At 60.4% G+C, this 115343-nt stretch carries 110 protein-coding genes and 1 riboswitch (2 of these 111 running past the window's edge); of the genes, 36 read left to right on the forward strand and 74 right to left on the reverse strand.

The genetic code is table 11. The annotated features are described in order from the left end of the window. The 3 genes in view from ispG to dxr are tightly spaced (at most 54 nt apart) and all read right to left on the reverse strand, a layout consistent with a single transcriptional unit that may run on beyond the window. Window positions 1–169, reverse strand: the 5' portion of a protein-coding gene (ispG, locus tag I6J26_RS01590; RefSeq protein WP_115022667.1) for a flavodoxin-dependent (E)-4-hydroxy-3-methylbut-2-enyl-diphosphate synthase. The gene continues 995 nt to the left of window position 1, outside the view; only the first 169 of its 1164 coding nucleotides appear in the window; its start codon is at window positions 167–169; its stop codon lies off the left edge, out of view. 54 nt (window positions 170–223) lie between these two features. Beyond that, window positions 224–1432, reverse strand: a complete 1209-nt coding sequence (locus I6J26_RS01595; protein ID WP_115022669.1) for a M50 family metallopeptidase — start codon at window positions 1430–1432, stop codon at window positions 224–226. Between the two features lie 15 nt (window positions 1433–1447). After that, window positions 1448–2614 carry a 1-deoxy-D-xylulose-5-phosphate reductoisomerase gene (dxr, locus tag I6J26_RS01600; RefSeq protein ID WP_115022672.1) on the reverse strand — a complete coding sequence of 389 codons (1167 nt, stop codon included), beginning with the start codon at window positions 2612–2614 and terminating at the stop codon, window positions 1448–1450. 158 nt (window positions 2615–2772) lie between these two features. Between dxr and I6J26_RS01605 the strand changes: the two genes are divergently transcribed. Further along, entirely contained in the window at window positions 2773–3249 is a 477-nt protein-coding gene (locus tag I6J26_RS01605; RefSeq protein ID WP_115022674.1) for a DUF2631 domain-containing protein, read from the forward strand. A 121-nt stretch (window positions 3250–3370) separates the two neighbouring features. Here I6J26_RS01605 and I6J26_RS01610 read toward each other — a convergent pair whose 3' ends face one another. The 3 genes from I6J26_RS01610 to rlmN form a co-directional block, all read right to left on the reverse strand. After that, window positions 3371–4957 (reverse strand): ABC transporter permease, encoded by a 1587-nt coding sequence (locus tag I6J26_RS01610; protein ID WP_115022677.1) that lies wholly within the window; start codon window positions 4955–4957, stop codon window positions 3371–3373. Then, window positions 4957–5787, reverse strand: a complete 831-nt coding sequence (locus I6J26_RS01615) for an ABC transporter ATP-binding protein (RefSeq protein ID WP_115022680.1) — start codon at window positions 5785–5787, stop codon at window positions 4957–4959. The genes I6J26_RS01610 and I6J26_RS01615 overlap by 1 nt, the downstream gene beginning before the upstream one ends. An 87-nt stretch (window positions 5788–5874) precedes the next feature. Then, a complete protein-coding gene (gene rlmN / locus I6J26_RS01620; RefSeq protein ID WP_115024389.1) occupies window positions 5875–6981 on the reverse strand; it encodes a 23S rRNA (adenine(2503)-C(2))-methyltransferase RlmN in 1107 nt (368 codons plus the stop codon). A gap of 94 nt (window positions 6982–7075) precedes the next feature. Between rlmN and I6J26_RS01625 the strand changes: the two genes are divergently transcribed. After that, window positions 7076–7543, forward strand: coding sequence for a LapA family protein (locus tag I6J26_RS01625; RefSeq protein WP_115022683.1), 468 nt, complete (start codon window positions 7076–7078; stop codon window positions 7541–7543). A 15-nt stretch (window positions 7544–7558) separates the two neighbouring features. Here I6J26_RS01625 and I6J26_RS01630 read toward each other — a convergent pair whose 3' ends face one another. From I6J26_RS01630 to rpsB, 5 genes are all read right to left on the reverse strand, one after another. After that, complete coding sequence (locus tag I6J26_RS01630; RefSeq protein ID WP_181815459.1) at window positions 7559–8413, reverse strand: phosphatidate cytidylyltransferase; 855 nt, start codon at window positions 8411–8413, stop codon at window positions 7559–7561. Between the two features lie 144 nt (window positions 8414–8557). Continuing rightward, the gene (gene frr, locus I6J26_RS01635; RefSeq protein WP_039675919.1) at window positions 8558–9115 is read right to left on the reverse strand and encodes a ribosome recycling factor; all 558 of its coding nucleotides are present in this window, start codon (window positions 9113–9115) and stop codon (window positions 8558–8560) included. Window positions 9116–9186: 71 nt separating this feature from the next. Then, on the reverse strand, window positions 9187–9924 hold the full coding sequence (gene pyrH, locus I6J26_RS01640; protein ID WP_039675921.1) for a UMP kinase: 738 nt from the start codon (window positions 9922–9924) through the stop codon (window positions 9187–9189). A 228-nt stretch (window positions 9925–10152) separates the two neighbouring features. After that, entirely contained in the window at window positions 10153–10965 is an 813-nt protein-coding gene (gene tsf / locus I6J26_RS01645) for a translation elongation factor Ts (RefSeq protein WP_039675923.1), read from the reverse strand. A 245-nt stretch (window positions 10966–11210) separates the two neighbouring features. Continuing rightward, complete coding sequence (rpsB, locus tag I6J26_RS01650) at window positions 11211–12038, reverse strand: 30S ribosomal protein S2 (RefSeq protein ID WP_039675925.1); 828 nt, start codon at window positions 12036–12038, stop codon at window positions 11211–11213. 431 nt (window positions 12039–12469) lie between these two features. On the opposite strand from rpsB, the gene I6J26_RS01655 reads away from it, so the two are divergent. Next, on the forward strand, window positions 12470–12988 hold the full coding sequence (locus tag I6J26_RS01655; protein ID WP_115022686.1) for a M23 family metallopeptidase: 519 nt from the start codon (window positions 12470–12472) through the stop codon (window positions 12986–12988). On the opposite strand, the gene I6J26_RS01660 is transcribed toward I6J26_RS01655, so the two are convergent. The 9 genes from I6J26_RS01660 to rplS all read right to left on the reverse strand — a co-directional run bounded on the left by I6J26_RS01660 (window position 12951) and on the right by rplS (window position 20265). After that, a complete protein-coding gene (locus I6J26_RS01660) occupies window positions 12951–13862 on the reverse strand; it encodes a tyrosine recombinase XerC (protein WP_115022688.1) in 912 nt (303 codons plus the stop codon). The two genes, I6J26_RS01655 and I6J26_RS01660, sit on opposite strands and share 38 nt — an antisense overlap. A 15-nt stretch (window positions 13863–13877) precedes the next feature. After that, a complete protein-coding gene (dprA, locus tag I6J26_RS01665) occupies window positions 13878–15056 on the reverse strand; it encodes a DNA-processing protein DprA (RefSeq protein ID WP_115022691.1) in 1179 nt (392 codons plus the stop codon). Then, complete coding sequence (locus tag I6J26_RS01670; protein WP_115022694.1) at window positions 15053–16576, reverse strand: YifB family Mg chelatase-like AAA ATPase; 1524 nt, start codon at window positions 16574–16576, stop codon at window positions 15053–15055. Before I6J26_RS01670 ends, dprA begins: the two co-directional genes overlap by 4 nt. Further along, complete coding sequence (locus I6J26_RS01675) at window positions 16563–16988, reverse strand: YraN family protein (protein ID WP_115022696.1); 426 nt, start codon at window positions 16986–16988, stop codon at window positions 16563–16565. The genes I6J26_RS01670 and I6J26_RS01675 overlap by 14 nt, the downstream gene beginning before the upstream one ends. A gap of 202 nt (window positions 16989–17190) precedes the next feature. Then, the gene (locus tag I6J26_RS01680; RefSeq protein ID WP_039675937.1) at window positions 17191–17496 is read right to left on the reverse strand and encodes a DUF2469 domain-containing protein; all 306 of its coding nucleotides are present in this window, start codon (window positions 17494–17496) and stop codon (window positions 17191–17193) included. A 91-nt stretch (window positions 17497–17587) separates the two neighbouring features. Continuing rightward, on the reverse strand, window positions 17588–18229 hold the full coding sequence (locus I6J26_RS01685; RefSeq protein WP_115022699.1) for a ribonuclease HII: 642 nt from the start codon (window positions 18227–18229) through the stop codon (window positions 17588–17590). After that, window positions 18226–18954: a signal peptidase I gene (lepB, locus tag I6J26_RS01690; protein WP_115022702.1), complete on the reverse strand. Its 729-nt coding sequence runs from the start codon at window positions 18952–18954 to the stop codon at window positions 18226–18228. Before lepB (I6J26_RS01690) ends, I6J26_RS01685 begins: the two co-directional genes overlap by 4 nt. After that, window positions 18932–19627: a signal peptidase I gene (lepB, locus tag I6J26_RS01695; protein WP_115024393.1), complete on the reverse strand. Its 696-nt coding sequence runs from the start codon at window positions 19625–19627 to the stop codon at window positions 18932–18934. The genes lepB (I6J26_RS01690) and lepB (I6J26_RS01695) overlap by 23 nt, the downstream gene beginning before the upstream one ends. Window positions 19628–19920: 293 nt before the next feature. After that, complete coding sequence (gene rplS / locus I6J26_RS01700) at window positions 19921–20265, reverse strand: 50S ribosomal protein L19 (RefSeq protein ID WP_115022704.1); 345 nt, start codon at window positions 20263–20265, stop codon at window positions 19921–19923. 174 nt (window positions 20266–20439) lie between these two features. Beyond that, a riboswitch (TPP riboswitch) is annotated at window positions 20440–20554 on the forward strand. On the opposite strand from rplS, the gene thiC reads away from it, so the two are divergent. From thiC to I6J26_RS01730, 6 genes are all read left to right on the forward strand, one after another. Next, a complete protein-coding gene (gene thiC / locus I6J26_RS01705; RefSeq protein ID WP_115022707.1) occupies window positions 20550–22352 on the forward strand; it encodes a phosphomethylpyrimidine synthase ThiC in 1803 nt (600 codons plus the stop codon). Its footprint overlaps the riboswitch before it by 5 nt. After that, window positions 22345–22995 (forward strand): thiamine phosphate synthase, encoded by a 651-nt coding sequence (locus I6J26_RS01710; protein WP_115022710.1) that lies wholly within the window; start codon window positions 22345–22347, stop codon window positions 22993–22995. The genes thiC and I6J26_RS01710 overlap by 8 nt, the downstream gene beginning before the upstream one ends. Then, complete coding sequence (thiO, locus tag I6J26_RS01715; RefSeq protein ID WP_115022712.1) at window positions 22992–24137, forward strand: glycine oxidase ThiO; 1146 nt, start codon at window positions 22992–22994, stop codon at window positions 24135–24137. The genes I6J26_RS01710 and thiO overlap by 4 nt, the downstream gene beginning before the upstream one ends. Continuing rightward, window positions 24134–24331: a sulfur carrier protein ThiS gene (gene thiS / locus I6J26_RS01720; protein ID WP_039675948.1), complete on the forward strand. Its 198-nt coding sequence runs from the start codon at window positions 24134–24136 to the stop codon at window positions 24329–24331. Before thiO ends, thiS begins: the two co-directional genes overlap by 4 nt. A 7-nt stretch (window positions 24332–24338) precedes the next feature. Then, window positions 24339–25118, forward strand: a complete 780-nt coding sequence (locus I6J26_RS01725; RefSeq protein WP_115022715.1) for a thiazole synthase — start codon at window positions 24339–24341, stop codon at window positions 25116–25118. 33 nt (window positions 25119–25151) lie between these two features. Further along, window positions 25152–26210: a ThiF family adenylyltransferase gene (locus I6J26_RS01730; RefSeq protein WP_115022718.1), complete on the forward strand. Its 1059-nt coding sequence runs from the start codon at window positions 25152–25154 to the stop codon at window positions 26208–26210. On the opposite strand, the gene I6J26_RS01735 is transcribed toward I6J26_RS01730, so the two are convergent. Beyond that, window positions 26207–28372, reverse strand: a complete 2166-nt coding sequence (locus I6J26_RS01735) for a YhgE/Pip domain-containing protein (RefSeq protein WP_115022721.1) — start codon at window positions 28370–28372, stop codon at window positions 26207–26209. The two genes, I6J26_RS01730 and I6J26_RS01735, sit on opposite strands and share 4 nt — an antisense overlap. Before the next feature lie 219 nt (window positions 28373–28591). On the opposite strand from I6J26_RS01735, the gene I6J26_RS01740 reads away from it, so the two are divergent. After that, on the forward strand, window positions 28592–29662 hold the full coding sequence (locus I6J26_RS01740) for an HNH endonuclease signature motif containing protein (protein WP_115022723.1): 1071 nt from the start codon (window positions 28592–28594) through the stop codon (window positions 29660–29662). Window positions 29663–29804: 142 nt separating this feature from the next. On the opposite strand, the gene I6J26_RS01745 is transcribed toward I6J26_RS01740, so the two are convergent. Genes I6J26_RS01745 through rimM form a run of 4 tightly spaced genes read right to left on the reverse strand, consistent with a single transcriptional unit; the run spans window position 29805 to window position 33852 of the window. Then, window positions 29805–32099, reverse strand: a complete 2295-nt coding sequence (locus tag I6J26_RS01745) for a Tex family protein (protein WP_115022725.1) — start codon at window positions 32097–32099, stop codon at window positions 29805–29807. A 42-nt stretch (window positions 32100–32141) separates the two neighbouring features. Beyond that, window positions 32142–32504, reverse strand: a complete 363-nt coding sequence (locus tag I6J26_RS01750) for a hypothetical protein (RefSeq protein ID WP_239121806.1) — start codon at window positions 32502–32504, stop codon at window positions 32142–32144. After that, on the reverse strand, window positions 32501–33355 hold the full coding sequence (gene trmD / locus I6J26_RS01755; protein ID WP_115022729.1) for a tRNA (guanosine(37)-N1)-methyltransferase TrmD: 855 nt from the start codon (window positions 33353–33355) through the stop codon (window positions 32501–32503). The genes I6J26_RS01750 and trmD overlap by 4 nt, the downstream gene beginning before the upstream one ends. After that, window positions 33352–33852, reverse strand: a complete 501-nt coding sequence (rimM, locus tag I6J26_RS01760; protein WP_115022732.1) for a ribosome maturation factor RimM — start codon at window positions 33850–33852, stop codon at window positions 33352–33354. Before rimM ends, trmD begins: the two co-directional genes overlap by 4 nt. A gap of 33 nt (window positions 33853–33885) precedes the next feature. Here rimM and I6J26_RS01765 point away from each other — a divergent pair, with 33 nt between their 5' ends. Then, window positions 33886–34284 (forward strand): cupin domain-containing protein, encoded by a 399-nt coding sequence (locus I6J26_RS01765; RefSeq protein ID WP_115022734.1) that lies wholly within the window; start codon window positions 33886–33888, stop codon window positions 34282–34284. A 23-nt stretch (window positions 34285–34307) separates the two neighbouring features. Further along, on the forward strand, window positions 34308–34976 hold the full coding sequence (locus tag I6J26_RS01770) for a TetR/AcrR family transcriptional regulator (protein WP_115022737.1): 669 nt from the start codon (window positions 34308–34310) through the stop codon (window positions 34974–34976). Between the two features lie 52 nt (window positions 34977–35028). Here I6J26_RS01770 and rpsP read toward each other — a convergent pair whose 3' ends face one another. Beyond that, the gene (rpsP, locus tag I6J26_RS01775) at window positions 35029–35553 is read right to left on the reverse strand and encodes a 30S ribosomal protein S16 (RefSeq protein WP_115022740.1); all 525 of its coding nucleotides are present in this window, start codon (window positions 35551–35553) and stop codon (window positions 35029–35031) included. A 295-nt stretch (window positions 35554–35848) separates the two neighbouring features. On the opposite strand from rpsP, the gene I6J26_RS01780 reads away from it, so the two are divergent. Further along, entirely contained in the window at window positions 35849–38107 is a 2259-nt protein-coding gene (locus tag I6J26_RS01780; RefSeq protein WP_115022742.1) for an acyltransferase family protein, read from the forward strand. Between the two features lie 10 nt (window positions 38108–38117). On the opposite strand, the gene I6J26_RS01785 is transcribed toward I6J26_RS01780, so the two are convergent. From I6J26_RS01785 to I6J26_RS01865, 17 genes are all read right to left on the reverse strand, one after another. Next, window positions 38118–39224 carry a TIGR04053 family radical SAM/SPASM domain-containing protein gene (locus I6J26_RS01785; RefSeq protein ID WP_181815460.1) on the reverse strand — a complete coding sequence of 369 codons (1107 nt, stop codon included), beginning with the start codon at window positions 39222–39224 and terminating at the stop codon, window positions 38118–38120. A 98-nt stretch (window positions 39225–39322) separates the two neighbouring features. Beyond that, window positions 39323–40930, reverse strand: coding sequence for a signal recognition particle protein (gene ffh, locus I6J26_RS01790; protein ID WP_115022746.1), 1608 nt, complete (start codon window positions 40928–40930; stop codon window positions 39323–39325). A 48-nt stretch (window positions 40931–40978) separates the two neighbouring features. After that, window positions 40979–43078, reverse strand: a complete 2100-nt coding sequence (locus I6J26_RS01795) for a [protein-PII] uridylyltransferase (protein ID WP_115022748.1) — start codon at window positions 43076–43078, stop codon at window positions 40979–40981. A 3-nt stretch (window positions 43079–43081) separates the two neighbouring features. Further along, window positions 43082–43420 carry a P-II family nitrogen regulator gene (locus I6J26_RS01800; protein ID WP_115022750.1) on the reverse strand — a complete coding sequence of 113 codons (339 nt, stop codon included), beginning with the start codon at window positions 43418–43420 and terminating at the stop codon, window positions 43082–43084. Between the two features lie 19 nt (window positions 43421–43439). After that, window positions 43440–43808, reverse strand: a complete 369-nt coding sequence (locus I6J26_RS01805; RefSeq protein ID WP_039675976.1) for a Na+/H+ antiporter subunit G — start codon at window positions 43806–43808, stop codon at window positions 43440–43442. A gap of 3 nt (window positions 43809–43811) precedes the next feature. Further along, window positions 43812–44102: a cation:proton antiporter gene (locus I6J26_RS01810; protein ID WP_115022752.1), complete on the reverse strand. Its 291-nt coding sequence runs from the start codon at window positions 44100–44102 to the stop codon at window positions 43812–43814. Continuing rightward, entirely contained in the window at window positions 44099–44650 is a 552-nt protein-coding gene (locus tag I6J26_RS01815) for a monovalent cation/H+ antiporter subunit E (RefSeq protein WP_115022754.1), read from the reverse strand. Before I6J26_RS01815 ends, I6J26_RS01810 begins: the two co-directional genes overlap by 4 nt. Next, a complete protein-coding gene (locus I6J26_RS01820) occupies window positions 44651–46192 on the reverse strand; it encodes a monovalent cation/H+ antiporter subunit D family protein (protein ID WP_115022756.1) in 1542 nt (513 codons plus the stop codon). Further along, window positions 46193–46630 (reverse strand): cation:proton antiporter subunit C, encoded by a 438-nt coding sequence (locus I6J26_RS01825; RefSeq protein WP_039675981.1) that lies wholly within the window; start codon window positions 46628–46630, stop codon window positions 46193–46195. Then, entirely contained in the window at window positions 46627–49608 is a 2982-nt protein-coding gene (locus tag I6J26_RS01830; protein ID WP_115022758.1) for a DUF4040 family protein, read from the reverse strand. The genes I6J26_RS01825 and I6J26_RS01830 overlap by 4 nt, the downstream gene beginning before the upstream one ends. A 200-nt stretch (window positions 49609–49808) precedes the next feature. Continuing rightward, complete coding sequence (gene ftsY / locus I6J26_RS01835) at window positions 49809–51707, reverse strand: signal recognition particle-docking protein FtsY (protein ID WP_115022760.1); 1899 nt, start codon at window positions 51705–51707, stop codon at window positions 49809–49811. A 99-nt stretch (window positions 51708–51806) separates the two neighbouring features. Then, the gene (gene smc / locus I6J26_RS01840; protein ID WP_115022762.1) at window positions 51807–55337 is read right to left on the reverse strand and encodes a chromosome segregation protein SMC; all 3531 of its coding nucleotides are present in this window, start codon (window positions 55335–55337) and stop codon (window positions 51807–51809) included. Between the two features lie 10 nt (window positions 55338–55347). Further along, window positions 55348–55632 (reverse strand): acylphosphatase, encoded by a 285-nt coding sequence (locus I6J26_RS01845; protein ID WP_115022764.1) that lies wholly within the window; start codon window positions 55630–55632, stop codon window positions 55348–55350. Then, on the reverse strand, window positions 55633–57159 hold the full coding sequence (locus I6J26_RS01850) for an alanine/glycine:cation symporter family protein (protein ID WP_115022766.1): 1527 nt from the start codon (window positions 57157–57159) through the stop codon (window positions 55633–55635). A gap of 50 nt (window positions 57160–57209) precedes the next feature. Further along, window positions 57210–58040 carry a bifunctional DNA-formamidopyrimidine glycosylase/DNA-(apurinic or apyrimidinic site) lyase gene (gene mutM, locus I6J26_RS01855; protein WP_115022768.1) on the reverse strand — a complete coding sequence of 277 codons (831 nt, stop codon included), beginning with the start codon at window positions 58038–58040 and terminating at the stop codon, window positions 57210–57212. Next, window positions 58041–58811 carry a ribonuclease III gene (gene rnc / locus I6J26_RS01860; protein WP_115022770.1) on the reverse strand — a complete coding sequence of 257 codons (771 nt, stop codon included), beginning with the start codon at window positions 58809–58811 and terminating at the stop codon, window positions 58041–58043. It lies immediately after the preceding gene. Then, window positions 58808–59347 (reverse strand): YceD family protein, encoded by a 540-nt coding sequence (locus tag I6J26_RS01865; protein WP_115022772.1) that lies wholly within the window; start codon window positions 59345–59347, stop codon window positions 58808–58810. Before I6J26_RS01865 ends, rnc begins: the two co-directional genes overlap by 4 nt. 172 nt (window positions 59348–59519) lie before the next feature. Between I6J26_RS01865 and I6J26_RS01870 the strand changes: the two genes are divergently transcribed. After that, window positions 59520–60140: a hypothetical protein gene (locus I6J26_RS01870; protein WP_181815381.1), complete on the forward strand. Its 621-nt coding sequence runs from the start codon at window positions 59520–59522 to the stop codon at window positions 60138–60140. Between the two features lie 63 nt (window positions 60141–60203). Here the strand turns inward: I6J26_RS01870 and I6J26_RS01875 are convergent, their stop codons facing one another. Both I6J26_RS01875 and gdhA read right to left on the reverse strand, forming a co-directional pair. After that, complete coding sequence (locus I6J26_RS01875; RefSeq protein ID WP_115022775.1) at window positions 60204–60998, reverse strand: DivIVA domain-containing protein; 795 nt, start codon at window positions 60996–60998, stop codon at window positions 60204–60206. Window positions 60999–61135: 137 nt separating this feature from the next. Further along, window positions 61136–62482 carry an NADP-specific glutamate dehydrogenase gene (gene gdhA, locus I6J26_RS01880; protein ID WP_115022777.1) on the reverse strand — a complete coding sequence of 449 codons (1347 nt, stop codon included), beginning with the start codon at window positions 62480–62482 and terminating at the stop codon, window positions 61136–61138. 173 nt (window positions 62483–62655) lie between these two features. Between gdhA and I6J26_RS01885 the strand changes: the two genes are divergently transcribed. Continuing rightward, window positions 62656–63819 carry a glycerate kinase gene (locus tag I6J26_RS01885; protein WP_115024395.1) on the forward strand — a complete coding sequence of 388 codons (1164 nt, stop codon included), beginning with the start codon at window positions 62656–62658 and terminating at the stop codon, window positions 63817–63819. Here the strand turns inward: I6J26_RS01885 and I6J26_RS01890 are convergent. Further along, entirely contained in the window at window positions 63809–64207 is a 399-nt protein-coding gene (locus I6J26_RS01890; RefSeq protein ID WP_115022778.1) for a hypothetical protein, read from the reverse strand. The two genes, I6J26_RS01885 and I6J26_RS01890, sit on opposite strands and share 11 nt — an antisense overlap. A 36-nt stretch (window positions 64208–64243) precedes the next feature. Between I6J26_RS01890 and I6J26_RS01895 the strand changes: the two genes are divergently transcribed. Together I6J26_RS01895 and I6J26_RS01900 are read left to right on the forward strand one after the other, a co-directional pair. Further along, a complete protein-coding gene (locus tag I6J26_RS01895) occupies window positions 64244–65443 on the forward strand; it encodes an amidohydrolase (RefSeq protein WP_115022780.1) in 1200 nt (399 codons plus the stop codon). Window positions 65444–65535: 92 nt separating this feature from the next. Then, on the forward strand, window positions 65536–67926 hold the full coding sequence (locus I6J26_RS01900) for a glycogen/starch/alpha-glucan phosphorylase (protein WP_115022782.1): 2391 nt from the start codon (window positions 65536–65538) through the stop codon (window positions 67924–67926). 115 nt (window positions 67927–68041) lie between these two features. Here the strand turns inward: I6J26_RS01900 and pyk are convergent, their stop codons facing one another. From pyk to hisD, 14 genes are all read right to left on the reverse strand, one after another. Then, window positions 68042–69463, reverse strand: coding sequence for a pyruvate kinase (gene pyk / locus I6J26_RS01905; RefSeq protein ID WP_115024397.1), 1422 nt, complete (start codon window positions 69461–69463; stop codon window positions 68042–68044). A gap of 252 nt (window positions 69464–69715) precedes the next feature. Then, window positions 69716–70684 (reverse strand): prolipoprotein diacylglyceryl transferase, encoded by a 969-nt coding sequence (lgt, locus tag I6J26_RS01910; RefSeq protein WP_115022784.1) that lies wholly within the window; start codon window positions 70682–70684, stop codon window positions 69716–69718. A 52-nt stretch (window positions 70685–70736) separates the two neighbouring features. Continuing rightward, entirely contained in the window at window positions 70737–71564 is an 828-nt protein-coding gene (locus I6J26_RS01915; protein WP_115022786.1) for an indole-3-glycerol phosphate synthase TrpC, read from the reverse strand. Between the two features lie 106 nt (window positions 71565–71670). Continuing rightward, window positions 71671–72303, reverse strand: a complete 633-nt coding sequence (locus I6J26_RS01920; protein ID WP_115022788.1) for a TIGR02234 family membrane protein — start codon at window positions 72301–72303, stop codon at window positions 71671–71673. Further along, a complete protein-coding gene (gene hisI, locus I6J26_RS01925; protein ID WP_115022790.1) occupies window positions 72296–72748 on the reverse strand; it encodes a phosphoribosyl-AMP cyclohydrolase in 453 nt (150 codons plus the stop codon). The genes I6J26_RS01920 and hisI overlap by 8 nt, the downstream gene beginning before the upstream one ends. Next, a complete protein-coding gene (gene hisF / locus I6J26_RS01930; protein WP_115022792.1) occupies window positions 72745–73509 on the reverse strand; it encodes an imidazole glycerol phosphate synthase subunit HisF in 765 nt (254 codons plus the stop codon). The genes hisI and hisF overlap by 4 nt, the downstream gene beginning before the upstream one ends. Before the next feature lie 88 nt (window positions 73510–73597). Then, a complete protein-coding gene (locus tag I6J26_RS01935) occupies window positions 73598–74401 on the reverse strand; it encodes an inositol monophosphatase family protein (protein WP_115022794.1) in 804 nt (267 codons plus the stop codon). Window positions 74402–74406: 5 nt separating this feature from the next. Further along, complete coding sequence (gene priA / locus I6J26_RS01940; protein WP_115022796.1) at window positions 74407–75189, reverse strand: bifunctional 1-(5-phosphoribosyl)-5-((5-phosphoribosylamino)methylideneamino)imidazole-4-carboxamide isomerase/phosphoribosylanthranilate isomerase PriA; 783 nt, start codon at window positions 75187–75189, stop codon at window positions 74407–74409. Window positions 75190–75219: 30 nt separating this feature from the next. Beyond that, entirely contained in the window at window positions 75220–75855 is a 636-nt protein-coding gene (gene hisH / locus I6J26_RS01945; RefSeq protein ID WP_115022798.1) for an imidazole glycerol phosphate synthase subunit HisH, read from the reverse strand. After that, the gene (locus I6J26_RS01950; RefSeq protein ID WP_395858304.1) at window positions 75852–77126 is read right to left on the reverse strand and encodes an MFS transporter; all 1275 of its coding nucleotides are present in this window, start codon (window positions 77124–77126) and stop codon (window positions 75852–75854) included. Before I6J26_RS01950 ends, hisH begins: the two co-directional genes overlap by 4 nt. Beyond that, window positions 77123–77305, reverse strand: coding sequence for a hypothetical protein (locus tag I6J26_RS01955; RefSeq protein ID WP_115022800.1), 183 nt, complete (start codon window positions 77303–77305; stop codon window positions 77123–77125). Before I6J26_RS01955 ends, I6J26_RS01950 begins: the two co-directional genes overlap by 4 nt. A 6-nt stretch (window positions 77306–77311) precedes the next feature. Then, window positions 77312–77944, reverse strand: coding sequence for an imidazoleglycerol-phosphate dehydratase HisB (hisB, locus tag I6J26_RS01960; protein ID WP_115022802.1), 633 nt, complete (start codon window positions 77942–77944; stop codon window positions 77312–77314). Window positions 77945–77980: 36 nt separating this feature from the next. Beyond that, window positions 77981–79087, reverse strand: coding sequence for a histidinol-phosphate transaminase (locus I6J26_RS01965; RefSeq protein ID WP_115022803.1), 1107 nt, complete (start codon window positions 79085–79087; stop codon window positions 77981–77983). Between the two features lie 31 nt (window positions 79088–79118). Then, window positions 79119–80459 (reverse strand): histidinol dehydrogenase, encoded by a 1341-nt coding sequence (gene hisD, locus I6J26_RS01970; RefSeq protein WP_115022805.1) that lies wholly within the window; start codon window positions 80457–80459, stop codon window positions 79119–79121. A gap of 162 nt (window positions 80460–80621) precedes the next feature. On the opposite strand from hisD, the gene I6J26_RS01975 reads away from it, so the two are divergent. Beyond that, window positions 80622–81545, forward strand: coding sequence for a YbjN domain-containing protein (locus I6J26_RS01975; RefSeq protein ID WP_115022807.1), 924 nt, complete (start codon window positions 80622–80624; stop codon window positions 81543–81545). Here I6J26_RS01975 and I6J26_RS01980 read toward each other — a convergent pair. Both I6J26_RS01980 and I6J26_RS01985 read right to left on the reverse strand, forming a co-directional pair. Further along, window positions 81542–82063, reverse strand: coding sequence for a hypothetical protein (locus I6J26_RS01980; RefSeq protein ID WP_239121807.1), 522 nt, complete (start codon window positions 82061–82063; stop codon window positions 81542–81544). The two genes, I6J26_RS01975 and I6J26_RS01980, sit on opposite strands and share 4 nt — an antisense overlap. Before the next feature lie 8 nt (window positions 82064–82071). After that, window positions 82072–82842 carry a hypothetical protein gene (locus I6J26_RS01985; protein ID WP_115022809.1) on the reverse strand — a complete coding sequence of 257 codons (771 nt, stop codon included), beginning with the start codon at window positions 82840–82842 and terminating at the stop codon, window positions 82072–82074. Between the two features lie 186 nt (window positions 82843–83028). On the opposite strand from I6J26_RS01985, the gene I6J26_RS01990 reads away from it, so the two are divergent. The 8 genes from I6J26_RS01990 to I6J26_RS02025 all read left to right on the forward strand — a co-directional run bounded on the left by I6J26_RS01990 (window position 83029) and on the right by I6J26_RS02025 (window position 92004). Next, window positions 83029–83553 carry a TetR family transcriptional regulator gene (locus I6J26_RS01990; RefSeq protein WP_039676029.1) on the forward strand — a complete coding sequence of 175 codons (525 nt, stop codon included), beginning with the start codon at window positions 83029–83031 and terminating at the stop codon, window positions 83551–83553. Between the two features lie 62 nt (window positions 83554–83615). Then, window positions 83616–85844 (forward strand): glycogen debranching protein GlgX, encoded by a 2229-nt coding sequence (glgX, locus tag I6J26_RS01995; protein ID WP_115022812.1) that lies wholly within the window; start codon window positions 83616–83618, stop codon window positions 85842–85844. A gap of 46 nt (window positions 85845–85890) precedes the next feature. Then, window positions 85891–87264 (forward strand): exonuclease domain-containing protein, encoded by a 1374-nt coding sequence (locus I6J26_RS02000; protein ID WP_115022814.1) that lies wholly within the window; start codon window positions 85891–85893, stop codon window positions 87262–87264. A 130-nt stretch (window positions 87265–87394) separates the two neighbouring features. After that, window positions 87395–88003, forward strand: coding sequence for a hypothetical protein (locus I6J26_RS02005; RefSeq protein ID WP_115022816.1), 609 nt, complete (start codon window positions 87395–87397; stop codon window positions 88001–88003). Window positions 88004–88055: 52 nt separating this feature from the next. Further along, entirely contained in the window at window positions 88056–89060 is a 1005-nt protein-coding gene (locus I6J26_RS02010) for a GTP pyrophosphokinase (protein ID WP_115022819.1), read from the forward strand. Between the two features lie 462 nt (window positions 89061–89522). Then, window positions 89523–90227: an ATP-binding cassette domain-containing protein gene (locus I6J26_RS02015; protein WP_115022821.1), complete on the forward strand. Its 705-nt coding sequence runs from the start codon at window positions 89523–89525 to the stop codon at window positions 90225–90227. Window positions 90228–90246: 19 nt separating this feature from the next. Next, window positions 90247–90873 (forward strand): hypothetical protein, encoded by a 627-nt coding sequence (locus I6J26_RS02020; RefSeq protein ID WP_115022823.1) that lies wholly within the window; start codon window positions 90247–90249, stop codon window positions 90871–90873. A 66-nt stretch (window positions 90874–90939) separates the two neighbouring features. Continuing rightward, window positions 90940–92004, forward strand: a complete 1065-nt coding sequence (locus I6J26_RS02025) for a hypothetical protein (RefSeq protein ID WP_147279339.1) — start codon at window positions 90940–90942, stop codon at window positions 92002–92004. 42 nt (window positions 92005–92046) lie between these two features. Here I6J26_RS02025 and I6J26_RS02030 read toward each other — a convergent pair whose 3' ends face one another. The 4 genes from I6J26_RS02030 to ilvA form a co-directional block, all read right to left on the reverse strand. Further along, window positions 92047–92433: an RNA-binding S4 domain-containing protein gene (locus tag I6J26_RS02030; protein ID WP_115022827.1), complete on the reverse strand. Its 387-nt coding sequence runs from the start codon at window positions 92431–92433 to the stop codon at window positions 92047–92049. Between the two features lie 7 nt (window positions 92434–92440). Beyond that, window positions 92441–92677 carry a hypothetical protein gene (locus tag I6J26_RS02035; protein ID WP_039676041.1) on the reverse strand — a complete coding sequence of 79 codons (237 nt, stop codon included), beginning with the start codon at window positions 92675–92677 and terminating at the stop codon, window positions 92441–92443. Window positions 92678–92740: 63 nt separating this feature from the next. Further along, complete coding sequence (locus I6J26_RS02040) at window positions 92741–93385, reverse strand: YigZ family protein (protein WP_115024403.1); 645 nt, start codon at window positions 93383–93385, stop codon at window positions 92741–92743. Beyond that, window positions 93385–94668, reverse strand: coding sequence for a threonine ammonia-lyase IlvA (gene ilvA, locus I6J26_RS02045; RefSeq protein ID WP_115022829.1), 1284 nt, complete (start codon window positions 94666–94668; stop codon window positions 93385–93387). The genes I6J26_RS02040 and ilvA overlap by 1 nt, the downstream gene beginning before the upstream one ends. Before the next feature lie 175 nt (window positions 94669–94843). On the opposite strand from ilvA, the gene I6J26_RS02050 reads away from it, so the two are divergent. Then, entirely contained in the window at window positions 94844–96841 is a 1998-nt protein-coding gene (locus I6J26_RS02050; RefSeq protein WP_115022831.1) for a choice-of-anchor I family protein, read from the forward strand. 100 nt (window positions 96842–96941) lie between these two features. After that, window positions 96942–97676 carry a hypothetical protein gene (locus I6J26_RS02055; RefSeq protein WP_115022833.1) on the forward strand — a complete coding sequence of 245 codons (735 nt, stop codon included), beginning with the start codon at window positions 96942–96944 and terminating at the stop codon, window positions 97674–97676. Window positions 97677–97770: 94 nt separating this feature from the next. Here the strand turns inward: I6J26_RS02055 and I6J26_RS02060 are convergent, their stop codons facing one another. Together I6J26_RS02060 and dnaE are read right to left on the reverse strand one after the other, a co-directional pair. Further along, entirely contained in the window at window positions 97771–98967 is a 1197-nt protein-coding gene (locus I6J26_RS02060; RefSeq protein WP_115022835.1) for a cobalamin-independent methionine synthase II family protein, read from the reverse strand. Between the two features lie 87 nt (window positions 98968–99054). Continuing rightward, entirely contained in the window at window positions 99055–102630 is a 3576-nt protein-coding gene (dnaE, locus tag I6J26_RS02065; RefSeq protein WP_115022837.1) for a DNA polymerase III subunit alpha, read from the reverse strand. 64 nt (window positions 102631–102694) lie between these two features. On the opposite strand from dnaE, the gene rarD reads away from it, so the two are divergent. After that, window positions 102695–103600, forward strand: a complete 906-nt coding sequence (rarD, locus tag I6J26_RS02070; protein ID WP_115022839.1) for an EamA family transporter RarD — start codon at window positions 102695–102697, stop codon at window positions 103598–103600. 15 nt (window positions 103601–103615) lie between these two features. Here the strand turns inward: rarD and I6J26_RS02075 are convergent, their stop codons facing one another. From I6J26_RS02075 to lspA, 4 genes are read right to left on the reverse strand one after another with little or no spacing between them, the layout of a single operon-like run. Next, window positions 103616–103900 carry a permease gene (locus tag I6J26_RS02075; RefSeq protein WP_239107469.1) on the reverse strand — a complete coding sequence of 95 codons (285 nt, stop codon included), beginning with the start codon at window positions 103898–103900 and terminating at the stop codon, window positions 103616–103618. 21 nt (window positions 103901–103921) lie between these two features. After that, window positions 103922–104503: a hypothetical protein gene (locus tag I6J26_RS02080; RefSeq protein ID WP_115022849.1), complete on the reverse strand. Its 582-nt coding sequence runs from the start codon at window positions 104501–104503 to the stop codon at window positions 103922–103924. After that, window positions 104500–105423: an RluA family pseudouridine synthase gene (locus I6J26_RS02085; RefSeq protein ID WP_070669901.1), complete on the reverse strand. Its 924-nt coding sequence runs from the start codon at window positions 105421–105423 to the stop codon at window positions 104500–104502. Before I6J26_RS02085 ends, I6J26_RS02080 begins: the two co-directional genes overlap by 4 nt. After that, the gene (lspA, locus tag I6J26_RS02090; RefSeq protein ID WP_039676057.1) at window positions 105416–105919 is read right to left on the reverse strand and encodes a signal peptidase II; all 504 of its coding nucleotides are present in this window, start codon (window positions 105917–105919) and stop codon (window positions 105416–105418) included. The genes I6J26_RS02085 and lspA overlap by 8 nt, the downstream gene beginning before the upstream one ends. Before the next feature lie 32 nt (window positions 105920–105951). Between lspA and I6J26_RS02095 the strand changes: the two genes are divergently transcribed. Further along, window positions 105952–106899 carry a DUF6263 family protein gene (locus I6J26_RS02095; protein ID WP_115022851.1) on the forward strand — a complete coding sequence of 316 codons (948 nt, stop codon included), beginning with the start codon at window positions 105952–105954 and terminating at the stop codon, window positions 106897–106899. Window positions 106900–106995: 96 nt separating this feature from the next. On the opposite strand, the gene I6J26_RS02100 is transcribed toward I6J26_RS02095, so the two are convergent. After that, on the reverse strand, window positions 106996–107622 hold the full coding sequence (locus I6J26_RS02100) for a DUF4878 domain-containing protein (protein ID WP_115022853.1): 627 nt from the start codon (window positions 107620–107622) through the stop codon (window positions 106996–106998). A 106-nt stretch (window positions 107623–107728) separates the two neighbouring features. Here I6J26_RS02100 and I6J26_RS02105 point away from each other — a divergent pair, with 106 nt between their 5' ends. Further along, window positions 107729–108649 carry an asparaginase gene (locus I6J26_RS02105; RefSeq protein ID WP_115022856.1) on the forward strand — a complete coding sequence of 307 codons (921 nt, stop codon included), beginning with the start codon at window positions 107729–107731 and terminating at the stop codon, window positions 108647–108649. On the opposite strand, the gene I6J26_RS02110 is transcribed toward I6J26_RS02105, so the two are convergent. Further along, window positions 108646–110103: a DNA polymerase IV gene (locus I6J26_RS02110; protein WP_115022858.1), complete on the reverse strand. Its 1458-nt coding sequence runs from the start codon at window positions 110101–110103 to the stop codon at window positions 108646–108648. The two genes, I6J26_RS02105 and I6J26_RS02110, sit on opposite strands and share 4 nt — an antisense overlap. 111 nt (window positions 110104–110214) lie before the next feature. Between I6J26_RS02110 and I6J26_RS02115 the strand changes: the two genes are divergently transcribed. From I6J26_RS02115 to I6J26_RS02135, 5 genes are all read left to right on the forward strand, one after another. Further along, the gene (locus I6J26_RS02115) at window positions 110215–111207 is read left to right on the forward strand and encodes an ABC transporter ATP-binding protein (protein ID WP_115022860.1); all 993 of its coding nucleotides are present in this window, start codon (window positions 110215–110217) and stop codon (window positions 111205–111207) included. Between the two features lie 32 nt (window positions 111208–111239). Continuing rightward, window positions 111240–112316, forward strand: coding sequence for an ABC transporter substrate-binding protein (locus tag I6J26_RS02120; RefSeq protein WP_039676066.1), 1077 nt, complete (start codon window positions 111240–111242; stop codon window positions 112314–112316). A 34-nt stretch (window positions 112317–112350) separates the two neighbouring features. Then, entirely contained in the window at window positions 112351–114012 is a 1662-nt protein-coding gene (locus tag I6J26_RS02125) for an ABC transporter permease (RefSeq protein WP_115022862.1), read from the forward strand. Next, window positions 114005–114610, forward strand: coding sequence for a metallophosphoesterase family protein (locus tag I6J26_RS02130; protein ID WP_115022864.1), 606 nt, complete (start codon window positions 114005–114007; stop codon window positions 114608–114610). Before I6J26_RS02125 ends, I6J26_RS02130 begins: the two co-directional genes overlap by 8 nt. A gap of 127 nt (window positions 114611–114737) precedes the next feature. Then, window positions 114738–115343 carry the 5' portion of a GntR family transcriptional regulator gene (locus tag I6J26_RS02135; protein ID WP_115022866.1) on the forward strand. 36 nt of this gene lie beyond the right edge of the window, so the window shows 606 of its 642 coding nt (coding positions 1–606); its start codon is at window positions 114738–114740; the stop codon falls past the right edge of the window.

The raw sequence follows: 115343 nt of genomic DNA on the forward strand, positions 1-115343 counted from the left end.
GCAGGGTGGCGTTGACGTCGTGCGTCTTCGTCGTCGTCATCGACTGCACCGAGATGGGGTGCTCTGAGCCCACGCCTACCTGGCCGACCATCAGCTGGCGCGTCTTACGGCGCGGCGCCAAGGTGGGAGGTGGGCCGTCAGGGATTCCAAGACCGATGGGGGTCGACATGTGCGCTCCTTGGATAATCGAGGTTTAACGCCCCCACTCTAGCACCGTGTGTGCTTAGCCAAAGAGGCGTACCGGGTTCACCACATCCGCGACGATGATGAGCGCACCCACCGCCATCAGAAGGAACGCGAGCACGTAGGTAATCGGCATAAGTCTGGTGTAATCCGCCGGCCCCTTCGGTTCCTTTCCCATGAGGCGGCGAATCCCGTCACGCAGCTTTTCGTAGAGGATTACGGCGATGTGTCCCCCGTCGAAGGGCGGAAGCGGGATGAGGTTGAACAAGGCAAGGAAGAAGTTCAACGAGGCCAGCATCATGAAGAAGGAAGACCATAGGCTGCGCTCCACGAGCTCACCGCCTACTCGGGAGGCACCAACGACGGACATCGGACCATTAACATCGCGTTCGTGCCCGAAGATCGAGGCCACCACACCTGGGATTTTGGCCGGGAATTGTGCAATGCCTTGCACCGTCGCATCGAGCACGAAGCCGGTATAGCGGGCCGTTGCCGGGAAGGCCTCGACAAAGGAATAGGTCTCTACGATGTCAATGAGTTCATTGGTCATGCCAATCGCACCCACGCTAACAAGCTCGCCTTCAGCGTTGGGGCGAGTTACCGTGTCGAGGGGGATGTCAAAGGAACGCTGAGCTCCATCACGTTCCACCTCAAGCGTCACGGTCTCACCTGGAAGCTGCATAACGATATCGCGCAGCTGCGCAAAGGAGTCCACAGCCTCGCCATTGAGGGCCAGCACGATATCGCCTGGTTCCACGCCCGCCTCCCCTGCTGGGCCCAAGCCTTGGCAGGGCTCGAGTTCACCATCGGTCTTTTGATCAGACGTGCAGGATACTTCGCCCACGCGCGGGCGCACGTCCGCATCCGGATTGGGCAAACCCGTGGTCATTGCAATGATGAGCAGGATAATAAAACCCAAAAGCAAATTGACCGTGATGCCGCCAGCCAGCACGATGATGCGCTGCCACCACGGCTTCTTATACATGGCATGTGGTTCCTCTTCTTCAGTGAGGAACTCATCCTGGGCAGTCATACCGGCAATATCGCAGAAGCCGCCCACGGGGAAGGCTGCGAGACCGTATTCGGTATGGCCACGGCTTACTGAAGTCACTTTAGGGCCAAAGCCAATAAAGAAACGGCGCACACGCATGCCAAAGGCGCGGGCAGTGAACATGTGTCCGGCTTCGTGCAGGGCAACAGTAATGCCGATTCCTAGAGCGAAGAGAATAATGCCCAGGACATTTGCCATAGGTGAAGGGGCTTTCTATCGAGCGAGCGAATCCACCAGCGCGTTTGCGCGGCGGCGGGCCTCACCTTCCACGGCGAGGACGTCATCGACGGTAGAGGGTACACCAGCGAACTGCGTCGCCTCACCCAAGACGAGGCTAACAACGTCAACAATTTCCGGAAAATGGAGACGCCCTGCCAAAAAGGCAGCGGCTGCCTCCTCGTTGGCCGCGTTGTACACCGCCGCATGAGTACCGCCCGCGGCGGCCGCCTCGCGCGCTAGCCGCACCGCGGGAAACGCATCGTCATCTAGGGGCTCAAAGCGCCATTCGTGGGCAGTCGAAAAGTCCAAAGCTGGTTGAGCACCAGGCACGCGGTGCGGCCAGTCCAGTGCCAAGGAGATAGGCAGCTTCATCGACGGAGGAGAGCACTGCGCTATCGTGCAGCCATCCGTGAAGGTTGCCATGGAATGCACGATGGATTGGGGGTGAACGGTGACCTCAATGCTTTCCGGTGGGACGTCGAAAAGCAGGGTCGCTTCAATCAATTCAAGGCCCTTGTTGATCAACGTGGCCGAGTTGAGTGTGTTCATCTGCCCCATGGACCAGGTGGGGTGTTGGGCTGCTTGCTGCGGGGTAACCTCCCACATCTCTTCGCGCGTCCACCCTCGGAAAGGGCCACCCGAGGCGGTGAGTACGAGGTGATCGAGCTCCGCTTCGCTGCCACCGCGCAGACACTGCGCCATGGCAGAATGCTCAGAATCCACGGGCACAATCTGCCCCTCTGACGCCAACCGAGTAACGATTGACCCGCCAGCTACGAGGGATTCCTTGTTGGCCAGCGCTAGGACTTCACCCATCTCCAAGGTTGCGATGGTGGAGGCCAACCCCATTGACCCGACGAGGGCATTGAGCACCTTATCTGCTTCCACTGCGCGGACGAGCTGCTCGGCTGAATCCGGGCCGGAGAGAACAGTACCGCCGAGTGCTTCGGAAACCTCGCGTGCCGCCTCAGGCTTGGCGACGGCCACGTGGTCAAACGAAAGATTGAGAGCGCGGGCCTGTTCGATAACCAGCTGAGGATTCGACCCGCCGGCAGCAATGCCGACGACGGTGAATTTCTCCGGGTTATCTGCGATAACCTCCAGTGCCTGGGTGCCGATTGAGCCAGTAGATCCGAGGATAAGAATGCGTTGGGTACTCACTCTGTCAACCCTAGTCGGAGTCTCGCGCCCAGCGACGACAAGGTTGCGGGGGTGTTTAATCGCGGTTAACGTCGGCATGCTTTAAACTACTACACAGAATAACTGGCATTTTCGTGCGCTCACGCAGGTGAGCTGCGTGTACAGACAAAGGAGAGCAAGTGTCTTCCCACAAGCCGGCATCGCAGGTTTTCGACGGCGTATCCACCGATGACGTCCCGTCCGCAGGTTTCGGTTGGTCCCGCATCAGCCGTTCGGGCGTTCAGATCGCTGGCTGGATTTCCGTCCTGTTCCTGCTGGCCTACAACTTCGGTAACCACAAGGGCCACGTGGAGACCGTCTGGCTCATCGCCCTCGCTATCCTCATTGCCCTCGGTTTGGTGATTTACGCACTGCAGCCGAAGCTCTCCCAGGTGCGTACCCTGACCGCTCGCAACAAGCCGGTAGGCCACCAGGAGCCGGACTGGGCCTACGAGCAGAAGACCGTTCACAACGTCTACGCCGAACTCACCGATGACGAGCTGCGCGCCCTCAATATCGAGCCGTCCCGCATTGCTCACCTGCGTGGTGCCACCACCGCAGGCGCCAACGCTACCCCAGTAGCTGGCCGTCACGCTGCTAAGCCGGTGTCCAACTAAGAGTTTTAGGCCTCTTCACCAGCTTTAAAGCTCCCCGCTCCACATGCAGTGGACGCGGGGAGCTTTGTTATTTGTGTTTGCAGAGAGGGACACACAAGCCCGCACGCACGGTGTGTGCGGACTAGCTGACGTAACGATCAACCTTGGCGTAGATTTCGGGGGCGTGCGTATCAGCGTAGTTTCCGGCACTGCGCCAGACTACAACGTACACCGCCGCTGGTAGCAGTAGCGATATCAGAGGTCCGATAACCAGTGGCCAACCATGGTCATAGGCCATCCAGGAGACGATGATGCCCGGCACCACCGGCAACCATGAGAGGAGTAGACCGGCAAAGGCTGCAACAAAAGCAGCGCCCGAGTAACCAGATTTGTCGTTCCAGCGGCTGGCACCAGGCTCCGACAATGGATAAGGATTCAGCACGGTTAGTCCCATGCTGATGGCGCAGGTAGCAATAAACATGCCCACGCTTGCGCTGACGGCCAGGACTGCTACCTGAGTGTCCTCCGCAAAGATAATGACGATGAGCGCCAGCACAAGGTAGCCCACGAAAGGAACCACCAAGTGAGCTAGATGCCGGGCATGCAGAATCACACGCGGGGGAACAGGAGCAACCATGCTGACCCAGTTGGATGGGCCGTCAAAGCCGTAATCATTGGACAGAGCGGAGGACATCATGACCGCGCTGAAACACAACATGAAATAAGCCACGAAGTCATCGCCGCGCCACAGCTGATAGATAACGAGCACCGCGAACATGGGCATCGCCAACAGTAAGCCCATCAGGCGCTTATCGCGGCGAATATAGCGCAGAGCGCGAGTAAATTCCATGGCGGCCGGGCTCGAGTAGGACCAGGAACCGATCTCGAATGCGGTAACCCCCTCCCCTGTTACCTCCGCTGCGTGATTCTTCCCGGCATCAGGGTTGCGCATAGCCTGGGCCACCTGGCGCATCCACAGCCACATCACTGCCGCAGCGGTGAGAAGCGCGATGAGAAGTTGGGCTACGGCGGTGACAAAGTGGCCATCGGCAAGCGAAAGTGCCCATCCCACCGCAGCACCAAACGGCGACCACGCGGCGATCGAACCCATAGCCCCCACCGACGGTAGATTCTCCAGCACTGACTGCAACTGAAGGACGCCGAAAACAAGCAATCCCAGGACAATCATGACGGCAGCCTGCGCGCCCGACTTTTCGGAACTAGCAATGGCAGTGCCGAGGAACCCGACGCACTCCCCCAAGACGATGGTGGTCAGGCACGCCACAACCATCCCGAGTACGAAAGGCACCGCGTAGATGCCGGCGCCCTGAAGCGAAAGAATGATGGCTCCGGCAACCGCGTAGACGGTGGAGAAAAGTACCGACAAGATGGCGCGTGTGGTGAGCATACTGGACCACAACAGGCCGGGGTACACCTCTTGTGGCGTTAAGGGAAGTGCACCCAATGTCGAGGGTGAAAGCTGGTTCTCCCCCGCCGGCATGAAGATGGCGAGCATGACATAGATGAGCATGCCGCCGGCAACGCCCAGCGTGAGGGACTGAAAGCCGTGCCCAGGCTGTTCAATATCCGCCCATGCCATAAAAAGGAGGCTGACAAGGCCGCCGAAGCCGTACAAGGCCATGAGCAGTGCCGTCAAAATGGACGAGGCGTTGGAGCCCACGCTGCGCCACCACAAGGTGCGGTGAAGGCGGAACAGTGTTGAGGTCATTACTCAGCACCTTCCGTGCCCAGCGATCCCTCTGCCGAGGTTCGCAACCAGCCAAACTTCGACGCATCCAAGTCTCGCCCACCCACGGCTGCAATGAAAAGATCGGAGAGGCTTTGTCCCTGGCGCACATCATCGACGTGGCCAGAGGTGATCACCTGGCCGCCGTTAATGATGGCAACGTGATCGCAGAGGCCTTCGACAAGCTCCATGACGTGAGAAGACAAGATGACAGTGCCACCGCGCGAAGCATAAGCACGCAGTAGCTGTTGAATGAGGCGTCCAGAAACTGGATCCACAGCCTCCAGTGGCTCATCGAGAATGAGCACCTCCGGATTGTGGAGGACAGCACCGGCCAGCAAAATCTTCTTCGTCATGCCTGCGGAATAGTCCACGATGCGTTTGTTGGCGGCGTCGGTAAGCGAGAGGGCGTCGAGAAGCTCCTGCGCACGACGCAACGACTCCCCACGATCCAGCCGCCGCAGCGCACCCAGGTAGTGGAGGTACTCAGCGCCAGTCAGTCGGTCAAAGACGGGCGCCCCGTCCATGAGCAACCCCATGGATTGCTTGGCCGAAATGGGATCCGCCCACACATCGTGCCCAGCGATGAAGCTCTGCCCAGCATCGGGGCGCTGCAGACCACACGCCATGGTGAGCATCGTGGTCTTACCTGCGCCGTTGGGCCCCACGACACCATAAATGGTGCCTCGGGGGACATCCAGGTTGAGATGGTCAACAGCAGTCTGGTTACCAAAGGTCTTGTACAAGCCGCGCACGGCCAAGGCCTGGGTGCGCGGGTCCGGCGCAAGCGCCTCACGATAAGGATGAGTCATAACTGTTAACGGTATCAAGACCCGTTAACACTGGAAGACCACTCACGCCTGCCGGGAAATGATTGTTAGGAAACTGTAAGCGGAGTGCTAAGCAGTTTCGCGTTCATCAGCGGCGAGCTGGCCACAGGCCGCGGCAATCTCATCGCCCTTGGTGTCACGCACCGTGCACGGCACACCTTGAGCAATGACGCGGCGCACAAACTCGTCCTGGCGGGCCTTAGGCGCTGCGTCCCACTCGGAGCCAGGAGTGGGGTTAAGCGGAATAACATTGACGTGGACCTTGGAACCGAGCGCTGCGTGCAACTTCTGCCCCAGCATATCTGCACGGAAGTCCTGGTCATTCTTGTCCCGAATAAGCGCGTACTCGATAGACACGCGGCGGCCAGATTTATCAGCGTAGTAGCGGGCAGCGTCGAGCACGTCATCAACCGGCCAGCGGTTATTAACCGGCACGAGGGTATCGCGCAATTCATCATCCGGGGTATGCAGGGAAACTGCCAGAGTGCAGGAGAGATCCTCATCGGCCAGCTTGCGAATAGCAGGAGCCAAGCCCACGGTGGAGACGGTGACGTTGCGCTGAGACAGGCCGAATCCAGCTAGGTCCTGTCCGGTGATCTGGCGGACTGCCTGGACGACGCGCTTGTAGTTCGCCAGCGGCTCTCCCATGCCCATGAACACCACGTTGCTCAGGCGGCCACCTTCTGCCTCCATGAGGCGTGCGGCGTGGCGGAACTGCTCCACAATTTCAGCCGTGGACAGGTTACGGTCTAGGCCGCCCTGGCCGGTAGCACAGAACGGACACGCCATGCCGCAACCAGCCTGGGAAGAAATGCACAGCGTAGCGCGGCCTGGGTAGCGCATCAGGACCGACTCCAACAGTGTGCCATCGTGCAGGCGCCACAGGGACTTGGTGGTTTCGCCATCATCTGTGGAGGTTTGGCGGATGGGCGTCATGAGCTCAGGGAAGAGCTTTTCTTGGACAGCATCGCGGGAAGCAGCCGGGATATCGGTCATCTCGGAAACATCGGCGGTGTAGTGAACGTAGTAGTGCTTGGCCAGCTGCTTTGCTCGGAACTTGGGCAGGCCAAGTTCGGCGAGCGCTTCAATGCGCTCGTCCTCGGTCAAGTCCGCGAAGTGCTTCGGGGGCAGCCCGCGACGCGGAGCGGAGAAGTTCAATTTCAGTGGTTCAGCCATGGTGAGGCCCATTTTTCCACGTTTTTGGCCACATTATCCAATCGAAGCTCCGCTGGAGTGGCGAAAGTGACATGTTGACCTATTTAATAGGTGTATGACGAATCCAGAACATAGCTCTGACAATCTCCGCTCAACCTCCGGCCCTTTCGCTGACAACGAACCGAGCACAAATTTCGACGCGCAGCCTGACAACACTGCCTACGAGACCACCCCGGATACCGCGGGGGCTGTCGAACCCGCCGGCACGACGACTGATAGCACTACTACGGCGACTTCCCCGGCAACGACCACGGACAAGAACAACGGCAAGGTTAAGGGCTCTTTTGCCGCCAGCACCTGGATTGCCCTCATCGTGGGCTTCTTGCTGCTTATTGTGCTCATTATCTTCATTCTGCAGAACCAGCACGAAGTACCGCTCAACTTCCTCAACTGGTCTGTCGAATTCCCGGCCGGCGTTACCTACCTCATCTGCGCCATTGCCGGTGCACTCATCATGGCGCTCGTCGGCGGCTGGCGTATGTTTGAGCTGCGCCGCCAGGTGCGCAAGCAGGCTCGACGCTAGGCGTCCGAGCACTCCCTAGGGGGTAAGGGTGGCCAGGAAACTCATGGCCACCCAGGTCACCATTGCTGACGGCAGCATGCCGTCGAGTCGGTCCATAAGGCCGCCGTGGCCCGGCAACAGGTCCGACATATCCTTGATACCCAGCTCGCGTTTGAATTGTGATTCCACGAGGTCACCCAGCGTGGCACAGAATACGAGCCCAAGGCCCATCAGTGCGCCAACCCACGGGGTATGGTGAAGCAAGAAAGCAAAGCACAACGCGCCGGTGACGGTACCAAACAGGACCGAACCAGCGAAGCCTTCCCAGGACTTCTTCGGGCTCACGGCAGGGGCCATGGGGTGCGAACCAAACATGACGCCCGCGATGAAGCCACCGGTATCTGACGCCACGACGCACAGCATGAAGACAACAATGGACGCCGCTCCGGATGCAAAAGGCGTCTCGACGCGGGAGAGCATCGCCGCGAACGTACCGAAAAGCGGAATCCACGTCAGAACGAAGATGCCCACGGACATATCGCGCAGATAGTTAATCGGCGGGCGGTGTCGCCCATTATGGAAAAGGCGCCCAAACATGAGGGCTAGCACGGCCACGACATAGACCGCTACGAGTCCCGGAGCGTTCAGGAACCACGAGACCCACACCATCGCCTGCCCTAAGACGATAAGCAGCGTGCGAGGCACGTAATAGGAGTGCTCGCGCAGGCGTGTCAGTACCTCCCACATGGCCACGCCAAGCGCTGCAGCGACCACCAAGTACCACACGAAGGGGCCTGCCCACACGGCGAAGACAACCAGCGCACCAAGTCCGACACCCACACCAATGGCAGCGGGCAGATCGCGGCCCGCATTGTTCTTCGGCTTGGGCATCCGGCGAGTGTGCCGTGAGTGCTCAGTGGTCACGCTAGCTCCTTCACACGTAATGGAATGTCATCGTGGGGTCCTACACAGAAAAATGCCGCCGTGCTGGTCGGTGCCTTGGCGCGGCGGCGGTTCGGAGTTCACAGCAGGAGGTTAGACCTCCATGAGCTCCTCTTCCTTGTTGGCGACGAGCTTGTCCACCTGCTCGATGTAGCCGGAAGTAATCTTTTCCATTTCCTTCTCTGCGGCGATAACCTCGTCCTCGCCAGCGTCGCCATCCTTCTGCAGTTTCTTGAGCTGCTCCATCGCCTTGCGGCGAATGTTGCGGATAGCAATCTTGCCATCTTCGCCCTTGCTCTTAGCCATCTTGACCATGTCGCGACGGCGCTCCTCCGTGAGCTGCGGAACAGTAACGCGCAGCACCTGACCGTCATTGGTCGGGTTTACGCCGAGATCCGAGTTGCGGATAGCGTTCTCAATCTCACCAATCATGGACTGCTCGTAGGGCTTGATAAGCAGCATGCGCGGCTCCGGGACAGAGATAGTGGACATCTGCGTAATCGGAGTCGGCACGCCGTAGTAATCCGCGACCAAACCGTTGAACATGGACGGGTTCGCGCGGCCGGTACGGATGGTGAGGAGCTGCTCGCGGGCATGCTCCACTGAGGCGGTCATGTGCTCTTCTGCTTCGAGCTGGATCTCGTCGATCATGAGGGTTTACAACTCCCTTGCAATAGTTAAAAGTTCTGGGAAAGAATCTAGCAGGTCGCGGCCGGTTTGTACTAAGACTGGACCAGCGTGCCGATCTTCTCACCATTAACGGCACGCTTAATGTTGCCGTCGGTGAGGAGGTTAAACACCAAGATCGGCATGTTGTTGTCCATGCACAGGCTGAATGCGGTGGCATCTGCTACCTTCAGGCCCTTCTCAATGACCTCACGCGGGGTGATTTCGGAGTACAGCTCAGCATCCGGGTTGGTGCGCGGGTCAGCGGAATATACGCCGTCCACGGCCTTGGCCAAGAAGAGCACCTCCGCCCCAATTTCGAGCGCGCGTTGTGCGGCAGTGGTGTCGGTGGAAAAGTACGGCATACCCATACCTGCGCCGAAGATGACGACGCGACCCTTCTCCAAGTGGCGGTCTGCACGCAGCGGCAGGTACGGCTCTGCTATCTGGGCCATGTTGATGGAGGTCTGCACGCGGCAGTCAATGCCTTGCTGCTTGAGGAAGTCCTGCAGCGCCAAGGAGTTCATGACGGTGCCCAGCATGCCCATGTAGTCAGAGCGTGCGCGGTCCATGCCACGCTGGGAGAGCTCAGCGCCACGGAAGAAGTTGCCACCGCCGATGACCACGGCAATTTCAGTACCCTGGTTTGCCACTTCAGCGATCTGACGTGCGACGTTTTCCACTACATCGGGGTCGATGCCAACCTTGCCTCCGCCAAACATCTCACCGCCCAGCTTCAGCATGACTCGCTTGTATCCGGTTCGCTTCGGTCCAGGGGTCGTCACGGCCTTCATCGTCTCCTTCACGCATGGCGGTGCTCCACATTGAGCATCCGAGTTGAGCACTTCACTTTTTCTGTTCCATCTTAACCATAGCTGCGTCCGTCATAAATATTCACCCACGGCTGTGCGTGAGCAGTGCTTGACGACGCCCCAAAACGCAAACGTCCCCCTCTCCTACCCCAATACATCGTGGGGAGGGAGAGGGGGACGGTAAGTCAGCGCGTCGCGCCTGAATGGCGTTTAGGCGCCTACCTCGTAGCGAACGAAGTTGGTGATGGTGGTGCCAGCCTCGTCAGCAACCTGCTTGACGGTCTTCTTGGAGTCAGACAGGGAAGCCTGCTCAAGCAGGACGACGGACTTGTAGAAGCCATTGAGGCGGCCTTCCACAATCTTCGGCAGCGCAGCCTCCGGCTTGCCCTCCTCGCGGGTGGTAGCCTCAGCGATTTCGCGCTCCTTCTCGACGACCTCAGCCGGAACATCCTCGCGAGTGAGGTACTCGGCGTTCATGGCAGCAATCTGCAGGGCTACTGCGTGTGCGCCCTCAGCGTTGCCCTCGTAGGACACGAGAACGCCCACTGCCGGCGGCAGATCAGCGGAACGCTGGTGCAGGTAGACAGCAACGTTGTCGCCCTCGATGGTGACTGCGCGGCGTGCCTGCAGCTTCTCACCGGTCTTTGCGGACTCTTCGTCGACGACCTCAGAAACCTTCTTGCCATCGATCTCGAGGTTGTTGAGCTCCTCGCCGGAGTTAACCTTGGCCTCGCCAGCAGCCTCAGCAATCTTGGCAGCGAAGGACTTGAAGGCCTCGTTCTTAGCCACGAAGTCGGTCTCGCAGTTGATCTCGACCATGGTGTTGCCGGACACGGCAATCAGACCCTCGGTAGCCTCGCGCTCAGCACGCTTGGACACGTTCTTTGCACCCTTGATGCGCAGGTACTCGACAGCCTTGTCGTAGTCACCCTGGGACTCGTCGAGAGCCTTCTTGCAATCGAGCATGCCGGCGCCGGTGGCCTCACGCAGTGCCTTAACGTCTGCAGCAGTGTAGTTCGCCATAGTTGGAGCGTTCCTCCTTGGAATTAAACGGTATTCGATGAAACAGCGTAGCTGAATCGCTTCCACCACGTCGCGTTGAGGGGGTGTTAGTGATTCTCAACTCCCCCGCGAGGGTAACGCGCACGACACCGCAGTGCCTGTTGACGGCGTGGTGGCGTGTCACGCGCCATGATGAGGCGCGTGAGAAAAAGCCCCCATCGCCGCGGGTCTGTATGTACCGCGCGGTGCGGGGGCTTTTAGGCAGTTTACTCTGCGGACTTCTCGGCGTCCTCAGCCTTCTCGGCGGAGGCCGGGTCGGAAGCAGCGGCAGCCTCAGCGGCGTCGCGAGCGTCCTTCTCAGCGGAATCGCCGGCAGCTTCCTTAGCCTGAGCAAGCTGGCGCTCTTCGCGAGCCTTCTTGCCCTCTTCCACTGCGGTAGCGATGATGCCGGACAGCAGCTTGGTGGCGCGGATAGCATCGTCGTTGCCCGGGATCGGGAAGTTGACCTCATCCGGGTCGCAGTTGGTATCCAGGATGGCAACAACCGGGATGTTGAGCTTGTGGGCTTCCTTGACCGCGATGTGCTCCTTGTTGGTGTCAACGATCCACAGTGCGGACGGAGCCTTGGTCATGTCGGAGATGCCGCCCAGGACGCGCTCGAGCTTAACGCGCTCGCGGGTAAGCATGAGAACTTCCTTCTTGGTGCGGCCCTTGTAGCCGTCCTCTGCAGCGTCCATAGCCTGCAGTTCCTTCATGCGCTTCAGGCGCTTGGACACGGTCTGGAAGTTGGTGAGCATACCGCCCAGCCAGCGGTGGTTGACGTACGGCATGCCAACGCGGGTTGCCTCTTCGGCAACAGCTTCCTGAGCCTGCTTCTTGGTACCAACGAAGAGGATGGTGCCGCCGTGTGCGACGGTCTCCTTAACGAACTCGAAGGCCTCATCGATGTAGGTCAGCGTCTGCTGCAGGTCAATGATGTAGATGCCGTTACGGTCGGTGAAGATGTAGCGCTTCATCTTCGGGTTCCAGCGACGGGTCTGGTGACCGAAGTGGACACCAGCGTCGAGGAGCTCGCGCATGGTTACAACTGCCATGATTCGCTCGCTTTCTATACGTTGTTTCGGTTTTGCAAAAATTGTGCGGTATTTTATCCCGCACCCTAGCAACGAAGGCCCAAGTCAACACCCCGACTCAACGGGGACCACGTCAACCACAGACTGTCTCTTCCTTAACCCAGGAAGCGACGACTTCGCCGCGCGTAGTCAATCCAGAGTTTCTCTCTTCATGCGCCGCGAGCACTAGGCCCGAAAGACAGCACGAGAGCAGTAAACACAGACTGCTAAAGGCCAGCTTAGTACTGCACACACAAGGATTCCAAAACGACAGACCCTAAACTCACAAGGACTTTGTTGACAGCTTCAGCCAACTTTCCCACTACTGAAACACGCGTTTCTTCCTTAACAGGTTATCCACACCTCACTTTCTCCCCCTTCCCACGACAATCTCAAGCATCAATGCTGGAATCATGCAGCACCGCCCTCACATCACCACTGTTCTTGCGGCCGTGGCCGTCTTAGCTCATATTGCCTTAGCCGCTGTTCCGCAGGCTCTGCCTTACGTCGATCCGACGACCGGTTTCCCCGCGGCCACTCAGGTATTGCGAGGATTCGAGCCTCCCGAGCAGCGCTGGCTATCTGGTCATCGCGGTGTCGATTTGGCCCTCCCCGTAGGCGGCTCTGTGCGCGCGGCCGGGGATGGCGTGGTGCACTTCGCTGGTTCGGTCGCTGGTAAACCCGTGGTATCCATCAAGCATGACGACGGGATTCGCACGACCTATCAACCTGTCTTTGCGAGAGTCAAAAAAGGTGACCACGTCACAGAGGGAGACATCATTGGCACGCTGGCGCCGTCCGTCGACGGCTATCCGGGACTCCACTGGGGTGCCGTGGAAGGACGTGAGGACTACATCGACCCATTAGGGCTATTGGGCGAACCCGTCATCCGGCTCAAGCCCGTGGATGGGAACGCGCGTAGACGTCCTTAAGCCTCTGCGCTGAGACGTGGGTATAGACCTGCGTGGTCTGCAGCGAAGAGTGTCCTAATAGCTCTTGGACCATACGAAGGTCAGCGCCGCCTTCTAATAAATGCGTGGCGGCCGAGTGCCGAAGTCCGTGCGGGGTCAGACCCGACTCTCCTGTTACTTGTGCGGCGCGGTCCACAACTCGTCGCACTTGGCGGGCATCAATACGGCCGCCCCGAGTCCCCACAAACACCGCCTCCGTGTCACCCGCTAGCTGTCCGCGCCCAGAACTCAACCACGCTTCAAGCGCCTCTGCAGCTGCTGCCCCAAAGGGCACAACCCGTTGTTTATTTCCCTTACCGGTTACGCGCGCGGTTCGGCGCGCGAGGTCAACATCGCCAATATCGAGCCCGACAAGTTCCGCGACACGTACTCCCGTGGCGTAGAGGAATTCCAGCATGGCACTGTCACGCAGGAAGTGAACCTCATCGGTCGACACCACATTGCCCATGAGCTCACCGGCGGCAGTGGGTGACATGACGGTCGGCAGGTGCTTGCCTACCTTTGGCGTAACGAGGCGTTGAGCCACATCAGTGGCGAGATAACCTTCACGTGCCGCCCACGTCGAAAATGCGCGCAGTGACGCGGTGCGCCGAGCCAGCGTGGACCGAGACTTCCCTTCCTCGACTGCGCGTGCCAGCCACGCGCGCAGCGCAGTCAACGTGAAGGAGGCAAAGTCAGGCACGCTGTCACTCAGCAAGCGCAGGTCTGAGCAGTATCCGCGAACGGTGGCGGATGAGCGGCCACGGACAACACGCTGGTGTTCAGCGAAGTCCTCTATTGCTTCCTCCAGCTGCGCCCCGACGCGCCGCCCACCGTTTTCACTTGCGCCACTCATAACTCAAGAGTGTACTCACGTACGCTGCCATAGCGCTCCAGTACGGCTTATCACCCCCATCTTCTGCATCGCCACCAGCAGGTGCACTGTCAAGGCCACGCGCATTCCTGCCGCCGCGGCAATGTCTTCGGCGCTCGCTCCTTCATCCGCGGTTTCAGGAGGCGTGGAGTCATACACCTTGAGCTCGTTTCGAGAAAGCCGCTGGACCGCTGTGGGCTGGAATTCCAACTCGTATTGTCCCGCCGCGTCCACGGCACCGACTTGGCCAACCAAGCCTCGTACCTCATCAGCAGAAGCCACCAATTGCGCGCGACCTTCCTGGATACGCTGGTGACAGCCCAATGAACCCGACGTTGTTATCGGCCCCGGAACCGCCATAGCTACCCTGCCCAGAGCTTCCGCCCAGTTCAAGGTGTTGAGCGCGCCCGATCTGAAACCGGCCTCCACGACCACAGTGCCCGCCGTCATTGCTGCCACCAGCCGGTTACGAGAAAGAAATCGAAAGCGCTGCGGCCGGGTTCCCGGCGCGAACTCCGAAACAACGCAGCCTGACGCGGCAATCTTCTCAAAGAGCTGTGCGTTGCGCGCCGGATAGGAAATGTCGATGCCGCAGGCGGCCACCGCCACTGTCTGGCCGCCTGCGTCCAAGGCGCTTTCGTGAACAGCGGTGTCCACACCAACCGCGCCGCCAGAGACAACTGTCCACTGGTGTGTGGCTAAGCCACCTGCTAATAATCGGCTTGCTTCCCAGCCGTAGCGGCTAACTGCACGGGTGCCGACCAGAGCAACAGACTGCGCTACGGCCTCACGCAGATTACCGCCGCGTACCCACAAACTATGGGGAGGGACGGCTTGGTCATCGAAGGTGGCGGGTGCATCGACAAGCCCCTGTTGATAGAAACCGAAAGCACTGGAGAACTCCTCGCCCGGCCATTCATTGTCGTCTGGGGTAATCAACCTCGCCCCAACTGCTTCCGCGGCAGCTAGGTCTTCGTCTTGACGCAACCAGTCACGCCGCGAAGCCGTGGACTGGCGCAACGGACCAATCCAGTCCTCTCCCCTATAAATGCCGTGAGCAATCTCTTCTGCGGGGTAGTGAGTGAGCAATCCATGCAGCACAGGTGAGGGTCCCTCCACCACGCGGTTGAGATAGGCCCAAGTGTGCTGGAGTGTCGATAGATTGAGCTCACTCATGCCGCCAACCTTTCGATTGTCCCCGCGCCACGCAGGTCAAGGGCCCGGCTAACGTGGTCGAGGTCTGGGCGGCCGGTGCCGTCGAGATCCGCCAATGTCCAGGCCAATCGCAGTACTCGGTCCACGCCGCGTTGGCTCAGCTCTCCTTCAGCCAAGTAGGCTGCCAGCATGATCATGGCGGATTCAGCTGCGGGACGATGACGCCGCAGATACGAGGCCGGAACAGCGCCATTATTCACCACTCCCAGACCGTCGTTCTCCCATCGAGTGGTCATGCGTTCACGGGCTTCGGCTACGCGCTGTGCAATAACAGCAGAGGTTTCCTCGCCTTCGGCATTGAGCACTGCGGACTGGCCGGACAAGGAGACGATAATGTCGAGGCGATCACGCAAGGGACCTGACAGATTGGAGAGATAGTTCATCCGGTCCACGGACCTGCATTCACACCGTGCTGGATCTTCAGTACCGCAGCGGCAGGGGTTCGCCGCGAGCACCAGCTGAAAACGCGCAGGGAATGTGACCTCCCGGCGCGCCCGGGCCAAACGCACCTGCCCTTCTTCCAACGGTGCGCGAAGGCCGTCCAACACCTGGGCAGGTACCTCACTAACTTCATCCAGGAAGAGAACCCCGTGGTGAGCTAGGCTCACAGCGCCCGGCCGCGGGCGGCCCGAGCCGCCGCCAATAAGCGCGGCTCTGGTCACTGAGGCATGCGGGGCGATAAAGGGGGCCCGGGAAATGACTGTCCCCACTGAGCCTGCCACCGAATGAATAGCGGTAGCTTCAACTGACTGGTCGGTAGTCAACCGCGGCAGAATGCTGGGCAAGCGGGAGGCAATCATGGACTTTCCAGACCCAGGTGGTCCGACCATCATGACGTGATGTCCGCCGGCTGCCGCGACCTCTGCTGCCCACTTAGCTTCCTTCTGGCCGGCCACTTCGCTGAAGTCGGCTGGCTCTTCGCGCAGCGCTACGACGTCGCGTGCAACAAGCTCCGCTGCGGCAAGACAATCGCTGCCACAAGCCCAGGCAAAAGCATCCCACAGTGTCTCCGCGACAAGGACCCGCATACCCGGCACAAGTGCTGCTTCAGCCGCATTGCCGGGAGGGATGATGAGCGTGTCATAGCCTTGTGAACGCGCTGCCAGAAGCGCGGGGATGATGCCAGATACTGGACGCACGCGGCCATCAAGTCCCAGCTCCCCCAGCACGATAGTCCCGGTGAGCCGGTTATTGTCCGGCTGTCCCGCTGCCAGAATGGCAAGTGCCATGGGCAAGTCGAAATGGGCTCCAGCCTTGGGCAGCGACGCCGGGGACATCGACACCACGACTTTGGTCTTGGGCCAGGGCAAGTGAGAGTTGCTCACCGCTGTGCGGATGCGGTCGCGCGACTCAGAAATCGCGGCATCGCCCAAGCCCACCACGTGTACTCCCGGGAGTCCTGGCCCGACATTGGCCTCCACCTCAACGACTTTGGCAAGTACGCCATCAAGTGCAATCGTGTCGCACCTACCGAGAGCCATGCTCCACCCCCTGAAAGTACTCCACATCGAAGTCAGCGCCGGATTGCACAAGGCCGAGGACGTCAAAGCGGACGTCGGAAAGCGGCTTGCCATCCAACCAGTAGGCGGCAGCCTTGCGCAGGCGCTGCAGTTTGCGCTTCGTCACTGCCTCTGCAACTCCGTAATTGCGGGTAGCACGGGTCTTAACCTCGACGAAGACAATTGTTCCATCCCGCTCGCGCACAACGAGATCTATCTCCCCTACGGAGTACTGCACGTTCGCAGCTATTACTTGGCTGCCGCGTGCCCGGTAGAAGTCGGCGGCGAATTTTTCACCCGCACGCCCTAAGGCGTCTTGGGGGCGGATGGTCTGGCCCGCAGCGGGCGTAGTCAGTGTCCCTGTGCGAGTAGATGATGCTGAAGGTCTGGTCATGGAGGTGCTCCTTGGAATGGTCGTGCTTTCTACACGCCGCAAGCACGACACAAGCCCAGTCCTCGTGCCGTGGACCTCACGGCACTATCCAGAACACCTCAGGTACCTAGCTCCTGACGAGGGGTCTGCAGCCCCACACGGCATATTTGTGGATAACGAGTCCGGGGTCACCCCACCCCCTCAGGGTTATCCACAGCCTGGGCTAGTCCGGAAGCACAAAGTCCGGCTTGTCCAGCTCCTCGATGTTGACGTCCTTGTAGGTGATAACGCGGACGTAGCGCACGAAACGTGCGGAGCGATACATATCCCAGACCCACGCATCCGACATGCGCACCTCGTAATAGACATCAGGTCCAGACGTGTGTGGGATAAGTTCGACGGCGTTGGCCAGGTAAAACCTGCGTTCGGTCTCCACCACATAGGAGAATTGGCTGACCACATCGCGGTACTCGCGGTACAGCGACAGCTCGACTTCAGCCTCGTAGTTATCGAGTTCCTCAGCGCTCACGGTGTGCTTCTCCTTCGCTCACGTCTCCGGTGGTTGTCACGTGTTGTGACAGAACGTGCCTCAGCTTACTTCCCACACAGCGCTGACGTGCTCAGGCGCGCGCAAGGAAGTCCGCATGAGCGCCAGCAACATTGCGATAACTCATCCGGTGTTCCGGTGTTGCCCCCAAAAGAGCAATAGCCTCCTGGTGCGCGACGGTGCCATATCCCTTGTGACTGCCCAGCCCGTAGCCCGGGTAGCGCTGCTCAAGTTCCGCCATGAGACGGTCCCGGGAAACCTTGGCCAAGATACTCGCTGCTGCTATACATCGCGCTGCGGTATCACCACCGACGATCGGCAACTGCGGGGAAGGGATGCCGGGGACTCGGAGGGCGTCGGTAAGCACATAGCCCGGACGGACCTCCAACTGCGCCACCGCGCGGCGCATCCCGGACACATTGGCGTGTTGGATCCCAAACGTGTCGATGTCACGAGCCTCAATGTGCACCACGGACCAAGCTAGAGACCGTCGTTTAATGATCGGTTCCAACTGGGCACGTGCAACAGGGCTCAGTTTCTTGGAATCATCAAGACGCTCGAGCCCCGGAAGGATACGTTCCGGAAGGATGCAGGCAGCAATGGTCACCGGCCCACAGCAGGCCCCTCGCCCAGCTTCATCCACGCCCGCTACCGGACCTAGGCCCGCTTTTGTTAACGCCACCTCATACGTCCGCTTTTGCTTCAGCCGCCTCATAGCTCTGGATGGTCGATAGGATGCGCGCGGCTCACCGGCAGAACCACGGCTTCGACTTTGCCACGCACATTCTCGACGGGGATGGTGCCCTGCAGCTTATCGCCCAGATGCGCGCGGGAGTCGAGGGAATTGGTGCGGTTATCCCCCATAACCCACAGGTGCCCGTCCGGTACCGTAACCGGACCAAAGTAGGCACCGCCGCACGCTTGTGAGGCCCCGCTACTATCGATGGGAATCTCTGGAGGGTCAAGGACAAAATCCTGGCTCGTTGCATGCCCGTCGACCATGACGGCAGGATCGCCTTCCTCGCAGGACACGGTCTGCCCGCCGGTGGCAATGACACGTTTGACCAGGATGTTGTCACCGTTGGGCACCAGCCCCACCACAGCACCAAGGTTTTGCAGCCCACGCACGACAACGTTGCGGGAACGTGCGACGTCAAACGAGGTATTCCACGAATCTGGTCCGGAAAAGACCACGACGTCTCCCGGTTGCGGGTCAGAGAAATAGTAGCTGACCTTCTGCACGACGATGCGGTCGTTCGCGCACCCAGGGCAGCCATGCAGGGTCGGTTCCATAGATGACGACGGGATAAGGTACATCCGCCCCACAAAGGCTTGGATGAGAGCCAACACAGCAAAGGTCACCGCAAGCGCCCACAGCACATCACGTGTGCGCAGGCGCGTGGCTTCCGGGCTGGGGCTAGGACTGGATGTCCGGGTCATCGACCCCACCGATACGGTTGAAGGGGAAGAAGACGAACATGACCTTGCCGCGCACGTTCTCCAGGGGGATGGTGCCCTGGTACTCATCCTGCATGTGGTAGCGCGAGTCCGCCGATGCCGTGCGGTTATCACCCATCACCCAGATATTGCCTTCCGGTACGGTCACCGGACCAAAGTAAGCACCGCCGCAGGCATAGGAACCGGTAGTTTCGTCCACCTGGTAGGTGGGCGGGTCCTGAACATAGTCCTGCTCAATGGGCTTGCCATCTACCATGACGGCTGGGTCGCCCTCCTGGCAGGACACAGTCTGCCCACCGGTAGCGATGACGCGCTTGACCAAGGTGTTTTCATCCGGCGGGGTAAGCGAGACATAGCTCAAAGCATCCTGAATACGGTGAATCACCGGGTTATCCGAGCGCGGGGATTGCCAGTTGGTATCCCAATCCTCGGTGCCCTTGAAGACCACAACATCACCCGGCTCTGGGGTTTTGTCACCGTAATAGGAGACCTTCTCGGTGAAAATACGGTCATTGTTGCAGCCGGCACAGCCATGCAGGGTCGGCTCCATCGAACCCGAAGGGATGACGTACTGGCGGCCCACAAAGTTCTGGAACACACCGACCACCGCGAGTACGCAGACCACGACGATGACGGTCTCCAGGAACCACGGCATCTGCTTCTTTTCTTTCTCCTGCTCCTTCGCAGGCAGTGCAGTGCTTGGCGACGTCCCCCCTACCGCCGCATCCACGTTCTTCTCTGCGCCCTGCTCACCGCTGGTGACACCGTCAGTGAGATTCTCAGAGACACCTTCAGTCATGTCCTTGTCTTTATCCACGCGCTAAATCCTAGCAATGTGCAACGACATCCTCGGTATGTGGCTCGGCAGGAGCAGCGTTGTAAAGCACAAAGCCCTCCGCCTTACCCATGAGAAACGGTGGGAAGCGGAGGGCTACTGAGCAGCTAGAACTAGCGACGCTCCTTGATGCGGGCCTTCTTGCCGCGCAGGTCGCGCAGGTAGTACAGCTTGGCGCGGCGAACGCGGCCGCGGCGAACTACCTCGATGGAGGCGATGTTCGGGGAGTGAACCGGGAAGGTACGCTCCACACCGATGCCGAAGGAGACCTTGCGGACGGTGAAGGTCTCGCGGATGCCGTCGCCCTGGCGGCGGATGCAGACGCCCTTGAAGAGCTGGGTACGCTCGGTGCTGCCCTCGATAACCTTGACGTTGACGTCGAGAGTGTCGCCCGGGCGGAAGGACGGGATATCGTCACGCAGCTGTGCTGCGTCAACCTTGTCAATGAGGTTTGCCATTGAATGCTTTCCTTTTCAGTTTAAGACAGAGGACCCTAGCGCTACTTTTCGGTAGCTGACCGGTTCGTGCCTGTTACATAGAACAACGTCATCTTTCCATACCTCACCCCCACCGGCCAAATTGTTCCAAACGCCTGACACGGCTGGGATTTACCCTCTATGGTGGGAAACGCACTGATACCCCACGGGTGCCCACGGGAAGTGGGCTGAGAGTGGCGCTGACACCGCGCCTGCACCGTTCGAACCTGTCTGGTTAGCACCAGCGAAGGAAGAGAGGAGCAGCCATGACGGCTACCCATACCCCTATCCAGTCCTCCGACTCCGGGGAGATCCACCCCAAGCACTCCTACTCCCCCATCCGGGAGAAGGGCCTTGAGGTGCCTGAGACGGAAATCCAGCTGGATGATTCCCCCACCGGCCCCAACGAGCCTTTCCGCGTCTACCGCACCCGTGGCCCGGAGTGTGAACCTGAGGTAGGCCTTCCGGCACTGCGCGCAGAGTGGATTGCCGAGCGCGGCGATGTGGAGTCCTATGAGGGCCGCGCCCGCAACTTGGCCGATGACGGACGCTCCGCTGAGCGCCGCGGTGCTGCTTCCCAGGAGTGGAAGGGCGAGCGGCGCCAGCCTCTGCGCGCGAAGGAAGGCAAGCGCGTCACCCAGATGCACTACGCACGCCAGGGCATCATCACCAAGGAGATGGAGTTCGTGGCCCTGCGTGAGCACTGCGAGCCGGAGTTTGTTCGCTCCGAAATCGCGCGCGGGCGTGCCATCCTGCCTAACAACGTCAACCACCCGGAGTCTGAGCCGATGATTATCGGCCGCAAGTTCCTCACCAAGATCAACGCCAACATCGGCAACTCCGCGGTAACGTCCTCCATCGCTGAGGAAGTCTCCAAGCTGCGCTGGGCCACGCGCTGGGGCGCGGACACGGTCATGGACCTTTCCACCGGCGATGACATCCACACCACCCGCGAGTGGATTCTGCGCAACTCTCCCGTCCCGATCGGAACCGTGCCCATCTACCAGGCCCTGGAGAAGGTGAACGGCGTGGCGGAGGACCTCACCTGGGAAATTTTCCGTGATACCGTCATCGAGCAATGCGAGCAGGGCGTGGACTACATGACCATCCACGCCGGTGTGCTGCTGCCTTACGTGCCACTGACCACGGACCGCGTGACGGGCATTGTCTCCCGCGGTGGTTCCATCATGGCGGGCTGGTGCCTGGCACACCACAAGGAGTCCTTCCTCTATGAAAACTTCGACGAGCTCTGCGAGATTTTCGCGCGCTACGACGTCGCTTTCTCCCTTGGCGATGGTCTGCGCCCGGGTTCGCTGGCGGACGCCAACGACACTGCCCAGTTCGCTGAGCTCAAGACTATCGGCGAGCTCACCCGGCGCGCCTGGGAGTATGACGTCCAGGTCATGGTGGAAGGCCCGGGCCACGTGCCGCTCAACATGATTCAGGAAAACAACGAACTGGAGCAAGACTGGGCTTCTGATGCTCCCTTCTACACGCTGGGCCCACTAGTCACTGATATCGCGCCGGGCTATGACCACATCACCTCCGCCATCGGTGCGGCGAACATCGCCATGGGAGGTACGGCCATGCTGTGCTACGTCACCCCGAAGGAGCACCTGGGCCTGCCTAACCGTGACGACGTCAAGACCGGTGTCATTACATACAAGTTGGCTGCCCATGCTGCCGACGTGGCCAAGGGCCACCCGGGTGCACGCGCTTGGGATGATGCGATGAGTAAGGCCCGCTTCGAGTTCCGCTGGCACGATCAGTTCGCGCTCTCGCTGGACCCGGACACCGCGCAGGCCTACCACGATGAGACCTTGCCCGCGGAGCCGGCGAAGACCGCGCATTTCTGCTCGATGTGCGGCCCGAAGTTCTGCTCGATGCGTATCAGTCAGGATATTCGCGATACCTTCTCCGATTCCCTCGGCATGCCCAGCTTCCCGGGCCAAGGCTCCGTCGATCCTGACGTTATCGCTGCTGCCCGCGCAGGTGAGGAGCGCAAGTCGAAGGAGTTTAAGGCGCAGGGTTCGCAGCTGTACCACGAGGAAGACGGCGTCAATGCCTGATCTTCGCTGTTACTTCGTCACGGGCGCAGGCTCGCATGCGGACGTCGTTCGCATCGCGACTGCCGCAGCGCGCGGCGGGGCGGGGGTCGTGCAGGTACGTTCTAAGCCGATTTCTGCCCGCGACCTCTACCTGTTGGGCCGCGACGTGGCGCGTGCGGTGGCACAGGCCAATCCAGAAACGCGTGTGCTTATCGACGACCGCGTGGACGTCGCCCTCGCCCTACGCCACGACGGCGAAGCAATCCACGGCGTGCACCTTGGTCAAGACGATCTGCCCGTGGCAGCCGCCCGCGCACTGTTAGGGCCAGAGGCGATCATCGGGCTAACCACGGGCACCCGCGAGCTTGTCGCGGCCGCCAACGAGGTGGCTGAGTATATTGACTACATCGGTTGCGGCCCCTTCCGTGCCACCCCAACGAAGAACTCCGGCCGCCCGCCGCTGGGTCTGGGCGCCTACCCGGAACTGGTGAAGCTCTCCCGCGTTCCCCTCGTGGCCATCGGGGATGTCACCGCTAACGATGCTGCGGACTTGGCTGCGACCGGCGTGGCCGGCCTAGCTGTCGTGCGCGGCATCATGCATGCCGATGACCCAGAAGCCTACTGCCGCGAGCTGTTGTCCGGCTTCGATGAAGGTACGCGATGAGTACCGCCACTGATTCTTCCGTCATCATTGTCGGCGCAGGTGTAGTGGGCCTAGCCACCGCAGTGGAGCTGGCTTCCCGGGGTCACGAGGTCACCGTGCTGGATCCTGCGCCGGCTTCCGGAGCCACGCACTTCGCCGGAGGAATGCTCGCCCCCACTGCAGAGGTGGTGTACCAGCAGGATCCGCTCTTTCCCTTGATGCGCGCCTCCGGCGAGTGGTACCCGGAACTTATCGATCTGGTGGCATCCCACACGGAGGTTCCCACCGGCTACCGTGATGAAGGCACCTTCGTCGTCGCCGCTGACCGGGCGGATGCCCAGCACCTTGTTGAGCTGGCTGACTATCAATCTCTCCACGACATGGAGGTCGAGCGCATCACCGTACGCGAGGCGCGCCGCGCCGAACCGCTTCTTTCCCCGCGTCTCGCCGCTGCCGTGAGCATCCCCGGTGATACCCAGGTTTTTCCCCGCCAGTGGGCCGCTTCGCTGCTGAGCGCAGCCCAAGAACTCGGCGTGCGTTTCTTTCGTACGGCAGCGCAGTCGGTTGATGCCGCTAGAGGCGTGGTCAGCACTCCCGCTGGTAACTTCCACGCCGATGACGTCGTTCTGGCTGCTGGCCTGGGCACCCGCGACGTCGACTGGGCACGCTCGGCGGGATTAGAACGCTCTCCCCTCCAACTACGCCCAGTGTACGGCGACATCGTGCGCCTGCGCGTGCCAGAGCACCTGCAGCCGCTGCTTAACCGGGTCGTCCGCGGCTTCGTGGAGGACCGCCCCATCTACCTCATCCCTCGAGCCGATGGCACCTTGGCCGTTGGCGCTACCACCCGCGAGGATACTCTCACCACGGCCCAGGCCGGCGGGGTCTACGCACTGCTTCGCGACGCCATCCGCATCCTCCCCGCCGTCGAGGAGTGCGAGTTCCTCGAGGCCAGCGCAGGTGCTCGTCCCGGCACGCCGGATGACTTGCCTTATCTTGGCCGCGTCAGCGACCGGCTCGTCATCTCTACCGGCTATTTCCGCCACGGCATCCTGCTCACGGCCCTGGCCGCGCGCTGTACCCGCGAGCTCATCGACGGCAGCGATCCTAGTATCGATCTCACTGCCTGCAATCCCCTTCGACACCGCAAGGAGCAACAATGATCCTCACTCTCAACGGCCAGCCCTATGACACGGCGGCCAGCACCGTTGCCCAACTGCTGGAGGAAAAAGGCATTGCTGCCGACGGCACCGCGGTAGCCGTCGCCGAACAGGTCGTGCCCCGCTCACAATGGCAAGACACCCCACTTACCGAAGGTGCTGACGTGGAAATCCTCACCGCAGTACAGGGAGGCTAGAAGCTACATGCTCACTATTGCCAATACCACCTTTTCCTCGCACCTCATCATGGGCACCGGTGGTGCCACCAGCCACGAGGCCCTCGAGCGCGCGCTGGTCGCCTCCGGAACCGAACTGACCACCGTGGCCATGCGCCGCCACGCCGGCACCAGTGACGGTGAAAGTATCTTTGAACTGCTGCGCCGTCTCAACATCGCGCCGTTGCCCAATACCGCCGGCTGCCGCACCGCGCGCGAGGCAGTCCTCACCGCCCGCATGGCCCGCGAGGCGCTGGGCACCTCGTGGGTGAAGGTAGAGGTCATCGCCGATGAACACACGCTACTGCCCGATGTCGTAGAGACCCTCGACGCCACCGAGCTGCTCAGCGCCGAAGGATTTACCGTGCTGGCCTATACCAGCGACGACCCCGTGGCAGCCCAGCGCCTCGAGGATGCAGGCGCCGCGGCAGTCATGCCGCTCGGCGCCCCCATCGGCACCGGCTTGGGCATCCTCAACCCGCACAACCTCGAGCTCATCTGTTCGCGCGCCTCGGTGCCCGTGCTTGTCGACGCCGGCATCGGCACCGCCTCCGATGCCACCCTCGCCATGGAGCTGGGCTGCTCCGGCGTGCTGCTGGCCAGCGCGGTCAACCGTTGCCAGAACCCGGAAGCCATGGCCACCGCCATGCGCCACGCCGTCGAAGCAGGTCGCCTTGCACGCAGCGCTGGGCGCATCCCGCAGCGCGAACACGCCCAGGCCTCCTCCACCTTCGAGGGTCTGGCCAACTGGGCTGATCAGGTCCTGTAGCCCACCACCGCCCCTTGTAGAAGGACTGCCATCATGCTCAGCGAGACCGAACTCGCCCGGACCGCGCGCCAACGCCTCTTGCCCGGCTTCGGCGACGTCGCCCAAGAACGACTCAATTCCGCGCACGTGCTCGTCGTGGGCGCCGGCGGGCTCGGTTGCCCCGCCCTTCAGCAGCTGGCTGCCGCAGGAATTGGCCGCATCACGCTCATTGATTCCGATACCGTCGACATCAGTAACCTGCACAGGCAGGTGTTGTTTGGTGCGGGGGACGTCGGCAAGCCCAAGGCGGAGGTCGCAGCCGCACGCGCCCGTGAACTCGCCCCCGAGCTCACCATCACCGCGCTTCAGGAGCGCCTCGATTCCTCTAACGTCCTCGAGTTGTGCGCTGCCGCTGACCTCGTCCTCGATGGCTCCGATACCTTCGACACGAAATACCTCGTCGCCGATGCCTGCGAGCTCACCTCCACCCCACTGGCCTGGGGGACCGTGCTGCGCTATGGCGGGCAGGCCGCCCTGTGGCACTCCGGCCCCAATTGCGCTGACGGGCGCGGGGTGGGCCTGCGCGATCTCTTCCCCTCCCCGCCCACAGGTGAGTCCCTCGAGTGCTCGACAGCTGGGGTTCTCGGGGCCACGACGTCGGTCATTGCCGGACTGATGGCCACCGCAGCCCTCGCCACGCTCGGCGCGCTCCCCGAACATCGAGACATGGTCGGGCGCGTGACCTCCTACGACGCTCTCCCCGGCAGCTTCCGCTCGCTGCGCGTGGGCGCCGACCCAGACCGTCCACTCGTAACTGAATTGTCCGGCCAGCACACCTTGCCGCCGGAGCTTCGCGAGGGCCACGCCGCCCTCCTCGACATTTCCGAACACCCCAGCCTCACTGCGGCCGCGGTGTCACTTCCTTGGCATACCGTCATAGATGAGGACTCTGTGCGCCGCGCACTCGCCTCCTGCAACTCAGACTTGGTGTACGTGGCCTGCCCCTCCGGCGGGCGCAGCACCGGATTTTCCTTGCGCTACGCCGACCTCGCCTCCGAAATGGGCATCGAGCTGCGCAACCTCCCCGGCGGGCTCGGCGCGTACAGCTTCTAGGCGCTCGCCGCGACCTTCGGGCGGAAGAGGTGCTCATCCAGGATGCGAGCCGTGCCGTGGTGGCGGGCTCGGAAGACCACGCAGGAGGCCACCAGCGCCAACGCGGTCACGATGAACAGAACGGCGATACCCGCCCAGAAGGTTCCATCGTGGATACCGTCGGTAGCTCGGGTAAAGGCATTCTTCGCATAGGACATCGGGTGGAAAGGATGCAGCAGACTCAGCGGGCGTGGAATGGCAGCTACCGGCCACACACCGCCAAAGACCATGATTCCGAGGGCAAAGGCGCCGACGGAAAAGATTGCTCCAATCTTGCGGCCGAAGGTGACGAGGAAGAATTGATACGTCGCCGCACCGACCGCAGCGATCGCAGCAATAACGAGAAGCATCATCGGCCAGCTGGCTGGGGACCACCCCACCGTGGCCGACATGAAAGCCATGAAGCCCAGAACCAGGAAGTTGAGACCTGCCACCACACCAAACGCTGCCAGGACGCCACGAACCGGACTGGACGCGGCCCCACTGCGCCGCCCCAGATAGTACGGCAGCGTCATCGCTAGGAGCAGCATAACGAGGAAGCCAAAGACCAGCACGAAGAGCATCGATGCTCCGCCCGTAATGTTCTTGTGCGTCGGGTCGATCGGGTTAACCACAGTCTGCACCGGATGAATATTGGACGAGGTGAAGTTAATGGGCACCGCCATGTTTTGTGCAGAGGTATCTGGTTGGCTGATGGAGGGAGCCTTCGCGGCGCCATCGGCCAGCTTGGTGGCTAGTTCGTTGGAGCCTTCCTTGAGCTGGTCCATACCTGCCTTCAACTCTGTGCCACCGGCCGCCAACTGGCTTGTGCCATCCTTGAGCGTGCCTGTGCCCCCATGAAGACGAGAAGCACCATCGTGGAGCTGCACGGCACCACTGCTGAGCTCACCCACACCGTTGCGCAGTTCGTGTGTTCCTCCGGCCAGACGGTGGGCACCGTCGTTCAGCGCCGTCATACCGCCCAAGTATTCCGAGTTCGGGTCGGACAAGTTGTAATAAAGCTGGCCAGTTCCGGCGGACAACTTCTCTAACTGGGCCACCATATTGCCGCTCGTTGCCGGGTCGAGCTTGGACACCAAAGAATACAACTGCTCGGCCTGCTCGGTCATGCCGAGGCTGCGGAGGACGTCGACAAGCTGCAGCAGTGCCGGTGCAACTGCCTGAGCCTGCTTGAGAAGCGGAATAAGCATGCCCGTGAGCTGATTAACACCACCATCAATCTGGCCTGCACCATCAGCAAGGCGCCCCGTGCCAGCGAGCAGTTTATCCGAGCCGTCGGCAAGCTGTGCTGCACCATCATCCAATTGCGCGGCGCCAGCACTCAAGCGCCCCACACCATCATTAAGCCGGGTCGTGCCATCCAGAAGCTGGCCCGTACCGTTATTGAGTTCCGTCGCACCGGAGTCGAGTTTGGCAATGCCCTCGACCGCGCGGCCGCCGCCTTCTTGTAACTTGCCCGCACCCTCGTCCAAGCGCCCTGCGCCTTCCGCCGCCGTTCCCAAGCCATCACTAAGCTTGTTGAGTCCCTCAATGACCTGGTCGGCATATTTCTTGGAAATCGCGTTCTCCACGCTGGTCTGCACCTGCGGGATGAGGCTCGACGAAATCACCGAGCCATTCGTGCCGTAATAGTCATTGGTGGCGAAGTGAATCTCCGGCTTGACCGGTTTCTCACTAATAATCGTCACGGCCTGCTCAGAGAAATTCTTCGGAATGGTCACGACCATGAGGTACTTACCTTTAAGCAGGCCCTCATCCCCATCGCCCTTGCTGACCTCGGCGAAATTGAGGTACTCCGTTTCCATGAGGCCTTCGACGACCTGATCACCGTAGTTGGTGTACTTGCCTTGCTTCTCGACGCCCACATCCTCATTGACCACCGCCAAGTCAATATTGCGCATGTACTTCGAGGGATCCCACATGGCCCACATCATGGTGCCGGCAACGACAATGGGTGCGACGAGCAGAAAAACAATCAGAACGCGCGACAGTGTGCTCCTCGGCCGCCAGTCCAGAACGCGGTGCCACCCCATCGCCTCGCTACTGTCAGCTCTCCCGTCCGACTTTGTCGGCGAAGCATCATTCGCTGCATACGCAGTACTCGTTTTAGTCGCTTGGCTCATTCCTGTCTCCTCATGGTGATAATTCAGGTCCGCTGTCAGCCGTCTTTCCAGGCATTTCCGCCGAAAGACCCGACGTGAGCGAGGCCACTATATCGTTTGTTTCAACAAACATACCACCGGTCGAGTTACTGGCGTGCACTTACGAGCATTCGTTGTATACATGTCGCGTGCTCCCCCTCCGGTTGCGGGGTTTCCTGGGGTGCTTTAGGGTTCTGGGGCATGGGGGATTTAGAAACCTATTTCTCCTACCGCAACTCGGGGATCACACTGGTGGAGCAAGCGGTAGGAGGCGAGAAACGTTTACGCGCACTCGGCGCTTCGCTAGCCGATGCCACCGAACTAGCACGCCTGAACCACATTTACTTCGGCGCCACGAAATTCACGGGTAAACAACGCGCCGCCCGCCACCGGGCCGCAGAGCAAGGCCACGACTTAGCCACGCTCAGCCTCATTGAGTCCTACACCAAGAAGCTAAAAAATCAGCTGCATGCCTGGAACCTACGCCTCAAGCTTGCCGGCACCCCAGCACCAAACATCCCCGCCGTAGCAGCCAAGCGCTTAAAAGAACTCAAGCCTAAACGTGTGCCGAAACCTGGGGTGCGCATGACCTACCGCTCGGAAGGCCCGCATTCACTCACGATTACCGATGACCCCATGACCGTCACCGAAATGCGCGGCGTTCTAGAATCTCTCAACCAGAACAATCTGTCGGAGGCAGCCAAGCACGTCTTCTTCAAGAAGTCCCACGGCGGAACCAAACCCGCCGTATTCACCAGCGTGGTTGTCACCTTGGATAAGCTCGACAAGATTATCTCCGGCGACGGTGACGACATCATCCTCGAGCTCACCAACGGTGGCCGGATGACCGGCACGCAGTTTTTGAACTACAAGTTTGCTGAGATCGGCTACGTCACCCTCATCCACCCCACCATCGGGCCGGTATGGCTGCACCGCATGAAACGCCTCGCCGGGTTTGAGCAGCGCATCATGGCCAGTGCTGAGCACCCGACCTGTGCCAGGAAAGGTTGTAATAAACCGGCTGATTATGCCCACGTGCATCACCTGGTGCCGTGGAAAGCAGGCGGGACTACCGACCCGCCGAATCTAACCATGTTGTGTGCCTACCACAACGGTATTAACGATGACGACCCGGAGAAACCCACCGGAGCCGGCTACGTCTTCCGATTACGCGGAGAGGTGGACTACATCCCGCCCTGGGGAGAACCAATCACCGCCCAAGCGGCGTATCAAGCAGCCCAACAAGCTAACACCGGACCACCTGACGGCTAAACCGCCAGACGCCACCAAGGACACGCACCACCACGCGGACGCCCCCACAGGGCCTCCGCGGCGTTGGCGATCCCGCAGAACACTCCAGCCCTGTCATACGTATAAACCCCCGACCGTTTGATCGATCGGGGGTTTAGCCCGGTTAGAAGCCGGCCTTCTTCAGGGCGTCAGCCATGGAGCCGCTGCCGCGGTCGGAGCGTCCACCGCGACGAGCCGAAGTGCGGCGAGGGTTCTTTCCACCCGAGCGGCCACCACCTTCGTTCCCGTTGCGGCGCTTGGGGGCTGGTTGGCCGGGTTCATCGTCAAGCCGCAGCGACAGGCCAATGCGCTGGCGCTCCACGTCGACTTCCATGACCTTGACCTTCACCACCTGGCCCGAACGGACCACGTCATGCGGATCGGAGACGAACGAGTGGCTCATGGCGGAAACGTGAACGAGGCCATCCTGGTGCACTCCCACATCGATAAACGCGCCGAAGGCCGCCACGTTCGTCACGGTGCCCTCCAGAATCATACCCGGTTTCAAGTCCGAGACCTTGTCCACGCCTTCCTTGAAGGTAGCGGTCTTAAACTCTGGGCGCGGGTCGCGGCCGGGCTTGTCCAGCTCCGCGATGATGTCCGTAACGGTTGGCACACCAAAGGTCTCGTCAGCGAAGTCAGATGGTGCAAGCTTGGCGAGCACCCGAGAATTACCGATGAGTTCCGACACTCCCAAGCCAGTCTTCTCTGCGATGCGCGCCACCACCGGGTAGGCCTCCGGGTGAACGGCCGAGGCGTCGAGCGGATCCTTGCCACCGTTGATACGCAGGAAGCCTGCCGCCTGCTCAAAGGCCTTCGGCCCCAAGCGCGGCACCTTCTTCAGCTCTTTGCGCGAAGCAAACATCCCGTTCTCGTCGCGGTAGGCCACGATGTTGGCGGCAATCGTGGAATTCACGCCGGCCACGCGCTCCAGCAACGGGGCTGATGCCGTATTAAGGTCCACGCCAACGCCATTGACGGCATCCTCCACCACGCCGTCGAGGGTGCGGGCAAGCGCCACCTGGTTGACGTCGTGCTGGTACTGCCCCACGCCAATCGCCTTCGGGTCAATCTTCACCAGCTCCGCCAGCGGGTCCTGCAGGCGGCGTGCGATCGACACTGCGCCGCGCAGGGAAACGTCCATCTCGGGGAATTCGTCAGCCGCCAGCTGCGAGGCCGAGTAGACGGACGCGCCTGCCTCGGACACCACCACCGGCGTGGGGCGCGCACCGCCGGCCCGCGCAATAAGGTCCGCGACTTCACCTGCGAGCTTCTCCGTCTCACGCGAAGCGGTGCCGTTGCCAATCGCCATGAGGTCCACCGAATGAGCAGCGCTTAGCGACGCCAACTCCCTCACCGCCTCCGCCCACTTCTGCTGTGGCTGGTGCGGGTACACGATGGTGGTGGCAAGGACCTTGCCCGTTGGGTCGACCACCGCGCACTTGACGCCATTGCGGTAGCCGGGGTCTAAGCCCAGGGTGGCGCGCTGGCCGGCTGGAGCGGCCAAGAGCACGTCGCGCAGGTTGGTGGCGAAGACCTTGAGAGCGCCTTCCTCGGCCTTTTCCTTGAGGCGCATGCGCACGTCGAGGCCCGAGGAGATAGAGAGTTTGGTGCGCCAGCCCCAGCGGACGGCGTCGGCAAGCCAGCGTGAGCTGGCAACGTCGAGGTCGAAGCGTTCTGCAATCATGCCCTCGTACATGGCGTCCTCGCCAGCATCGAGGTTGATCTGCAGCACGCCCTCATTCTCACCGCGCAACAGCGCCAGGATACGGTGCGAAGGCAATTTCTCAAAGGGTTCAGAAAATTCGAAGTAGTCTTTAAACTTCGCTCCCTCTGCCTCTTTACCTTCCACCACGCCGGCGTTCATGGAACCGCTAGAGTACATGCGCTCGCGCACCTCACCAACGAGGTCGGCATCCAGCGCGAAACGGTCGATGAGGATCGACCGTGCGCCGTCGAGAGCCTTCTTGGTGTCTTCAAACCCCTCGGTGAGGTACTCCCCCGCCAACTCGGCCGGATCCGCCGAGGGGTTCTCAATGAGCTTATCCGTAAGCGGCTCGAGGCCCGCCTCGCGCGCGATATCCGCCTTAGTCTTGCGGCGCTTCTTGTACGGCAGGTACAGGTCTTCCAGGCGGGCCTTGGTCTCACAGGCCACGATGAGCGCGCGCAGCTCCTCGGTCAGCTTGCCTTGCTCCTCAATCGCGGCGAGCACCACTTCCTTGCGCTCCTCCAGTTCCCGAAGGTAGGTCGAGCGTTCCTCGATAATGCGCAGCTGCGAGTCATCCAACCCGCCGGTGGCTTCTTTGCGGTAGCGGGCGATGAACGGAACGGTATTTCCCTCCGCCATGAGCTTGAGGGCGGCGTCAACGAACTGTTCTTTCACGCCCAGCTCGCCGGCGATGGTGGCTGCGATATTCACAAAACCTCTTTGTATGGGTCGGGGACTTAAGACCTTCCCACCCTATACCCCGCCCTGCCACGCGCAGGAAGTACCCAGCCCAAATTCGGTATGCCCAATTTCTGAGGTGCCGTACCACAAGGTATGCGGCGGCAGGCAGTCTGCGACGGCCGTGGTCACCTTAGTCAGCGGTAAATCTGAAGAGCCGTTGACGATGACGCGCCACACATGTTCGCTCACCGGCGCATGACCGTGTTTCGTCATGTACTCATTGACCAGGATATTGTCCGGCTCGCAGGTAAAGGACACGATCTCAGCGTTGATGTCACGCGGTTCGACGCCGCCCTCGCGTAGGCGCTGTGGCATGTCCGCCAGGGCCTTGTTCCATTCAGCTTCAGTCATCAAGATTGACAGGTCAGTGCTCACGTCCAAGACGTATCCTCCTTCAGAGCTTCAAGGTATGCGCGGTCAGCGGCATCCAGTTCAGCTGTCTCTAGCAGCTCGGGTCGGCGCTCCAGTGTTCGCTTCAGCGACTGTTCGCGGCGCCAGCGATCCACCTTGGCATGGTCGCCGGACGTCAGAACGTCTGGAACGGAAAGACCGCGCCACTCGCGAGGCTTGGTGTAGCTCGGGCCTTCCAAAAGACCGTCAGAGAAGGAATCCTCCTCGTGGGATCTCCGATTGCCCAGCACTCCCGGGATAAGGCGCACCACGGCCTCCGCGATGACAAGTGCAGCCACCTCACCGCCGATGAGCACGTAGTCTCCGATGGAAACTTCCCGCACGCGGTAGCGCTGCGCGGCATCCTCCACAACACGCTGGTCAATCCCCTCATAACGCCCACAGGCGAAAACGATGTGCTCCTCACCCGACCACGCCTGGGCGTCTTCCTGTGTAAAAGGCTTTCCGGCGGGAGTTGGCACGATGAGCAGGGGCTTCTCTTCGACACTAGGCTCGGCATAAGCATGGGATTCCACGCCGTGGATATCGTCGTGTCGCGGCTTTGACAGGTGCGGCAGGGCACTGTCGAGATCGGAGGTGGAGGCGGTGCCAGAGGAGACGTCGTCAAGCGCAGGGCCCCACACCTCAGGCTTCATGACCATCCCAGGCCCGCCCCCATACGGGGAATCATCGACGGACTTGTGCACGTCCGTAGCCCATTGACGCAGGTCATGCACCCCCACAGCAAGCTTTCCCTGCTCAATCGCCTTGCCTAGCAGCGCGTGCCGCAACGGGTCAAGGTATTCGGGAAAGATAGTGACAACGTCGATTCTCATAGTTCCAGCAGCCCCTCCGGCGGGGTAATGGTGCAGGTACCGGCATCAAGGTCAACGTCCGGGACAATCGCCTCGACGAAAGGAACCAGCACTTCTTTACCGCTCGCCAGCTCTACTTCAAGTAGTGACTGCGTAGGGCCGTGCGTCACGCCGGTTACTTCACCAATGTCCTGGCCATCGAGCCGTACTCGAAGCCCTTCTAGCTCGTGGTCATAGAAACCGTCATCGTCCGGATCCTCGATAGGCTCAGCAAAGAACTGGGTTCCTCGCAACGAGTCTGCCGCGGTACGGTCAGGGATTTCCTTAAAGCTAATGAGCAAACGCCCCTTATGCTCGCGGAGCGTGGCGATAGTGAGCTCGTGTTCCTTCTTTCCTTGTTTTCCATGAAGGACCTCGCCCACGACGTAGCGTTCCTCGGGGGAATCCGTGGTTACTTCGACGGCAACCTCGCCTTTGATGCCGTGGGATTTCACCACGCGGCCAATAAGTAGTTCCATGCCTTAAAGCTTAACGGGATAGCCTGGGAAAGTATGACTGACCTTCCCATCAATGATGCCACCACGTTCGGCGATGCGACCCACGGCGGTTCCGTGCTCACTACTCTGAACCTGCTCGACGAAGCCCCGACTCCTGACCCCACGCGCCCACGCCCAGCGGTCAAGCGCGTGCTCAGCGCCAACGGCGCGAACCTGATTCTCTTTTCCTTCACGCCTGGCCAGGACCTTCCCGATCACAAAGCAGCGCACCCTATCACGGTCCAGGTTCTGCATGGTTCGGTAACTTTTAGTTGCGGGGAACGGGACGAAACCCTCACCCCCGGACGTGTAGTGCACCTCCCAGCGTACGTACCGCATGCGGTGGCCTGTGGCACTGAGCCAGCATTAATGCTGCTCACAATGTTAACGCCGAACACTAGCGCGAATGTATAGACACGTAGTAGCATCGTTCTATCGTGAACACTTCTAAGCCTTACCACCACGGAAATTTGCATGAGGCGATCCTCCACGAGGCCATCACCCTTGGCCGCGAAGGAGGCCCCCAAGCCGTCACAATTCGCGCGGCCACCCGCGCCGTGGGAGTCTCCCCCACCGCCGCGTACCGCCACTTTAAAGACCAGGCCGAGCTTCTCGACGCCGTCGCAAACGCCTCCACCGCTGAGCTCATCGAACGTCTCAGCGCTGCCTTCCAGGACACCGAGGGCACCATCGTGGACAAGATGATGGCAGCCGGGTTTGCCTACTACCACTACGCCCTCGATGAGCCAGACTTCTTCGAATGCATGATGGCCTCACGTGGCTACGACATTCCTGGCGGCTTGGCAACCGCGACCGACGGCCCTAACGAGGACCCGCGCGTACAAGCTGCGCATAACTTTTATTGCTACATGGAGCAATACGCTCGTGAATGCGGCCAGGTCCCAGACCGGAAGCACATGATGCGCAATTGCTTGGCGGGGTGGTCTACGGTGCATGGCTTTACCGTCCTGTGCACGAGCGGCCACTTAGCGTCGCTATCAGATGAGCAAAGGGAGGAGATGGCGAAGGCTGTCTTTGCCTCTGCCATTCGCGGCTTGGACTTTGAGAATTCCTCGGATCCTCACCGCTATTGCAAAAAAGCATAAAATAATCCCCGCTGGCGCTCAGGCTAGCGGGGATTAGATTTTTCGAGTGCGATTACTCTGCAGACTCTTCGGCCTCCGCAGACTCGGACTCCTCGGCCTCAGCGGCCTCCTCCTCAGCCTTAGCGGCCTCAGCAGCAGCGGCCTCCTCGGCAGCCTTCTCAGCGGCAGCCTTAGCCTCGGCCTCTTCCTTGGCCTTACGCTTCTTCTCGGTGATGGCCTCGATGGTCGGGCCGTTGTTGGCCTCAGCCAGAGCAGCGTTGAAGAGATCCAGCTTGGATGGCTTCTCCTCAGCAACCTTCAGGGTGCCCTCTGCGCCCGGCAGACCCTTGAACTTCTGCCAGTCACCGGTCACCTTGAGCAGAGCGAGAACCGGCTCGGTCGGCTGAGCGCCGACGCCCAGCCAGTACTGTGCGCGCTCGGAATCGATCTGGATGAGGGACGGCTCCTGCTTCGGCTGGTAGATACCGATGTTCTCGATAGCCTTGCCGGAACGACGGGTGCGTGCGTCAGCAACAATGACGCGGTACTCAGCGTTGCGGATCTTACCGATACGCTGCAGCTTAATCTTTACAGCCATGATTGGCTCCTTTTCTAGTCACCGGGCAGTGCAGACACGCGCCTTGGAATGGCGCGCCGGTTCAACCCTTGGATTTATCCTGCGCGTGACGTGCCGGCCGTCCGTAGGCGGTTGCGGCGTTACGCAGAAATGAAGTTGTCAGTGTTATCCACGCACAGTACGCGGACAACCCCACTAACTTTAGCGATACAGGTGGAAAATAGGAAATCCACCCTTTCGCCGCACTATTATGCCCCTCCCCGTGAAAGGGGTAGTCTGTAATGCGGTCAATTCGCTGCCACACATAGATCTTTTTATGACTCAACAAGCCCCATCTAGATTCCGCTACCGCTACGACCTTGACGGTCTGCGTGGCATCGCGATCGCTTTGGTCGTGATCTACCACGTCTTCGTCGGCCGAGTGTCGGGTGGCGTGGACGTCTTCCTGTTGCTGTCCGGTTACTTCTTCCTGGGTTCCCAGCTTCGCTACGCCGCACGCCCGAATGCCTCCCTCAACCCGTGGTGGCCCATCTGGCGAACGATTCGCCGCCTCGTCCCTTCCTTAGTGCTCGTTATCGGCGCCAGCTATGTCCTCGTTCGACTGTGCGCCCCGGAGCTCATGAACACCGAGCTCACAAAGCAAATTACGGCGACGGTCTTTTACTACCAGAACTGGGAGTTGGCACGCCAGAATGCCGACTATGCTGCGGCATCAGCGACGACGTCTCCCCTACAGCACATGTGGTCCATGGCAGTACAGGGCCAGTTCTATCTCATCGGCATCCTGTTCGCCCTTGGTTTGGCGGCGTTCATGCGGCTTCGTCCGAAGAACACCGGACTTACTCCCCAGCGTTTCCCCACCGTTAATTCAATTGCTGGCCCCATTCTTATTGTGGTCACCATCGCGTCCTTCGCCTATGCCAGCCGTGACGGCCTTTTCGGCACCCCGGAGAACTACTACTCCACGTGGTCGCGCGCGTGGGAACTCACCTTAGGTGCTGTGCTCGTAATCTATGGCTCGCGCCTGCAGATGCCGCAGCGCCTGTCCAACATCGCCACTGCTGTGGGTTTGGTTGCCCTGGCCTGCACGGGCCTTGTCATCTCCGATACTTTGGCTTTCCCCGGCCCGCTGTCACTGCTGCCGATTGGCGGCGCTGTCCTCATCATCATCGGCTCCGGTGGTTCTCTCTCCCGAGTACTGACCGCCCGTATCTCCCGCTGGCTGGGTGACATTGCTTACCCACTCTATCTGTGGCACTGGCCCCTGCTCATTATCTTTACGGTAGCTCTGGGTCTGGAAACTCCTCCATGGTGGCTGGGCGTCATCATCATCGCGGTGTCGCTGGGGCTAGCGGATCTGACTCATCGATTCGTCGAGAAGCCCCTGCGTCAGCACCGCAAACGCCCGCTTGCCGACGACCTCCCGGTCCAGCGTGGCCTCGCTGACCTGCGGACCCGAAAAGGCGCTGCTCGCGGAGTTGGCGGTGTCGTGGTAGCCGCCTGCACCGTGGCGCTCGTGGCTATTCAGCCACTGTGGGCACGTACTTTGGACGAGGCCAATGCTGAGGTGCTGGATCCGGCGCTCTACCCAGGAGCAACCACCTTCCCCTATGGCATCACGCCTCCCGATAACGTCGAATTTAAGCCTGACCCCATCCTGGCGCGCGGTATTACCCCGCCGGTGGCGGATAACTGGTGCTTCATTCCGGAAGGCCAGCCCACGGACTTCTTCTTCGAAACCCGCAGAGACGGCGAAACTCCATGTGTCTTTGGCGATATGGATTCCGATGTCGAAGTGTTCCTGGTAGGCGGTTCACACGCCGAGCAGTACTCCTCTGCTTTGGATTACTTGGGCCGTGAGATGGGCTTTAAGCTTGTCCCGCTCACCCGCGTGGGCTGCCCGCTGGAGTTGGGCGATGAGCTCTCAGTGAAGCCCGAATGCGCGGAATGGAGCAAACATGCAGTGCAGCGCATCATCGATGCCGACCCAGCCTTGGTGGTGTCGAACTCTACCCGTCCGGGTCAGCCCTTCGGCCACGGCCCTGACGCGGTCCCGCCAGGCTACAAAGCTTTTTGGGACGAGCTGGCCAAGCACGAGATTCCTTTCGTAGGCTTCCGCGATAACCCGTGGGGTTTTGACGATGAAGGCAACGGCCTAGAGTTTGATGAATGCTACGTTGCTACCAAGGATGCCCTGGGCTGTGGCATGCGCTTCGAGGAGGTCTACGAGAGCTACGATCCTGGTGCCGCAGTGTTGTCCCAGTACCAGAACATGCTGGCTGTGGACACCTCCAAGTGGTTCTGCAACGATGCTGGTGACTGCCCCGTTGTCATCGGCAACGTGATGGTCTACCGCGATATGCACCACTTCACGAAGGCCTTCGCGGACTCCATGATTCCGCTCATCCGTGACATCATCACGCCGATTCTCAACGGTGAAACGGTACAGCAAGAAGCCCCGGAGATTCCGGCGCAAGCAGCAGCCGCCGATTCACAGCAGTCCACTCCTGCGCCCACCTCAACGCGCAATCAGCCTGTCCCCTACCCTGCCTTCCCTGCCGGCAAGGCCATCTAGTAGTCCCCCGCTAGCGCAGAGCTTCGGGCACGTAGGCGCAGGTAGGGTCCGACGCGAGCGGGTCGCCCGTCATGGCAAAAGCCGTGGACCGCGAGCCGCCGCATACCGAGGCAAACTCGCACACGGAGCACTTGCCGCTCCACGCGCTGGGGTCCCTGAGTTTCTTAAACACTGGCGAGTTGGCGTAGATGTCCGGCAGTCGGTGATTCTTGACATTGCCGCAGTGCAGCGGCAGGAAGCCGTTCGGGTAGACGTCCCCCACGTGGTCGATGAAGACGAAGCCGGAGCCCGCGTTGATGGCCATCGGCGGCCGCGGGCGGCGCGTGTGGGGATCGGGGCCCAAAATCCGCTCGGTCTCCGCTGTAAGGAAGCGGTATAGTTCGCCGCCCTCGTACTTCTCTCCCCGCTGGGCTTGTAGGACGATGCGCCGATATTGCGGCCCCTCCGTGGTCTTAATGGCAATCCGCGTGGACACGCTGTGCAGCCACTGCATCGCGTCCTCGCGCTCCTGCGGGGTCAGCGCCTCCAGGCCCGTACCGCGGCCGGTGGGCACGAGGAAGAACACGCTCCAGAGCTTGGCTCCCATCTCGATGACCCGCGCCAACAGCTGCGGGGCCTCGTGGACGTTGTTCTTCGTGATGGTGGAGTTGATTTGGAGGCGGAAGCCCACGTCGGTGACCACGCTGGCCATTTCAATCGTGCGGTCGAAGATGCCGGAGAAGCCGCGGAAGTAGTCGTGGGTTGCAGCGCTCGCGCCGTCGAGAGACAGCGATAACGCGGACCCTCCCGCCGCGCGCAGGCCCTCGAGGCGCTCGCGCGTCAAACGCGGCGTGACCGACGGCGAGAGCGACACGTTGAGCCCCAGGGACGTGCCGTACGCGGTGAGCTCTTCTAGGTCGCCGCGCTCAAACGGGTCCCCACCCGTAAGCACCACGAGCGGACGTGGCTTGTCGTAGCTGGCCAGGGAATCCAGCAGCGCCTTGCCTTCGGCGGTGGTGAGCTGGCCCGGTGCGGGGTCGTGCTGGGCGTCGGCCCGGCAGTGCTGGCACACCAGCTGGCAGGCGCGGGTGACCTCCCAGATGGCGATGAACGGTTTGGTAGTGATGTCGTGGCGCATCTGGCGCACCACAGGGCTGGCCTTCACAGTGAGGACCTTTCCACGCGAGAACAGTTTTATCCAACTTTAGTCGGATATATTGCTGCCTGGGAAATCGCCTACTTCTTCTTTCCCTGACCGAAGTCGAGGTTGTTGAGGTCGATATTCTCCATGCCCTTCGGCATCTTCATATCGCTGAGGTCCGGCATTCCGCCGCCCATCTGCTCTTGGAGCTTCTGCAGCTCCTGCATCGACGGCATTCCGCCGCCCATTCCCGGCATGCCGCCACCGCCGCCACGGCGCTTCGGCGGCTTGCGCTTGCCGTTCTTGCCCTTGCGGCCCTTCGGCTTCTTCTTCGTCGCCGAGCGCCCACCACCCATGCCTGGCATGCCGAAGCGGCCGGCCATCTGGTTCATCATCTTCTTCGCTTCGTTGAAGCGCTCGATGAGCTGGTTGACATCGGAGACAGCCACGCCAGAACCGTTAGCGATGCGCTTGCGACGCGAGGCGTTGAGGATCTTCGGATCTTCACGCTCCTGCGGGGTCATACCGCGAATGATGGCCTGAATTCGGTCGAGTTGCTTTTCATCGACCATGTCGGCGATCTGGTTCATCTTGTTGCCGCCCGGCATCATCTTGAGCAGGTTGCCCATCGGCCCCAGATTGCGCACCATCAGCATCATGTCCAAGAAGTCATTGAGCGTCATCTCGCCAGAGCTCATCTTCTTGGCGGCTTCTTCCGCCTTGGACTGATCCAGCTTGGATTCCGCCTGCTCAATAAGTGTGAGCAGGTCACCCATGCCCAGGATGCGGCTTGACATGCGCTCCGGGTGGAAGACGTCGAAATCATCGAGCTTCTCACCCGTCGACGCAAACATGATGGGCTTGCCCGTTACCTCACGAATGGAGAGTGCGGCACCACCGCGGGCGTCGCCATCCAGCTTGGTCAGGACGACGCCGGTGAAATCCACGCCATCGCGGAAAGCCTCGGCTGTCTGGACGGCGTCCTGACCGATCATCGAGTCGATGACGAACAGGACTTCGTGGGGGTTGACGGCGTCACGGATGTTGCGGGCCTGCGTCATCAAGGTTTCATCGATGCCGAGGCGGCCGGCAGTATCGATGATGACGATGTCGTGCTGCGTGCGCTTGGCTTCTTCAATACCGCGCTTGGCGACGTCCACCGGATCACCGTGCGACGTACCCATCTCATGCTCGTGGGAATCGAGGGAGGTACCCGGATCCGGGGCGTAGACATCGACGCCTGCGCGCTCACCGACGATCTGCAGCTGCTGAACCGCGCCCGGGCGCTGAAGGTCGCACGCCACCAGCATCGGAGTGTGGCCCTTGGACGCCAAGTGCTTGGAAAGCTTACCTGCCAGGGTGGTCTTACCTGCACCCTGGAGGCCGGCAAGCATGATGACCGTCGGAGGATTCTTTGCCAAGTTCAGGCGGCGGGTCTCGCCACCGAGAATCTCGATGAGCTCCTCGTTGACAATCTTGACCACCTGCTGCGCCGGGTTCAGTGCCTCAGAAACCTCAGCGCCGGCGGCGCGCTCCTTGATGCGCTTGATGAAGCCGCGAACGACGGTCAGCGAGACGTCGGCCTCCAGCAGCGCGAGGCGGATCTCGCGCGCGGTGGCATTAATGTCTGCCTCGGTCAGTTTGCCCTTGCCGCGCAGGCCTGACAGGGCTGATTGCAAGCGGTCAGACAAAGACTCAAACACGTCGGAGTGCTCCCTCAACTATCGTCGATAATTTTTAACTCCCCCAGCTTAGCCGTTGACCAGTGCTTGGGTCACATTCCGGACCAGCGCCGCGCGGGGAATGTCCTCACTCGGAAGCGCATGAAGCACCATCGTGGAGCCCGGCGTGGTTGTCGACAGCCACTCGCAATCAGGCAACAGCGACAGCACATGACCGAGGGTGCCGGTGTAATCGTCGATGCGGATCTCGAAGATTCCTCCAGTCCACATGGCGGTTGCGGGCCCTGGGACAAACGGCGGCAGCACGGAGTGGGTTCCTGATTTATAGGCCTGGATAAGGCGCTGCTCGTCCGAAACCAGGTCGATGCTGCCCTGCAGGGCACGCACATCGAATTCGCCGGCATAGCCTTCCGAGGTGCGCACGAGACGTGACGACACAATGAACCATCCGAAGGCCGCGATGAGCGCAAGCGCTCGCACGGCTTCGCGTTGATAGTTTCCGCGCCACACCACGGTAAAGATGTCGTCTTCTGGGTTGTACCGCAACCCCATGTCCCGGTCGGCGGCCACCCAGGGTTTCGTCGGGCGCAGAGATTCGAGCTGCTCAAAGGCGCGGCGACTGACCGTCTCAATGCCGCGAGCCAAGCGCGGATTCCACACCCCTGGCCCCGTTGATTCCGCATCCGCCTGCGCCAGCGCGACGAGGAGTGCAAGGGTCAGGTAGTCGTAGCGCACAGCTTCAAGGAGCTCGTCACGGGCAGTGTCCGATTCTGGGTCCGTGCGCGAAACGATACGTGCAAGCGTTGTGTGCTCCGCCACGACGGTTTGCACTCGCGACCGGTCCGCAAGGTCAAGACGTAGCTTCGCGGCCGCCCGGGCCACCATTTCCGCACCTACCACCGAGTGTGGGCGGCCGAAGCCTTTACCAATATCGTGATAGAGCCCTGCCAGCAACAACAAGTCGGGCCGTGCGACGGAGGTGCGTGCATCGGCACAACGGGCCACGGTAAGAATCGAGTGATAGTCCACGGTGTGCGCATGCGTGCGTTCCCGCGGTAGGAGCCCCCGAATATGCGCCCACTCGGGGACGATCCTCTCCCACAAACCGTGTGCCTCCATCTCTTGGATAAGACGAGGTGTGTGCACGGGTGAGGACAGCAGGGCGAAGAAGGAATCTGTCGCCGCGGCTGTCCACCGCTCGGGAAGCGCGGGGAGTTCGCGAAGCTGCTCCCAAACTTTGTCAGCCACTGGTCGGCCCGACCGCGCTGAGGCAGCCGCCACGCGCAGCAACAGCCATGGTTCGGTCAAGTCAGCGGTGCGGGCAAGGTGGATTTCACCGCCGGCATCAACGACGCCAATATCCAACGGTTTGCGGGAGCGGCTAGGGCTGCGCTTGGCGACGACCCCTCGTGCCGTCGCCAGCGCCCTCTCCATAGCCTTATCCACCGCTAAAGCGGCCGTCACCACAGCGGAGGACAACTCATAACGGTCGGCAAAGCCTAACTGCTGCGCAATTTCGGCGGCGAACTCGGGATCGAGTACGTCGCGGTGGCGGCGGGCGGTGACGTGGAGGAGCGTGCGGACGTCGAGAAGCAAGGCCCTTTCGGCCTCCAGAGGGGGAACGTCCGCAAGGTTGCCAAGGGCCAAAGCTCGAAGGAACTGGATATCACGCAATCCCCCACGGCCGTTCTTGATGTCCGGGTGGGTCATCGTGGCGAGAGTGCCGGAGCGGCGCCAGCGCGCGATGGCGATATCAACAAAAGCATCAAAATTGCGCTGCAGGAGGCGGCGCCACGTGGCATAAACCTGGGCCCGGGTGGAATCGACAAGCTGCTTATCCCCCGCAACGAATGCGAGGTCTAGCTGGGCAAAACCCGCCGCGGGGTCAGAGCCGGCGATAGCGGCGAATTCACTCGGGGTGCGCACCGCGTAATCGAGTCGGTACTTGGCATCCCAAATGGGATACCATACTACTGAAACGACGTCGTCGGACAGCGTCGTCCCCTCCGGGTGCAGGAGGATAAGGTCAAGGTCCGAAAACGGTGTCATAGCGCGGCGGGCAAAAGACCCGGTGGCCGCTAAGGCACAGCCTGGTGGTAGGACAAGGGACTGCGTGAGACGGTTGGCTGCCGCGAAGGCCTCCTCACGCAGTTCTGCGGCAGTAGGCAAGGTCTACAGGGCCGACTCGCCGCGCTCGCCGGTGCGCACGCGGATGATGTCCTCGACCGGGGTGATCCAAATCTTGCCGTCCCCAATCTTGCCGGTGTAGGCGGCATCAACGACAGCGGAGATAATCTCTTCTGTTTGGTCATCCGAGGTGACGATCTCCAGCTTGACCTTGGGCACGAAATCCGTGGCGTATTCGGCGCCGCGGTAGACCTCGCTGTGGCCGCGCTGCTGGCCGAAACCTTGGGTCTCAGTAACGGTGAGACCGTGGACGTTGTGCTGTTCGAGGGCCTCGCGGATATCTGGCAGCGTGAACGGCTTGACGATGGCAGTGATGAGCTTCATGTGTTTAATCCTATCCTGTCTATACGTCCTCGTCGCTGGCCTCAACTGTGCCAGCACGCTTATGCATACGCTTGGCGTACTTGACGTCCGTGACCGTCACGCCGTAGATGGAGCGGCCCATGTAGTACGAACCCACCGAACCGATGATCCACACGCCGAAGCAGGCGATGAGAACGCGAACCAGTGACCACAGGGAGAACCCGTTCTCGGAGAAATCCACGATGAGCTTCGCTAGGAGCAACAGCGGCACGGCCAACCCCACGGTGGGGCCCAGCAGGTTGACTCGAGTCAGGGCATCGGGGGCGCGCCACAGGGCGATAACCGTAGCAATCACCAGAATGGTGGCCAGTACCAACAACACGCTGGCAATGATTTCTGCAATGGTCATGGTCTACCTCCTGCCCTTCGAAATGATACGGGCCATGGACAACGTAGGCAGCACACCGGCGGCAATGCCCGCAAGCATGGCGATGTCATACACGATGGAGGCGTGGTTCGTCATGGCCCAGGCCAAGTACATGCACATCATGCCGTAAAAGACCATGTCACTCATCACGGTGCGGGTAAGCTCATCGCGCGAACGCAGCGCGAGGCCCAGTGCAGCACACACGCATGCGCACATGATGAAGACGCATACGAAGACCACCCATTGAAAGGCGCTGAAAGAGGAAAAATCGATCATTTCTTGTCTTCCTTTCGGGCTTTGCTCGGCACGCTGCGGCGCCGCGGCCGGACAGGGCGCTTGTCCACCTCGTGGGCGGCCAGCGGCGTGTCATCGGTCTGCGCGATATCCGGGGCACGCATATGCCGGCCCAGGGTATCGAGGGGGTACTCGTAGAAAGTTTCCGCCAGGTCCGTGGTCGGCCCCTGGCCGGGCACGCCATAATCGGTGCCCTTAACATGAGGGGCAAGGCGCTCCTCCATGTGCGCGAGATCTGCCATGACGCTGGCGGGATCATCGCCCATGACTGCCTGCACGAGCACAATGCGCGGCAAGCCCTCCCGCACTGGCTCGCGCAGGCCCAACGAGAGGGTGCCCGGCGTCGCTGTGATGGAAGAGGTAAACCAGAAGATTTCCCACGCGCCCGTTATCCGCAACGGATAGCGCACGACGACGGGATTGTAGTTGTTCTGCGGCTTGAAGGACTCGAGGGCGAGCGAAAAGCCAGCCACGAAAATCTCCTTGATGAGCCACACTGCGTAGACCACAGAGTTCATAGCGGTCTTCATTTAACGGCCCTCCTGGATGGAGTCGATATCGGGTAGGGCTACGGGGTCGTCGCCAAGCACGGCGTTGGTATAAGCCTCCGTGTCGAGCAGGTCCGCAGAAGCCGCCATGGTGACGTCGATGACGAGGCCAGACAGGATGAACATGGTCAACGAACCCAAGACAAGGGCGGCCGAGGGAGCCATGAGCTTTTTGCGGATGACCAATTCATTCGGCACCTTTTCCTTGGGCAGGTCCTTACCCCAGAACACGCGGCGCCAGACGCGCAGCATGGACAGGAAGGCGGCAAAGGACGCGATGATGATCACCGTGATAACGGTCCAGGCCCATCCCCCACCAGTGCGTGCCACTTCGGCCACGATGAGGACCTTGCCCCACATGCCGGAAAAGGGCGGGAAGCCCACGACAGAGAAGGCACCGGCAGCGAAGATCCACGCGATGATAGGGTCACGCCGCGCCAAGCCGGAGAGCTTGTTGAGGCGGCCAGTGCCGTAGGTTTCCTCAATGGCGCCTGCGGCTAGGATGAGCGAGCCGACCGTCAGCATGTGGTGAATCGTGTACAAGATACCAGCCGCCAATGCACGTTGGGCATCGTGCGTGGTGAAGGCCATCATGACGAGGATGAACGGCATGCCGTTGAGCATCTGATAGCCCAGCACACGGCGGATAGAGTTCTCCGCCAAGCCGCCGAAGGCGCCGACGATCATAGAAATGATCATCACGACGATGATGAGCACGCCCCAGCGCTCGTCCATATCGAAAAGCTGGACCCACAAGCGGTACAGCATGTAGACCGCGACCTTAGTGTGTAGGCCCGAGAACAAGCCCATCACCGCGGCGGAGGTTCCCGGGTAGGTTCGCGGCAACCAGTTCTGCACGGGGAAGACACCGGCCTTGGCTGCTACCGCAATAACGATGATGCCGGCAGCGACCGTCACCGGGCCATTGCCCGCCGCAGCGCCCTTTAGAGCGCCAAGGTTCACGACGCCGGTGACGGAGTAGATGTAGCCCACACCGACAACCAGCAACGTGGAGGCAAACAGGTTCACCAGCACGAAGGCACGGCCGGCGGCTAGACGTGACCACGTACCAGACATGGTGATGAGGCCATAGGACGGCAAGAGCATGACCTCGATGAACACGAAGAAGTTGAAGAGGTCTGCGGTGAGTAGGGCACCGCACACGCCGGTAATCAGAATGAGCGTGAGCGATGGGTAGTAGCGTGACTTGGTCTCACCCCCCACGATGGCGAACCAGTTGGCGCCGAAAGCAACGATCATTGTCGTCACAATCATCAACGCCGAGAACGTATCCGCGGCGAAGGCAATACCCGCGTTGCCGAGGTAATTACCCACGTTGTGGGCAACGACGCCATTGTTCATGGTGTAGAGCAGCAAAGCGAAGGCCGCGAAGATGCCAATGCCCGGCACAATCAACATGATCGCATCACGCACGCGTCGCCACGGCGCCAACAGCGCCAAGGCCGCTGACACGAGTGGTACCGCAGCAAAAAGCGGGAGGAGAGCACTTACGGTGTCAGACATTTACTTCTCTCCTTCCTGGTCGAGTTCCTTCAAACGGTCCATTTTGTTCGCCGAGCGCTCGAGGATCGCACGGTTTTGTGTGTCACGGCCCAGCGTGGAGAAGGCATGGTCGATGGTGTTGTCATCCACAGGCTCAGCAACATCCGTGTCATCGTTGGCACCCATGGCAGCCAACGTCAACAGGATCGTCGAGGTCGCCATGGAAATAACCACAGCAGTCAGGACGAACGCCTGCGGGAGCGGATCTCCCATCTGCTCCATCGGAACCTGCGATGGGAAGGACTCACCGCGGTAGGAGTACACACCAGTAGCCAACAGGGTCAGGTTCGCACCGTGGCCAAAGGCCATCATGCCCAGCACGATGTGCACGAGACTGCGCTGTTGGATGAGGTAGACGGCGCTGCCGATGAGCAGCGCGATAGTCAAGGCGAGAATCATGAGTTCTTCTCCTCTCCAGCCGGGGTGAAGTGAGGCGAGGACACGCGCTGGCGTGCCTGGGCGTCATTCAGCAGGGCCTCCGGATCGGAGGATGGGTTGATGGATTCGGGGTAAGGATCGTCGACGTCGTCAAGCACCACGCGTGGCGTGTTCGGCAACGCCGAATCGTCATCGTGAACCCACGGCAGGAAGTCGCGTTCCGTACCTGGGCGCAGGTAGCCACCCAAGGCGTTGATCGCCATGGTAAGCATGCCCAGAACGGCAAGATAAATACCAAGGTCGAAGATGAGGGACGTCGTCCAGTGCTGCCCCAGCGCGTGACCGTGGATAGCGGTGAGGAAGCCACCATCACTGTGGGAGGTTGGAATGTAACCGATGAAACCCGCGGTCAACGCGACGATGATGCCGATGCCGGTGAGGTGAATCGGCGTCATACGGCCAAAGACAATCTCATCCGTACCGCGCGAGAGGTACGTCAAACCGATGGCTGCGCCCATAATGAGGGCAGCCGGGAAGCCACCACCGGTGGCCTGGTGGCCACGGTAGAAGACGATGACGGACAGAACCACCAGAATCGGAATAGTGAGAGCAATGCCCTTGCGCAGTGGAACAGAGTTGAGCTGCGACTGACCAAACGGTGCCGGGCGCGTACCCGAGGTGAACGGGAAGCGCGGCAGCGTCGAGGTCACCGCGGCGATGACGACGGCCGCCATACCCAACACGGAGAGCTCGCCCAGGGTATCGAGCGCACGGAACTCCACGATGATGGTGGCCACAACGTTATCGCCACCGGTGATGTCCGGCGCGTTGTTGAGATACCACATAGCCAGGTCCGAACGCTCGTGGCGGCCCATGAGTGCCCACACACCGAGGAACGCTGCGGCACCCGCCAAGACCGCGATGATGATGGCGCCAGTCTGGCGGCCCTTGTGGGACACCGGGTGGAATTTCTCTGGCAGGTAGCGCAGCACCATCATCATGACGATGACGGACAGTGCCTCCACTGTGAACTGAGTCAGCGCCACGTCCGGGGCACCCAGCAGGAACATTTGCAGGGTCACACCAGTACCGGCCGTTCCGATCATGACCGCACCGGTAAGGCGGTTCTTCGTGCGAACCAGGCCAACCATAGACAGCGCAACGATACTCAGCGGCAAGAGATCCCACGGGTTATCCAGGCCTTCGACGCGCGGGTTAAGAGCGACGCCATCGACGCCGTCGGAAAGCAGCGCCGCACCAGCCAGAAGGATAATGAGGAAGATGATCGGCAGGATGAACAGCGACGGGTTGTGAGTATCCGACATACGGCCAACGAAGCGGCCGAACTTGGCACACACTCCCTGAATCCACTTCAGCACCTCGTTACCGGTACGCGGCAAGAGCTCTCGCTCCTCCATCGCCGACCACAGCGGCTTGCGGTACAGCACACCCACAATGCCGGCGATAAGCACGAGTGCCGAGATAGCGAACGGAACGTTGAAGCCGTGCCACAGCGCCAAGTGCGAGTGGCCCTCCATGCCGATAGCAGCGACGACCTTATCGAGCGGGCCATCAAGCACGCCCATGAAAAAGACGATCGGCACGGACATAACTCCCGGCAGTGCTGCCGGTAGCCACAGGCGCACCGGAGCCTCGTGGGTCTTCGACATATCGCGCGGGCCGTCGAAGAAGGCGCCGAAGACAATCTTGGCCGAGTAGGTGAAGGTAAAGAAGGCACCAATGCCCGCGACGATGAGCAGAACCATCTGGCCTGCCGAGCCAATCGGCGCCTCTTCGAATGCGGTGAGCATTCCTTCCTTCGATACGAAGCCAAAGAGCGGCGGTACTGCGGCCATCGACGCCGCACCGATGAGCATGGAGCCGAACGTCCACGGCATCTTGTTCCACAGCACACCAAGGCGGCGGATGTCGCGGGAACCAGCCTCATGGTCAATGACGCCGATGAGCATGAAGATGGAGGACTTGAACAGTGCATGCGCCAGAGTGTGGACCAGCGCCGCGGCGATGGCGAACGGGGTTCCAACACCGATGGTGGCCACGATCCAACCCAGGTGGGAAACGGTGGAGTACGCAGTGAGCTTCTTCAGGTCCGTCTTCTGAACAGCAAAGACGGCCGACATGACGGCCGTTCCCATACCGGCCACGATGAGCAACCAATTCCATGCCGCAACGTCGTGGAAGATGGTGGAGAAGCGAATCAGCAAGTACACACCGGCCTTGACGACGGCCGCCGCATGCAGAAAGGCCGACACCGGTGTGGCCGCCGCCATGGCCTCAGGAAGCCAGAAGTGGAAGGGGAACTGCGCCGACTTGGTGAAGGCAGACAGCGCGATGAGGATTGCCACACCGGTGGTCAGGCCGGGGCGCTGCGCCCACACCTCAGAAGCCAAGATTCCCTCAAGGTTCGTGGTTCCTGCTGCCGTGGCGGCAATCGCTACACCCGTCAGCAGCGTCAAACCACCGACGAAGGTGAGAATCAAAGTGCGCTGCGATCCTGCCTCGCCGGACTTGCCGCTGCGTGCAATGAGCATGAACGACGCCAACGACACAAGCTCCCAGGCGAGGAAGAGCACCACGACGTCATTCGCCAACACCAGCAACAGGATGGACAGCGTAAACGCTGTCATCAGCACGTAGAAGCTGACGTTTCCCTTGCCTTTAGGCAGATACGCTGCGGAGTAACAAAACACCACCGCACCGATGACGAGTGCCAGCATGGCGAAGAAAATGCCCAGCGCATCGCCCCTAAAGGCGAGGTTCACGTCAACGCCGGGCGCGATGACATCGCGTACCCACGTCACGGAGTAGGACAGTTCTTCACCGCGGGCAAGTGTAGGAAATTCTCGCGCTAACAATGCCGCGGCGATAATAAAAATGCCGGCTAGCGGGTAGCCGGCTGCGCGATCAGCAACTTTGACAGCTACTGGTGCAAGCGCCACTGCGACAGCTGCGAGGAGGACGACATACAAGAGTGTCACGAAAGAGTAGCCTCACGAACCGTTGAAGGGGCTGAAAATTCAGCCTCATATAGACAGGACCGTCTCAGACTATCATTGTGACCTCCCGCAAAGCACATTATTTGCACTTTAAAAAGACCGTAACGCCTCCGTAAGAGGGCGCTACGGTCTAAGAAGAGATATAGGAATAGATCAGGCGGAATCCCGCCTGAAAAATTCTTCTATTTTTCTCCCAACAGGGCGTCGACGAAGCTCTCAATTTCGAACGGGGCGAGGTCATCTGCTCCCTCGCCGAGGCCCACGAGCTTCACCGGCACGCCCAGTTCCTCCTGAACTTGGAAGACGATGCCGCCCTTGGCTGTGCCGTCCAACTTGGTGAGCACAACGCCGGTGATGTCCACGACATCACGGAAGATGCGCGCCTGGGTCAGGCCGTTCTGGCCCACGGTGGCATCGAGCACCAGCAGAACCTCATCCACGTCGGTCTTCTTTTCCACCACGCGCTTGACCTTGCCCAGCTGGTCCATGAGGTCCACGGAGGTGTGCAGGCGGCCAGCTGTGTCGACGAGGACGACGTCAACACCTTGGTCTACACCAGCTGCGACGGCATCGAAGGCCACGGAAGCGGGGTCTGCGCCTTCCTTGCCACGAACAGTGGTGGCGCCGACTCGGCGACCCCAGGTCTCTAACTGGTCTGCGGCCGCTGCGCGGAAGGTATCGGCAGCTCCGAGCAGCACGTTGTGTCCCATGGAAACGAGCACGCGGGCGAGCTTACCGGTCGTGGTGGTCTTGCCAGTGCCGTTGACACCGACCACCATGATGACAGCCGGCTTGCCCTCGTTCGGCATAGCCTTGATGGAGCGGTCCATTTCTGGGTGGCCCACCTCAATGAGAGCTTCGCGCAGCATGGCGCGTGCTTCCTCTTCGGAGCTCACGCCGCGTTCCGCAATCTTGTCACGCAGTGAATCAGTGACCTGCATGGTGGCCTTGGTGCCGAGGTCCGCCATGATGAGGGTGTCTTCGATATCCTCCCACGCGTCATCATCGAGGTCACCGGCGGACAGGATGCCCATAAGGCCCTGGCCAATGGCGTTCTGGGAGCGCGACAGGCGCCCACGGAGCTTGCCCAAACGGCCCGCTGCCGGCGCGATGTCCTCCTGGGGCTGCGCTGGGGCCTCAACGACCTCTGCGTCTTCGGAAACCTCGAGCTCCTCCGGCTCGGTCTCGAGCGCCGCGCTTGCCGACGCCGCCTGCTCCCCTGCCGCCGCAGCAGCTTCCTCTGCTTCAGCTTGAGCGTCGGCCGCATCCTCAGCACCAGAATCAGAATCCACAGTTTCTGCCGCAGGTTCCTCAGCCGCAACCTCCGTTACGGGTTCTTCGACTGGTTGCTCTTCTACCTGTGTGTCAGCGATGGTCTCATCGGCGTCCACCGCGGCCGGAGTGTCCGCCTCGGGAGTAGAAACCTGAGCCTCATCATCTGCACGCTGCTCCTCCTCAGCTGCTGCAGCACTTGCCGCGGCTGCACCAGCAGCTGCTGCGGTCGCGGCACCGGCAGCGACGGCACCGCCAGCGGACTCAGATTCCTTGGCCTTCTCTGGCTTGTCTTCTACCTTCTCGGCAGTCGTGTCTTCAGGCTTGGCCGGCTCTGCTGGGGTTTCAGGCTTGGCTGGCTCTGCTGGAGCGGCAGGCTTAGCTGGCTCGGCTTCTGGGGTCTTCGCGGTGCCGCTGAGCTGCTCATTGGCCAGTTGCGTGGCGTCGCGCTGCTCCGGCTGGGCTTCAGGCTGACGCTCCGGCTCGGTCTCAGCTCGCTGTGCAGGTTCTGCGGCTGCGGGTTTGGGGCTCGCTACCTGCCGCTCAGCGGGCTTCTGCGGCTCGCTAGCCTTCGGCGCGCTAGCGGGCTGCTTGGTGGCACCGCCGCCAGCTGGAGCAAAGTTGAAGCCGGACTTGGCCTGGTAATTGCCCGACTTTTGCTGCTGAGTGAGCTCCTTGGGTTTATCTTCGGGCTTTTCAAAAGAGACTTTCTTTGACTCGCCGCGCTTCTTACCCAGCACGACCAGCCCGATCACCAGAAGGATCAGAACGATGACTGCTATCGCAATCCACAGATACGTAGTATTCATGTCCTCCATAGTGCCAGGGTTGCGCACTGCGGGCACCACGAGCCAAAGAAAAAGCCAGTGAATTAGCCGAGGACGTACTGCCTGCCTCCCCGCCCGCGATTACTGCGGGCGCGGAGCGTCGACGCCCAGGCGCGTGGCGTCTTCTGCTGCTTGCGCGGTACCGGGGGCGTCGCCGGCGCGGCTCAATCTCTGTGAGATGACACGCGTTACTCCGTCGCCGCGCATCGTGACACCGTAGAGGACATTGGCCACATCCATCGTTGGCTTCTGGTGCGTAATGACGATGAGCTGCGAATCCTTACGCAATTCTTCGAAAAGGGCGATGAGTCGGCGCAGGTTGACGTCGTCAAGCGCGGCCTCCACCTCATCCATGACATAGAACGGTGAGGGACGCGCGCGGAAAATGGCCACGAGCATCGCCAACGCGGTCAGGGACTTCTCACCACCCGAAAGCAAGGTGAGACGCTTGACTTTCTTGCCCGGTGGGCGCGCCTCCACTTCAATGCCGGTTGCCAACATGTCATCAGGCTCGGTAAGGATGAGTCGGCCCTCGCCGCCCGGGAAGAGCGTCTGGAAGACTTTCGGGAATTCGGCTTCCACGTCGTGCCACGCGTCCGTGAACAGTTGTAGAATCTGCGCGTCGACATCTTCAATAACACTCGTTAAGTCCTTGCGGGCTTGGATGACGTCATCAAGCTGCGTCGACAGGAAGGTATAGCGCTCCTCCAAGGCCTTGTACTCCTCCAAGGCGAGGGGGTTAACCTTGCCCAACGAGTTAAGATCCTTTTCTGCCTGCTTGAGACGCGCAGTCTCCGCTGCGCGGTCGAAGTCCTCGCCCGGAGTGTAATCCTTGAGCAGATCCGGAATCGCGATACCGAGCTGCTCGACGATCTTGGCCTCTGCTTCATCTACTCGGACTTGGGCCTGGCTGCGCGCGATTTCCGAGCTATGAGCTGAATCGGTGAGCCTATCCAACTGTTGGCGGGCAGCGGATACCGCCTGCTTCGCGGTCTGGGCACGGCCCTGCAACACACCCCGCTGGGTCACGAGTTCATCGCGCTCCTCGGCGGCACGTTCCAGGGCATGGGCTGCACGCGCGGCTAGGTCTTGGGCATGCTTATCCACGGCCCCAGCCAACTGTGCCTGCGCTTGGCGACGAGCCATCGCTTGGTCATGGCGAGCCTTGGCCTGACGTTCGTGTTGTGCTTGGCGGCGCAAAGCATCTCCCCTGCCCACGGCTTGGGCTGCCTTATCCTCGGCGCTGCGGGCGGCGAGCTGAGCTTCGACTTCCATGGCCTTGACTTGCTCCAGGGCTGTGGACGCCTCATCGCGTTCAACAGAGGAAGGTTCATCGGACTGCTCATCCGTATCAACGCGGGACAAGCGGTCGCGAGCTTCATCCAGGTCTTCGCGCAGGCGCACGAGCTGGACCTCGATATCAGTGGCACGCGCGGCGGCCTTCTCATGCTCTGCCTTGTTGGCCTCATACTGTTTCAACAAGCGTTGGTGGTCACGTTTCCAGGCCTCTACTTCCTGGTCGTGTTCGCGCAGGGCCGCTTTAGCGCTAGCGGCTGAAACGCGTGCATCATCGGCAGCAATCTTCGCGCCTTCGAGGGTTCCGGAAAGCTCCTCCAATTCCTGGGAGGCTGCTTCCAGCTGCTCTTCAGCTTCTGCGATGTGAGCACTGACCTCCACGGTAGAGGTGCTGCCGGTTCCGGCCTCAATCCAGCCTTCGCCGACGAGCAGGCCGTGCGGGGTCACCGCACGCAAGCGTGGGTCGTTGGCAACGGCTGCACGTGCGGCAGAGTAATCCGTGACGAGGACGACATCAGACAGCAACCGCGTCAGCGCCGCCGCCACCTCAGGGACCACCACCATGTGGTCAAGCAGCCACTCCACACCGCTGGGCAGGTCCGCGTCGAGGCGCCAGCTGGTAGCGGTGCTCGAGGCTTCAGAGCCAAGGTCGGCCGCGGAGACATCAACTAGCGGCGTGCGGTTGGCGTCCGCCAGGTTAGCCACGATCTCCTCGCTCACAGCACCTGCTTGTGCCTCAGCGAAAGACCCGAGTGCAGCGGCGACTGCAGTTTCATAACGTGTGGAAATAAAATCTGCCAGGGGTGCGAAGCCCTCGCCCAAGTCGAGGGCCTCCGGCGCAGTCTGACTCAAGGTTTCGATACGCGCGCGCAGCGAGTACACGGTCCTCTCGCGCTCACGTTGGGCATCGCGCAGTTGCTCCAAGCGCTTGTCAGCGGCATCAGATTCACTGGCCGCCCGCACATGTGCCTCTTCGAGTGGCTCGCGCTCAGAGGCAAGGGTGCTCAACTTGTCAGCCACCTCATCAGCTTCCGCCTGCGCGTCCCTCGTGCGAGCCTTGGTGCTCGACAACGTCTCCTCTTGACGGCCTAACTCCGACTCCGCAGCGGAGACTTGGCCCGCAAGGTTTTCCTCGGCGGCAATGAGGCGCACGACGCCTTCGCGTCTATCGGCAATGGCACGCAACTGTGCCATGTGCTCTTTGTCTGCATCTTCAAATGCCTCACGGCGTTCAGCCACTTCCTCGCGGATAGATTCGAGGCGCTCCGCAGCTTCCTCGGCGGCGGCGAGGAGTTCGGCATGGGAGTCGTCGGCAAGCCGGGCTTTCGCTTCCAATTCATCCGGATCCTGGCCGGCATAGGCCACCTGTGCGCCCACGTTGCTGGCGCGCTCAGCTGCAATACGCTGCGTGGCGGAAATGCGCTCCGAGAGCGTCGACAAATCAAACCACAGTTTTTGAGCTGCCTCCGCACGCGGGGACACCTCCCCCAGCTCAGCTTCGATCTCTAGCTGATTCGCGGTGGCTTCCTCAAGCTGTGCCGTAACTTCCTCGACCTGCTCAGCAAGCACCTCGGCGCGGCGCTCGGCCTCCTCGAAGGTCGCACGGACACGGACGACGCGGTCACCAGCCAAGCGCAGGCGCGCATCACGGAGATCCGCTTGCACCGTGGCAGCGCGTTTCGCAGCTTCGGCCTGGCGTGCCAACGGTTTGAGCTGCTTGCCCAACTCATCAGTCAGGTCCTGCAAGCGGTCAAGGTTAGCTTGCATGCCCGTAAGCTTGCGCTGTGCCTTTTCTTTGCGGCGGCGGTGCTTAAGCACGCCTGCGGCTTCCTCAATGTAGGCACGACGATCCTCTGGCCGGGATTCCAGGATTTCTGCCAACTTTCCCTGGCCCACGATGATGTGCATCTCGCGGCCAATGCCGGAGTCCGAGAGCAGCTCTTGGATGTCCATGAGGCGCGCCTTGGCGCCGTTAATTTCGTATTCACTCGCACCATCGCGGAACATGCGCCGCGTGACGGAAACCTCCGAATACTCAATGGGCAGGGCCCCATCCGAGTTATCAATGGTGAGGGTAACCTCGGCACGCCCTAAGGCTTTGCGTTCACCGGCACCGGCGAAGATGACGTCTTGCATCTTGCCGCCGCGCAGCGTCTTGGCGCTTCCTTCGCCCATGACCCACGCCAAGGCGTCGACGACGTTGGACTTACCTGAGCCGTTCGGGCCCACGACAGCACAAATGCCGGGTTCGAATTTCAGGTTCGTCGCAGACGCGAAGGACTTAAACCCTTTGAGCGTGAGCGATTTGAGGTGCATTCAACCTAGTTTAGCGTTCGATGAAGCCGGACTCGCCGCGTGGCTCGGCCCACTGCTCCACCACGGCCTCAACCACGCCGGGGCGACGGGTGGTGGACGGTTCTTCACGCAGCAATTCCAGCAAACGTTCGCACTCCTCACGTGGGCCTTCGGCGACGACCTGAACGCGGCCGTCCTGCAGGTTGGTGGCGTGGCCAGCCAAACCCAATTCCAAGGCGCGGGAACGAGTCCACCAGCGGAAACCTACGCCCTGTACGGAGCCGAGAACGAACGCGGTCAGGCGCTGCTGTGGCATTTAAAACTCCCTCAAATTGGTGCGATCACCCAAGTCGTGCTGGTGCTGTAGTTGGATACGATCCTCCAGGCTGCGGCGGGTTACCGGATCCGAGCCATCCCAGCATTCCACGCCCTTCAGTTCCGGCAGCATATCACGGTGGAAGACTGGGTCCACGCCTTGACGGCGCTGCTCGTTGTAGTTCTTGAGCAGCTTGATGGCCACGCCCGACAGCGGCACGATGGCGCACACATTGAGCAGCACCATGATGGCCGCGCCGGTATCGGCAAGGTCGAAGATGGTACCCAACGGCGCGACCGCGCCATAGAAGACGAAGGCCAACACGATGGCACGGAAGGCCCACAGCACCCATTTCTTCTCCGAGAGGTACTCCACGTTGGACTCGGCGAGGTAGTAGTTGCCGAGGATCGAGGAGAACGCCAGGAAGAAGAGGATAAAGGTGACAAAGTGGATTCCCCACTCGCCAACCGTTCCGGCAAGAGCGTTCTGAGTCAGGGTAACGCCTTCGATGGCATCAGTACCGAAGGTCTTAAAGTCGGTGCCCAGCAAAATGACGAAAGCCGTAATGGAGCAGACTACGAGGGTGTCGAAGTACACACCGAGAGTCTGGACGAGACCCTGTTTGACTGGATGGGACACCGTGGCCGTTGCCGCGGCGTTAGGGGCAGAACCTTCACCGGCTTCGTTGGAGAACAAGCCTCGCTGGATGCCCTTAAGCATGGCCAAGCCCAAGGTGGCACCAGCAGCCTCACGGAGGCCGAAGGCAGAACCAATGATAGACACAATCATGTCCGGCACCTTGTCAAAGTTCAATGCCACAACGATGAACCCAACGACTAGGTAAGCGGCTGCCATGAAGGGAACAATAAATTGCGTCATGGTGGCAATACGCTGCACGCCACCCACGATGATGAGGCCTGCCACGAGGACCACGGCAATGCCGACGCCTGCCTTAAACGCCAGGGAATCCTGACCAAAGGAGGTAGCCAAAGAATCAGAAATAGCGTTGGTCTGGAAGGCGTTGTAGAACCAACCGAAGGTGATGGCGATGGCTACCGAAAATACTGTCGCCAGTGGGGTCCATCCCAGTCCGCGGGACATGTAGTAGGCGGGGCCGCCGCGGTAAGCATCGCCTTCGCGCACCTTCCACAACTGGGCCAGAGTGGACTCCACGAATGCCGTAGCACCACCCAAAATGGCGATGAGCCACATCCAGAACACCGCACCGGGACCACCCACCGAAATAGCCACGGCAACACCCGCAACATTGCCGGTACCGACGCGCGACGCTGCGGAAATAGTAAAGGCCTTGAACGCCGAAATTCCGCCATAATTGGCATCTTCGTCCACGCCGATGCCTTTGGGCTTTTCGACGACCGCCTTGAACATGTCCGGCACCATACGCACCTGCACCAAAGCGGTACGGATGCCGAAGAAGAGGCCGGCGGCGATGAGCAGCCACGGCAGAACATAGGACCAGAGGCTGTTATTAATGGCACCGATCACAGTGCTGAAAACTTCTTGCATGGGCCATAATCTTAACGGCACCACCTACTAGAGACCTACTTGTGCGCCCCCTAAGCAGCACCCCTGCGCTGACAGGAGGGACAAAAGTGCGTGCCGCGTCCGCCCACCACGGTCTTCACCAGTTCAGTTCCGCAGCGATCACAGGGCTGACCGCCACGCCCGTAGGCATGCAAGGAGCGGTCAAAGTACCCGGATTCGCCATTGACATTGACGTAGAGTGCATCGAAGCTCGTGCCGCCAACGTCGAGTGCCGCGCGCATAACCTCAGCCGCTGCGCGCACAATCGCCGCGGCGTCCTTCTGACGCAGCGTGTTCGCCTTCTTCAGTGGAGATATACCTGCCGCCCATAGGGCCTCATCGGCATAGATATTGCCGACTCCGCTCACGACAGTTTGGTCCAAGAGTGCTACCTTGACGGCGGTTTTCTTAGCCCGGATGCGGCGCGCAGCCGCAGTGAAATCGAAGTCCGGTTCCAGCGGGTCAGGCGCAATGTGGGCCATAGTCAGCCACGGGGCCACACGCCAGTACCCAAAAGTACGCTGGTCGACGAAGCTGATGGGGGTGGCGTCGTCAAGCACAGCTCGAATACGCACGTGTGGGGAGTCCACCGCACCGATGCGCACTTGGCCGGACATTCCTAAATGGATGAAGAGGACATCACGGGCCGGATCGCTCAGGTCCTCATCGGCGAATTCGAGCCACATGAATTTGCCCCGGCGTGCTGCCGCGGCAATGGTCCGGCCTTCCACGAGCGCTGCGAGCGGCTCCTCCTGCCCACGGTTCGCCCGCGGGTGAAGCACCTCTACCGAGGTAAACATACGCCCTACGATGTAGGGCTCGAGGCCGCGGCGAACAGATTCGACTTCTGGAAGCTCCGGCATCTAGCTCTCTTTGGCTGCAGTGCCTTGGACTAGAAGCGGGGTTTCGCGCAGCGCCTGGCAGGCTTCTTCCGCTGCTTTCTGCTCCGCAAGCTTCTTATTGTGGCCCGTACCGCGTCCCACGGTCAGACCAGCGACAGTGGCCACGGCGCTAAAGGTTTGATCATGCTCCGGACCAGTCGACGTCGCCGAATAGACCGGCATTGCTGCCTTCAGCTCCGCGCAGAGCTCCTGCAGAGTTGTCTTCCAGTCCATGTGGCGGCCAGACACAACGGCGTTCTCAATCTTGGCGGCAAAAAGGTTCAGGATGACCTTGCGCGCTACCTCGAATCCATGCTGGCGGTAAATCGCTCCCAGGATCGCTTCTGTGGTATCGGCGAGGATGGAGTCCTTATCCCGGCCGCCAGTGGTCTGCTCGCCTTTGCCCAACAGGACGTGCTTGCCCAGATCAATCTCACGGGCCACATCAGACAAGCCATAGCGCGACACGATGGAAGCGCGCATCTTGGAAATGTCCGATTCCGGGCGGGACGGGTAGCGCTCATAGAGTTTCGCAGCAATCGACAAGCCCAGCACGGCATCCCCAAGGAACTCGAGGCGCTCGTTGTTGGGTAGGTGACCGTTCTCATTGGCAAAGGAACGGTGCGTCAGCGCCAAGCACAAGTGCTCGTCACTAATGTCGACGCCCAGCGCGGTGAGCAACGGGGCGTGATCCACCTCGGCATAGGCAGCGGCGAGGGCTTCTTCCCCTGTGAGCTTCTTTTTCTTGCTCATAGGAACTTCTCCAGACCTGACCAGCGGGGATCTACACGTTCTTCTTCACCGGAGACACCCATGGTAACGCCCTCCGGCGTATCAGCTTCGCAGCCGCCCTCGCAGGTCGGAGCGAAAGGCAAAGTCAGCCCGGCTTCATCAATAACGGTCTGCAGCAGATCGAGGACGCCGTCCTTGACTTCTGGTACTTCATCACCGGAACCTTGGTCCTGCTCATCAGCGTCGTCGCCACTGATGAAGGACTCATCCGCCGCGAAGACTTGGGATACGTGGAGATCCAATTCTGGATGGAGTTCCGCCAAACAGCGCGCGCATTCACCGCTGAGGGTGCCAGCGACATCAGCATCCACCAGAATGCCTGATCCCAACGGGGTCAGGGTGGCGTCTACCGTTAGTTCATCGCCTTTCGGAATGGCGATCATTTCCACACCGATGCGTTCCGGGGCGGGGCCGGTTTGAACGCGGTGCTCGGGCAGCGCTTCGGAGCCTTGGCTGCGCAACAATTCCGTCACGTCGAACTTCAAAGGTGAATTCATAACGTCACCCAGCTTACCCTGTACCGCCTAATCCCCCACTCCGGCGCCAGCTGGCAATGCCTGCCAGGTGACCCCCGCTGACTGGCAACAGCCTGAATGCTGGGGCACAACCGCGTAGGGACTTGCGTGCAGCACTCGCTAAGCGGTGCTTCTACCCCTACGGTGGAATGACATGAGCAACGTCACTACTCATTCAGCCACCATCACGGACACGGCGCACGACCTCGCGGGGCTCTACCCGCTACAGTGCCTCGCTCCAGCCGTGGTGTTGGCCGCCGTCGGCGTGGTGGTCCGACACGTGGTGACGCGACATCGGCCGAGTGTCTTTGGCCGTGATGGCCTTATGCTGCACCATGTGGCCCCAATCGCCGCCCTCGCCGGCATTATGGTGGGCGCCGTGGCGCTGCTGCCGCTGCATTTCAGCTCCACCGTGATTATTTCGTCGGCATTGTTTTCCCTGTTTGCCGCGTTCATTGTCTGGGGCGCCCGGGAATCTTTTTCCGCAGCATTCCTCACCGTCGGCATGATGATGCTCAGCGTTGGCACAGTTGACCTCATGATCGCCTTGGCTGGCGCCCCGTGGGCTCCTCTCACCGATCCCCTCACGGGTGGGCTGGGCTTTGGCAGCATGTGGGTGCTTTTTGCGCTACCCGGCATTATTGCTGCGGGCCTCGCTGCCGCGTTCAGTACCATGCCTGCGGCTGAGGCTGACCGCATTCGCCGCGCCGAGGCTGCCCGCGAAGCTTCCAAGGCCCTCGATGCCTCGCACCGCTCTTACCCCGCCGCTGCTTAAGGATGAGCTCCCAGTGACGGCCCTGACAACGGCCTCAGCTGGGAGCTTTACGCGTGGTGCGCTCTAGTAGTCGCGCGGTGCGCGGGGCGCACGACGGGGACGGGACTCGCCGCGTTCCCAGCTTTCGCTGCGCGCATCGCCACGCACCTCACGGCCTTCTGGGCGTGCGTCGGCGCGGGAGTCACCGCGCGACTCCCCTCGGGAGCGCACACCCGCACCGCGGCGCAGAGCGGAACGGTCATTGTTCACGGTGCGCAGCAGATCAGACAGCGTAGTTTCGAATTCACCCAGCTTTGCGTCCACAAACTCGTCGCACTCAGTGCGCAAGCGGTTGGACTCAGAATGCGCAGTTTCGACAATGCGGTGTGCCTCATCATCAGCGCGGCGCACAACCTCAGATTCAGAAACGAGACGTTCCTGCTCTGCTTGGCCGGCAGCAACGGTGCGCTGGTATTCCTCATCTGCTTGCGCACGGGTGCGCTCAGCATCGGCACGGGCATTATCCACCAAGGTGGTAGCTTCATCTTCGGCCTGGGCCACCATGGTGGTGGCGCGGTGTTGGGCGTCGGCAAGCATAGCGTCCGCGTCCTCACGCGCACGAGTAACCGTGTCATCTGCCTGGGTGTTGGCATCCGAAATAATCTGGTCTGCGCGCTCCTCCGCTCCCTGCAGGATTTCATCCTGCTTGTCCAAGACGTCCTGAGCGTCATCCATTTCTACGGGGAGGGCATTACGGAGGTCATCAAGTAGCGCCAGCATCTCGTGGCGAGGGACCATGCAATTAGAGGTCATCGGAACGGCGTAGGCCTGTTCCAGATTGCGAACAAGTTCATCGAGGGACTCAAAAACGCGGTACATGGCACCAGCCTAACCAAGCCCGTGCGCAGCGCGACGTATCCCACGCGGGTGTTGACAGCGAAAACCTCCCCGTCACGTTCTCGTTCACGAGTGCGAGGGGGAGGTGTGCGAGGTGGCAGAACGCCTAATGCAGAACGTTAGATAACGCCCTGCGCGAGCATGGCGTCCGCGACCTTCTTAAAGCCTGCGATGTTGGCGCCGGCCACGTAATCTCCGTCGAGACCATAGTCCTTCGACGTCTTATCGATGGTGCGGAAGATGCTCGACATGATGTCGTGCAGGCGCTGATCGGTGTACTCAAAGGTCCAGGAGTCACGGGAGGCGTTTTGCTGCATTTCCAGTGCGGAGGTAGCAACACCACCTGCGTTAGCTGCCTTGCCCGGCGCGAACGCGATTTTCTGATCCAAGAAGTAGTGGACTGCCTCCGGGGTACAGGGCATATTGGCGCCCTCCGCGACGTAGCGGACCTTGTTGCCGACCAGCAGCTTGGCGTCATCACCATCGAGTTCGTTCTGGGTTGCACACGGCAGAGCGACGTCTGCGTGAACCTCCCAGACGTTGCCGCCCTCGTGGTACTCCACTCCTTCACCAGCCTCCTTGGCATACGTGGAGATACGTTCACGGCGAACTTCCTTGATGTCCTTAAGCAGATCCAAGTCCACACCCGTCGGGGTGGTGATGTAGCCGGAGGAGTCCGACATGGCCACAACAGTGCCGCCTAGCTGCTGAACCTTTTCAGCAGCGTAGATGGCCACATTGCCGGAACCAGACACGATAACCTTGGCGCTCTCGAAGGACTCGCCGTGCGCCTTCATCATCTCTGCGGTGAGGTACACCAAGCCGTAGCCGGTAGCCTCGGTACGCACTAGTGACCCGCCCCAGGTCAGACCCTTACCCGTGAGGATGCCGGACTCGTGCTTGTTCTCGAGGCGGCGGTACTGGCCGAAGAGGTAACCAATTTCGCGGCCACCCACACCAATGTCACCGGCCGGAACGTCGCGGTATTCACCGATGTGGTTGTGCAGCTCAGTCATAAAGGACTGGCAGAAGCGCATAACTTCAGCATCGGACTTGCCCTTAGGGTCAAAGTCCGAGCCGCCCTTGCCGCCACCAATGGGCAAGCCAGTCAAGGAGTTCTTAAAGATCTGTTCAAAACCCAGAAACTTGATAATGCCCAGGTTCACGCTGGGGTGGAAACGCAGGCCGCCCTTGTACGGGCCCAGAGCAGAGTTGAACTGCACACGAAAACCGCGATTGACCTGAATATCTCCATTGTCATCGACCCACGGGACGCGGAAGATAAGCTGACGCTCTGGCTCACAGAGACGCTCAACCAGGCCATAATCCGCGTAGTGAGGATCCTTATTGAGGACGATCTTGAGGGAATCAAGGACCTCAGCAAGCGCCTGGTGGAACTCGGGTTCGCCTGCGTTCCGCTTCAGAAGCTTGGTGTAGTAATCAGAGATCTGCTGGTCGATGGACATGACAATCCTTTCATCTGGCACTGATCCGAATGGAAAGTGCTTCATACAATGAACAGCTGTTAGTTTTCTATCATTCGACCTAAATCGCAACCCGGTCTACCCCACCAATCACTAACACGCAGCTCAGATGCCCAAAATTTATTCGCCACGCAAGGGCCCATATACTCGTGAACATGCGCATCCTTGTTGCCCCCGACTCTTTCAAAGGCACCGCCACTGCAGGCGAAGCCGCTGGTGCGATTGCTCTCGGCGCTCGGCGCGCCCTGAGTAGTGCCGACCTTGCCGCTACGTCCACTGTGACAACGCTTCCCATGGCTGATGGTGGCGAAGGTACTGCCGAGGTTCTTGCCAGCGCCGCAGTCGCGCGTACTGGCAACACTGGCCAGACCATTACGCTACCCACCACGGATGCGGTGGGCCGCCTCACCGAAGCCAGCTACTACCTCGTGGGTGAGGAGGCGTTTATCGACGTCGCCGCGGCAACCGGCCTGCCTGCCGTGTCCGATGCCCTCGACCCGCTCCACGCAGATTCCTACGGCACCGGTGTGCTTATTGCTGACGCGGAAGCTCGCGGGGCGAAACACATCGTTTTAGGTTTAGGCGGAAGCGCCTGCATCGACGGTGGCCTAGGAATTCTCGCCGCATTGGGCGCTGCAGCCCACGATGCACGCGGCTATGCGCTTCCGAAAGGCGGCGCTCCGCTAGTCACCCTCGATACCATCGATACCGCGCAGCTCAACATGAAAGCTGCCATGCTGGATTACACGTTGGTGACCGATACCCGCGCGGTCCCCATCCAAGCAGCCACGATGTATGGCCCACAAAAGGGTGCCGAAGGCGAGCAAATAGCACTGCTAGCGGGTGCCATGCTGCAACTGTGCGAAGTCACCGGTACCGACCCGCAGGCAGAATTCATGGGTGCGGCCGGTGGCATCCCAATTGCATTGAGCTGGCTCTCCCGCACGCTGTGGGGCACAGATGAGCACTGCAGGATTGTCCCCGGCGGGCGCTACGTCGCTGAAGCGCTGAATCTCCCCGCACGCGCCGCAGAGGCCGATCTCCTCATCACTGGTGAAGGCCGCTTTGACGAGCAGTCCCTCACCGGAAAAGTAGTCGGCACACTGGCCGAGCTCGCCGCAGAAGCAGCAGGTTCCCCCTCCCTCGGCATCATTGCCGGTTCCGCGACTACCCCAGCCCCAGCTGGGGTACTACTCCGGGAACTGGAAGGCGACGGCAACGGTGCTTCCAGCAGCGAGGTGGCCGCAGCAATCAGCAGCGCCGCCGAGCGCCTCGTCACAGAATTTATTGAGTCATCCGTTCAGGACGCTAAGGATTAACCTGCACTGACCACGGGAAGATGGCGGGGCGCTCGTGTGCGACTTCATCCTCGAGCAGAACGTGATCCTTCGGAAGCACCGCATGGGGCGTCAGTAAACGGGAAAGCACCATGGTGAGTTGATTGACAGACCCTGTCACGCCCTCCATCGCAATCTCATATCGGTGGACACTCGCGCCTTCGAGATCGCGGTCTTCATGTTCATCGCGGTAGGTCTGGCGCAACTGCTCCTCCAGCCCCTCTTGGATCGCCGGTTCCTCAACGTGGGTAACATCGGCTGAGGTCAGCGAGTTGTTATCTACTAGCTTCTGCGTGGCAGTAGTGAAGATTTCGGCAACGCGCTCGGCTTGGGCATCCGGCACCAGAACATCAAACTGAATCATTGTCATGTAGGCAACCCTACCCTAACTTGGAGGACAGAAACTATGGCAGATCCCACACTCGCCGCCCTTCTCAGCAGTGACGCCGTTGACCTCTCCTGGCAGCGCGCTTTCTACGAGGATCTGCACTCCCACCCAGAGCTCTCCCACGAGGAGGAACGTACTGCACGGTGCATCCTGGGGCAGCTCGACAAGTATGACTGTGAGGTTGTCACCGGAATCGGTGGCCATGGCATCGTTGCCATCTTCCGCAACGGTGACGGACCCACAGCGCTCATGCGCGCGGATTTCGACGCGTTACCCGTGACTGAGGAGACTGGCGTTGACTTCGCCGCCACCAACGGCAAGATGCATGCGTGTGGCCACGACGTCCATACCACCGCGCTTTTGGGCGCCTGTGAGCTTATCGACGTCCACCGCGACGCTTGGCGAGGAACGTTCCTCGCGCTCTTTCAGCCTGCGGAGGAATCCTCTATGGGCGCAAAATACATGATTGCCGATGGCCTCACCGAACGCGTGCCGAAGCCGGACGTCTGCTTGGGTCAGCACGTCATGCCTGGACCTGCAGGCCAGGTCCAGTCCACATCTGGCCCCATCCTCGCTGGCTGCGATTCCCTGCGCATCCACATCACGGGCCGCTCCGCTCACGCCTCCATGCCGCACGAATCCATCGATCCCTCGTACGTTGCTGCAATGGTGGTCACGCGCCTCCAAGCCATCGTGGGCCGCGAGGTTCCTCCCCATGACTTCTTTGTCATCTCCGTCGGCGAGCTGCATGCTGGAGACAAGAACAACATCATCCCCGGCAGCGCCGAGCTGGTGCTCAATACCCGTTACTACAAGCCGGAATTAGCCGAACGCGTCTATGCCTCCCTGGAACGCATGGTGTGCGCAGAGTGCGTAGCCTCTGGCTGCCCCGCCGAGCCAACCTTTGAGTATTACGCTCATGGCGAAGTAACCGATAACGACCCCGTCGCGCACGACACCGTGCGCGCCTCCTTCGACGAGGTCTTTGGGGAGCTGTCTGTTACCGCCACGCCGTCCACGGTGTCCGAGGACTTTTGCTACCTTCCGCAGGCATGGGGCGTGCCCTACTACTTCTGGTTCATCGGCTCTACTCCAGATGCGCTCCTCGCTAACCCTCCGGTCAACCACCAGTCCACCTTCCTACCGGACTACGCCCCCACGATGGACTCCGCTACCCGTGCCGCCGCCGCTGCGGTCCTGTCTTTCCTCCAGCACTAGAGCCGACGCGCACACTGCGTGTCAGCACGGAACTGGTTAAGCTTGAGGGTGGTATTTTCCATACATTTCGAGTGCAACTTCAAAGGAATTCCATGAGCCAGCCCCAGCACGCCGATTTTCAGACCGCAGTTCCCGGACACGTTCGCGCAGCCTCTGGCGTGACGCCGCCAACTGCCTCCAACCGCAAGTTCTGGTCCGGCCTATCCGCCGCGGTCATGGAACAGATTGCTGATAACTGGGAAGCCACCCGCAACGCGTATGCCGCTGCTCGCCAGCAGCACTACTTCTCCGCAGAGTTCCTGCAGGGCCGCGCGCTGCTCAACAACCTCACCAACGTCGGTCTCGTCGATGAGGCTCGCGCCGCCGCCAAGGCTGCTGGCCACGAGTTGGCTGATGTTCTCGAAGCCGAGCATGATGCCGCTCTGGGCAACGGCGGTTTGGGCCGTCTTGCCGCGTGCTTCCTCGACTCCGCTGTAACCCAGGATTACCCGGTGACCGGTTACGGTCTCCTGTACCGCTATGGCTTGTTCCGCCAGTCCTTCGAGAACGGCTTCCAGCGCGAGGAGCCGGATGCCTGGATGGAGAACGGCTACGACTTCGTCATTCGCCGTGCCTCCGAGCAGCGCCGCATCCACTTCGATGACATGGATGTTCGCGCCATCCCGTATGACATGCCCATTACCGGCTATGACACCGATAACGTTGGTACCCTGCGTTTGTGGAAGTCCGAACCCATCGATGAGTTCGACTATGATGCTTTCAACTCCCAGCGCTTCACCGAGGCCATCGTCGAACGCGAGCGCGTCATGGACATCTGCCGCGTGCTCTACCCCAACGACACCACCTACGAAGGCAAGGTCCTGCGTGTTCGCCAGCAGTACTTCTTCGTCTCTGCATCTCTGCAGCAGATGATTGATAACTACATTGAGCACCATGGTGACGACCTCACGGGCTTTGCCAAGTACAACTGCATCCAGCTCAATGACACCCACCCAGTGCTCGCCATTCCGGAATTGCTGCGCCTGCTTCTCGACGAGCACGGGATGGGCTGGGATGAAGCGTGGAAGGTTGTCACTGAAACCTTCGCGTATACCAACCACACCGTCTTGGCAGAGGCCCTGGAAAGCTGGGAAGTCTCCATCTTCCAGAAGCTATTCTGGCGCATCTGGGAGCTCGTGGAAGAAATTGACCGTCGATTCCGTGAGGACATGGCTCAGCGCGGGCTGGATCAGGGCCGCATCGACTACATGGCGCCCGTCTCCAACGGCCAGGTCCACATGGCGTGGATTGCTTGCTACGCCGCCTACTCCATTAATGGCGTGGCGGCCCTGCACACCGAGATCATCAAGGCAGATACGCTGTCCGAGTGGCACGAACTGTGGCCGGAGAAGTTCAACAACAAGACCAACGGTGTGACCCCGCGCCGCTGGCTGCGCATGTGCAACCCGCGCCTGTCGGGCCTACTTACTGAGCAGGCCGGTTCCGATGCCTGGGTCACCGATCTGACTGAGCTGGCCAAGCTCGCGCCGTTGGCGGAGGATGAGAAGGTTCTGCGTCAGCTCATCAACGTCAAGCGCGCCAACAAGCAAGACTTTGCGACGTGGATTGAGGAGCACCAAGGCTCCACCGTAGACCCCGATTCCATTTTTGACGTCCAGATTAAGCGCCTCCACGAGTACAAGCGTCAGCTCATGAATGCTCTGTACATTCTGGATCTTTACTTCCGTATCAAGGTCGATGGTGAAACCGTTCCAAAGCGCACCTTCATCTTCGGCGCGAAGGCCGCCCCGGGCTATGTCCGCGCCAAGGCCATCATCAAGCTCATCAACACCATCGGGGATCTGGTGAACAACGACCCGGCTACCAAGGACGTGCTCAACGTTGTCTTCGTGGAGAACTACAACGTCTCCCCCGCCGAGCACATTATCCCGGCCGCAGATGTCTCCGAGCAGATTTCCGTCGCGGGTAAGGAGGCATCGGGTACCTCCAACATGAAGTTCATGATGAACGGCGCACTGACACTGGGCACCATGGATGGTGCCAACGTTGAGATCGTCGAGGCAGTGGGCGAAGAAAACGCCTATATCTTCGGTGCTCGCAACGAGGAGATCCCGCAGCTGCGCGCTGAGTACCACCCCGGTGAGCTCTACCACTCTGTTCCGGGACTGGCCCGCGTTCTGGATGCCCTCACCGATGGCACTCTGGGATCGGAGAATAACGGCATGTTCGGTGACCTGCGTTCCTCGCTTCTGGATGGTTTTGGCGAGCACGCTCAGGACACCTACTACGTCTTGGGTGACTTCGCCGACTACCGCGAGACCCGCGACCGCATGGCCGCTGACTATGACGCCGATGAGATGGAGTGGGCCAAGAAGGCCTGGCTGAACATCTGCTACTCCGGTCGCTTCTCCTCCGACCGCACCATTGCGGACTACGCCAACGAGGTATGGAAGCTGGCCCCGACCCCCATCGCCAGCATCTAGTCCGCCACCAAGCGTCGCACGTGCAGAATAAGTAACACCGCCGCCCTCCCTCCTCGAGGGACAGCGGCGGTGTTATAGCGTTTTTCTCTATGCGGGGTATGCGGGGAGAGCGTGATTATTTGTCGCGCAGGGTTTCACCGAGCTGGTGAACCTGAATCATGTTGGTGTTACCAGAGATTCCCGGAGGGGTACCGGCGATAACGACGATCACGTCGCCTTCCTTGTACGTGTCCATTCTGAGGAGGGCCTCATCGATGCTAACCATCATGTCATCTGTGGACTTGACCTCAGAGCTCAAGAAAGTTTCCGCACCCCAGGTCAGAGCCAACTGCGAGCGAACTGCCGGGTGAGGAGTAAACGCCAGCAACGGCAGCGGAGAGTGCAAACGTGCCACGCGCTTCGCAGTGTCACCGGACGTGGTGAAGGCGACGATGGCCTTCGCGTTAAGGCGCTCTGCGATATCGCGCGCGGAGTAGGACACCACGCCTCGCTTGGTGCGCGGCACATGGCTCAGGGGCGGAACTTGGCCGCCAGACTCAGCGTTAGCCACGATCTTGGACATCGTGCGCACCACGTTCTGTGGGTCGATACCGACGGAGGTCTCACCCGAGAGCATGACGGCATCTGCACCGTCGAGCACGGCATTAGCCACGTCGGATGCCTCCGCACGAGTCGGGCGCAGGTTGGAAATCATGGAATCTAGCATCTGGGTAGCCACGATGACCGGCTTGGCGTTCTCGCGTGCAATCTGGATGGCGCGCTTCTGGAACAGCGGAACCTGCTCGAGCGGAACCTCCACACCCAAGTCACCACGGGCGATCATGATGGCGTCGAAAGCCAACACGATGGACTCGAGAGCGTCAACAGCCTCCGGCTTCTCCAGCTTGGCAATAACCGGAACGCGACGGCCTTCCTCATCCATGATCTCGTGGACCTTGTCCACATCCGCTGGGGAGCGAACGAAGGACAGGGCAATCATGTCAACGCCTAGCTTCAGCGCGAAGCGAAGGTCAGCGATGTCCTTCTCCGACAGAGCCGGCACGGAGATGTCCATGCCCGGCAAGGAGACACCCTTGTTATTGGAGACCGGGCCACCTTCGGTGACCTCACAAACAACGTCGTTGCCTTCTACTTCCTTGCACACGACGGCAACCTTGCCATCGTCGATCAGCAGGCGGTCTCCCGGCTTGGCATCCTTGGCCAAGCCCTTGTAGGTGGTGGAGACGCGGTCGTGGGTACCTTCGACGTCATCGACGGTGATTCGGACGACTTCGCCTTCCTTCCACATCTCCTCACCGTTGACAAAGCGCCCCAGACGAATCTTGGGACCCTGAAGGTCAGCGAGGACACCGACGGCGTGGCCGGTCTCATCGGTAGCTTCGCGGACCCAAGCGTAATTTGCTTCGTGGTCTGCATGCTCGCCGTGGGACATGTTCAGACGCGCGACGTCCATGCCCGCTTCCACCAAGCCAAGGATTCCCTCCTTGCTTGCCACTGCGGGACCCAACGTACAAACGATTTTGGTTCTTCTATCCAACATGGAGTGCCTTATTCGCATCGGGGATGTCTAACGGTTCCCAAACTACCCCCGTTTTCTAGTCTCTGCCACCATAAATGTCGCTCACATCCCCATCGGAGCCGTGCCGTTGCACCCTTCCACGCCCCGCTTTCCATTGCAAAACCCAAGACGAAACAGGCGCGAGCGGGCATGATCAGACAATTCCGGCAGACCCCTCATCGGGCGCGGCGTTCAACGGCAGCGCCGCCCACTCATGAACTGTGATTCCGGCTACTGCGACGTACCTCCGGCAGAGGAAGCATCAGAGTGAGGGTACCGGAGAGCCTGTGAACCCGAGCGCCCATCATCGCCTACGCTACGGTCTTCGCCACCTTTGGTGCGATGCGGATCAACCTCTTCGGGAGTCTCCTGGCCGCGTGGCAGACGAAGATACACGATAAGCGCAACGATGAAGCAGACGACGGACACAATGACGTTGACGCGGAATCCGAAGATGTGCGTGGCCTCATCCGCGCGCATGTTTTCAACCACGAAACGTCCGGCAGTGTAGCCTGCGACGTACAGCGCAAAGACACGCCCATGTCCCAACTTCCAGGCTTTGTGTGCCCACACAAGGAAGAAACAAATGATCACGTTCCACACGAGCTCGTAGAGAAAGGTCGGGTGCACCGACGTCATGACTTCACCCGTAGAACGTCCACTAATCGGTGCGTAGTCACCGTTCTCGTTGACGCGGTAGTAAATATCGAGTGCCCAGGGCACTGTGGTTTCCCGGCCGTAAAGCTCTTGGTTAAACCAGTTTCCAAGGCGTCCAATGGCCTGGGCCAGGATAAGGCCGGGTGCTACGGCGTCGGCAAACGGCCCCAGCGGAATTCCCTTGATTTTAAACATGACCCACACAGCCACCGCACCAAGCGCGACCGCACCCCAAATGCCGAGGCCACCGTTGGTGATCTTCAGCGCGTCGATAGGGTCACACGTGGAACAGAAGTATTTATCGTTATCCGTAATCACGTGGTAAAGGCGCCCACCGATAATGCCGGCGGGAATGACCACGATGGCCGCGTCCCACACCACGTCTGGGTTTCCTCCCCGCGCAGTGTAGCGACGCAACGTCATCCACATAGCGACGAGGATGCCCAGAATGATGCACATGGCATAGGCCCGAATCGGAATCGGGCCCAGGTGCCATACGCCCTGAGGCGGGGAAGGGATATTCGCGAGGTAGTAAATCTGCACGGGAGATAGTGTGCCTGAAAAATGCGGGTACTACAACGCTTCCGCCACCGACCTACAGTTTGCGGGACGGGCAGGCCGGGTGTTGTCCGGCCGCCACCAGCGAACGGGCTAGAGCCATAGGGTCCTGAGCCGCCATGATTGACTCACCTACGAGAATGGCATCCGCACCGTGTGAGGCATAAGCCAGCACGTTGCGGGGGCTGTTCACGCCGCCGACGGCGATGCGGGTTATGGATTCGGGCAGACCGGGCGAAATAGTAGAAAAGGCCTCCCGATTAATAGCATCGGAGGCCAAAGACCACGCATTGATCGCCACAACAGAGCCGCCAGCTTTGATGACTCGATCTACTTCCGCACACGTGCGCACCTCAAGAATGGCGGTCATTCCCAACGATTCCACGCGATCCAGCAGTGACTCAAGGCGGGCTTGCTCAAGCAGCTCTACTTGCAGCGGAATCGCGTCCGCACCATAGCAACGTGCCTCATGAACCTGATAGGGATCAACGATGATGTCGCGGCATACCATCGGTATGTCCACGGCATCGCGGGCAACCCGCATGTCCTCTAGCGAGCCATGAAAGCGACGGCGATCCGTCTGGCAGGCCATGACGTGTACGCCGGCTTGCTCAAGATCGTGGGCCAAAGCCGCCACTGACTGTGGGCTATCTAAGTGCGCAATCTCGCCGGCATACGGCACGGCGCGTTTGATTTCGGTGATGATGGAACATCCAGGACGAAGCAGCGCCGTCGCGGCATCGCGCGGGGTATCCATGTCACGTGAACGCGCTTTTACTTCTTTGAAGGGAACACGGGCCTCACGCGCGGAGACATCGGCAAGCACGCCAGCGACGAGATGATCGACGGCGATTGGGGTAGGCATCAGCACCTCCCTCCGTGAAGAGACTCAAGGACAAACCGGGCGATTGAGATCACAATCAGGCTAGCGCGCAGACACCTCTAACCGGAAATCCGGGGTACCCAACGCACTAGGTGCGCGGAGGAGTATCCGTAGGATCGATATCGGCGTCGAGCGCATCCCACATCACGCGGCCAGAGTCTTGGGACGTCTCCAAATCTTCCTGCAGGCGCTCCTGGCGCACGGCCGGGGTTTCATATTTGGCGGTTCGCGGTTTATCCACGCCGGGGTTGCTGGCTACCATGACCGCGCCAAACAGGGCGAGTGCAGCACCGATGATGGCGAGGACCGGCCCGGCAGAAGACGCATCGGCGGTGAGCACTACAGCCCAGTCAGAAATCGTCGTCGAATCCACCGAGGTGTCATTCGTTCCACCGCGCAGCAGCTCCTGGGCGCGCTCAGCCTCGGCGCCTGCAGTGAGCAACGCCACGGGACGCCATGCGGCACCTGCTGCGGCCAGCGCAGTGAGGATTGCCACGATTCGTCGTGCAGTCCGGCGCAATGCCAGCGCGGCCACGCTACCTGCCAGAATCACGACCGTAAGTGCAATAAGTTCGAGTGACCACAAGGAACCTGACAAGGTCATCACGCTCGACCCGGCTTTATCATCCTCGACTGCGGCCGTTACCCACGTCATACGAGAGGACAGCCACAGCACAATTGCGCCTACGACCATGAGAATGGGTCCCCATCGTTTAGCCATCTGCGGGCTCCTTCCTGCTGCCGGATGCGCTGTCGTTGTTCGCGGAGTCCGCGAAAAGGTCGTGGGCGTCAAAGCACGTGCGGTCACCTGTATGGCAGGCACCGCCTGCTTGACGCACGGTGAGCAGGATAGTGTCGCCATCACAATCGAGGCGCGCACCGATGACTTCTTGGGTATGGCCTGACGTTAAGCCCTTGACCCAGTACTCCTGGCGAGAACGGGAGTAATAGGTCCCCCGGCGCGTTGCCAACGTGTAGGCCAGAGCATGGTCATCCATCCACGCCATCATGAGGACTTCGCCGCGTTCTGACTGCACAATGGCCGGCACCAGCCCAGCCTCATTGCGCTTCAGGTGCTGGGCTATTTCCGCGGTGAGTTCGTAGTCTACGACTCTATCTTCGCTGCTGCTTGTGGAGTTGTGTGTCGATTCCTGTGCCGTGCTCACTGCCGCACCTCATAACCGGCATCAGCGAGTTCCTGCTTAACTGCCGAAATCTCGACTTCACCAAAGTGAAAAATACTGGCGGCCAAGACGGCATTAGCTCCGGCCGCAACGGCTGGTGGAAAATGCTCAGCCTTACCCGCACCACCGGAAGCAATGACGGGAACAGAAACCGCCGCGCGGACGGCCTCGAGGAGCTCAATGTCGAAACCTTCCTTGGTGCCGTCACCATCCATCGAGTTGAGCAGGATTTCACCCACTCCTAGATCCTCACCGCGGCGAGCCCACTCCACGGCATCCAAGCCCGCAGGTGTGGTGCCGCCGTGAGTTGTGACTTCAAAACCACTCGGATAGTCCGGGGCACGGCGGGCGTCAACGGAGAGCACGATGCACTGCGAACCGAAGACATCGGCGAGCTCCCGCAACAACTCTGGACGGGCAATCGCCGAAGAATTGACGGAGACCTTATCGGCGCCCGCCCGCAATAGTTCGCGCACATCCTCCACCGAACGTACGCCACCGCCCACGGTCAAAGGGATAAAGACCTGGTCCGCGGTGCGGCGCACGACATCGAGCATTGTGCCCCGTCCATCCTTGGACGCGGAGACGTCCAAGAAGGTGAGTTCATCCGCGCCCAGCTGGTCATAGCGAGCAGCAAGCTCAACTGGGTCACCGGCATCACGCAGGTTGGCAAAGTTGACGCCTTTGACCACGCGGCCATTGTCAACGTCAAGGCACGGGATCACGCGCACAGCAAGCGCCATGATGAAAGTCCTCCTCGGGAGATGAGATAGTAGTGGGTAATTTGCCTTAAGGCCTCAACGCTCAAGGCCTTAAGGCACTGTGCGAAGATCAGCGCTGGCCCCGCGGGTTGCGGGAAATGGCATCCAAAATGGTGGCATGGACTTGCGGGGTACCGCCGACAAAGCCCTTCGAGGTAGCGGTCCACTCGTTTCCATCGGGATCACTGACACGTCCACCGGCAGCCTTAATCATCAGCGCACCAGCAGCGTTATCCCACACGTGCGGCGAAAAATTCACGGCACCATCGAACACGCCCTGCGCCACGAAGGCATTATCCAGTCCAACGGATCCGGTCATACGCGGACGCAGGCCTGTTTCGCGGAGATCATTGAACAAATCAATGGGAAGGTGCGAAGAGCAGCCGACATGACCACGCGCCTCATCGAAGCCTTGGGCGCCTTCTCCCCCACCGAACCCGGTGGCCGGTCCTCCGCTAGAACGCAGCGGCATGCCCTCAGCGGCGACAACGCGGCGCTCGAGCAGCGGGAAATCCGCCACGGCAACGATCGGCTTCGCCTCATGCAGAAGCGACACCAGAACTCCGCAGCAAGGATTGCCAGCAGAATAGTTAGCGGTGCCATCCACTGGGTCCACAACCCACACGGTATCTTCCAAAGCACCGCCAGACTCCTCCCCAAAGATGGGAATTCCGGTGAGCTGGCTCAAGGTCACACGCAATTGCTCCTCGATGTGCAGGTCCACTTCGGTGGCGAAATCGCCTTCGCCTTTGAAGCGGGCTGGTTCCGCACCAAGGCCTGCGCGGAAAAGGTCATTGACCTGGTCCACCGCAGCCTCAGCAAAAGCAACGAGCTCGCGAGGATCCGAGGAAGAAAGTCCAGTCATCGGGGCCATGTACTTTAGTCCTCCTCGATAGGGTCGATGTACTCCTCGGCCGGAAGTGGGGTGACCTCAGCAACGGCTGCGAGTGCGTCACTCAGCGTAAAACGTTCCTCATACAGTGCCTTGCCGATGATGGCGGAGTCGATGCCCTCGTTCTCGTACAGGGCCAATTCACGCAGATCATCCAGCGTGGAGATTCCACCCGACGCGGTCACTGCAGCATCGGTTGCTGCCGCTACCTCACGCAACAGCTCGATGTTCGGACCTTGGAGCGTGCCGTCCTTGGACACATCGGTAACCACAAAACGGGTGCAGCCAGCAGCATCAAGGCGCTCAAGTACCTCCCAGAGGTCCCCGCCGTCGGACACCCAGCCATGCCCGCGCGTACGCCATTCACCATCAATAAGCTGTACTGCCAAGTCCACAGCGATGCGGTCGCCGTGCTCCGCGAGCACCTTGGCAATCCAGTCCGGTTGCTCCAGCGCCGCGGTACCGATATTGACGCGACGGGCGCCGGTGGCTAATGCTCGGGCGAGGGATTCATCATCCCGGATACCGCCGGTGAGTTCCACCTCAAGGTCCACACTCGACGTGATTTCCGCAAGCAGCTCATGGTTGGAACCGCGGCCAAATGCAGCGTCGAGGTCCACGGCATGCAACCACTGCGCCCCTTGGGCCTGCCATTTAAGGGCGGCCTCACGCGGAGAGCCATAGGACTTTTCGGTTCCGGCTTCTCCTTGGTCCAAACGCACAGCCTGGCCATCAACAACGTCAACCGCGGGCAACAGTGTAAAGCTCATGGTGCGTAGTCTACCTTTCAGGCACGCGCTTTAAAGCGTTCCAACCCAGTTCTTTAACAGCTGCGAGCCCACGTCCCCGGACTTTTCCGGGTGGAACTGCGTAGCCCACAACGCGCCATTGTCCACGGCAGCCACGAAACGATCGCCGCCATATTTTGCCCACGCAACTTTAGGAGGCTCGGTAATTTCGGTCTCCAACTCCCAGCTGCGAGCAGCATATGAGTGAACGAAGTAGAAGCGATCCCCGGCATCGATGTTCTCAAACATGCGGCTACCCTGGGGCATCTCGACGGTATTCCACCCCATGTGAGGAAGCACGTCTGCCTGGAGCTTTCCGACGTCCCCCGGCCACTCACCGCAGCCTTCTGTGTGAGCACCGTGTTCAGTGCCGGATTCAAAAAGCACCTGCATACCCACGCAAATGCCCAACACCGGGCGGCCACCAGCAAGACGCTGGCCGATAATGCGCGGCCCCTGGGCTGCGCGCAAACCCTCCATGCAGGCAGCGAAGGCACCAACACCAGGGACCAGCAGGCCATCCGCCTCGACGGCGAGGGCGGGATCCGCAGTCACCGTGACGTGTGCGCCGACACGCTCAAGGGCGCGAACCGCGGAGCGCAGGTTACCCGCTCCATAGTCCAGGATGGCAACGTTGTGCGAGCTCATCGTGGGTCCTTTCCAGGCCTCCTCGGCCGCCTAATCATGCGAAGTCGCGTTTGAATGTCGTTGATTTCACTCACGCGAGTCTTGCCCAAAGCGCTGTCAGCCAACGTCATGAGCAGACCCACCGCAATGATGGCAGAACCCACGGCGAAGGCACCGTCATAGCCGGACATCGCTACGACCGCTCCCAGAGCGGTGGAGCCGAGACCGGTGCCTCCGTCGTAGAAAATGTTCCACACCGCCGAACCTTCGGACAGGCGCTCGCGCGGCAGGCGATCAAACATCGACAACAAAGCCTCGTTTTGGACGATGCCAAATCCAGCTCCGTACACCATCGTTCCGAAGACCAGCAACCAAATGGACCACTCCTGCCACAGCACTGCAGCAATCAGGCCGACACCAAAGACGGAAAAAATCTGTGCAGGAATCATGAGCGTGCCCGGCTTGCCCGCACGGTCAGCGACCACGCCAGCCACGTAGCGGAAAATCATCGCCGCGCCACCAATCACGGACAGCATGAAGCCGCCAAGCACGGCGCCGCGTTCCGGATCGAGCTCACGCACGGCCGGGGAGATGAAGTTCGACGCCACACCGTAGCTCACCGAGAAACTCGTCAGCGCCAAGGCAGGGACGAGGACGAGCTTCCACATGGGAGCACGCGGAGTCGTATCCGAAGGATCTGGGCTTCCCACAGGTGCCGCCTTAATCTTCGGCACCAAAATACACGTGAAGAAGCCCAACAAGCCCAAACCTGCTGCCAACAAGTAAACGAGGTTGTAGTTATATGCAGCAGCGACGGCGAGGCCGACCGGCAAGAAAGCCATTTGAGCTGCGCCAATGAAAAGGCCGAAGATACCCGTCGCCTTACCCAGCAGGCGCCGCGGCGTAATCTCTGCGATGAGAGCATTCTCCGCCACCGTCAGAGCACCGAAACCTACGCCACGCAGGGCAGAAAACCCGAGGGCGATAGGCGCGGCGTCACCAAGCATATGGCCCAGCGCAGGAACACCCAGCAGAAGTGCTGAGGAGGCCATAATGGGCCGGTATCCAAAGATGCGCAGCAGCATCGGCGTGATCATCTGCGTCAGCACGGTCGCCAACATGAAGACGCCGGTGGTCGCACCAGCCAGGGTCGCGGACCCACCGGCGTCGAGAACCGCTAACGGCACGACCGGCAGCAACACCGACCATGCACCGAAAGCGGAGACCACCGCGATCATGGTCTCTTTAAAGCCGGCGACCTTCCACACATTCGTCGGAGTCGCTTCAGTCACTTCGCCGCCACCCCTGCCGAAAAGATATCCAGCAGCCAGGCCAGCGCAGCGGCTACGGTGATGGCTGCCAGCACACCGGCCACAACGGTCAGCAGTTTCGAGTCATTCTGGTAGGCCGACCACGCGCCGCCGATGAGCACACCAGCAACGAGGAAAAGAATAAGAACAACAATGTTCATAACGTCTTAGAGGGCTCCCTTCGTCGAGGGGACGCCGCTCACGCGCGGATCACGCTCAGTGGCTTGACGCAGTGCACGGGCGACGGCCTTGTACTCCGCTTCGGTGATGTGGTGAGGGTCGCGACCATAGCGCACGTTGACGTGCAGCGTTGTTGCCGAGTGGATAGCGAAGGTTTCGAAGAAGTGACGGTTTATCACCGTGGCATAGTGGCCACCGATAATCTGCCACTCGAGGTTCTCGGGTTCGCCATTCATGACGAAGTATGGGCGGCCAGAAATGTCCACGACGGCCTCAACCAAGGTCTCATCCATGGGCAGCAACTGGGAGCCAAAGCGACGAATACCCGTCTTGTCCCCCAGCGCCTCCAAGAACGCGCGACCCATGACGATGGCGGTGTCTTCGACGGTGTGGTGCGCGTCGATGTCGATATCGCCCTCAGCATGGACGGTGAGGTCGAAGGAACCGTGAGTACTCACCGCGGTGAGCATATGATCAAAGAACGGCAGACCGGTGGAAATATCCGCCTGTCCTGCGCCGTCGAGATTGATTTCTACGGAGATCCTCGTCTCCCCCGTGGCACGTTCAGCGCGGCCAATCCGGGCACCGTTGCCCTGGCGCGCAGTGACGTCGGCACTCATATTCTCACGTTCCTCCTTCACGTCGTGTTCATGGCGTTATTTCTGGATCATCTCTACTGTATCTGCCAAGTCCGCCGCCGCAGAAAGGAAGGCATCATTTTCTTGCGGCAGACCAATCGTGGCGCGCAGTAATCCCGGAACTCCGTTGTCACGGATAAGAACATCGCGGTCGAGGAAGCCTTGCCACACCGCATGTTGGTCAGCAAAACGTCCAAAGGACACAAAGTTAGATTCGCTGGGAACGACGTAGTACCCCAGCTCTTCGAGTCGATTAACCACGCGCTCACGTTCGGCCGACAGTTTCGCCACCGTGCTCAAGGTTTCTTCCTTGTGCTCGATGGCCACGATGGCCGCAATTTGGGACAGCACCGAGAGGTGATACGGCAAACGCACGAGCATGACGGCCTCAACGAAGGCGGGGTCCGCCACGAAATACCCTAAGCGTCCACCGGCAAAGTCGAAGGCCTTCGACATCGTGCGGGAGACCACGAGCTTGGTGGGATACTTCTCCAGCAGCGTGGTGGCTGATGGAGACGCCGAAAATTCCATGTACGCCTCATCTACGATGACAATGCCCGGCGCGGCCTGGATGATCTTCTCTACCAGCTCAATCGGGGTGACATCACCGGTGGGGTTGTTTGGGGTGGTGATGAAGATGACATCGGGCTGGTGCTTCTCGACGTCCCTCAGCGCCGCCTCTTCATCAATTCGGAAGTCCTCATCACGTGGGGAGGAAATGAATTCCGTCTGCGTACCGGCACACAAGATGGGGTGCATGGAATAGCTCGGGGTAAAACCCAGTGCGCTGCGTCCGGGCCCACCAAAAGCCTGGAGAAGCTGCTGCAAGACTTCGTTTGATCCATTGGCTGCCCACACGTTATCCACACTCACAGCCACGCCGGTCTGCTCAGAAACGTAGTCCGCCAAGGCAGTGCGCAGCTCCACAGCATCGCGCTCCGGGTAACGGTTGAGCTGCGCCGCATGCTTCTCGACGGCCTTCACCATATCCCGTATCAGCGCCTCCGACGGCGGGTACGGGTTCTCGTTGGTATTGAGCTGGTTCGTGACCGTCAACTGCGGTGCGCCATAGGCGCTGGAGCCGCGCAGTTTTTCACGCAGGGGAAGATCTTTCAACTCAGCCATGGTATCGGTCTCCTCAAGTGTTGCTAGCTCTCTAATTCTGGGGCGCGTTCGCGTCATCGAAGCGGGCGGCAATCGCCTCACCGTGCGCCGGAAGTTCCTCAGCGGCGGCAAAGGCAATGACCTTATCGGCCACCTCCCCCAGCGCCGAGCGGTCGTATTCCACAAGGTTGACTGGGCGCAGGAAGGTGTGCGTGGACAGGCCAGCGCTGAATCGTGCCGTGCCGGAGGTCGGCAAAACGTGGTTGGATCCTGCCGTGTAATCACCCAACGGCACCGGTGAGTAGTCGCCCACAAAGATGGCACCCGCATGGCGAATCCGTTCGGCCACCTCACGGGCGTTCGCGGTGTGAACCTCCAAGTGCTCGGCGGCATACGCATCAGCCACGGAAATGCCCGCCTCTAGGTCGTCGACGAGCACGATGCCGGACTGCTCGCCGCGCAGCGCCTCCGCAGCTCGCTCGGCATTCGCCGTCGCGGTGTAACGCTGCGCTACTTCCGCCGCCACAGCCTCCGCCAGCTCTTCGCTGGCGGTAATGAGAACCGATGCTGCCATCGGGTCATGCTCCGCTTGGGAAATAAGGTCATACGCAACGTACACGGGATTCGCCGTATCATCAGCCAGAATGGCGATCTCAGTCGGGCCCGCCTCGGCATCGATGCCCACCACGCCCTGCACAGCTCGCTTAGCTGCGGCCACGAAGACGTTGCCTGGACCAGTAATGATGTCGACTGGCTCAAGCGCTTCTTCTCCCGTGGCTGGCTCATCGTCACCATAGGCCAGCAAAGCAATCGCTTGGCCACCACCAACTGCCCACACTTCCTCGATGCCCAACATGTGGCAGGTAGCCAGAACCGTCGGGTGCGGCAGTCCGCCGAAGTCTTTCTGTGGCGGGGAGGCCACAACCATAGCCTCAGCACCGGCTTCCTGAGCTGGGACGGCGTTCATGATGACCGAGGAAGGATACACTGCCTTGCCGCCAGGCACGTAGAGACCTACGCGTTCGATCGGCTGGAAGACTTCGGTCACCGTAGCGCCCGGCGCCAACGTCGTAGTGTGTGAGGAAGGCTTCTGGTCAGCATGGACCGCCCGTACGCGGGCAATGGATTCCTCGATCGCTGCACGGACCTGGGGCTCGAGCTCATCTGCGGCTTCCTGAAGTGCCTCAGCGCCTACACGCACCGCTACTGGACGTACGCCATCAAAGCGCTCGCCAAAGTCGAGGGCTGCTGCCGCACCACCCTTGCGTACCGCTTCCACCATAGGGACAACGGTGTCCATGACTGACGATACATCCGTCCCGCCACGCGGCAGGACTCGTCGCAAGCGAGAGGTGCTGAGCTTTTCTCCGCGCAGGTCAATGGTTCGTAGCATGGCAAGGCCCCTTTAATAATATTTATAATATGCAGCGGTTTCTATACCTTCCCATTACTATACCTGCGCCAAAAAGCCAGCGGGCCCCAAGGTGCAGGTTATAGAATGTGTCACTAATAACACATTGAGGCACCACACCAATTGGTGAAGAGAGGCGGCGAGATGAACCACGGCGCCGACGAGCACGACGGCCAGGCCCACTCCGAGCTACTCACACGCGTAGAAAAGCTCGCGCACTGTGAAGAGCTGGACTGCATCCGCGTTCATGCTGACGAGCTCCTCTTTCCGCACTCACCTCTAGGTGAAACACGCGCCTATATGGATACAGAAGGCGAGCCCATTCTGCGCTTCTACACCACCCATAACGGCGTTCTAGACTTCGGTGAAATTCCAGAGCTCAGCGAGTTTGTCAACGACTGGAACCATGACTGCCTCTCACCCCATTTGGTACTCAACTACTCCTCCCCCACTGAGGTTGAGGTGTGGGGTCATTCCTTCCTCGTCGTCCATCAGGAACCCACCACAGCGCAGCTTGCGGCATCCGTCCTACCTGCTTTGTTCAACGCCGGAGCATGCCTCGAAGAGCTCGCCTCCCGATTCCCAGCCCTCATGTTGCCACGTCCACCAGCGCCGGACGAACCTTCAGAACTCGATGGTCCCGTAGCAACCGTCGACATCGCTCGCTTAGAGGAGCTCTTACCTTCGCTCGGGATCACGCGGTTTCAAGCTGATTCCACAGACGCACTTTACGCGTGGATTAACGATGTCCTCTTTGCCTTCGCCATCGATTCCGGCCCCAGCCTCATCATCAAAGGTCATTGGGACCCCAACTTGCCCGGCAGCGAGTTTTCCAGGATTTTCCTCATTTGCAATGACTGGAACCGCACCAATCACTCCGCCTCCGCGTTCTGCCACTCCAACGTCGATGGGCTCCAGGTTCGCGTGGACTATGCGGTGATGACGGGAGCAGGGCTTTCCGACGTCCAACTGGTCACCACCCTAGGTCGCGGCATCAAGCACGTGCTCCATGGCATCGACGACATTTCGCACGATGCTGTGGGCTCCTCCCCTGTTGTATGGCCCTAGTCAGTGTCTTCCGGCAGTGCACCAAGACCGGGATCGGGATTGATGAAAACTGCAGACCAGTAGGCAAACATAGCCATAAATGGTGCCACCAACCATCCAATGGCCGGGGTGAATTTAGGAACGAATTCAACGAACTCGCCAGGATTCTCCGGAGCCGAGGTCGCCGTGACTCCTCCGCAAACGTAGAAGGCCGCTGCACCAGCGAGGCAGACCACACCAGACCAGACCAATACGCCGACTCCGCGGTAGCGCTCACCACGCAGATAGGCCACCGTTCCCATCGCCACGCCTAGTATTCCAGTGATGAGGACGAAGGTAATGAAGGACAGGAACTGAACGTTGGCACCGTTGCTCAACGCATAACCCCCGCCCTCTACTCGATGACCTTCAAGCGTTGGCCGCCAAAGACCCCACAGCGCACCCGAAACACTGAAGATAAGGAGCGCCAACGCGAGCAACCCCGCGCCAAATCCGATGGCGCGGGGTATGCGAAAGCTAGGTGCACGTAGTGCAGTCACGAGCTGTTTTAGTTGCAGAAGGTCCAGTTACCGTTCTCACGCTTGAAGCGCATGGTAGAGCTGTCCAAGCCCTTGCTGGTGTTAACGTTCACGGTGGCGGAGGCGGAGTCGCCGTCAACAACGACGTCGTTGATGGACTCAACACCGGTCTGAGTCCAGTCGAAGCCCTCCATCTGAGAGGTATCAGCATTGGTGGCGGCCAACATGTCCTTGAGCTGGTTCATCGGGACGTCCGGAATCTGGTTGTAGTCAAGCTCGCTCAGGCCAGAGTTCGGGTCGTTGCGCACAGCTTCACAAGTGTGGTCCGGCAGGTACTTCACGAAGCTACGCATGGTCTGCTGGTCGTACATACCGCGAACCAGTCCGTTGATGCCGTCGATGTCTTCCTGGCTAGCTTCCTGGCCCTGAATGGGCTCTACCTTCGGCATGCTCTGGAAGGGGTCAATGCCGTTCTCAAACGGGTTGGCCAGAGTCTGGTCAGCGCCTTCCTCAGCCGGGGCTTCCTCGCCCTCCGGCTTCGGATCCTGGCCCTCGCCTTCCTTCTTCTCTTCGCCTTCCTTCTTGTCCTGCTCCTCGCCTTCCTTCTTCTCTTCGCCTTCCTTCTTGTCCTTATCCTCGGAGGTCTCACCCTCCTTGGCCTTGGTCGTGGTGGTGGTCTTCACAGCGGAGGACGCAGCGTCAGCTACCTCTTCGCCTTTGTCGCCGCATGCAGCCAAGGTCAACGGTGCAACCAGCGCGACTGCAATGAGGGACTTCTTAGCGGGGGTCAGGAAAGACAAGGGATAACTCCTAATTTTCTAATGATGAGAGTGACAGATTGCACGCTCTGGTGCAGTTCACATAACCCTAACAAGCAGTGGTTGAAGAATTCATGACCTAAACCTTGAAGGTTCCTGTGAACCCCACTACTCTTTTTTACTCACAAGAGCCACACTAAGAGCACGAGACCCGTACAGTAGTCTGTTGTGCACCTTTCTCGCGACGCTATAGTTTCCACGGCCCTCGAGCTCCTCACGAGCTACGGGCTGGCTGATGTCACCATGCGGCGCGTCGCTACCACCCTCGGCGTGGCTCCTGGCGCATTGTACTGGCACGTAGCCAACAAGCAGGCGTTGATTGCCGCCATGGCCACCGAAATTATATCGCCAGTTTCCGGAGACACTCCTGCCGAGTTGGCAAGCTCCCTCCACCGCGAGCTCAGCCGTTGGCGCGACGGCGCGGAGGTAGCCATCGCCGGTGCTGCTTTCCCCGAGTCCACAACCCGCGCAGACCTCGAAGAGCTCTTCGCCGCAGCGTTGGAGCGAGAGGTGCCGGAGGGGACGTCGGAAAGCATCGGCGTTGCCGCACGCACCTTGATCCATTACGTCCTCGGCGCCACCTTCTTGGAGCAATCCCATGCCCAGTTGGGAGGCGTCTCTGCATCGGCACACACTGATGACGCCTCCATCCGCGCCACCGAACTCGTGGTCGCGGGATTACGTGCGCTCTAAACTCACCTGCGCCGATAGTTTAAGGTCAGCCGCATTCCCCAGAATTGGCTAAGCTGAACCCCATGACTGACACCCGTGCCGAAGCACCCCATTCCCGCCAGGTGTGGCCTGGTTCCCCATCCCCACTCGGTTCCACCTTCGATGGAGCCGGTACCAACTTCGCTATCTTTTCCGAAGTCGCTGAGAAAATCGAACTCTGCCTCATAGATCAAGACAACAACGAAGAGCGCATCGAACTCACCGAAGTCACTGCGCACGTGTGGCATGCCTACCTCCCCAACGTCACCCCCGGCCAGCGCTATGGCTACCGCGTCCATGGTCCCTACGATCCCGAGCAGGGCTTGCGTTGTGACCCCTCCAAGCTGCTTGTCGATCCCTACGCCCGGGCCTTCGATGGAGACTTCGACGGGGACGCCTCACTGTATTCCTATGACATCCATGCCGAAGAGCCAGGCACCGGCCGCAACGAGGAAGACTCGCTGGGCCACACCATGCTCTCAGTTGTCATCAACCCGTTCTTCGAGTGGCACGGCGACAACCGCCCCCACACCCCGGATAACGAAACCATCATTTACGAAGCCCACGTTAAGGGCATGACGATGACCCACCCGGAGGTTCCCGAAGAACTCCGCGGTACCTATGCTGGCATGGCGCACCCGGCCATCATCAATTACTTCAAGGACCTTGGCGTAACGGCAGTGGAACTGCTGCCCGTGCACCAGTTCCTCCAGGATGATCGCCTGCGCCAACTGGACCTGCGCAACTACTGGGGTTACAACACCTTTGGTTTCTTTGCCCCGCATGCAGACTATGCCTACGCCAAGAAACCCGGCGAGGTCGTCGCAGAGTTCAAGGCCATGGTTCGCGCCTTCCACGAAGCCGGTATCGAGGTCATCCTCGACGTGGTGTATAACCACACCGCAGAAGGCAACCATATGGGCCCCACCATCGCTTTCCGTGGCATTGACAACCATGCTTATTACCGCTTGGTGGATGACAACCCCGAGCACTACATGGATTACACCGGCACCGGTAACTCGCTGAATGTGCGCCACCCGCACTCGCTACAGCTCATCATGGATTCCCTGCGCTACTGGGTGACGGAAATGCGTGTCGATGGTTTCCGCTTCGACTTGGCTTCTACTCTGGCGCGCGAATTGGATGACGTCGATAAGCTCGCTACCTTCTTTGATTTGGTGCAGCAGGACCCCGTGGTATCCAAGGTCAAGCTCATCGCCGAGCCTTGGGACGTGGGACACAACGGCTACCAAGTTGGTAATTTCCCGCCGATTTGGAGCGAATGGAACGGCAAGTACCGCGACACCGTCCGTGACTTCTGGCGCGGTGAGCCAGCCACCATGGGTGAATTCGCCTCTCGCTTGACTGGCTCTTCTGACTTGTACGCCAACAACGGCCGCCGCCCCACTGCTTCCGTCAACTTCATCACCGCGCACGATGGATTCACGCTGCGTGATTTGGTGACATACAACGATAAGCACAACGACGCTAACGGTGAAGACAACCGTGATGGCGAGTCCCACAACCGTTCCTGGAACCACGGTGTGGAGGGGCCGACTGACGACGAAGAAATTAAGAAGCTTCGCCGCCGCCAGGTCCGAAACTTCCTCACCACCCTCCTGCTGTCTCAGGGCACCCCGATGCTCTGCCACGGTGACGAGCTGGGCCGCACGCAAGACGGCAACAACAACGTCTATTGCCAGGACAATGAGATTTCCTGGATTGACTGGTCCATGATGAATGAGGAAAAGAACGCCGCCATGCACGGCTTCACCAAGCGCCTCATCAACATCCGCCGCAACCACCCGGTCTTCCGCCGGCAGCGCTTCCTGGCCGGTGGCCCCTTCGGTTCTGATGTCAAGGACCGTGATATCGCGTGGCTCGTGCCTTCTGGCAAGCTCATGACTCCAGAGGACTGGGACTTTGAATTCGGTAAGGCCCTCATGGTCTACCTCAACGGCAATGCGATTACGGAAACCACTGCCCGTGGTGAGCGTATTACGGATGATTCCTTCATCATGATCTTCAATGCCCACCACGAGGACATCGAGTTCACTCTTCCCACCAAGGACCTGGGTGCTAGCTGGCGCCTCATCGTGGATACGTCCGATTCCGGCGGTTACCCGGACGAGGAGAAGATTATTGACGCTGCCGGAACCATCGTGGTTCAGCCGCGTACGACTCTTATCCTGCGCCAGACCGAACCACCCGTATTCGACGATGTCAACGAGGCAACAGAAGCCGCTGACTCTTCCGAATCGAAAGAGAACTAGACTGGCTTTTTATCTCCACTTTGAAAAGATGCCCTGAAAGGAATCCGTGTCCTATACCGCCCACGGTGCCGTCGTTGACGTCGCCGCCGATGCTCTGATTCTTCACCGCTCCCAGCTTGCAGCTTCCCTTGGCGCACCAGCCCACGAGGAAATCCCGCTGGCTGGGGCCACGGGTGTGGAGAGCTCGGCACCGACGGCAACCAGTTTCGGACAGGTTGTCGTACGTGGCGAAGGCGATACCGAACTCACTATCATTCGCATCGCTCCCGGCCAAGACGAGGAAACACTAGCTTCCGCAGTAGAGGCTGTTCTGCGCGGCGAGACACCAGCCGCCAGCGCAAGTGTCAAAGGGCTGAATTTCACCGCCGTTGACGTGGAAACAGCCAACGATAACTGGGGTTCCGTGTGCCAAATTGGTGCGGTCCGTTTCCGCGATGGTGAAGAAACCGAATCCCGCACGTGGCTGTGTACTCCTCCGCCCGGTTTGGAGTATTTCGACGAGGTCAACGTCAGCATTCACGGAATTACGGCGGATGACGTTGCCGATGCCTCTCCTTTCGCGGACGCCGCTGCGGAGCTCTTCGAATTCCTCGGCACGGACACACTTGTTGCCCACAATGCGCAGTTCGATTCAACTGCGCTTCGCACGGGCCTGCGCACGGCCAAGGCTCCTGTTCCGGATGTCCGCCTCGCCTGTTCTTTAGCATTGGCACGCGACGCCTCTCGTGCCGGCGTTATCGATGTGGCCAACCACAAGCTTCCCACCGTGGCATCCGTCGTCGGTGCGGAGGACTTCCAGCACCACGAAGCCACCGCCGACGCACGCGCGGCCGGCGCAATCGTCACCGGTCTCGCCCGCCGTTTCGGACACTCGGGTTCCATCGAGGATCTCTTCACCACTCGCGAGTTTGCATTGGGCACCTTGAGCGAAGAATCCGTCATCCCGGTGTTGCGCGCCAACACCTCACCGTTATCCGCGGCGGATCTGGGTGCGGGCACGGATTTCCGTGACAACACCCGCATGGCCGGCACCGAAACGAGCTCGAGGAAAAAGAACTCCGGCTCCAAGGACCGTCGCGGCCCAGCGCCCTGGCAATCAGTCGCTACCCCAGACACGATTCCGGACCCTAACCCCGACGCTGACCCTGAGGGCGCACTCTTTAACCAACACGTCACCCTCACCGGTGACTTTGAGCCTTTCGATAAAGGCCTGTTGTGGTCCAAGATTGCTGAGCGCGGCGGCCAGGTGGGCAAGAACGTGACCAAGAAAACCACCATCCTCGTCGTGGGACAGTGGGCTACGAAGACCTCCAAGGAAAAGCGCGCCGAGGAGTTACAAGCCAAGGGCCAGGACATCGCAATTTGGCCGGTGGACAAACTGCTCTCCGAACTCCAGCTCGACGAAGCTCCACCGTTTTAAAAATACGAGCGGCTAGGACTCACGGTGAGCTCCCCGAACAATTTTTCTGAGAAGCTGGGAACCGACGGGCATGCAGTTCAGTCCAATAAGGGCAAGAAATACATAAGCTCTACCCTTACCGGAGAACGCCATGACCGTTGCAGCTCCTTCTGCCCTCGATGTTGACCGCCTTTTACCGTCTCTGTGCCCGAGCAACGAGCTCAGCGGCGTGAAACTCTGTGATGACGGATTTGGTGACTCCCCTGCCAGCATCCAGCTCTCCCGCACGCTTTCCATGACGTTGACTCATGGCGAAGGTTCTTCGGTAAAACGCGTCAGCCAGCGTGCGCTCGACGATATGGGGCTCACGGTTCGCCAGGCATGGGACGCCTCGTCGCTCAACCTGCAGCGCAGGGCCCTGACGGACCAGGGCTTGCGCTTCTTTACTCGCCCCGCGGAACACAGCCTGCCCGGTGCTGACGGCAGCGTGGAGGTTCGTGCTCACCGCTGCTCTATCTCTGCGTGGTTGGCGCACCCACAAACGTTTGTCATTGTGGATAATCACCTTCGCCGTCTGACCCAAGCTCAGCGCATCACGTACCTCGTTCCCGACGCACACACGCTATTCGCTTTGACTGATACTCCTGACAGCACAGCAACCGCGTTAGCCGGCCGCGCTGGCGAACTGCGCCCACGCCATCGCCCCACACTGAGCCTGCGCCCACTAGTATTGGCTAACGGCTTTCCTTTGGAGGTATAGAACTACCTCCTTTCCCTCACTGCCGTGGCCGAAAGGAGTCGCGTTCTTACCGATGCCCGAATCCCCAATGTCTCGCCTGAGCAATCAATACCACTCCTGGGTTCACGCACACCCCACTGCGGCACAAGACTTCCTCGATGCCATCGAGGACTTGCTTAACGACGCCGGGATTATCTTCGACCGCGTGGCTACCCGCGTCAAGCAGTGGCCTTCTCTCAAGGCCAAGGCGAAGAAACGCCGCGAAAATGGCGAGCTTATGTACCCCGCACCGTGGGACGACATCCACGATGTTCTCGGCGTGCGCATCAACGTCTTCCACTCCACGATCATCCCGGAGACCATTGAGGTTTTGGGTGAAACCTTCAAGGTTGTGCGCTCAGTGGACAAGGCTGCGGAGACCCGCATTTCCGGCGGTTTCGGCTACGGCTCCCACCATCTCGTTCTCACGGTCACTGAAGATAGCGCTGCTGCCCTCGAAGAACTCGAGCCTTATGTGGGGTGGACCTTCGAGGTACAGATCCGCACTGTCCTGCAGCATGCTTGGGCTGAGTTTGAGCACGATATTCGCTACAAGCAGGGGCCGAACCCGCCTTCCCCGCAGGTCGATCGCCTCTTTACACTAGCTGCAGGTCTCATTGAGCTCGCGGATCAGCAATTCGATGAAATCGCAGCGCTGAAGGCTCCCAGCACGGATACCGATGAGGACATTGAGCTCACCGCGGAGACACTGCCAGGCGTGCTCGCCATCATTCTGGGTAACCGCTTCCCACGCTCCCGCTCGGAGCACTACCGCTTCCTGGCGGAGCTGCTAGAGAGCAACGGAATCAACCGTTTGAGCCAGCTCAAACAACTCTTGGATGATGATGACATCGCCCACGTGCACGACGCTATGCGCTACCGCTTTCGTCCAGGGCAGGTCAGGCTTATCGACGATTTGTTGCTCAACAAGTTCGGTTCCCAGCACATCGACGCCACATATGAAGCAGGTGACCGCCCCGACCGCAAGCGCCGCTTGAACGCACGCCTCAAGGCGCTACGCCGCTTTTCCGAAGAATAGCGCAGTCAACTGCTGACAATTATTTCCACTATGGTTTATAGTAGAAGAACCTTATTCATGTAGATGGGGTCTCCCCCCTGCTACCTACCTTCAGAAAGGATCCATCAATAAAGAAGCTAGCTGTTATTTTGACGCCTCCACTCATTTTGTCTGCGGCGGCGGTGTTCGGTCCCAGTGCCGCACAGGCCTCCCCTTCTGATTGTCACTATGAGGTAAACGGAAAAAGCGTTATCGGAAGCTGCAGCCAAGGGGATGGAGACTTCCGTATTCGCCTCGACTGCAATAACTGGCCCGATCAGACTTCCGCATGGACCGAAGCCGGCCGTCAGGCAGTCGCAACATGCGGCATCGAGCACCACCGAGGGGTAACGTTCGAAGTTCGCTAACCCCGCCACAGTTCTTACACATAGCGCGAGCATCAATATTTCGCGCTCTAATTTTCATTCACGTATGAGGTAGCCTGTGCTGTCACTTAATCACGTTTCCGTTGCCTACAAGAAAAAGCAGGTAGTAACCGACGTCAGTTTTGACGTGACTGACGGCGTCCACGCCCTCTTAGGTCCCAACGGAGCAGGCAAGTCCTCCATACTCAAAGCCATTGTCGGACTGGTTCCCACAGCTGGTGGCACGATTGAGCTTGACGGGATTGCTGATCCGCGGCAGCGGAAGCTCCACGTGGGGTATCTCCCGCAGGACAATCTCCCCACAAGCTCTTTTACGGTAGCCGAGTTTCTGCACTATATGGCGTGGCTCAATAAAATTCCGCGTGGCACCGCCGGCGCCGAGGTTGCGAAAGCACTCGCATTGACGCATCTTAAGGACTATTCCTCCGACAAGATCCGTAACCTCTCCGGTGGCACACGGCGGCGAGTAGGGATTTCAGCTGCCTTACTCGGTAGCCCGCGGCTCCTCGTACTCGATGAGCCTTCCGTGGGGCTCGACATCATACAGCGACAAGAATTGTGCACTGCAGTTTCTTCGATCGCGGCGACAACTCCGGTACTGCTCACCACGCATATTGTGGATGATGTAGCGAGTGTAGCCACGGATGTGACAATTCTTTCGCATGGGTCTGTGGCCTTCACCGGTTCGCTCTCCGAGCTCACACCGGGTGGCAACTCCGCTGAGGCCATCGCGTCCGCCTATACGGCGTACGCGGCTACATAAGCGGAACAATGGTGGCACAATGACGACAAGAACAGACCCCAAGCAGCTCGTCCCGCACTATGGATGGCTGCTGTGGGCGCGATTCCAGAACTTACCCATCGCCGTCATCGCGGCGGTATGCACGGCACTGACCGCGAAGGCGGTGTTGACGGCCATCAGCCGCCCTGGGGCCACAATTGAAGATAGTCATCTGTTTATCGCTATCGCCGCGAGCGCGTGTCTCACCATCGCGATGAAAAAAGAATCAGCGCTGGAGCGCACGCGTGCCCGCTCCCTCGTGGCACGGCGGTCCATGCTCCTCCTCGTCTTTGCTGCAGTCATAGGAGTCATCAGCGTGATGTGCTTCGGCTTCACCACCGCCCCGTATGCCGGGCTGGCCTGTGCGCGCGACTGCAGCTTCCTTCTCGGATGCACATGTATCGTTTCGCGTGTACTTCCCAACCTGTACCTCTGGGCGGTCCCTCTGCTTGTAGGGTGCGTATCCTTATTCTTTTCACCGTCCTATCCTTTGCCCACGATGGAAACCCTCTGGCTGCCGCTCAAATCACCCGGCCTGTTGTTCACGCAAGACGGCGCCTTCGACGGAAGTTGGTTCATCGCCACTGGTGCCATCGTACTGGGAGTACCACGTTTTATCCTGCGCTAGTTTCCCGCCCCACGCACCACGGTGTGTAGTACTTCTCACGCTATCGATTGGATCTCAATGTCATCTGTGACCACGCGCCCTGTTGCCGACTCTGCCGCGCCGCCCGCCGCATACTGGCTTCGAGGGGTGCTCCGCATCCAGAAACTAGTCCTGTTGGGACTCATCACCGGATTGTTCCTCGCGGTCTTTGCGTGGACCTCCGTAAGCGATTGGGGAGGGAGTGTGTACATGCTCCTCGATACAGCAGCCTCCGCCACGCCGTTTATGGTGGCGTGGCTGGCAGGCGTTGGTGTCACCGTCGGCCAGTGGCGGTGGCGAAGTGGAAGCGCACAGTGGGATTACTTTAGTCCACGCGGCAAGGCTGTACCGATAGCGTTAGGCGCTGTAGGCGGAGGGCTTCTGCCGCTTGTAGGAATGACCGTGTACCTCGCTGTAACGGTGCCGCTGGCACTGTATGGCAGTCTCCACGATGGCCTCGACAGCGCCACCATCATGGCCGACGTGCGCGACAGCATTCCTCTTATATTCGCGCTTACAGCACGATTCTGCGCGGTGTCCTGTGTAGCGGCTTCAGTCGGCGGGTGCGTTCGCTACAAGTTTCTCGCCGCGCTGGCAGCCGTCGTGGTCTTCGTCGCTACCATCATTGCCGCTTTCAACTTCGAGCTCATGGGCGAACACGAGCGGCTGGACTCAGCCAGCATTGCAGACCTGGAGTGCACGGCGACCGCTCCCACAGTCTGCGGGCTCCCTACCAACCAGGCTTATTTTGCAGCCGCGCAGGAATCGCTTACACACTATATGGAGGGCTCACCCTACGGTGATGTACTGCCGGACAAGATACTCGTCACCGATTCGTCCTTTCGTGACGTCCCAGAACAGCTCCGCAGCGACTTTCCCATCGCTCTGCAGCTCATGCGGCAACGGGCGATCACCGCTCCCCACCGCTTGGCCGCTGAGGAGACTGTATCTCAGAATATCTCGCTCTCTCTGGCACATGCCTGTGCTGCTCCATTGTCAGACGAGTCAACGCGCGTGCAGGAGATTCTAAACGGCACCCCGAGGAATCCGGGAGAAAAAGAGGCCAACTCCACAGAGCTGGAGGACCTCCTTTCCTGCATCAACCACCGCTAACTCCCCCCCCCTGCGTGGCAAGGTGCACCAGACCGGCGCGCACTAACGGAAACCGCCGCGGAACTTATCCATCTGCCGGCGCTCCTTCTTCGTGGGGCGGCCGGTGCCCCGGGCACGGACGGGGACGGAGGGGAGAAACTCCTTCGGTGGTGGTGGTGGCGCGTGATCGATATAGCAAGTTCGCGCCACGGGCGCGCCGACGCGCTTAGAAACGGTGGCAAGGACCTCGAGGTCATGCTCGTGGTGGTTACGCCACACGCGTACGCGGTCGCCGGGGACAACCTGCTGGGCGGGCTTGGTGGCGTTGCCGTTGAGTTTGACGTGCCCAGCGCGCACTGCGGTGGCGGCCTCCGAGCGGGTCTTGAACATACGGACGGACCAGACCCAGGCATCAATGCGTACTGGGCGCCCGTCGGGCTGGTTGACCATACGGCTCTTAAAGGTTGTGGTTTTCGTTGACGATCTTCTGGATCTTTACCCAGTTGTAGACGCCACCGACCACGGCGACGACGAGGCCAATGGCCATCCACGTCCAGAACCCAGTAAGCGCCCAGCCCAGCAGGATGCCGCCGCCGATGCCACCCACGACAGCAATAGCGCCGTTGCGAGCGTGCGTGCGTACAGCCTGCTTCCGCTTTTCAATGGGGTTATTAGGGCGTCGCTGCATAGTCATGCTGCCAATTCTACAAGGCAACCATGTCGTGCGAGGAACTACGAGCGCGGAACTACGAGCGCGCTAGTGCGAAAGCTCCACCCAGGCGGTGCCGGCTTCCTTTGGAGCAACCTCACCTTGGGTCAAGGCGGCCAGTGTGGCCGTGAGCTCTTCCTCGCCACCCGGGGCGACGGACACAGTAAAGGTAACCGCTTGGCCGTAGGCAGTATCGACAATGTCCACGCCGCGGTTGCGCAGGTCCGCCTCCAAGCGGCCGGCATCAGCATGGGAGACCTCCAGCGTGTAGAGCTCACGCAAAGCGCGGGTAGCGCGCTCGACGTGTTCCATCGTCTCACTCACAGCGCCGCCATAAGCGTGGACCAAACCGCCCGCGCCCAGCTTGATACCTCCGAAGTAGCGCACCACGACCGCGCAGATGTCCAGCATCCCGGACCCTTTGAGAACGTCCAGCATGGGTTTGCCCGCGGTGCCGGAGGGCTCACCATCGTCAGAGGAGCGCTCCACTGGGTTCGCGGCATCGACGTGGTAGATGTACGCCGAGCAGTGGTGGCGGGCGTCGGGGAAGCGGTCCCGGGCAGCGTCAATGAACGCGCGTGCTTCCTCTTCGTTAGTCACGCGGCCGATGAGGGTAATGAAGCGGGAGCGCTTGATCTCAATCTCATGCTCATAGAGCTCGCCGGCAATGGGGCGCTGATAGCTTTCCAGCATCATGCGACGAGGAAGTCGTACTCAGGAGTACCAGGCTTAAGCTGCTGGCAGTGCAGCTTAGAGTCTGTCATTCTGCGCAACAAACCATCAATGCCGGAGGCGGCTCCCAGCTCAATACCCACGAGCGCGGCACCGGTTTCGCGGTTATTGCGCTTGAGGTACTCGAACAGCGTGATGTCGTCCTCTGGCCCTAGCACGTCTTGGAGGAAGTGGCGTAGCTGACCTGGCTCCTGTGGGAAGTTCACCAGGAAGTAGTGCTTCAGACCTCGGTGCACGAGGGAGCGCTCCATGATTTCGGCGTAGCGCAACACATCGTTATTTCCGCCGGAAATCACACACACGACAGTCGACCCCGGCTGCAATTTCAGGGATCGCAAACCCGTCACACTCAACGCACCGGCGGGCTCCGCAATGATGCCTTCGTTCTGATACAAGGCCAGCTGCTCCGTGCACACCGCACCTTCAGACACATTATCCCAGTGCAAACGCCCCTGGTTGGCCTCCAGAATCTTGAAAGGTACGTCACCAATTCGCTTCACCGCAGCGCCATCGACGAAGGGGTCAACGGTCTCCAGCGTCACTGGTTCGCCAGCGTCGAAAGCAGCGCTTAACGACGCCGCCCCGGCCGGCTCAATCCCCACCACCGCTGTGCGCGGGGCCATGTCGGCAAGGTAGGACGTGATCCCAGAGATGAGTCCTCCTCCGCCCACGGGGACGATGACGGTGTCGAGGGCCTTGCCCAATGAGGACAGCTGCGCCACAATTTCGGCGGCCACGGTACCTTGACCAATGACAGTATCGCGGGCGTCAAAAGGCTCGATGAAGAATGCTCCACGCTCGGCGGCATCAGCATGTGCAGCGGCCGCCGCCTCATCAAAATTGGCTCCGGTGACAACGAGCTCCACGAAGTCCCCGCCGTGAACGAGGATGCGGTCACGCTTCTGCTTCGGCGTGGGTTCTGGGACAAAAATCTTGCCTTGAATTCCCATGGTCCGGCAGGCATAGGCGACGCCTTGAGCATGATTGCCTGCCGACGCCGTCACGATGCCCTGCGCGCGCTCCTTGTCACCAAGGTTGGACATTCCATAAATGGCGCCGCGGATCTTGTACGAGCGCACATCCTGGAGGTCCTCCCGCTTGAGATAGACCTCGTAGCCGGTCTCCTGGGACAGGCGTGGGCAGTATTGCAGTGGGGTCGGAGCAATCTCCGAGCTAATCCGCGATTGGGCCAACTGGATGTCGGAGGCGTGGACTGGCTCGAAGTCTTCCGGGGTACGTGTCATGCTGGCTCATTCTACGCTCTACAGAGTGCCCCGCATGCATTACCTAGCATTCGACCGATTCACCAAAGGTTTACTCAAATCTTCTCCTGTCGTTACTCTCTGTTCTCCGAATGGGGACGGTGTGACACGTACGGTGGTGCGGAATCTTTGTCGTCTCAACGCTAGGAGTTCTTCTATGTCTCGCTCTTTCTCTCGCCGCGCGCTTGCCCTGTGTGTTGCTACCGCCACCAGCGTAAGCTTGGCCGTTCCGGCAGCGTCCGCCAAGATTGTGGACAATGTCCACGTGCACTCTGCGGCTAACGCTAGCCTCAAGGTCAGCCCTATCGGCACTTATGAATCCGGCGTGTATGAAGAGTCCGCTGCGGAGATCGTGGCCTTCCACCCAGCATCCAAGCGCATTCTGACCGTCAATGCCCACGCCGGCCAGATTGATGTTATCGATGCCGCCGACCCGACCAATCTACAGCACATCGGCTCTATCTCTGCTGGTGACGGCAAGGAAATTAACTCCGTGGCCGTGCGCCCGGACGGCCTGGCTGTCGCCGCCGTTCAGCAGGAAGACAAGACTGAGAACGGTGAAGCTCTGTTCTTCAACGCCGCAGCGGAGAACCTGAATTCTGCAGAGCTCGGCCGGGTTGAGGTAGGCGCTCTGCCGGATAACGCTCACATCACCGCTGACGGTGGTTACGCGCTGGTGGCCAACGAGGGCGAGCCGTCCGACGAGCTCAACGCCGAGGGCACCGATTACGTGACCGACCCGGACGGCTCAGTATCCGTCATCACGCTGCCGAAGGATGTTACTGCTCCCTCCGAGGCCGACGCCCGTATCGCGGATTTCACGGCCTTCGATGACCAGGAGCTCCCCGAAGGCGTGCGTGTCTTCGGCCCCTCCGGCCATGACTCCAAGCCGTCCATCGACTTCGAGCCGGAGTACATCTCTTCCCAGAACGGCAAGGCTTTTGTGTCGCTGCAGGAGGCCAATGCCATTGCCATCGTCGATATCGAGTCCGCCACCGTCGAAAAGATTGTCCCAGCCCACGTTGCTGACCACAGCAAGACTCCGCTCGACCCGTCCAATAAGGATGGCAAGGCTGAGCTGCGCACCATCCCGGTGAAGGGCCTCTCCATGCCGGACTCCGTCGGTGCTTTTACTACCGGCGGCCAGACCTACTTCGCCACCGCTAACGAAGGCGATGCCCGCGAGTGGGGCGTGAAGGAAAAGGATGGCGGCTCCGGTGTTTACACCGATGAGGTAGAGCTTAAGGACCTCATCGAGGAGGGCAAGGTGTGCGAGGGCACGCTTGGCGATGTCTCCGCGGACGACCTCGCCGACAAAAAGCGCGCCGGCAACCTGAAGCTCACCAATGCGTCCGGCTGGAATGAGGAGAAGGGCTGCTTCGACGAGCTGTACTCCTACGGCTCCCGCTCCTTCAGCATCTACGACGCTGAGGGCAACGTTGTCTTTGACTCCGGCGCTGAGTTTGAGCAGATCACCGCTGAGCTCAACGAGCCAGGTATCTTCCACCACAACGCTGACAACGAAGAAGCAGAGTTCGATGACCGCTCCGACAACAAGGGCCCCGAGCCGGAGGCACTCGTCGTTGGTACCGTCGGCGAGCGGACCTACGCTTTCATCGGTGCGGAGCGCGTAGGTGGCATCTTCGTCTACGATGTCACCGACCCGGCCAACGCTTCCTTCGTCACCTACGTCAATAACCGTGACTTCTCCACCGATGAGTACGCCGATGCTGGCGACCTTGGCCCAGAGGGCTTCGCCTTCGTCGACAAGAAGGACTCCCCCACTGGTGAGTACCTGCTCGTCGTGGGCAACGAGGTCTCCGGCACCACCACCGTGTACTCCGTTGAGGACCTCCTCGCCGCCGAGGAAGACGAAGACGCCGACCAGGGCGACGGCAAGGACACGGATAAAGACAAGGACAAGGACGAGCAGGACACTCCGAAGAAGCCAGGCAACGATGCCGGTAAGGACGGCAAGGGCTCTGCAGACAAGAGCTCCAGCAGCGTCTCCGGCGGCATCATCGCTGGTTCCGTCATCGGCGTCATTGCTGCGCTGGCCGCCACCATTGGTGTGCTGCGCGTCCCGGGTATCCGCGAGACTGTCCTGAGCCTTGCACCAGCTCCGCTGCGCGCTCAGTTGGAGAAGTTCCTCTAAGCCCTATCCACCCCGCGGGAAGGGCTGCTACATTGAAGTGAGCTTTTTCCAAGAAGCCCTTTCACACCTGTCCTTTCCCTTCCCAAGGAGAACCCTCGATATGCGTCTTTCCACCTCCCTCGTCGCCATCTGTGCCACGACCATGGCGCTGGTCACCCCACTGGCCGCTGCTGATGATTCCTCTGCGTCAGCCAGCTCGACCGCGACAGCCACCTCAACCGTGGCTGACTCGGCCTCCCCGGAGTCCGCCACGCAGGACGCCTCCGAGGAAGCTTCCGAGGAGAAGGCTGCTAAAGACGTATCCGAGGAGAAGGCTGCCGAGGAGGCCGCGCAGGAGCCGGCAAAGGACTCTTCCAAAGCTCTGGGAAGTTCTCTGAATGTTGGCCATACCAGCACCAAGGATCTCTCTCAGGAGTGTGCCGACCAGGTCAACCAAGCGCGTAAGGACCACGAGGCTGCCGTCGCTGATGGCACCGCAGGTTCGTCGTTCATGGGCCCACAAGAGCTGGCCAACGGTGTGCTCAACGGCTATGGCTCCTCCGGCATGCCGGACACCCCGGATTGCGTTGAGGAAGAAAAGGAAGCGAAGCTGCAGAAGGATTGGGACGAAATGCCCGAATTCGTTCAGTCTGCACGCCCAACGGAGAAATCCAAGGAGATTTACGCCTGGGTTGGCGGTGCTCTGGCATTGCTCTCCGTGGGTATTCGAGTTCTCGTCCTCGCGGCTGAGTTCGATCCTTCCATCCTGAATGGTCTGCGTGCTTTCCTCAAGAGCATGGGCTTCTACTGGGATAACTCCAAGAAGAAGGAAGAAGTCGAGAAGGCCGAAGACTAATCCCGCTCCAATGGGGATAGTAAAGGAGGCGCTGCGAGATTTTCTCCGCAGCGCCTCCTTCGTTTTGGCCCGTCAGGACCGATGAGACGAGAACTTAAAACAGTTCCTTCGTCGCAATCTCTGCTCCCTCAACGAGGGACTGGAGCTTGGCCCACGCAATCTGGTGGTGCAGGCGGCCGCCCAGGCCACAGTCGGTCGAGGCAATAACGTTTTCCGGGCCCACGAGCTCAGCAAACTGGATGATGCGGTCAGCGACCACACGCGGGTGCTCCACAGCATTCGTGGAATGCGACACCACACCTGGGTAGATGACAGTTCCCTCCGGCAGCGTGTGATTCTTCCACACGCGCCACTCGTGAGCATGGCGCGGCGAAGCACCTTCGAAGGAGAATCCACCGACCTTGGCCTGCAGAATCTCCTCGATGATGTCCTCGAACGGAATGTCCGTGACGTGCGGACCATGCCAAGAACCCCAGCAAATGTGCAGGCGGGTCTGCTCACGCGGGATGTCCTTAATGGACTCGTTGAGTATCTCAATACGTTCGTGCAGGAATGCCTGGAAGTCCTCGACCGTCGGCTCCGGCACCACGGAGTCCCATGCCTCCGCCAAGTCCGGCGCATCGAACTGCACGGTCAGATCCGCATCAGTGATGGCCTTGTACTCGACCTTGAGCGCCTCACCACAGGCGCGAACGAGCTCAGACTCGTCATCGTAGTACTTGTTGGGAAGACGTGCCGCAGCACCCGGGGACAGGGCGGCGACGAAGCCCTCGGTGCCTTCGGGGAGGGCGTCGGCAAGCAACTTGACGTCAGCCTCCACCTGCTCCTGGCCGATGTAGGTCACCGGACCAGTGAACTCCGGGTTGGCTACCTTCTTGCGGCCGGTAAAGATGCCCGAATCCGGGTCATTGTAGGCCTCGGAAAACAGCGCACGGTCGCGGCGATCCTTCATCGAGGAAAGGCGAATCTTACCCGGCTCGGAACGAACCTTGTCACCGATTTCCCAGCGGTCCTTATCCGTCATGGTCAAACCACCCAGGCGGGTAAAGGAGTAGTTCCACCACGCACCGTAGTCCACGGCGTCGGAGGTGACGTGACCGTATTCGCCCTCGTTGATGATGTCGATGCCGAGGTCAATCTGGCGCTTGACGACGTCCACTACGGAGCGCTCCAGAATGTCGTGGAACTTCGCATCGGAGATGGTGCCGGCAGAGCGCTCGAGGTTAGCCTCCAGCAGCTCCTTCGTGCGAGGCAACGAGCCAACGTGGGTGGTACGAATCTTGTTCACCATGAGAAACTGACCTTCCCTTCTTCTAGACTATGCTGTCTAGAGTAACCCAGGAGCCTGGTTCCCATGGGATCTCGATTCAACTTAGATTCACCCGAGGATGCCAGCCCCCATCGTGGCCTTGAGGTCACCCATCAGGTTGCTCGAGCGCTCCACACGCAGGTGCTCACCGAGGACCATCATGGTGGACTCTTCACCGTCGACAAGCGTGAGGTACACGTCCGACTCGCCCTTGTTGTTAACGAGCACCTGCTTGAGCTTGGCAATGTTATCCATCGTGCACTGGTCTGTGCGCATAGTCAGGCGCAGGGGCAGGCCGGCACCATTGCCAGGGCCTAAGTCAGGCACCTTGATATCGGAACAGAAGAGGGACATGCGCTCATCACGAATCTTCACCTGAACCTTGGCCAGGATGATGTTGTCTTCCGCAATTTGCGGAGCCACCAGCGAGTACACCTGGTTGAACACAAGGATGTCTACCTGGGCGCCGTTATGATCCTCGATGCTGACGATGGCCCACGGGGAACCATCGCGCTTGGAAAAACGCCTGTCCACGCCTGAGATGATGCCGCCAATCACCAGCTCCTGTCCGTTGCCGACTTCACCGTTAAGAATCTTGGTAATCGGCGTATCGGTCTGTGCATCGAGTGCTTCCTCGAAACCGTCGAGCGGGTGGCCGGAGACGTAAAGGCCCAGCATCTCACGCTCCAGTGCCAACTCGTGCTTACGATCCCAATTCTCATCGGGGACGTCAATAGCAAAGGCAGATCCAGAATCGCCTTCCTCGTCACCGCCACCGAAGCCGGCGAAAAGGTCGAACTGACCTTTATCAGCTGCCTTCTTCGTGGTCTGAACGGAGTCCACTGCGTCCTCGTGAATGAGCATAAGGCCCTTGCGTGGGTGCTCCAGGGAGTCGAAAGCGCCGGCCTTGATGAGGGACTCCGTCACGCGCTTGGAGCAGGCTGCTAGCTCAATCTTGTCCAAATAGTCAGAGAAGGACGTATAAGCGCCTTTCTCCCGACGGGTCTTCACGATGGAATCGACCACTTCCCCACCGACGTTGCGGATAGCGCCCATACCGAAGCGAATATCGTCCCCCACAGCCTGGAAGGTTTCCTGGGACTCGTTAACGTCCGGGGAGAGCACGCGGATGCCAAGGTGGCGGCAATCGGCAAGGTAGATAGCGGATTTATCCTTCTTGTCACCTACCGAGGTCAAAAGCGCTGCCATGTACTCCGGCGCATAGTAGGCCTTGAGGTAGGCCGTCCAGAAGGACACCAAGCCGTAGCCTGCGGCGTGGGACTTGTTAAACGCGTAGGAGGCAAAGGGCTCAATCGTGCCCCACAGCGCGTCCATGGCTTCCTTGGAGTAGCCGTTGTCCTTCATGCCGCCCCAGAACTTGTCGTACTGCTGTGCCAGGACTTCCGGCTTCTTCTTACCCATAGCCTTGCGGAAGCCATCTGCCTCGCCGGCGGTGTAGTTCGCCACCTTCTGCGAGATACGCATGATCTGCTCCTGATACACGATGAGGCCGTAGGTCTCATCGAGGATTTCCTTGAGCGGCTCTTCCAGCTCCGGGTGAATTGGAGTAATTTCCTTACGCCCATTCTTGCGGTCCGCGTAGTCCCAGTGAGCGTTCACGCCCATCGGGCCCGGGCGGTAGAGCGCCAGCGACGCGACAATATCCTTGAAACCTGTCGGTTTCATACGTTTGAGCAGCTCCTGCATGCCGCCAGAGTCGAGCTGGAACACGCCCAGGGTATCGCCGCGTGACAGCAGGTCATAGACCTTGGATACCTTCGGATCATCGGCGTGAAGGTCCTCCAGGCCAATCTCTTCGCCGCGGTTTTTCTTGATGTTCTCTAGGCAGTCACCAATCACGGTGAGGTTGCGCAGGCCCAGAAAGTCCATCTTCAGCAGGCCAATGGCCTCACAGGCTGGGTAGTCCCAACCGGTGATGTAGGCGCCGTCGGCGGGGCGCTTCCACATTGGAATGTGGTCCATAAGCCGCACCGAGGCCATAATCACCGCGCAGGCGTGCACGCCGGCCTGCCTGACGACGCCTTCAAGACCACGCGCGGTCTCATAAATCTTCTTGACGTCCGGGTCAGTCTCAATCATCTGACGGACCTCGGTGGCCTCCGAGTAGCGCTCGTGCTCCGGATCAGTAATACCGGCCAGCGGAATATCCTTGGCCATGATGGCCGGCGGCAATGCGCCGTTGATGCGGTCGGCCATCTGGAAGCCGGGCTGACCAAAGTGCACCTTGGCGGAGTCCTTAATGGCCTGCTTGGTCTTCACAGTGCCGAAGGTAATCACCTGGGCAACCTTGTCCTCGCCCCAGCGCTCAGCAGCGTAGGTAATCATTTCGCCGCGGCGGCGATCATCGAAGTCGATATCGATATCCGGTGCGGAGGGGCGCTCCGGGTTAAGAAATCGCTCGAAGAGGAGGCCGTGCTCGATGGGGTCAATGTTGGTAATCGTCAGCGCATACGCCACGAGCGCACCTGCAGCCGAACCACGCCCCGGACCGACGCGAATACCGATGGAGCGCGCGTGCTTGATGAGCTCGGCCACGATGAGGAAGTAGGAGGGGTAGCCCTTCATGTCGATGACGCTGATTTCGTACTCAGCGCGGTCGATGTATTCCTGCGGCACGTCCCCACCGTTGAAGCGATCCTTAAGGCCCTCCATGACCTCGTGGGTCAGCCAGGAGGTGGGGGTGTGGCCCTCGGGGACGTCCGCAATCGGCATGCGGTCGTGGGTATGCTCTTCCCAAATCGCGCCATAATCCTGGACGCGCTCCGCAATCCACAGCGTATTATCGCAGGCTTCAGGGACCATGTGGTCCCACAGTTCACGCATCTGTTGGGCGGACTTGATGTAGTAGCCGGTGCCATCGAATTTGAAACGGTCCGGGTCCATGAAGGTCTTGCCCGTCTGCACGCACAGCATGGCCTCATGCGCTGGGGCTTGAGACTCCAGCACGTAGTGGCAGTCATTGGTCACCAGCGGCGGCAGGTCCAGCTTGCGGCCAATCTCCAACAGGCCATCACGCGTGCGCTTCTCGATATCCAGCCCGTGGTCCATGAGCTCGAGGAAGAAGTTGTCCTTGCCATAGATGTCCTGCCACATCGCAGCGGCTTCGAGGGCCTCGTTGAACTGGCCTAGACGCAGGCGGGTTTGGACGTCGCCGGAGGGGCAGCCGGTGGTCGCGATAATGCCCTCAGCATGCTCAGCGATGAGTTCCGCATCCATACGCGGCCACTTGCCCAGCTGACCTTCGTAAGAGGCAAGCGAGGAGAGCTTGAACAGGTTGCGCAGACCAGTTTCATTTTCCGCCAGCATGGTCTGGTGCAGGTAGGCACCGGAGGCAGAAACATCATCACGCTTTTGATCTGGTGTTCCCCACAGCACGCGCTTCTTATTGAAACGCGACTCCGGCGCGAGGTAGGCCTCAATACCAATGATGGGTTTGACGCCTGCGCTCGTCATCCTCTGGTAAAAGGCATTGGAGCCGTACATGTTGCCGTGGTCCGTCATGCCGACGGCGGGCATGCCTTGGCGGACCACCTCATCCGCCAACATATCCACCTTTGCCATGCCGTCCAGCATGGAAAACTCGGTGTGGTTGTGTAGGTGGACGAAGGATGAGTTTTTGGCCATGCGGTCATCTTAGCGGGGCCGTCAAACTTCCCGGATTACTCAACGTCCTGTACATTTTTCTGTGATGTTCTACACTATTGCCGCCTATCTCATGTGGGGCTTCTTCCCGGCGTTCTTCCCGCTGCTGCGCCCCGCCAGCCCATTTGAAATCCTTGCGCACCGCATTGTGTGGACTGCGGTGCTCGTCACCTTCATGCTGGTGATTACTGGCGGCTGGCGCGAGCTGAAAGAGATGAGCCTGCGCACGTGGGGCTGGATGCTGGGCTGCGGTATCACCATCACTATCAACTGGGGTACGTACGTCATCGCGGTCAACAGCAACCACGTGGCCGATGCCGCGCTGGGATATTTCATCAACCCGCTCGTCTCCGTGGCCTTAGGCATCATCTTCCTCAAGGAAACGCTGACGAAGGCACAGGTGGCATCGGTCAGCATTGCCTTCGTGGCGGTGCTGTGGCTGACATTCATGACCGGCCAGGCACCGTATTATTCGCTGGCCCTGGCTTTCAGTTTCGCACTCTACGGGCTGCTAAAGAAACAGATTTCGGTCTCTTCCATGGGCTCCGTGGCCGCGGAAACCATCGTCATGCTGCCCTTCGCACTCATGTACCTGGGATACCTGCAGGTCCAGGGCGAATCCACCTTTGCCAGCGAGGGCCCCGGCCACATGGCGCTGCTCGTCACCTCCGGACTAGTGACTGCTCTGCCGCTGCTCTGTTTTGCACAGGGCGCTAAGCACCTGCGCCTATCCACCATCGGCATGCTGCAGTACATGACGCCGATTATGCAGATGCTGTGGGCAGTCTTCGTCACCCAGGAAGATATGCCAACCGAGCGCTGGATCGGCTTCATCATCATTTGGGTAGCGGTCATCATTTACCTGGCGGATTTGGTGAGGATGGGCCACGCTTCCCGACGCCGCGCCCGCCTCCACTCCCCGACCCCCAGCACCGACGAGACTGCCGCCTAGAAGGCCCTAGGGCGACTACTTCTGCTTCTTCACCCGGCGCAGCTCGTCACGGGCTTCCTTGGCTCGGGCCCGCTTGGCGGCTTCCTCTGCACCGTTGAGCGCCCACCGCGGCATGAGCACTGCCATGGCGATGCAGTAGAGGGCCACAACAATCATGATGCCCAGCGTCAGCCCATCACTACCCAAGAGTGCTAGCGCGATGGCGGCGAGGACTGTGATGATGGCTCCTGCCCATACAAGAATGTAGGCGAAGCGGTAGTTGGCAGGCCACGTGGAGGTCTTGGGGAATAGTCGCATCATCGCTCCTTACTGCTGGTCACTTTAACGGGTATTGGAGGGCGGGCGCACTCCGAAGGAACCCCAGGCGGCGTCGGCAGGCGCGGCTTCCACAGTCTTTACGCGAGGGTCAGTGGCGAGAGCGCGCAGGTCAGTGCCGCTGGAATAGACCACCGCGGCATCGACCTGCGTTGGTGTCTCGCTGCCATCACCGGCGGCCTGAGCCACGCGCTGAAGAACGGTAGTAATGACGTCCGCGCGGTCCTTGCCTGCTGTAGGTTCCGGGACTGCTACGGGGGCGGCCAATCCAATGATGATGGCATCCATACGCTGCACGGAACGTAGCACCTCAGCGGTGTCCTCCGGTGACAGCGCTGTGTGGAATCCCACGAGCGCATACGTCGGTTCATCGGCTTGGGCCAGCGAGGCTTCGGCGCGCTCGCGGTACTCGGCGGCGGTCTCGGAGCCGTCCGGGCCCAGCTGGTCGCCTTGGAGAGCGGTGCTGGGCTGCGTACCAAACATGCCAAAGGAAAGAACCACGAGCAGCGCTGTCACCGACAGCAGCACGTAGGCTGCCATACGGCGGCGGCGATAAATACGCTGGCGGGTGGATCGCTTCACCGTCATCCGCGCAAGACCTCTACTGCGTGCTCGAGATCCTCCGGGTACGGCGCGGTGCACTCAAACCATTTGCCCGTGCCCGGGTGCGTAAAGCCCAGGGACACCGCATGAAGCCACTGCCGGATAAGGCCGACGCGCTTAGCCAGGTTCGGGTCGCAGCCATACATCGGATCACCCACGCACGGATGTCCGGTGGCGGACATGTGGACGCGGATCTGGTGTGTGCGGCCAGTCTCCAGATGAACTTCCAACAGGCTGGCCTCGCGGAAGGCCTCCAGCAGCTTGTAGTGAGTAACCGCGGGCTTGCCGTCCTCCACTACGGCGAACTTCCAGCCCGCCGACGGATGGCGCCCAATCGGTGCATCAATCGTGCCGACGATAGGATCAGGCAGCCCCTGGACCACCGCGTGATAGGTCTTGTCCACAGTCCGCTCGCGGAAGGCAGTCTTCAGCTGGGAGTAGGCGCGCTCGCTGGCGGCAACCACCATGACCCCGGAGGTGCCTACGTCGAGGCGGTGCACGATGCCCTTGCGTTCGGTAGGTCCGGCGTCGGCAAGCGCATAGCCCGCCGCGCGAAGCCCACCAATCACGGTCGGCCCCTCCCACCCCAACGTTGGGTGCGCGGCCACGCCTACGGGTTTGAACACGCAGATGATGTCCTCATCCTCGTAGAGGACATCCATGCCCTCTACCAGCTCCTCCTTGGGCACCAGCGGTTCTTCCGGCGCGGGCATCATGACGTCAATCCAACCGCCGGCACTAAGCCGCTCGGACTTGCCCACTGCCACGCCGTCGATCTCCACGTCACCCGCCGCGCACAGCTCCGCCACCTTGGCTCGGGAAACACCCAATAGCTTGGCCAAAGCAGCATCGGCACGCATACCCTCGAGGCCCTCAGGTACCGGCAACCTACGACTTTCACGCATCGGACTCTTGTGCCTCCTTCCGCTCTGCCATGAACATCGCGATGATAAACACCACCACGCCACACGTGATTGAGGCATCCGCGATGTTGAAGACGGCGAAGCTGCCGACGGAAATGTAATCCACCACGTGGCCAAACCAGAATCCCGGCTCGCGCACCAGGCGGTCAATCAGATTACCCAGCGCCCCGCCCGCAATCATGGCCAAGCCTACCGCCTGCCACTTGTCATGAATCCTCGGTGCAGCAATGGCAACACCGACGACGAAGGCCAGCTGGATGGTAGTAAACAGCCACGTCGAGCCCTCCCCTCCCATGGAGAAGGCCGCGCCGGGGTTGAAAAGGAGGTAGAAGCGGAACCAGTTACCAATCACCGGCAGCGCTTCGCCTTCGGTAAGGATCGACAGCATCAGTTGCTTCACTGCTTGGTCCACGGCAGCTACTCCCAGCACCACCGCGGCCATTGTTCCGATATATCTCCTTGCCTTCACCCGTTCCATTCTAAACAGCCCCATCCGGTATTTTGGAATGCGTGTTTCGTGTGAGAGTCGTTTCAGTTCTGTCCGCTGCAGCCTTGGCCTTGACCGGCGCTCTTGCTGGCTGTTCCTATTCCCAGCCGGCCAAGCCGGTGGAGGAACCCGTGGGCTTGCCCCTCGACGCCCCACGCGTCACCGTCCTCTCCCCAGGCGACGGCGCCGGCCGCGTGCTGGCCTATCAGGACCTTGATTCCGAGCAGTCCCTGACCTATACCGTCGCCACTGGCTTCGACCAGGAGCTACGCAAAGATGGCAGCGAAGGCACTGCGCCCGAAGCTACCGATAGAATCACCCTCCCGTTGCAGGCCTCCGTGGAGGCGGCTACCGAAAACGTCGAGGGCCAGTTGCCGGCTACGCGCAATGCCTTCGTCACCGTAGGCAAGCCCGAAGCAGAAGGTGCGGATGTGGAGTCTGCTGAAGGTTTCCAGTTTGGTTGGCGCGGCACCGATACCGGCCAAATGAACTCACTGCGCCTCGCCGCGCCGCAAGCAGCCACCGATGAGGCGCGCAGTGCCGTGGAGCGCGCGATTACCAGCCTGACGTCCCTGCCCATTGTCTTCCCTGAAGAAGCGATCGGCCCCGGCGCGGAGTGGACGGTGGAGTCCCGCGTCACCGGTGAATCTACGCTGTTGCAAACCACCACGTACACCTTGGACAAGCTCGACGGCGATGTGGCGACGCTCAACGTTTCCGTGGAGCAGCGCCCGTCCCTGGGCGCGCTGTCCTTCGACGGCGCCGACGCCCCTGAAGAGCTACGGAACAAGGAACTCAAGGTCCTCGATACCACGACCCAGTCCGAGGGCACCGTCACCGTAGACCTGAGCAAGCCACTGCCGACGGCTGGCGACGTCTCCATCACCACCGTCATCTCCTATGGCGCAGAAGGCTCGGACCTGCGTGTCCTGCAGACCAGCGCCACCGAGATGGGTTTTCACACCGACTAAACTCTCCACACCCATAAGAAAGCGCCCGTCAGCCCCGGTTTCGTACCGAGGACTGACTGGGCGCTTGTGCTTTCTCGCAGCTGCTGCGCGAGGAACTTACTGTGCTGGAGCCTCACCTTCGGCGGGGGCGTCAGCTGCGTCGGCGGGAGCCCCGCCCTCGGCTGGCATCTCGCCGTCGGCGGCGTCGGCAGGCGCGTCTACTGCGGAATCGGCACACATCTCCGGAACCTCTTCCGGCGGCACAATATTGGTCACGAGGACACAGGCCCACGTCTGAGACAACTTCCACGTACCGCCCTCCTTGATGAACTCCACTTGATCAGCAGTCTGCTGCTGGCCATCTGGGGTGTTGATGTGGACGGTCGCCAGCGCGGAGTCCGGCACCAGGCCCGGGATGACCGGGGCAACGACCTCAAAGGTGGCGCCGGATTCGGCCTGGGACTGGGACATGACGTCGAAAAGCTCCGGCGCCGTTTCACTGCCCTGGACCAGCTGAACCTTCTCCTCCTGCGGTACGTTCGGGTCAGACGCCTTCGTCAGGATCTCGTTGAGCTCCTCCACGGACGGCATCTCGGTGGAGACTACCTGGGAGGCAGAGGTCTCGCCGGTGGGCTTCGCGGCGCTGCTCGAGTTCGCCGCGTCCTCGTCCGAGGACGAGCAGGCAGCCAGGGTGGCACTAGCACCCAGGGCCAGGATGGCGGCGCTCAGCTTGATGGATTTCACAGATACTCCTCACGTAGGGGGTCGTGGTTAATCCCTTTCACTCTAGCGCTCACGAACACCACCCTGTGTTTCCCGCGCAGGGTTGCGTCTGAAGTACCCTGGTGGAATGACTTTCGCGCTCATCGCCACCGGCGGCACCATTGCCTGCACCACTGCCCAGGATGGCTCCCTCGTTCCTACTGTTAGTGGCCAACAACTGGCTGAATCCCTGGGGGACGATATCGAGGTCGTGGAATTCCGCGCGCTGGATTCGAGCTCTATTACGCTGGCTGACCTCGATGAGCTTCTGCTCTGCGTGCGCACACAGCTTGCTCGCCCGGAAATTAAGGGCGTGCTCATTACTCACGGCACGGATTCGATGGAGGAAACCGCGCTGGCTTTGTCCCTGTTTGACCTTGGCGCGGGACCTATCGTTCTCACGGGCGCACAGCGTGCCTTCGACCACCCGGCTGGCGATGGCCCGCGCAATCTGCGTGATGCATACGACCTTGTACGCTCTGGCAAGCCGGGTGTGTGGGTGCAATTTGGGGGCATAACCATCCCCGGCCGCGGTGCGCGCAAGTGGCATACCTCGCACCTCAACGGCTTTGAGGAGCTGCCGGTGGGAGACTCCGCACTGCCAGCCTTGCCCCTAACAGCGATGGCCGAGTACCCAGTCGAGATCATCGCCGCCTACCCGGGTGCCGGATCCATGCTTGTCGACGCCTCCCTAGGCCACACCAAAGGCCTCGTCATCGAAGCCATGGGCTCGGGCAATATGGGCGAAGAGATGGGTGCCGGGGTGGCCCGCGCGCTGCAGGCAGGAGTGCCGGTGGTGATCAGCACTCGCACTCCCTATGGGGTAACCAAGCTGGCCTATGGCGGCGCGGGTGGAGGCGCCACCTTAGGCGAGATGGGCGCGGTGGCTTCCGGCGGATTCCGTGCCGGCCAGGCGCGTATTATGCTCGCCGCAGCATTGGCTACCGGCACTCCGGTGGGTGACATGTTCAGCTCAGTGCCGAAGGCCACGACGTATACCGCAGGCTAGCTTTCCTCTCTCGGTGGCGCTTCCTCCGCATCATCGGACTCTGCGTCTGCCTCCATCGGGATGTCCTCCCACGCCAGCGAATCCAGCGGATCGGCTGGTCTCAGTTCTTCATCCTCAGAAGCAAAGGAGCGGACAAATCCCGGCCCCGTCGCTCGCGTTTCAAACCGCACACTGACCACACCGTGCCCCGTGCCTTGAATCCAGCCGTGGCCAAACTCCGGGTGGTAGACGTCCTGAGTAGCGTGCCAGCGACGCGTCGAGTCCGTCTCCGCGTCCCTGAGCGATCCCACCTCTGCGCCGGTCTCTGTCTCCGTTTCGGATTCGCCAGGCAGATGGTCACTGACGCCGGTCTCGTAATCCGTATCCGGAGCTGGGCGCACGACTTCGCGGTCAAGTTCCGGGAAAAGGACATCTTGGCGGGCTGCTTCCAATCCCGAATAGCTCACTCCAACCAACCGGATGGGCCCTAATTCGTCGGGATAGCGCGCCAAACTCAACGCTCGCGCCTTGAGGATCTCTAGGTCATCGGTGGCATAGGGCAAGGTGGCTGAACGTGACTCGATGTGGAAATCTGCCATCCGTAACTTTACCGTCACAGTGCGCGCACCACGTCCATCCTTAAGCAAGCGGCGGTGCGCACCTTCTGCTGCCCGCGTCAACGCGGCGTCCACCTCCGGCACCGTGCGCAAGTCCGTGGGGTAAGTAAACTCCGTGGAAATCTGCTTCGCAATCGCACGGGGAGCTACGGGCCTCTCATCGCTGCCTTGCGCCAACTGCCACAGCTGCACGCCCACCACGCCGCCGAGGGAAATCTCCACTTCTTTGCGGCTCATGGCCGCGAGCTGCCCAATGGTCTCTACCCCAATGGCCCCAAGCTTCTGCTGCGTCACCGGACCCGCGCCCCACAGCTTGCCCACGGGCAACGGGTGGATAAGTTCACCGAACCGTTCCTGCGGCACCACGAAGGTGCCATCTGGTTTCGCTTCGCCCGAGGCGATCTTCGCCGCCTGTTTTCCCGCCCCCGCACCGATAGAGCTGGGTAGGCCTGTTTCCTCGCGGATAACACGGCGTAGGTTCTCGGCCCACTCGTGGACGTCGTCCGGCGCGGCCCCAGCCAGCGCAGCCGGTTCCATGAACGCTTCATCAATGGAAAGCTGCTCAATGAGCCCCGCATGGTCAGCGATGATGCCAAAGACTCGGCGTGAGGCCGCCGAATACACTGCTCGCCGCGGCGTCACCACCACGGCCTGGTAGCCCACCAGCTGCTGGGCGCGGAACATGGGCATAGCGGAATGCGCACCATATTCACGGGCTTCGTAAGAAGCTCCAGCCACCACGCCGCGCCCACCCGCGCCGCCCACCAGCACTGGGCGTCCTCTCAGCGTGGGCCGGGTCAGCTGCTCCACGGAGGCATAAAAAGCATCCATGTCGATGTGAAGGACCCAGCGTTGCATGAGCTCCAGTCTAAGCTCTAGCCGCAGGAAACCCACTATTCACCTGCGCTTACCGCTTTCGTAACTGCCCCGACTCCCCTCGGTTACTTTCTCGGCCTAATCTACTTCGCTGTGACTTCTCAGCTCTCGCCCCAACACCCTGCCTCCCAAGCCCACGTGGTCATCAACGGCATTAAGCGCGAGTTCGCGGACAACACCGGCCTCCATGCCACTGACCTCGTCATTAACTCCGGCGAGTTCATCTCTATCCTCGGCCCCTCCGGTTGTGGCAAGTCCACCCTTCTGCGCTGCATCGCAGGCCTCGAAACTCCTGATGCCGGCACCATCACCTTCTCCGGCAAAGAAATGTTCGGCCCTCGCACCAACGTTCCGGTGAATAAGCGCAACTTGTCCATGGTCTTCCAGGATCTGGCGCTGTGGCCACACATGACTGTGGAGAAGAACATCGAATTTCCTCTCACGACCGCGGGGAACAAGCTATCGTCTGCGGAACGCGCCGAACGAGTGCGCACATGCATGGACATGGTCGGTATTACCCCGAAGGCTCAGGCTCGCCCCAATCAGCTCTCCGGCGGCCAGCAGCAGCGCGTAGCCATCGCCCGCGCGCTTGTGTCCAACCCGCAGCTACTTCTCATGGATGAGCCACTCTCTGCGCTCGACGCTGCCCTGCGTGTTCAGATTCGTGCCGAGCTCACCGCGCTTGCTCACGATTTGGGCCTCACGGTCATCTACGTTACCCACGATCAGTCCGAGGCGCTGTCCATGTCGGACCGAGTCGTCGTCATGAAAGACGGTGTCATCGAACAGTTCGCCGATCCTGTTACCCTCTACGATTCCCCCGCCACTCCCTTCGTCGGCGGCTTCGTGGGCACCATGAACCGCCGCGCCGGGCTTCCCGACGTCCGTCCGGAAAACCTCACCGTCCTTGGCGCGGAGGAAGACATCGGGTCTTTCCCGCACCACGTGGACGGGGTCGTCCGCACTGCTCAGTACATCGGCGGGCGCTACGAGTTGCACTGCGATGTCGAGGGCGCTGACGAACCCTGGGTGGCTTACAGCCGCTCCCGAGTCGAACGTGGTTCGACGGTACGTCTCGCGTACTAAACTCATCTGTTTTCTACTGTTAAGGATTCTCCATGCTGTATAAGAAGCTTTCTCTCGCTGTGGCTGCCACCGCTGCTTCCGCCCTGGCTCTGGCCGGTTGCGGTTCTGTTGATTCAGCCGACTCCACCGACGCCTCCTCCGCTGACAACACCGGCGCTGAGTCCACCGCTGAGGCCTGGGAGGCCCCGGAAGGACTGTCCGGCGAGCTGGACTACTACTCTGCGAACCCGCAGGGCCTTACCGACGCCCTCGTCGAAGCCTTCGAAGAAAAGACCGATGTCAAGGTCAACGTCTTCGCCGACACCACCGGAAAGATTACTGCCAAGCTCAAGGCAGAAGAGGCTAACCCGCAGGCTGACGTGGTCTACCTGGCTTCCTGGTCTGCAGCTTCCAAGCAGGACAAGGCCGGCGCTCTGGAAGAGTACACCCCGGAAGGCGCTGACAAGATCACCTCGAGCTGGGTGTCCAAGAACGGCACCTTCACCGGTCGCGATGGATCCGCATTGGCGCTGGTTACCAACACCAACGTGGTGGACTCCGCCCCTCAGGACTGGGAGGATCTCGCCGACGAAAAGTACAAGGATCAGGTCATCATGCCGGATCCGCGCGAGTCTGGCACGGCCGCTGACCTCATTGCCGCCATGGTGGACCAGTGGGGCGAGGACAAGACGTGGGAGCTCTTTGACAAGCTCTTCGACAACGGCATGATTGTTCAGGGCGCTAACGGTCCAGCCTTGGATCAGGTCACCTCCGGCTCCCGCGGCATCGTCATGGGCGGCGTGGACTACTCGGCGTACTCCGCTAAAGCCAAGGGCGAGCCGCTTGAGGTTGTTATCCCGTCCTCCGGCACTACCGTCACCCCGCGCCCAGTCATGATCCTCAAGACCACCGATAACAAGGACGCCGCCGAGGCTTTTGTTGACTTCATGTTCTCCGATGAGGCACAGGAGATTTCTGCGTCCAAGAACATGATCCCAGCCAACACCGACATCGCCCCGAAGAACGGACCGAAGCTGGAGGAGATTGACACTCTTAACGAAGATCTCGATGGCATCGCCTCTTCCTCGAAGGACGTCAAGGAAAAGTTCGCCGAGCGCTACCTGAAGTAGTCCCTACTTTCTCACCACGGAGTAACCCCACCTCATGAGCACTACTACCCGCAGCCCACAGCGCACTCTTGGTATCTATGCAGTACTCATCGTGCTGCTCGTGCTTGTCGCCGCGCCGTTGGTATCGGTGCTCATCAGCGCCGTGGTGGGTTACCGCGATGAGCCTTCCTCCCTCCACAAGATTGTGGAGCCGGGCATGGGAGAGGTGCTGCTCAATACGGTCGTCCTCTCCTTCCTCGTGGTGGTCTTTTCTACTCTGTTCACTGCCCCGCTAGCTTTCCTGCGCGCGTGGACGTCTTTTTCTAAGGCGAACTGGATAGAAATCGCCATCATGATTCCTTTCATGACCCCGCCTTTTGCCGCAGCAATGGCGTGGATGGATTTCACCCGCCGTGGTGGAGTCTCCGAATTGCTCTTCGGGCATACCGTCGGCAAGCTCGCGCATGACGCCATTTACTCGGTTCCTGGCATGGCTTTCATCATGGCGTGCGAGCTCTTTCCCTTCCTCTACCTCATCCTGCGCAACTGCTTGACCTCAATTCCCGCATCCTCTCTGGAAATGGCTCAAGTCGCCGGAGCCAGCCGGTGGCAACAGATTAGTCGCATCATCCTGCCCACCGTCGTGGGCCCCTATTCACTGGGCGCACTGATCATTTTCATCAAGGCTGCCGGCGAGTTTGGCACCCCGGTTACCTTGGGAAATGCGATCGGTTTTACAGTCCTCGTCTCCTCCATCTACCAAGACGTCACCATCGATCCGTTGAGTTTCTCCGATGCAGCAGCCTCCTCATCTGTGCTGTTTGCACTTGGCGTGGGTGCATGGGCCTTCCAGCAATGGGTCTCGCGGCGCGACCTTACCGGTGGTGGACGCGTATCCCGCCAGGTCTCGCTCCGCATTGGCGCTGCGGGCAAGGTGCTCGGCGGCTTAGTCACCTTCCTCATCATCGCCTGCTCGGTGCTCATCCCGTATATTTCCATCACCCTGGCAGCAATGACCATTCTGCGCTCCGCGCCCCCAACGCCTCAGAACCTCACCTTCGACTATTTCGCCATCGTCCTACAGATGCCTTCTGCCCAGGAAGCTTTGCTGCGTTCCATTGCCCTTGGCGCAGTAGGCGCCTCGACGGCGGTCATCCTCGGCATTGCGGTCACCTTGCTCACCCAGCGGACCAAGCAGGTCAGCGCCCGTGTCACGGACTTCCTTGCTGTGGCACCCGATACTGTTCCCGGCATTGTGCTTGCCATCGGCTTCATCCTCCTGTGGAACGCACCGTGGCTGCCATGGACACCTTATGGCTCCATGAGCATCCTCGTCATGGCTTTTACCGTCCTCTTCCTGCCCATGGCGGTACAAAACATCAAAACCTCCGCTGGCGCAGTTTCCCCTTCGGTCTACGAGGCAGCCGCCGTATCCGGTGCCTCTGCGCCCCATACGTTGCGCAGCATCACCTTGCCGCTGCTTGCCCCGGGTATCTTTGCCGGTTGGCTGCTGGCGTTCTTTGTGGGCTTCCGCGAGCTCGTCATGTCCTCCCTAATCCGTCCGAGCCAGCTCAATCTCCTCGCGCCCTGGATTATGAACCAATTTGACCAGGGACATCGCGCAGAAGCCATGGCCATGACGCTCATCGGTGTAGGCACCTCCACCGTCGTGCTAGTACTTATCACCTGGTGGCAGGGACGGCGGGCGCGTGGCTAGCATTCTCATTTTCGCGGATCTTCACCTTGGCAGGCCCGGCGCGCCGGGCATAGAGTGGGCACTCGACGTGCTGGAGACCACGGACGCGGATGCCTGCATCTGTCTCGGTGACATCATTGATCGCACGGCCGACACAGAAACATACGTCCCCCAGGCCCAGCAAATCATGGCCCGCGCCGGCAAGCTTTTCGACGACGCCCATTTCATCTCCGGAAATCACGACGTCCACCACAAACTCAGCTTCCCTTCGTTTGTGACCGTTCACTCTACCGACGTTCATGCCTTTCACTGCGCGGGCGCAACTGTTGTTACCGCCGCGGTGGCCGCAGACCCTGATCCCCGCATACTCACCTTTCCTGCCCGCCAAGGCGACGGGCCGCACCTAGGCTTGCTGCATTCGTCAGTGACCGGTGAGTTCTCCAAAGGCGTCTGCTTGCCTACGACGCCCAATCAACTACAGGCGTGTGGCTTCGACGCATGGATTCTCGGCCATGTCCACACTCCGCACGTGCTTCAGGATGATCCTTTTATCGGTTGGGTTGGCATGGGCGAGGCAGTGCTTTACGACGTCACCACTGCCTCCCTCACTCGTCTTTAACACGTCTCCCACCTAGCCACATTCGATATTCGGAGAACTAGCTCTCACTTGCCCTCCGCGTGATCGATGTCTCACGAATTGGCGTTTGCGCTAGATCTTGAATGCCGCATGCATGCATCATGTATGCATGCAGAAAGACAAGGTGCCCGCCGCGGAACGGGCCTACGAACACCTCAAACGCCGCATCATCGATGACGAGGTTGGTGACTCGGAGATGCTCTCCGAAGCCGCCCTCGCCTCAGAGCTGGGGATGAGCCGTACCCCGGTGCGTGAAGCTTTCCTCCGCCTCGAGGTGGAAGGCTTTTTGAAGCTCTACCCCAAGCGTGGCGCGCTCGTGGTACCGATTAGTCCCCGCGAGATTCGTGAAGTGTACGAGGCACGCATGCTCGTCGACGAGCACTCTGCCCGTCATATCTGCTCTTTACCAGCCGAGGAGCGCGGCCTCATCACCGATGTCCTCGACGCCACCATTGCGGAACAACATGCCGCGCTCGACAAGGACGACTTACGCGCCTATGCCCGGCTCGACGCGAAATTCCACCAGACCATCATGGACAACGGTGGCAACCGTCTGCTGGCCAATCTGGGACACACCTTGCGCGAGCGCCAGCAACGTTTCACCGCCACGGCCGTGGGGCGCAGCGTTGAGCGTGCCCGTGCCTTCGTTGCCCAGCACGCCTTGCTTGCCGACGCCCTCCGCGCCGGCCACCTCGACACCTACCTCACCGAACTC

The organism is Corynebacterium minutissimum (assembly GCF_016889765.1).
Classification (GTDB): Bacteria; Actinomycetota; Actinomycetes; order Mycobacteriales; family Mycobacteriaceae; genus Corynebacterium; species Corynebacterium minutissimum_B.

Excerpts from the sequence above, each read along its gene's own strand:
- I6J26_RS01595 (WP_115022669.1), bottom strand. The coding sequence starts at position 1,432 with ATGGCAAATGTCCTGGGCATTATTCTCTTCGCTCTAGGAATCGGCATT.
- I6J26_RS01610 (WP_115022677.1), bottom strand. The coding sequence starts at position 4,957 with ATGACCTCAACACTGTTCCGCCTTCACCGCACCTTGTGGTGGCGCAGC.
- I6J26_RS01615 (WP_115022680.1), bottom strand. The coding sequence starts at position 5,787 with ATGACTCATCCTTATCGTGAGGCGCTTGCGCCGGACCCGCGCACCCAG.
- rlmN (WP_115024389.1), bottom strand. The coding sequence starts at position 6,981 with ATGGCTGAACCACTGAAATTGAACTTCTCCGCTCCGCGTCGCGGGCTG.
- I6J26_RS01625 (WP_115022683.1), top strand. The coding sequence starts at position 7,076 with ATGACGAATCCAGAACATAGCTCTGACAATCTCCGCTCAACCTCCGGC.
- I6J26_RS01630 (WP_181815459.1), bottom strand. The coding sequence starts at position 8,413 with ATGCCCAAGCCGAAGAACAATGCGGGCCGCGATCTGCCCGCTGCCATT.
- frr (WP_039675919.1), bottom strand. The coding sequence starts at position 9,115 with ATGATCGACGAGATCCAGCTCGAAGCAGAAGAGCACATGACCGCCTCA.
- pyrH (WP_039675921.1), bottom strand. The coding sequence starts at position 9,924 with ATGAAGGCCGTGACGACCCCTGGACCGAAGCGAACCGGATACAAGCGA.
- tsf (WP_039675923.1), bottom strand. The coding sequence starts at position 10,965 with ATGGCGAACTACACTGCTGCAGACGTTAAGGCACTGCGTGAGGCCACC.
- rpsB (WP_039675925.1), bottom strand. The coding sequence starts at position 12,038 with ATGGCAGTTGTAACCATGCGCGAGCTCCTCGACGCTGGTGTCCACTTC.
- I6J26_RS01655 (WP_115022686.1), top strand. The coding sequence starts at position 12,470 with ATGCAGCACCGCCCTCACATCACCACTGTTCTTGCGGCCGTGGCCGTC.
- I6J26_RS01660 (WP_115022688.1), bottom strand. The coding sequence starts at position 13,862 with ATGAGTGGCGCAAGTGAAAACGGTGGGCGGCGCGTCGGGGCGCAGCTG.
- dprA (WP_115022691.1), bottom strand. The coding sequence starts at position 15,056 with ATGAGTGAGCTCAATCTATCGACACTCCAGCACACTTGGGCCTATCTC.
- I6J26_RS01670 (WP_115022694.1), bottom strand. The coding sequence starts at position 16,576 with ATGGCTCTCGGTAGGTGCGACACGATTGCACTTGATGGCGTACTTGCC.
- I6J26_RS01675 (WP_115022696.1), bottom strand. The coding sequence starts at position 16,988 with ATGACCAGACCTTCAGCATCATCTACTCGCACAGGGACACTGACTACG.
- I6J26_RS01685 (WP_115022699.1), bottom strand. The coding sequence starts at position 18,229 with ATGAGGCGGCTGAAGCAAAAGCGGACGTATGAGGTGGCGTTAACAAAA.
- lepB (WP_115022702.1), bottom strand. The coding sequence starts at position 18,954 with ATGACCCGGACATCCAGTCCTAGCCCCAGCCCGGAAGCCACGCGCCTG.
- lepB (WP_115024393.1), bottom strand. The coding sequence starts at position 19,627 with ATGCCGTGGTTCCTGGAGACCGTCATCGTCGTGGTCTGCGTACTCGCG.
- rplS (WP_115022704.1), bottom strand. The coding sequence starts at position 20,265 with ATGGCAAACCTCATTGACAAGGTTGACGCAGCACAGCTGCGTGACGAT.
- thiC (WP_115022707.1), top strand. The coding sequence starts at position 20,550 with ATGACGGCTACCCATACCCCTATCCAGTCCTCCGACTCCGGGGAGATC.
- I6J26_RS01710 (WP_115022710.1), top strand. The coding sequence starts at position 22,345 with ATGCCTGATCTTCGCTGTTACTTCGTCACGGGCGCAGGCTCGCATGCG.
- thiO (WP_115022712.1), top strand. The coding sequence starts at position 22,992 with ATGAGTACCGCCACTGATTCTTCCGTCATCATTGTCGGCGCAGGTGTA.
- thiS (WP_039675948.1), top strand. The coding sequence starts at position 24,134 with ATGATCCTCACTCTCAACGGCCAGCCCTATGACACGGCGGCCAGCACC.
- I6J26_RS01725 (WP_115022715.1), top strand. The coding sequence starts at position 24,339 with ATGCTCACTATTGCCAATACCACCTTTTCCTCGCACCTCATCATGGGC.
- I6J26_RS01730 (WP_115022718.1), top strand. The coding sequence starts at position 25,152 with ATGCTCAGCGAGACCGAACTCGCCCGGACCGCGCGCCAACGCCTCTTG.
- I6J26_RS01735 (WP_115022721.1), bottom strand. The coding sequence starts at position 28,372 with ATGAGCCAAGCGACTAAAACGAGTACTGCGTATGCAGCGAATGATGCT.
- I6J26_RS01740 (WP_115022723.1), top strand. The coding sequence starts at position 28,592 with ATGGGGGATTTAGAAACCTATTTCTCCTACCGCAACTCGGGGATCACA.
- trmD (WP_115022729.1), bottom strand. The coding sequence starts at position 33,355 with ATGAGAATCGACGTTGTCACTATCTTTCCCGAATACCTTGACCCGTTG.
- rimM (WP_115022732.1), bottom strand. The coding sequence starts at position 33,852 with ATGGAACTACTTATTGGCCGCGTGGTGAAATCCCACGGCATCAAAGGC.
- I6J26_RS01765 (WP_115022734.1), top strand. The coding sequence starts at position 33,886 with ATGACTGACCTTCCCATCAATGATGCCACCACGTTCGGCGATGCGACC.
- rpsP (WP_115022740.1), bottom strand. The coding sequence starts at position 35,553 with ATGGCTGTAAAGATTAAGCTGCAGCGTATCGGTAAGATCCGCAACGCT.
- I6J26_RS01780 (WP_115022742.1), top strand. The coding sequence starts at position 35,849 with ATGACTCAACAAGCCCCATCTAGATTCCGCTACCGCTACGACCTTGAC.
- I6J26_RS01785 (WP_181815460.1), bottom strand. The coding sequence starts at position 39,224 with ATGCGCCACGACATCACTACCAAACCGTTCATCGCCATCTGGGAGGTC.
- I6J26_RS01800 (WP_115022750.1), bottom strand. The coding sequence starts at position 43,420 with ATGAAGCTCATCACTGCCATCGTCAAGCCGTTCACGCTGCCAGATATC.
- I6J26_RS01805 (WP_039675976.1), bottom strand. The coding sequence starts at position 43,808 with ATGACCATTGCAGAAATCATTGCCAGCGTGTTGTTGGTACTGGCCACC.
- I6J26_RS01810 (WP_115022752.1), bottom strand. The coding sequence starts at position 44,102 with ATGATCGATTTTTCCTCTTTCAGCGCCTTTCAATGGGTGGTCTTCGTA.
- I6J26_RS01815 (WP_115022754.1), bottom strand. The coding sequence starts at position 44,650 with ATGAAGACCGCTATGAACTCTGTGGTCTACGCAGTGTGGCTCATCAAG.
- I6J26_RS01820 (WP_115022756.1), bottom strand. The coding sequence starts at position 46,192 with ATGTCTGACACCGTAAGTGCTCTCCTCCCGCTTTTTGCTGCGGTACCA.
- I6J26_RS01825 (WP_039675981.1), bottom strand. The coding sequence starts at position 46,630 with ATGATTCTCGCCTTGACTATCGCGCTGCTCATCGGCAGCGCCGTCTAC.
- ftsY (WP_115022760.1), bottom strand. The coding sequence starts at position 51,707 with ATGAATACTACGTATCTGTGGATTGCGATAGCAGTCATCGTTCTGATC.
- smc (WP_115022762.1), bottom strand. The coding sequence starts at position 55,337 with ATGCACCTCAAATCGCTCACGCTCAAAGGGTTTAAGTCCTTCGCGTCT.
- I6J26_RS01845 (WP_115022764.1), bottom strand. The coding sequence starts at position 55,632 with ATGCCACAGCAGCGCCTGACCGCGTTCGTTCTCGGCTCCGTACAGGGC.
- I6J26_RS01850 (WP_115022766.1), bottom strand. The coding sequence starts at position 57,159 with ATGCAAGAAGTTTTCAGCACTGTGATCGGTGCCATTAATAACAGCCTC.
- mutM (WP_115022768.1), bottom strand. The coding sequence starts at position 58,040 with ATGCCGGAGCTTCCAGAAGTCGAATCTGTTCGCCGCGGCCTCGAGCCC.
- rnc (WP_115022770.1), bottom strand. The coding sequence starts at position 58,811 with ATGAGCAAGAAAAAGAAGCTCACAGGGGAAGAAGCCCTCGCCGCTGCC.
- I6J26_RS01865 (WP_115022772.1), bottom strand. The coding sequence starts at position 59,347 with ATGAATTCACCTTTGAAGTTCGACGTGACGGAATTGTTGCGCAGCCAA.
- I6J26_RS01870 (WP_181815381.1), top strand. The coding sequence starts at position 59,520 with ATGAGCAACGTCACTACTCATTCAGCCACCATCACGGACACGGCGCAC.
- I6J26_RS01875 (WP_115022775.1), bottom strand. The coding sequence starts at position 60,998 with ATGTACCGCGTTTTTGAGTCCCTCGATGAACTTGTTCGCAATCTGGAA.
- gdhA (WP_115022777.1), bottom strand. The coding sequence starts at position 62,482 with ATGTCCATCGACCAGCAGATCTCTGATTACTACACCAAGCTTCTGAAG.
- I6J26_RS01885 (WP_115024395.1), top strand. The coding sequence starts at position 62,656 with ATGCGCATCCTTGTTGCCCCCGACTCTTTCAAAGGCACCGCCACTGCA.
- I6J26_RS01890 (WP_115022778.1), bottom strand. The coding sequence starts at position 64,207 with ATGACAATGATTCAGTTTGATGTTCTGGTGCCGGATGCCCAAGCCGAG.
- I6J26_RS01895 (WP_115022780.1), top strand. The coding sequence starts at position 64,244 with ATGGCAGATCCCACACTCGCCGCCCTTCTCAGCAGTGACGCCGTTGAC.
- I6J26_RS01900 (WP_115022782.1), top strand. The coding sequence starts at position 65,536 with ATGAGCCAGCCCCAGCACGCCGATTTTCAGACCGCAGTTCCCGGACAC.
- I6J26_RS01915 (WP_115022786.1), bottom strand. The coding sequence starts at position 71,564 with ATGCCTACCCCAATCGCCGTCGATCATCTCGTCGCTGGCGTGCTTGCC.
- I6J26_RS01920 (WP_115022788.1), bottom strand. The coding sequence starts at position 72,303 with ATGGCTAAACGATGGGGACCCATTCTCATGGTCGTAGGCGCAATTGTG.
- hisF (WP_115022792.1), bottom strand. The coding sequence starts at position 73,509 with ATGGCGCTTGCTGTGCGCGTGATCCCGTGCCTTGACGTTGACAATGGC.
- I6J26_RS01935 (WP_115022794.1), bottom strand. The coding sequence starts at position 74,401 with ATGGCCCCGATGACTGGACTTTCTTCCTCGGATCCTCGCGAGCTCGTT.
- priA (WP_115022796.1), bottom strand. The coding sequence starts at position 75,189 with ATGAGCTTTACACTGTTGCCCGCGGTTGACGTTGTTGATGGCCAGGCT.
- hisH (WP_115022798.1), bottom strand. The coding sequence starts at position 75,855 with ATGAGCTCGCACAACGTTGCCATCCTGGACTATGGAGCGGGTAACCTG.
- I6J26_RS01955 (WP_115022800.1), bottom strand. The coding sequence starts at position 77,305 with ATGAACATTGTTGTTCTTATTCTTTTCCTCGTTGCTGGTGTGCTCATC.
- hisB (WP_115022802.1), bottom strand. The coding sequence starts at position 77,944 with ATGAGTGCCGACGTCACTGCGCGCCAGGGCAACGGTGCCCGGATTGGC.
- I6J26_RS01965 (WP_115022803.1), bottom strand. The coding sequence starts at position 79,087 with ATGGCTGAGTTGAAAGATCTTCCCCTGCGTGAAAAACTGCGCGGCTCC.
- hisD (WP_115022805.1), bottom strand. The coding sequence starts at position 80,459 with ATGCTACGAACCATTGACCTGCGCGGAGAAAAGCTCAGCACCTCTCGC.
- I6J26_RS01975 (WP_115022807.1), top strand. The coding sequence starts at position 80,622 with ATGAACCACGGCGCCGACGAGCACGACGGCCAGGCCCACTCCGAGCTA.
- glgX (WP_115022812.1), top strand. The coding sequence starts at position 83,616 with ATGACTGACACCCGTGCCGAAGCACCCCATTCCCGCCAGGTGTGGCCT.
- I6J26_RS02005 (WP_115022816.1), top strand. The coding sequence starts at position 87,395 with ATGACCGTTGCAGCTCCTTCTGCCCTCGATGTTGACCGCCTTTTACCG.
- I6J26_RS02010 (WP_115022819.1), top strand. The coding sequence starts at position 88,056 with ATGCCCGAATCCCCAATGTCTCGCCTGAGCAATCAATACCACTCCTGG.
- I6J26_RS02020 (WP_115022823.1), top strand. The coding sequence starts at position 90,247 with ATGACGACAAGAACAGACCCCAAGCAGCTCGTCCCGCACTATGGATGG.
- I6J26_RS02030 (WP_115022827.1), bottom strand. The coding sequence starts at position 92,433 with ATGGTCAACCAGCCCGACGGGCGCCCAGTACGCATTGATGCCTGGGTC.
- I6J26_RS02035 (WP_039676041.1), bottom strand. The coding sequence starts at position 92,677 with ATGACTATGCAGCGACGCCCTAATAACCCCATTGAAAAGCGGAAGCAG.
- I6J26_RS02040 (WP_115024403.1), bottom strand. The coding sequence starts at position 93,385 with ATGCTGGAAAGCTATCAGCGCCCCATTGCCGGCGAGCTCTATGAGCAT.
- ilvA (WP_115022829.1), bottom strand. The coding sequence starts at position 94,668 with ATGACACGTACCCCGGAAGACTTCGAGCCAGTCCACGCCTCCGACATC.
- I6J26_RS02050 (WP_115022831.1), top strand. The coding sequence starts at position 94,844 with ATGTCTCGCTCTTTCTCTCGCCGCGCGCTTGCCCTGTGTGTTGCTACC.
- I6J26_RS02055 (WP_115022833.1), top strand. The coding sequence starts at position 96,942 with ATGCGTCTTTCCACCTCCCTCGTCGCCATCTGTGCCACGACCATGGCG.
- I6J26_RS02060 (WP_115022835.1), bottom strand. The coding sequence starts at position 98,967 with ATGGTGAACAAGATTCGTACCACCCACGTTGGCTCGTTGCCTCGCACG.
- dnaE (WP_115022837.1), bottom strand. The coding sequence starts at position 102,630 with ATGGCCAAAAACTCATCCTTCGTCCACCTACACAACCACACCGAGTTT.
- rarD (WP_115022839.1), top strand. The coding sequence starts at position 102,695 with ATGTTCTACACTATTGCCGCCTATCTCATGTGGGGCTTCTTCCCGGCG.
- I6J26_RS02075 (WP_239107469.1), bottom strand. The coding sequence starts at position 103,900 with ATGATGCGACTATTCCCCAAGACCTCCACGTGGCCTGCCAACTACCGC.
- I6J26_RS02080 (WP_115022849.1), bottom strand. The coding sequence starts at position 104,503 with ATGACGGTGAAGCGATCCACCCGCCAGCGTATTTATCGCCGCCGCCGT.
- I6J26_RS02085 (WP_070669901.1), bottom strand. The coding sequence starts at position 105,423 with ATGCGTGAAAGTCGTAGGTTGCCGGTACCTGAGGGCCTCGAGGGTATG.
- lspA (WP_039676057.1), bottom strand. The coding sequence starts at position 105,919 with ATGGAACGGGTGAAGGCAAGGAGATATATCGGAACAATGGCCGCGGTG.
- I6J26_RS02105 (WP_115022856.1), top strand. The coding sequence starts at position 107,729 with ATGACTTTCGCGCTCATCGCCACCGGCGGCACCATTGCCTGCACCACT.
- I6J26_RS02110 (WP_115022858.1), bottom strand. The coding sequence starts at position 110,103 with ATGCAACGCTGGGTCCTTCACATCGACATGGATGCTTTTTATGCCTCC.
- I6J26_RS02120 (WP_039676066.1), top strand. The coding sequence starts at position 111,240 with ATGCTGTATAAGAAGCTTTCTCTCGCTGTGGCTGCCACCGCTGCTTCC.
- I6J26_RS02125 (WP_115022862.1), top strand. The coding sequence starts at position 112,351 with ATGAGCACTACTACCCGCAGCCCACAGCGCACTCTTGGTATCTATGCA.